The 114747-nt window shown below is 69.5% G+C and carries 102 protein-coding genes and 4 pseudogenes (2 of these 106 running past the window's edge); 36 read left to right on the top strand and 70 right to left on the bottom strand.

Annotation, left to right across the window (positions count from 1 at the left end):
- Both OG226_RS03215 and OG226_RS03220 read right to left on the bottom strand, forming a co-directional pair.
- Window positions 1–40, bottom strand: partial view of an aldo/keto reductase gene (locus tag OG226_RS03215; protein WP_329347788.1) — the 5' end (the start) only. It extends 941 nt beyond the left edge of the window; only the first 40 of its 981 coding nucleotides appear in the window; it begins with the start codon at window positions 38–40; its stop codon lies beyond the left edge, outside the window.
- Window positions 41–220: 180 nt separating this feature from the next.
- Window positions 221–1066 carry an SDR family oxidoreductase gene (locus OG226_RS03220; protein WP_329347789.1) on the bottom strand — a complete coding sequence of 282 codons (846 nt, stop codon included), beginning with the start codon at window positions 1064–1066 and terminating at the stop codon, window positions 221–223.
- A gap of 218 nt (window positions 1067–1284) precedes the next feature.
- Here OG226_RS03220 and OG226_RS03225 point away from each other — a divergent pair, with 218 nt between their 5' ends.
- Entirely contained in the window at window positions 1285–2244 is a 960-nt protein-coding gene (locus OG226_RS03225; protein ID WP_329347790.1) for a helix-turn-helix domain-containing protein, read from the top strand.
- A 458-nt stretch (window positions 2245–2702) separates the two neighbouring features.
- On the opposite strand, the gene OG226_RS03230 is transcribed toward OG226_RS03225, so the two are convergent.
- Together OG226_RS03230 and OG226_RS03235 are read right to left on the bottom strand one after the other, a co-directional pair.
- Entirely contained in the window at window positions 2703–3134 is a 432-nt protein-coding gene (locus OG226_RS03230; RefSeq protein ID WP_329347791.1) for an enoyl-CoA hydratase/isomerase family protein, read from the bottom strand.
- 33 nt (window positions 3135–3167) lie between these two features.
- Window positions 3168–3365 (bottom strand): integrase, encoded by a 198-nt coding sequence (locus tag OG226_RS03235; RefSeq protein WP_329347792.1) that lies wholly within the window; start codon window positions 3363–3365, stop codon window positions 3168–3170.
- Between the two features lie 393 nt (window positions 3366–3758).
- On the opposite strand from OG226_RS03235, the gene OG226_RS03240 reads away from it, so the two are divergent.
- The 3 genes from OG226_RS03240 to OG226_RS03250 all read left to right on the top strand — a co-directional run bounded on the left by OG226_RS03240 (window position 3759) and on the right by OG226_RS03250 (window position 6948).
- Window positions 3759–5051, top strand: coding sequence for a cellulase-like family protein (locus tag OG226_RS03240; RefSeq protein ID WP_329347793.1), 1293 nt, complete (start codon window positions 3759–3761; stop codon window positions 5049–5051).
- A 260-nt stretch (window positions 5052–5311) separates the two neighbouring features.
- A complete protein-coding gene (locus OG226_RS03245; protein WP_329347794.1) occupies window positions 5312–6130 on the top strand; it encodes a pectate lyase in 819 nt (272 codons plus the stop codon).
- Window positions 6131–6141: 11 nt separating this feature from the next.
- Window positions 6142–6948, top strand: a complete 807-nt coding sequence (locus tag OG226_RS03250) for a GH12 family glycosyl hydrolase domain-containing protein (protein ID WP_329347795.1) — start codon at window positions 6142–6144, stop codon at window positions 6946–6948.
- 675 nt (window positions 6949–7623) lie between these two features.
- On the opposite strand, the gene OG226_RS03255 is transcribed toward OG226_RS03250, so the two are convergent.
- From OG226_RS03255 to OG226_RS03280, 6 genes are all read right to left on the bottom strand, one after another.
- Window positions 7624–7779: a hypothetical protein gene (locus OG226_RS03255; RefSeq protein WP_329347796.1), complete on the bottom strand. Its 156-nt coding sequence runs from the start codon at window positions 7777–7779 to the stop codon at window positions 7624–7626.
- Between the two features lie 38 nt (window positions 7780–7817).
- Window positions 7818–8228, bottom strand: coding sequence for a nuclear transport factor 2 family protein (locus tag OG226_RS03260; protein ID WP_329347797.1), 411 nt, complete (start codon window positions 8226–8228; stop codon window positions 7818–7820).
- 2 nt (window positions 8229–8230) lie between these two features.
- Window positions 8231–9040 carry an MBL fold metallo-hydrolase gene (locus OG226_RS03265; RefSeq protein ID WP_329347798.1) on the bottom strand — a complete coding sequence of 270 codons (810 nt, stop codon included), beginning with the start codon at window positions 9038–9040 and terminating at the stop codon, window positions 8231–8233.
- A gap of 45 nt (window positions 9041–9085) precedes the next feature.
- Window positions 9086–9694: a DsbA family protein gene (locus OG226_RS03270; protein ID WP_329347799.1), complete on the bottom strand. Its 609-nt coding sequence runs from the start codon at window positions 9692–9694 to the stop codon at window positions 9086–9088.
- Window positions 9695–9849: 155 nt separating this feature from the next.
- Window positions 9850–10344, bottom strand: a complete 495-nt coding sequence (locus OG226_RS03275) for a MarR family winged helix-turn-helix transcriptional regulator (RefSeq protein WP_329347800.1) — start codon at window positions 10342–10344, stop codon at window positions 9850–9852.
- A gap of 701 nt (window positions 10345–11045) precedes the next feature.
- Complete coding sequence (locus tag OG226_RS03280; protein WP_329347801.1) at window positions 11046–11456, bottom strand: winged helix-turn-helix transcriptional regulator; 411 nt, start codon at window positions 11454–11456, stop codon at window positions 11046–11048.
- A 100-nt stretch (window positions 11457–11556) separates the two neighbouring features.
- Here OG226_RS03280 and OG226_RS03285 point away from each other — a divergent pair, with 100 nt between their 5' ends.
- Together OG226_RS03285 and OG226_RS03290 are read left to right on the top strand one after the other, a co-directional pair.
- Window positions 11557–12414 (top strand): alpha/beta fold hydrolase, encoded by an 858-nt coding sequence (locus OG226_RS03285; protein ID WP_329347802.1) that lies wholly within the window; start codon window positions 11557–11559, stop codon window positions 12412–12414.
- 546 nt (window positions 12415–12960) lie between these two features.
- The gene (locus OG226_RS03290) at window positions 12961–13689 is read left to right on the top strand and encodes a spermidine synthase (protein ID WP_329347803.1); all 729 of its coding nucleotides are present in this window, start codon (window positions 12961–12963) and stop codon (window positions 13687–13689) included.
- A 341-nt stretch (window positions 13690–14030) separates the two neighbouring features.
- Here OG226_RS03290 and OG226_RS03295 read toward each other — a convergent pair whose 3' ends face one another.
- From OG226_RS03295 to OG226_RS03320, 6 genes are all read right to left on the bottom strand, one after another.
- Window positions 14031–19253, bottom strand: a complete 5223-nt coding sequence (locus tag OG226_RS03295) for a family 43 glycosylhydrolase (RefSeq protein ID WP_329347804.1) — start codon at window positions 19251–19253, stop codon at window positions 14031–14033.
- 639 nt (window positions 19254–19892) lie between these two features.
- Window positions 19893–20477: a DUF1097 domain-containing protein gene (locus tag OG226_RS03300; protein WP_329347805.1), complete on the bottom strand. Its 585-nt coding sequence runs from the start codon at window positions 20475–20477 to the stop codon at window positions 19893–19895.
- A gap of 2 nt (window positions 20478–20479) precedes the next feature.
- Complete coding sequence (locus OG226_RS03305) at window positions 20480–21511, bottom strand: alpha/beta fold hydrolase (RefSeq protein WP_329347806.1); 1032 nt, start codon at window positions 21509–21511, stop codon at window positions 20480–20482.
- Window positions 21512–21540: 29 nt separating this feature from the next.
- A complete protein-coding gene (gene fmdA / locus OG226_RS03310) occupies window positions 21541–22788 on the bottom strand; it encodes a formamidase (protein ID WP_329347807.1) in 1248 nt (415 codons plus the stop codon).
- Between the two features lie 46 nt (window positions 22789–22834).
- Window positions 22835–23116: an FmdB family zinc ribbon protein gene (locus OG226_RS03315; RefSeq protein WP_329347808.1), complete on the bottom strand. Its 282-nt coding sequence runs from the start codon at window positions 23114–23116 to the stop codon at window positions 22835–22837.
- Between the two features lie 111 nt (window positions 23117–23227).
- Entirely contained in the window at window positions 23228–24325 is a 1098-nt protein-coding gene (locus OG226_RS03320; RefSeq protein ID WP_329347809.1) for a substrate-binding domain-containing protein, read from the bottom strand.
- A 158-nt stretch (window positions 24326–24483) separates the two neighbouring features.
- On the opposite strand from OG226_RS03320, the gene OG226_RS03325 reads away from it, so the two are divergent.
- Entirely contained in the window at window positions 24484–24921 is a 438-nt protein-coding gene (locus OG226_RS03325) for a MarR family winged helix-turn-helix transcriptional regulator (protein ID WP_329347810.1), read from the top strand.
- Between the two features lie 308 nt (window positions 24922–25229).
- Here OG226_RS03325 and OG226_RS03330 read toward each other — a convergent pair whose 3' ends face one another.
- The gene (locus OG226_RS03330; RefSeq protein WP_329347811.1) at window positions 25230–25907 is read right to left on the bottom strand and encodes a TetR/AcrR family transcriptional regulator; all 678 of its coding nucleotides are present in this window, start codon (window positions 25905–25907) and stop codon (window positions 25230–25232) included.
- A gap of 131 nt (window positions 25908–26038) precedes the next feature.
- Here OG226_RS03330 and OG226_RS03335 point away from each other — a divergent pair, with 131 nt between their 5' ends.
- Entirely contained in the window at window positions 26039–26971 is a 933-nt protein-coding gene (locus OG226_RS03335; protein WP_329347812.1) for an NAD-dependent epimerase/dehydratase family protein, read from the top strand.
- Between the two features lie 184 nt (window positions 26972–27155).
- Here the strand turns inward: OG226_RS03335 and OG226_RS03340 are convergent.
- Window positions 27156–27327, bottom strand: a pseudogene (locus OG226_RS03340) (ATP-binding protein); the annotation flags it as partial.
- A gap of 468 nt (window positions 27328–27795) precedes the next feature.
- On the opposite strand from OG226_RS03340, the gene OG226_RS03345 reads away from it, so the two are divergent.
- On the top strand, window positions 27796–27945 hold the full coding sequence (locus OG226_RS03345) for a hypothetical protein (protein WP_329347813.1): 150 nt from the start codon (window positions 27796–27798) through the stop codon (window positions 27943–27945).
- 79 nt (window positions 27946–28024) lie between these two features.
- On the opposite strand, the gene OG226_RS03350 is transcribed toward OG226_RS03345, so the two are convergent.
- From OG226_RS03350 to OG226_RS03365, 4 genes are all read right to left on the bottom strand, one after another.
- Window positions 28025–29191 carry a trans-sulfuration enzyme family protein gene (locus OG226_RS03350; RefSeq protein ID WP_329347814.1) on the bottom strand — a complete coding sequence of 389 codons (1167 nt, stop codon included), beginning with the start codon at window positions 29189–29191 and terminating at the stop codon, window positions 28025–28027.
- A 151-nt stretch (window positions 29192–29342) separates the two neighbouring features.
- Window positions 29343–29588: a hypothetical protein gene (locus OG226_RS03355; protein WP_329347815.1), complete on the bottom strand. Its 246-nt coding sequence runs from the start codon at window positions 29586–29588 to the stop codon at window positions 29343–29345.
- A 493-nt stretch (window positions 29589–30081) separates the two neighbouring features.
- Window positions 30082–30462, bottom strand: coding sequence for a hypothetical protein (locus OG226_RS03360; protein ID WP_329347816.1), 381 nt, complete (start codon window positions 30460–30462; stop codon window positions 30082–30084).
- 740 nt (window positions 30463–31202) lie between these two features.
- Window positions 31203–31769: a TetR/AcrR family transcriptional regulator gene (locus OG226_RS03365; RefSeq protein ID WP_329347817.1), complete on the bottom strand. Its 567-nt coding sequence runs from the start codon at window positions 31767–31769 to the stop codon at window positions 31203–31205.
- Between the two features lie 391 nt (window positions 31770–32160).
- Between OG226_RS03365 and OG226_RS03370 the strand changes: the two genes are divergently transcribed.
- On the top strand, window positions 32161–33237 hold the full coding sequence (locus tag OG226_RS03370) for an NADH:flavin oxidoreductase (RefSeq protein ID WP_329347818.1): 1077 nt from the start codon (window positions 32161–32163) through the stop codon (window positions 33235–33237).
- Between the two features lie 155 nt (window positions 33238–33392).
- Window positions 33393–34130 carry a DsbA family protein gene (locus OG226_RS03375; protein ID WP_329347819.1) on the top strand — a complete coding sequence of 246 codons (738 nt, stop codon included), beginning with the start codon at window positions 33393–33395 and terminating at the stop codon, window positions 34128–34130.
- A gap of 868 nt (window positions 34131–34998) precedes the next feature.
- Here the strand turns inward: OG226_RS03375 and OG226_RS03380 are convergent.
- Entirely contained in the window at window positions 34999–35913 is a 915-nt protein-coding gene (locus tag OG226_RS03380; protein ID WP_329347820.1) for a serine hydrolase, read from the bottom strand.
- Between the two features lie 290 nt (window positions 35914–36203).
- Window positions 36204–36452, bottom strand: a pseudogene (locus OG226_RS51495) (hypothetical protein); the annotation flags it as partial.
- A gap of 284 nt (window positions 36453–36736) precedes the next feature.
- Here OG226_RS51495 and OG226_RS03390 point away from each other — a divergent pair.
- The 3 genes from OG226_RS03390 (at window position 36737) to OG226_RS03400 (ending at window position 39184) form a co-directional block, all read left to right on the top strand.
- Window positions 36737–37330 carry a hypothetical protein gene (locus OG226_RS03390; RefSeq protein WP_329347821.1) on the top strand — a complete coding sequence of 198 codons (594 nt, stop codon included), beginning with the start codon at window positions 36737–36739 and terminating at the stop codon, window positions 37328–37330.
- Between the two features lie 9 nt (window positions 37331–37339).
- On the top strand, window positions 37340–37507 hold the full coding sequence (locus OG226_RS03395) for a hypothetical protein (protein ID WP_329347822.1): 168 nt from the start codon (window positions 37340–37342) through the stop codon (window positions 37505–37507).
- 1200 nt (window positions 37508–38707) lie between these two features.
- Window positions 38708–39184 carry a hypothetical protein gene (locus OG226_RS03400; RefSeq protein ID WP_329347823.1) on the top strand — a complete coding sequence of 159 codons (477 nt, stop codon included), beginning with the start codon at window positions 38708–38710 and terminating at the stop codon, window positions 39182–39184.
- Between the two features lie 690 nt (window positions 39185–39874).
- Here OG226_RS03400 and OG226_RS03405 read toward each other — a convergent pair.
- From OG226_RS03405 to OG226_RS03415, 3 genes are all read right to left on the bottom strand, one after another.
- Entirely contained in the window at window positions 39875–40288 is a 414-nt protein-coding gene (locus OG226_RS03405) for a hypothetical protein (protein WP_329347824.1), read from the bottom strand.
- 193 nt (window positions 40289–40481) lie between these two features.
- On the bottom strand, window positions 40482–41180 hold the full coding sequence (locus tag OG226_RS03410; RefSeq protein ID WP_329347825.1) for a response regulator transcription factor: 699 nt from the start codon (window positions 41178–41180) through the stop codon (window positions 40482–40484).
- Entirely contained in the window at window positions 41177–42424 is a 1248-nt protein-coding gene (locus OG226_RS03415; protein ID WP_329347826.1) for a sensor histidine kinase, read from the bottom strand. Before OG226_RS03415 ends, OG226_RS03410 begins: the two co-directional genes overlap by 4 nt.
- A 132-nt stretch (window positions 42425–42556) precedes the next feature.
- Between OG226_RS03415 and OG226_RS03420 the strand changes: the two genes are divergently transcribed.
- Window positions 42557–43123: a class I SAM-dependent methyltransferase gene (locus OG226_RS03420; RefSeq protein ID WP_329347827.1), complete on the top strand. Its 567-nt coding sequence runs from the start codon at window positions 42557–42559 to the stop codon at window positions 43121–43123.
- An 886-nt stretch (window positions 43124–44009) separates the two neighbouring features.
- Here OG226_RS03420 and OG226_RS03430 read toward each other — a convergent pair.
- A complete protein-coding gene (locus tag OG226_RS03430; protein ID WP_329347828.1) occupies window positions 44010–44891 on the bottom strand; it encodes an NAD(P)H-binding protein in 882 nt (293 codons plus the stop codon).
- Window positions 44892–46030: 1139 nt separating this feature from the next.
- Here OG226_RS03430 and OG226_RS03435 point away from each other — a divergent pair.
- From OG226_RS03435 to OG226_RS03450, 4 genes are all read left to right on the top strand, one after another.
- Window positions 46031–46723: a ScbR family autoregulator-binding transcription factor gene (locus tag OG226_RS03435; protein ID WP_329347829.1), complete on the top strand. Its 693-nt coding sequence runs from the start codon at window positions 46031–46033 to the stop codon at window positions 46721–46723.
- Window positions 46724–46797: 74 nt separating this feature from the next.
- Window positions 46798–48018 carry a low temperature requirement protein A gene (locus OG226_RS03440; protein ID WP_329347830.1) on the top strand — a complete coding sequence of 407 codons (1221 nt, stop codon included), beginning with the start codon at window positions 46798–46800 and terminating at the stop codon, window positions 48016–48018.
- 92 nt (window positions 48019–48110) lie between these two features.
- Entirely contained in the window at window positions 48111–48536 is a 426-nt protein-coding gene (locus OG226_RS03445) for a hypothetical protein (RefSeq protein WP_329347831.1), read from the top strand.
- A gap of 197 nt (window positions 48537–48733) precedes the next feature.
- On the top strand, window positions 48734–49963 hold the full coding sequence (locus OG226_RS03450; RefSeq protein WP_329347832.1) for a PP2C family protein-serine/threonine phosphatase: 1230 nt from the start codon (window positions 48734–48736) through the stop codon (window positions 49961–49963).
- A 147-nt stretch (window positions 49964–50110) separates the two neighbouring features.
- On the opposite strand, the gene OG226_RS03455 is transcribed toward OG226_RS03450, so the two are convergent.
- The 5 genes from OG226_RS03455 to OG226_RS03475 all read right to left on the bottom strand — a co-directional run bounded on the left by OG226_RS03455 (window position 50111) and on the right by OG226_RS03475 (window position 55578).
- Window positions 50111–50938 (bottom strand): hypothetical protein, encoded by an 828-nt coding sequence (locus tag OG226_RS03455; protein WP_329347833.1) that lies wholly within the window; start codon window positions 50936–50938, stop codon window positions 50111–50113.
- 64 nt (window positions 50939–51002) lie between these two features.
- On the bottom strand, window positions 51003–52193 hold the full coding sequence (locus OG226_RS03460; RefSeq protein WP_329353310.1) for an IS110 family transposase: 1191 nt from the start codon (window positions 52191–52193) through the stop codon (window positions 51003–51005).
- A 551-nt stretch (window positions 52194–52744) separates the two neighbouring features.
- Window positions 52745–53569, bottom strand: coding sequence for a universal stress protein (locus OG226_RS03465; protein WP_329347834.1), 825 nt, complete (start codon window positions 53567–53569; stop codon window positions 52745–52747).
- Between the two features lie 285 nt (window positions 53570–53854).
- Window positions 53855–54619, bottom strand: a complete 765-nt coding sequence (locus OG226_RS03470; protein WP_329347835.1) for a universal stress protein — start codon at window positions 54617–54619, stop codon at window positions 53855–53857.
- A gap of 278 nt (window positions 54620–54897) precedes the next feature.
- On the bottom strand, window positions 54898–55578 hold the full coding sequence (locus tag OG226_RS03475) for a helix-turn-helix domain-containing protein (protein WP_329347836.1): 681 nt from the start codon (window positions 55576–55578) through the stop codon (window positions 54898–54900).
- Between the two features lie 258 nt (window positions 55579–55836).
- On the opposite strand from OG226_RS03475, the gene OG226_RS03480 reads away from it, so the two are divergent.
- Window positions 55837–56265 (top strand): STAS domain-containing protein, encoded by a 429-nt coding sequence (locus OG226_RS03480; protein ID WP_329347837.1) that lies wholly within the window; start codon window positions 55837–55839, stop codon window positions 56263–56265.
- 582 nt (window positions 56266–56847) lie between these two features.
- Here the strand turns inward: OG226_RS03480 and OG226_RS03485 are convergent.
- The 8 genes and pseudogenes from OG226_RS03485 to OG226_RS03515 form a co-directional block, all read right to left on the bottom strand.
- On the bottom strand, window positions 56848–57579 hold the full coding sequence (locus tag OG226_RS03485) for a CBS domain-containing protein (protein ID WP_329347838.1): 732 nt from the start codon (window positions 57577–57579) through the stop codon (window positions 56848–56850).
- A 12-nt stretch (window positions 57580–57591) separates the two neighbouring features.
- Entirely contained in the window at window positions 57592–60321 is a 2730-nt protein-coding gene (locus OG226_RS03490; RefSeq protein WP_329347839.1) for a bifunctional acetate--CoA ligase family protein/GNAT family N-acetyltransferase, read from the bottom strand.
- A gap of 174 nt (window positions 60322–60495) precedes the next feature.
- The gene (gap, locus tag OG226_RS03495; RefSeq protein WP_329347840.1) at window positions 60496–61509 is read right to left on the bottom strand and encodes a type I glyceraldehyde-3-phosphate dehydrogenase; all 1014 of its coding nucleotides are present in this window, start codon (window positions 61507–61509) and stop codon (window positions 60496–60498) included.
- 123 nt (window positions 61510–61632) lie between these two features.
- Window positions 61633–61728: pseudogene (locus OG226_RS51500) on the bottom strand (hypothetical protein); the annotation flags it as partial.
- 18 nt (window positions 61729–61746) lie between these two features.
- Window positions 61747–62619 carry a universal stress protein gene (locus OG226_RS03500; protein ID WP_329347841.1) on the bottom strand — a complete coding sequence of 291 codons (873 nt, stop codon included), beginning with the start codon at window positions 62617–62619 and terminating at the stop codon, window positions 61747–61749.
- Between the two features lie 5 nt (window positions 62620–62624).
- Complete coding sequence (locus OG226_RS03505) at window positions 62625–63647, bottom strand: zinc-dependent alcohol dehydrogenase (protein ID WP_329347842.1); 1023 nt, start codon at window positions 63645–63647, stop codon at window positions 62625–62627.
- Window positions 63648–63670: 23 nt separating this feature from the next.
- Complete coding sequence (locus OG226_RS03510) at window positions 63671–64576, bottom strand: universal stress protein (protein ID WP_329347843.1); 906 nt, start codon at window positions 64574–64576, stop codon at window positions 63671–63673.
- 153 nt (window positions 64577–64729) lie between these two features.
- Window positions 64730–65365 carry a hypothetical protein gene (locus OG226_RS03515; RefSeq protein ID WP_329347844.1) on the bottom strand — a complete coding sequence of 212 codons (636 nt, stop codon included), beginning with the start codon at window positions 65363–65365 and terminating at the stop codon, window positions 64730–64732.
- Window positions 65366–65626: 261 nt separating this feature from the next.
- On the opposite strand from OG226_RS03515, the gene OG226_RS03520 reads away from it, so the two are divergent.
- On the top strand, window positions 65627–65947 hold the full coding sequence (locus tag OG226_RS03520; protein WP_329347845.1) for a hypothetical protein: 321 nt from the start codon (window positions 65627–65629) through the stop codon (window positions 65945–65947).
- On the opposite strand, the gene pflA is transcribed toward OG226_RS03520, so the two are convergent.
- The 3 genes from pflA to OG226_RS03535 form a co-directional block, all read right to left on the bottom strand.
- Window positions 65941–66687 carry a pyruvate formate-lyase-activating protein gene (gene pflA, locus OG226_RS03525; RefSeq protein WP_329347846.1) on the bottom strand — a complete coding sequence of 249 codons (747 nt, stop codon included), beginning with the start codon at window positions 66685–66687 and terminating at the stop codon, window positions 65941–65943. The two genes, OG226_RS03520 and pflA, sit on opposite strands and share 7 nt — an antisense overlap.
- Entirely contained in the window at window positions 66684–68942 is a 2259-nt protein-coding gene (pflB, locus tag OG226_RS03530; RefSeq protein WP_329347847.1) for a formate C-acetyltransferase, read from the bottom strand. Before pflB ends, pflA begins: the two co-directional genes overlap by 4 nt.
- 150 nt (window positions 68943–69092) lie before the next feature.
- The gene (locus OG226_RS03535; protein WP_329347848.1) at window positions 69093–70016 is read right to left on the bottom strand and encodes a carbamate kinase; all 924 of its coding nucleotides are present in this window, start codon (window positions 70014–70016) and stop codon (window positions 69093–69095) included.
- Between the two features lie 446 nt (window positions 70017–70462).
- Here OG226_RS03535 and OG226_RS03540 point away from each other — a divergent pair, with 446 nt between their 5' ends.
- A complete protein-coding gene (locus OG226_RS03540; protein ID WP_329347849.1) occupies window positions 70463–70927 on the top strand; it encodes a Crp/Fnr family transcriptional regulator in 465 nt (154 codons plus the stop codon).
- Between the two features lie 369 nt (window positions 70928–71296).
- On the opposite strand, the gene OG226_RS03545 is transcribed toward OG226_RS03540, so the two are convergent.
- Window positions 71297–71632 (bottom strand): MerR family transcriptional regulator, encoded by a 336-nt coding sequence (locus tag OG226_RS03545; protein WP_329347850.1) that lies wholly within the window; start codon window positions 71630–71632, stop codon window positions 71297–71299.
- A 990-nt stretch (window positions 71633–72622) separates the two neighbouring features.
- Here OG226_RS03545 and OG226_RS03550 point away from each other — a divergent pair.
- Complete coding sequence (locus OG226_RS03550; RefSeq protein WP_329347851.1) at window positions 72623–73324, top strand: response regulator transcription factor; 702 nt, start codon at window positions 72623–72625, stop codon at window positions 73322–73324.
- A gap of 133 nt (window positions 73325–73457) precedes the next feature.
- The gene (locus OG226_RS03555) at window positions 73458–74438 is read left to right on the top strand and encodes an Acg family FMN-binding oxidoreductase (protein ID WP_329347852.1); all 981 of its coding nucleotides are present in this window, start codon (window positions 73458–73460) and stop codon (window positions 74436–74438) included.
- A gap of 405 nt (window positions 74439–74843) precedes the next feature.
- Here the strand turns inward: OG226_RS03555 and OG226_RS03560 are convergent, their stop codons facing one another.
- On the bottom strand, window positions 74844–77666 hold the full coding sequence (locus OG226_RS03560) for a cation-translocating P-type ATPase (RefSeq protein WP_328675098.1): 2823 nt from the start codon (window positions 77664–77666) through the stop codon (window positions 74844–74846).
- Window positions 77667–77786: 120 nt separating this feature from the next.
- Complete coding sequence (locus OG226_RS03565) at window positions 77787–78254, bottom strand: universal stress protein (protein ID WP_329347853.1); 468 nt, start codon at window positions 78252–78254, stop codon at window positions 77787–77789.
- 450 nt (window positions 78255–78704) lie between these two features.
- On the opposite strand from OG226_RS03565, the gene OG226_RS03570 reads away from it, so the two are divergent.
- From OG226_RS03570 to OG226_RS03595, 6 genes are all read left to right on the top strand, one after another.
- Complete coding sequence (locus OG226_RS03570; RefSeq protein ID WP_328675100.1) at window positions 78705–79559, top strand: slipin family protein; 855 nt, start codon at window positions 78705–78707, stop codon at window positions 79557–79559.
- A 404-nt stretch (window positions 79560–79963) separates the two neighbouring features.
- Window positions 79964–80509 carry a hypothetical protein gene (locus OG226_RS03575; RefSeq protein ID WP_329347854.1) on the top strand — a complete coding sequence of 182 codons (546 nt, stop codon included), beginning with the start codon at window positions 79964–79966 and terminating at the stop codon, window positions 80507–80509.
- 86 nt (window positions 80510–80595) lie between these two features.
- The gene (locus tag OG226_RS03580) at window positions 80596–82053 is read left to right on the top strand and encodes an amino acid permease (protein ID WP_329347855.1); all 1458 of its coding nucleotides are present in this window, start codon (window positions 80596–80598) and stop codon (window positions 82051–82053) included.
- A gap of 32 nt (window positions 82054–82085) precedes the next feature.
- On the top strand, window positions 82086–83336 hold the full coding sequence (locus tag OG226_RS03585; protein ID WP_329347856.1) for an arginine deiminase: 1251 nt from the start codon (window positions 82086–82088) through the stop codon (window positions 83334–83336).
- A 58-nt stretch (window positions 83337–83394) separates the two neighbouring features.
- Complete coding sequence (argF, locus tag OG226_RS03590; RefSeq protein WP_329347857.1) at window positions 83395–84411, top strand: ornithine carbamoyltransferase; 1017 nt, start codon at window positions 83395–83397, stop codon at window positions 84409–84411.
- A 10-nt stretch (window positions 84412–84421) separates the two neighbouring features.
- Entirely contained in the window at window positions 84422–85414 is a 993-nt protein-coding gene (locus tag OG226_RS03595; RefSeq protein ID WP_329347858.1) for a carbamate kinase, read from the top strand.
- Between the two features lie 102 nt (window positions 85415–85516).
- Here OG226_RS03595 and OG226_RS03600 read toward each other — a convergent pair whose 3' ends face one another.
- The 6 genes from OG226_RS03600 to OG226_RS03625 form a co-directional block, all read right to left on the bottom strand.
- Entirely contained in the window at window positions 85517–86173 is a 657-nt protein-coding gene (locus OG226_RS03600; RefSeq protein WP_328675106.1) for a hypothetical protein, read from the bottom strand.
- A gap of 17 nt (window positions 86174–86190) precedes the next feature.
- Complete coding sequence (locus OG226_RS03605; protein WP_329347859.1) at window positions 86191–86526, bottom strand: hypothetical protein; 336 nt, start codon at window positions 86524–86526, stop codon at window positions 86191–86193.
- A gap of 110 nt (window positions 86527–86636) precedes the next feature.
- Window positions 86637–86966, bottom strand: a complete 330-nt coding sequence (locus OG226_RS03610) for a hypothetical protein (protein WP_329347860.1) — start codon at window positions 86964–86966, stop codon at window positions 86637–86639.
- Complete coding sequence (locus OG226_RS03615) at window positions 86951–87460, bottom strand: ABC transporter permease (protein ID WP_329347861.1); 510 nt, start codon at window positions 87458–87460, stop codon at window positions 86951–86953. The genes OG226_RS03610 and OG226_RS03615 overlap by 16 nt, the downstream gene beginning before the upstream one ends.
- Window positions 87457–88386: an ABC transporter ATP-binding protein gene (locus OG226_RS03620; protein WP_329347862.1), complete on the bottom strand. Its 930-nt coding sequence runs from the start codon at window positions 88384–88386 to the stop codon at window positions 87457–87459. Before OG226_RS03620 ends, OG226_RS03615 begins: the two co-directional genes overlap by 4 nt.
- A complete protein-coding gene (locus OG226_RS03625; RefSeq protein WP_329347863.1) occupies window positions 88383–88565 on the bottom strand; it encodes a hypothetical protein in 183 nt (60 codons plus the stop codon). The genes OG226_RS03620 and OG226_RS03625 overlap by 4 nt, the downstream gene beginning before the upstream one ends.
- A gap of 338 nt (window positions 88566–88903) precedes the next feature.
- Between OG226_RS03625 and OG226_RS03630 the strand changes: the two genes are divergently transcribed.
- From OG226_RS03630 to OG226_RS03640, 3 genes are all read left to right on the top strand, one after another.
- Window positions 88904–89107 (top strand): hypothetical protein, encoded by a 204-nt coding sequence (locus OG226_RS03630; protein ID WP_329347864.1) that lies wholly within the window; start codon window positions 88904–88906, stop codon window positions 89105–89107.
- Window positions 89108–89876: 769 nt separating this feature from the next.
- The gene (locus OG226_RS03635; RefSeq protein WP_329347865.1) at window positions 89877–90083 is read left to right on the top strand and encodes a DUF2180 family protein; all 207 of its coding nucleotides are present in this window, start codon (window positions 89877–89879) and stop codon (window positions 90081–90083) included.
- A gap of 103 nt (window positions 90084–90186) precedes the next feature.
- Window positions 90187–91878, top strand: a complete 1692-nt coding sequence (locus OG226_RS03640) for a sensor histidine kinase (RefSeq protein ID WP_329353312.1) — start codon at window positions 90187–90189, stop codon at window positions 91876–91878.
- 14 nt (window positions 91879–91892) lie between these two features.
- Here OG226_RS03640 and OG226_RS03645 read toward each other — a convergent pair whose 3' ends face one another.
- From OG226_RS03645 to OG226_RS03675, 7 genes and pseudogenes are all read right to left on the bottom strand, one after another.
- Window positions 91893–92582, bottom strand: a complete 690-nt coding sequence (locus OG226_RS03645) for a response regulator transcription factor (protein ID WP_329347866.1) — start codon at window positions 92580–92582, stop codon at window positions 91893–91895.
- Between the two features lie 237 nt (window positions 92583–92819).
- A complete protein-coding gene (locus tag OG226_RS03650) occupies window positions 92820–93404 on the bottom strand; it encodes an Rv1733c family protein (RefSeq protein ID WP_443066858.1) in 585 nt (194 codons plus the stop codon).
- Complete coding sequence (locus OG226_RS03655) at window positions 93401–93910, bottom strand: flavodoxin domain-containing protein (RefSeq protein WP_329347868.1); 510 nt, start codon at window positions 93908–93910, stop codon at window positions 93401–93403. The genes OG226_RS03650 and OG226_RS03655 overlap by 4 nt, the downstream gene beginning before the upstream one ends.
- Before the next feature lie 15 nt (window positions 93911–93925).
- The gene (locus tag OG226_RS03660; RefSeq protein WP_329347869.1) at window positions 93926–94657 is read right to left on the bottom strand and encodes a CBS domain-containing protein; all 732 of its coding nucleotides are present in this window, start codon (window positions 94655–94657) and stop codon (window positions 93926–93928) included.
- 13 nt (window positions 94658–94670) lie between these two features.
- Window positions 94671–95294 carry a hypothetical protein gene (locus OG226_RS03665; protein ID WP_329347870.1) on the bottom strand — a complete coding sequence of 208 codons (624 nt, stop codon included), beginning with the start codon at window positions 95292–95294 and terminating at the stop codon, window positions 94671–94673.
- A gap of 595 nt (window positions 95295–95889) precedes the next feature.
- Window positions 95890–96365, bottom strand: a pseudogene (locus tag OG226_RS03670) (MFS transporter); the annotation flags it as partial.
- 884 nt (window positions 96366–97249) lie between these two features.
- Window positions 97250–98041 (bottom strand): hypothetical protein, encoded by a 792-nt coding sequence (locus OG226_RS03675; RefSeq protein WP_443066859.1) that lies wholly within the window; start codon window positions 98039–98041, stop codon window positions 97250–97252.
- A gap of 284 nt (window positions 98042–98325) precedes the next feature.
- On the opposite strand from OG226_RS03675, the gene OG226_RS03680 reads away from it, so the two are divergent.
- Window positions 98326–98472: a hypothetical protein gene (locus OG226_RS03680; protein ID WP_329347871.1), complete on the top strand. Its 147-nt coding sequence runs from the start codon at window positions 98326–98328 to the stop codon at window positions 98470–98472.
- 117 nt (window positions 98473–98589) lie between these two features.
- Here OG226_RS03680 and OG226_RS03685 read toward each other — a convergent pair whose 3' ends face one another.
- The 6 genes from OG226_RS03685 to OG226_RS03710 all read right to left on the bottom strand — a co-directional run bounded on the left by OG226_RS03685 (window position 98590) and on the right by OG226_RS03710 (window position 109825).
- A complete protein-coding gene (locus OG226_RS03685; protein ID WP_329347872.1) occupies window positions 98590–102756 on the bottom strand; it encodes a beta-galactosidase in 4167 nt (1388 codons plus the stop codon).
- A gap of 327 nt (window positions 102757–103083) precedes the next feature.
- Window positions 103084–103899 carry a phosphatase PAP2 family protein gene (locus OG226_RS03690; RefSeq protein WP_329347873.1) on the bottom strand — a complete coding sequence of 272 codons (816 nt, stop codon included), beginning with the start codon at window positions 103897–103899 and terminating at the stop codon, window positions 103084–103086.
- On the bottom strand, window positions 103900–104853 hold the full coding sequence (locus OG226_RS03695) for a YihY/virulence factor BrkB family protein (protein WP_329347874.1): 954 nt from the start codon (window positions 104851–104853) through the stop codon (window positions 103900–103902).
- Entirely contained in the window at window positions 104854–106611 is a 1758-nt protein-coding gene (locus OG226_RS03700) for a diacylglycerol kinase family protein (RefSeq protein ID WP_328675120.1), read from the bottom strand.
- A gap of 227 nt (window positions 106612–106838) precedes the next feature.
- Window positions 106839–108884 (bottom strand): family 2A encapsulin nanocompartment cargo protein cysteine desulfurase, encoded by a 2046-nt coding sequence (locus OG226_RS03705; RefSeq protein WP_329347875.1) that lies wholly within the window; start codon window positions 108882–108884, stop codon window positions 106839–106841.
- Window positions 108885–108886: 2 nt separating this feature from the next.
- Window positions 108887–109825 carry a family 2A encapsulin nanocompartment shell protein gene (locus OG226_RS03710; RefSeq protein ID WP_328675122.1) on the bottom strand — a complete coding sequence of 313 codons (939 nt, stop codon included), beginning with the start codon at window positions 109823–109825 and terminating at the stop codon, window positions 108887–108889.
- Between the two features lie 186 nt (window positions 109826–110011).
- On the opposite strand from OG226_RS03710, the gene OG226_RS03715 reads away from it, so the two are divergent.
- Entirely contained in the window at window positions 110012–110914 is a 903-nt protein-coding gene (locus OG226_RS03715) for a LysR family transcriptional regulator (RefSeq protein WP_328675123.1), read from the top strand.
- Window positions 110915–111013: 99 nt separating this feature from the next.
- Here the strand turns inward: OG226_RS03715 and OG226_RS03720 are convergent, their stop codons facing one another.
- The 3 genes from OG226_RS03720 to OG226_RS03730 form a co-directional block, all read right to left on the bottom strand.
- Window positions 111014–111469 (bottom strand): ATP-binding protein, encoded by a 456-nt coding sequence (locus OG226_RS03720; RefSeq protein ID WP_329347876.1) that lies wholly within the window; start codon window positions 111467–111469, stop codon window positions 111014–111016.
- A gap of 74 nt (window positions 111470–111543) precedes the next feature.
- Window positions 111544–111690 (bottom strand): hypothetical protein, encoded by a 147-nt coding sequence (locus OG226_RS03725; protein WP_328675125.1) that lies wholly within the window; start codon window positions 111688–111690, stop codon window positions 111544–111546.
- Between the two features lie 102 nt (window positions 111691–111792).
- Window positions 111793–112629, bottom strand: a complete 837-nt coding sequence (locus OG226_RS03730) for a helix-turn-helix domain-containing protein (protein WP_328675126.1) — start codon at window positions 112627–112629, stop codon at window positions 111793–111795.
- A gap of 111 nt (window positions 112630–112740) precedes the next feature.
- Between OG226_RS03730 and OG226_RS03735 the strand changes: the two genes are divergently transcribed.
- The gene (locus tag OG226_RS03735; protein ID WP_328675127.1) at window positions 112741–113334 is read left to right on the top strand and encodes an NADPH-dependent FMN reductase; all 594 of its coding nucleotides are present in this window, start codon (window positions 112741–112743) and stop codon (window positions 113332–113334) included.
- Here OG226_RS03735 and OG226_RS03740 read toward each other — a convergent pair.
- Window positions 113322–114747, bottom strand: partial view of an FUSC family protein gene (locus tag OG226_RS03740; RefSeq protein WP_329347877.1) — the 3' portion only. 881 nt of this gene lie beyond the right edge of the window; the window shows 1426 of its 2307 coding nt (coding positions 882–2307); the start codon falls outside the window, past its right edge — the gene reads right to left on this strand; its stop codon occupies window positions 113322–113324. The genes OG226_RS03735 and OG226_RS03740 overlap by 13 nt on opposite strands.

The following is a 114747-nucleotide window of genomic DNA, read 5'->3' on the forward strand; positions in this document are numbered from 1 at the left end:
TGCGGGAGACATCGAGCCCGCCCAGTGATACGTGCTGCATCAGGTACTCCTTCGTGACTGCCGTCAGGCAGGTCGGTGGGCATGGTCAGGGGGTACGCCACCAGTTGGTGGGCCGTGCTCGGGTGGTCCGCGCGCCACTGGCGGGCGCGTCGTTGCCCGGGGAGCGCATCAGCGCCGCGGGTGTACCGGGCGGCTTCCGGCCTCGGCCGGGGCATGGTGTTCAGGCGTGGGCGTCGTCGTAGGCCAGGCTGTCGCCCAGTTCGCGGGATGCCTCGGCCTGGGCGAGGAGTTCCGTCGCCTTGGCCTCGGCGGCCTCGATGGCGTCCGCGCCGGCGACGAAACGCGGCAGCGGCTTGTCCTGGCCCGCGATGGTGAGCAGGGCGCGGGCGAGCTTGGCGGGGTCGCCGGGCTGCCGGCCGTTCATGCTCTTCATGCCCTCGACCCTGGGGGCGGTGCGCGGGGCGTAGTCGTCGATGGACAGCTCGGGCCAGTTGGTGGAGCCGTCCACGAGGAATTCGGTGCGGAAGTAGCCGGGCTCCACGATCGTGGTGTGGATGTTGTACGGCTCGACGTCGTGGCGCAGGGACTCCATCCAGCCCTCTTCCGCGAACTTGGAGGCGGCGTAGGCGGAGGTGAACTCCATGCCGACCAGGCCGGCGGTCGAGGTGATGGTGATGACGTGGCCGGCGCGCTGCTTGCGCAGGATCGGCAGGACGGCGCGGGTGACGTTCATCGGGCCGAAGAGGTTGGTCTCGAACTGCCGGCGCATCTGCGCGGGCGAGATCTCCTCGAAGTAGCCGGTGAAGAGGTTTCCGGCGTTGTTGATCAGGACGTCGATGCGGCCGAAGCGGTCGACGGCTGCCCGCGCGGCGGCCTCGGCGTCCTCGATGCTGGTGACATCCAGTTTGGTGACCAGCAGGTTGTCCTGCGGCCCGCCGAGGGTCTTCTCGACCTCTTCGGGGCGGCGGCCGGTGGCAACGACCTGGTTGCCTGCGGCGAGGGCCTCACGGGCGATATCGGTGCCGAGACCGCGCCCGGCACCGGTGACGAGAATGACCTTGCTCATGGGGGGGGTTCCTTTCAGGCGCCGTCATCCGGCACCCGCTGTGTGCGGGGGGCGGGCAGCGCTGACAGCGCTACAGAACCGTCTGTCCGGACGGTTCACACCGCCGTGGGCGGTGCACCACCAACAAAACCGCCTGTCACGCGCGTGTGGGAGTCCCTCTTGAGGGGGTCACTGACAGGGACCCCCAACCCGCCGGAAGCACTCGTAGAGTGAAACGCATGGCAGGCAGAAACGACCCACACGGCAGCAACCGCGACATCCGTGATGATTTCCGTGCGGAGATCCGGGAATTCCTTGGCACACGACGGGCCAGGGTCACCCCCGAACAGGCCGGACTGCCCCTCTACGGCGGAGAGCGCCGACGGGTCACCGGGCTGCGCCGCGAGGAGGTCGCCCTCCTCGCGGGCATCTCCAGCGAGTACTACACCCGGCTGGAGCGCGGCAACGCCACCGGCGTGTCCGAGAGCGTCATCGAAGGCATCGCCCAGGCACTGCAGCTCGACGAGGCCGAACGAATCCACCTGCTCGACCTCCTGCGCGGCGCCGGCACGACCCGCCCGCCACGCCGCCGCCCGGCCCAGCAGCGCGTGCGGCCCTCGGTGCAGCGCGTCCTCGACTCGATGGTCGGCACACCCGCGTTCATCCTCAGCGGACGCGGGGACATCCTGGCCGCCAACCACCTCGGGCGCGCCCTGTTCTCCCCCGTCTACGCCGACCCCGCACGGCCGCCGAACAACGCCCGGTTCGTCTTCCTCAGCCCACAAGCGACCGAGTTCTTCCGTCACTGGGACGAAGTCGCCAACGACACCGTCGCCATGCTGCGCGCCGAAGCCGGCCGCGACCTCTACGACCGACGGCTGACGGACCTGATCGGGGAACTGTCCACCCGCAGCGAGGAATTCCGCCGCCGCTGGGCCGCCCACAACGTCCGGATGCACACCACCGGCGTGAAACTCCTCCACCACCCGGTCGTCGGCGACCTCGACCTGCCCTTCGAAACCTTCCCACTCCCCGACGGCCCCAGCCAGTTCCTCATCACCTACACCCCCGAGCCCACCTCACCCTCTCAGGACGCCCTGAACCTGCTGGCCAGTTGGGCCGCGACCAACCACGACATCGAGCGTTCCGCGCCGGCCAACGACTCCCAGCCCGCCGACTCGGCCGAGACACCCGACTGACCGACGGGCCGCGCGAGACGATCCGCGGCAACTTTTGCGGAGCAGCGACAGCATCCGCTACCGATATCGAGGCCAGCACAGCGCAGCCGGCTACGCGAGACCGCTGGGGTGACGTTGCACTCCAGCTCACGGCACTGTGGACAAACGGGCAACTGCCAACCCCCGCGACAACTTGGGCTCCGCCGCATGACCCAACGGGATCGGCGGGGGGGCGTGGCGAGCATCGGATCCGGCAGGGACCAGGTCGAAGGCACGGTCTACGTCTTTCACCGCGTCCCGTGGGTACCGGGCGGTGTCGCCCGGTCAGCGGATCCGGGGCAGGGCCCTGTCCAGGTGCTCGGCGTGTACGTGCTGCACGGCGATGGTGGTGGCTATGCCCGCTGGTTCGCGATGCCGAGGTAAGCGCCCAGGTTCCGCTCGATCTCCTCGACACCGATCTCGGCGATGAACTTGCCGAGCTACGGCACGCGGGCCTGGAAGCCCTGCCAGGTGACCGAGTCCACGAACTCCGCCCAGGAGGCGCGCAGGTCGGCCACCGGCGGCAGGGTCGACCGGTTGATCTGCGCTCTCGCGCCCAGGACGGATTCCTTGTCGAAGGACGCGATGCGCGCCGCGACACCGTCGACAAAGTCGTCGAGTTCGGCGTCGGGGACGGCCCGGGTCACCCAGCCGTACTGCTCGGCGCGCTCGGCGTCGTAGTCCTGGCTGGTGAGGACCGCTTCGAGCGCGCGGTCCCGCCCCAGCAGCCGGGCCAGACGGTCGCTGCCGCCACCGCCGGGGACGATGCCGATCGCGACCTCGGGCTGGCAGAAGATTCGCTTCCTCGCGGCTGGCGTAGCGCAGGTCGAGGGCCAGGGTGATTTCGTCGCCTCCGCCTCGCGTGCGTCCACGGATGGAGGCGATCCTGATGAACGGGGCGCTGGTCAGGCGGGTGACGAGTCCGCGTCGATGCCCTGAGCAAGCCTGCGCCGGTGCTTCACCGTCGAATGCCGGTAGATCAGCTGGGCCTTCTCCGAGGACTGGCCGGCGCGGACCATGAGGTCCTTCAGCTTGGCGCCGGTGTCGGCGGCGAGGGTGTTGCCGGTGTGCCGGAGGTCGTAGAAGCGGAAGTTGTCCGGCATACCGACCTTGGTGCTTGCCTTACACCCCTTTCGAGCGAAGGTCGAACGGCGGAAGGGGCGCCCTTCTCACCGATGACGAGCAGACCGTTCACCTCCCTCTCCGCGAACCACTGCAAGTCGCGCCGCAACCCCGGGAGCATGAAGTCGCGCAGGTAGACGGTGCGCTTGCCCGCCCGAGTCTTGGGGCGCCGGTAACGCGCCTGCCGTTGGTCAGTTCCAGCGAAGCCTGCGTGACGCGCAAGGAGTATGCGGCGAGATCGACACTTCGACGGCGCAGTTCGGCCAACTTCGCCCGCTCCACAGCCTGGACAAGCTCGCCACCCTCATCAAATATTATTCATAAATAATGAATTGAGCCAGGCGTGATGCCGCACAAGAACGACGGGTGACCTCATGACCACCGCACAGCAGCAAGCGACCACGCGCGAGACCAAGGGTCGACTCGCCATCACCCTGTGGGACTTCAGCTGGTACACACAGGCAGGACCGGGCGAACCCTTCGCCGACCTCGACCGCGCCTTCGCCGAGACGGTCGAGCGGGGCTTCAACACCGTGCGCGTCTGCGCCATGCCCTTCCTGCTGTTCTCCGGACGCGTCCACGAGCCGGAGACGCTCCAAGTCCGCGGACTGGGCGATCAGTTCGGACAGCGCACCCGCTGGTACAACGTGCGCGGCGGCTATCCGCTGGACGGCCGCCGACGGCTCGTCGAGCTGTTCGAGGCCGCCGCCCGGCACGACTGCAAGGTGATCGTGTCCTCGTGGGAGTACCAGCAGTCCCCCAGCTTCGCCGACACCGACGTCTGGCACCGCGCCCTCGCCGAGGTTCCCGGCCCGGACCGCGCCGAAGCGGTGGCCGAAGCCCTCGCCGCGCTGCTCGACTTCCTCACCGAGCGCGGACTGGCCGACCGCATCGCCTACGTCGAGGTGCACAACGAGGTCGACAACTGCTCCCTCGTACCGGCCGACGGCACCGCCGGCCACTACGCCCGGCTGCGCGGCCCCCTCGAACGCGCCGCCAAGCTGCTGCGGGCCCGCCACCCCGACATCCCCGTCAGCTACTCGCTGGGCGAGCCCTGGCCCGACGAACTGGACGACCTGCCCGAGCAGGCGCAGATCGCACACTTCCACTTCTACGTCTACGGCGTGCTCGGCGCGCTGTACGAGGCGGTCGGCCTGGGTCACGGCACCGAAGCGGCGCCCGAGACGGCCACCTGGCCCACCCCCGAACTGGCCGCCATGCTGCGCCCCGACGCGCCCGCCTTCGCCGACTACCAGCCGGACGAACCCTGGCGACTGGCCGCCACTGGCATCCCGCGCGAACTGTTCTACGCGCACGACTGGGTGGACCCCGACCGCTGGGACCTGTGGCTCTACGAGAACTATCCGGCACACCGGCAGGCCATGCGAGAGACGCTGGCCGGGTGGGTCGAATCCGTCGCCGAGTTCGCCCGCCTGCGCGGCATCCCCGCCGTCCTCGGTGAAAGCGTCGTGGGATACACCCCGCTCCTGACCCGCTTCGAGGAGGACGCCGTCGGCAAGGACATCGCCGAGTTCGTCGTCGACCGCTGCCTCGCGGCAGGCTTCCAGGGCGTCGTGCTGACCTCCAACGCGGCCCCGCACCACCCCATGTGGCACACCGACCGGGACTGGATGCGGCGGGTCAACGCCCGTGTCACCGCGAACTGAACACGACCCCGCCGCGCCCCGAGTGCAGACGGCAAGGCAAGGACTGTCGGCCCAGGAGATACATTCCGTAGGACGGACCCGGCTGTCGGGCAGGCGGCCGGAGGGCAACCACCGAACGCCGGGGCCATCGGGTTCCAAGTGTCCGACCAGGTCTCGGTAACCGTCACAGAGCAGGAACGGAACGCCCGTTCGAGGGTTAAGCTCGTACGTTCGGCCGACACCGCGCGCGCCGGGACGGGTTCTCTGCCAACGATCCGACTATGCACAGCCGAAAACCCATCATGCTGCCGCTCGCCGTTCTCGCGGCCGTGGCCCTCGTCCCCTCGCTCCCCAGCACCGTCGCGGCAGCCGACCACCGGGCCCCCGCCACCGACTCCGCGCGGCCCGCCGCCGACTGGCCGGCCGCCAAGCGCGTCCAGCAAGTCCGCGCCACCATCAAGGTCACCGGCAACCGGGACTTCGACTTCACCCGCTTCGTCGGCGCCGGCGCGCTCGGCGGCGGTGACCAGGCCGAGAACCAGCCGCCGGTCCTGGAACTCGCCGACAAGGCCACCGTCTCGAACGTCATCATCGGCTCCCCCGCCGCCGACGGCATCCACTGCCGGGGCACCTGCACGCTGAAGAACGTGTGGTGGGAGGACGTCGGCGAGGACGCGGCCACCTTCAAGGGCACCGCCGCGAACCAGACCATGACGATCGACGGCGGCGGCGCCCGCAAGGCGGCCGACAAGGTGTTCCAGCAGAACGGCCCCGGCACGTTCGTGATCAGGAACTTCAAGGTCGAGAACTTCGGCAAGCTCTACCGCTCCTGCGGCAACTGCAAGACCCAGTACCAGCGGCATGTGGTGCTCGACAACGTCACCGTGAAGTCCCCCGGCCTCGACATCGTCGGCATCAACTCCACGCCGTACGGCGACACCGCCCGCCTGAGCCGCATCACCATCCAGGGCGACCCGGCGCGCAAGATCGTCGTCTGCCAGAAGTTCCGCGGGGTCACCTCGGGCGAACCCGCGAAGGTCGGCGCCGGTCCCGACGGCCGCAACTGCATCTACAAATCCTCCGACATCACCTACAAGTAGGAGCACGGACGATGTTCACGCTCAAAGCCCTCACCGCGTCGGTCGCGGCCGCCGTCGCCGCTCCGCTCCTGCTCGCCCCCTCCGCCGCGCAGGCCGCCGACAACTGCACCGCCTTCAACACCGTCAAGGCGTCCCCGTACTACCTGAACAACAACGTCTGGGGCGCCAGCGGCGCCACCGGCAAGGAGTGCACCTGGCTCAACTCCTACCGGGGCGGCAAGGTGAACTGGGAGACGTCCTTCGACTGGTCCGGCGGCAACCCGAACGGCGTCAAGGCGTACGGCAGCGTCGTGCTCGGCTGGCACTGGGGCTGGAAGGACACGACCACCAAGCTGCCCGTCCAGCTCAACAGCCGCCGCAAGATCACCTCCAACTGGACCTTCGGCATCACCCAGAACACCCCGTCCGTCCTGAACGTCTCCTACGACGTCTGGTTCCACCAGAAGTCCAACCCGGACTGGCAGGACCAGCCGCACGACGAGATGATGATCTGGCTCAACCGCCAAGGCGGAGCGGGCCCGTTGGGCACGAAACGCGAGCGTGCCACCGTCGGCGGTACGGCCTGGGACCTGTACGTCGGGAAGATCGTCAACAAGGACCAGGCGGGCAAGGTAGTCAGCAGCTGGAACGTCTACTCCTACGTCCGCGTCGCCAACACCACCTCAGCGAACACAGACATCACCGCCATGGCCGACGCCCTGGTCCAGCGCAGGCTGCTGGCCAACAACGCGTATCTGACCAGCGTCGAGGCCGGGACCGAGGTCTTCCGCGGGCGGGGCAAGCTGAGCAGCAGCTCGTACTCGGTCAACGTCGGCTGACCCGCCTGCATCCAGGGGTGTCGTGCGGACCGCCTCGGACCCGCAGGCAAACCGCACGACACCCCTGGCCTCAACGAGCCCGTGCTGCTGACGACGAGCCGCGCGGTTCAGGCGTGCGATACGGAGTCACTGTCGAGCTGGACGGCCCGTCGCGTATCAGCGCGAGCATCGCGACCAGTGAGGGAATGGCCTTCTCCTCCGAGACAATTCGCGCGACTTGGCCACTTCGACCCTCGTCCGCCTTGCCGCGTTTTTGGCCGTGCGGGACTTCGGCAAGCACCACCTGCGAGCGCCCCGGCCTGGCAGGCCTCAGGGCCCCGGGTGCAGCCCGAGGGAGCCCGGCGACGGGTCTCCCTTGACCTCCCCGACGTCGGGCACGAGGGTGTCGGTGGCGAACTGGTCAGGTGAGACCGATGCGGTGAGAGGCCGCAGGGTATGCAAGACGGTGCGCAGCCCGAGCTACCCGCGAGGCAAACCGGTCCTGCCCGGATGCAGGCGCTGACCTCAGAACATGGTGTTGTCGTTGGCGCTCATCTCGGGCACCTCCTGGATCACGTCCCAGTACTCAACGATCCTTCCGTCGGTGACGCGTCAGAAGTCGGCGACGGCCATGCCTCGGTCGCCGGGCTTGAGGTGCAGGCGCAGGTCGGGGAACTGACCGCGCAGCCGGTGGACCTAGCCGACGCACGCCTGAGGACTGTCCTGCGCCTCCGGGTTGTGCTGGGCGTGGCTCTCACCGAGATGCGCGGCGACCGCCTGCTCCGGCTGGTAGTCGTTGAACGCCTGCTCGTAAATCGCGATGACGAGCGCCTTGTTGTCGACAGCCGACACGCGCTTCCCCTGCTCTCTCAGTGCGGGGTGTAGTGCGTCTAGCCGGTCATGGCGTCGCGGACGAGAGCCGTGTCGACGAACTGCTCGAAGCGGACGATGTGTCCTGCGCGTACGACGAAGTGGTGGGCGACGCGGACGGCGATCGGTTTCCCGGTCGCCTTGTTGGTCGCGGTGTAGCGGGCGAGGACGACGACGTTCTCACCGTCGACGACGTAGGTGTCGTCGTGGGCGGTCCAGCCGTCCCAGTCCTGGCCGAGCTTCTCCATCACGCCGGCGGTGACGCCGTCGGGGGTGCGGTAGGTGCCGGCGAGCGGGAAGCCGGCCATCTCCGTCCACTCGACGTCGGGGGCGAGGGTGGCCCGAAGGGCCTCCAGGTCACCTGTCGCGGAGGCGAGGTACTGGCGGCGTACGACGTCGGCGGGGGCGGTGGAGGTAGCGAACTCGGCCATGGTCAGCCCCACTTCATTTCGCCCTTGGCGACCTTCGCGCCGATCTGGGCGGCGATCAGCATGCCGTTGTCGGGGTAGCGCTTGACCAGCGCCTCGGTCAGCGCGGCACCGTCGGCCGCCTTGCCGAGCTCCTCCTCGAAGGCGACGAGGTACTCGCGGGTGGCGGTGATGGCGGACGTGTCCGCCGCCGTACCCGGCAGCCGGTGGCCCGGCACGACCAACTCCGGCTGCAGCGCGGCCATTTCGTCGAGCAGGTCGATCCACGCGGCACGGTCGCCGGGGGTGGGGGTGTCGGCGACCCAGACGTGCTCCTGCTGGAAAAGCAGGACACCGCCGAGCAGGGCGCGGTGCTCGGCCTGCCACAGGTAGTGGCGGTCGGGCAGCGCGGCCGGTCCACCCTTGAGCTCGAAGCGGTGGCCCTCCAGGGTCAGGTCGTCGCCGGTCAGCGCGGTCAGGTCGACCAGACGGGTGGGCAGGTTCGGGCCGAGCGCGGCCCACGCCTTGAGCTTGCCCTCGTAGGAGTGCTGGATGTGCTCGATGACGAGCGGGGTGGCGACGAAGGTCGCGTCGGGGAAGGCGTCGGCGATCGCCTCGGCGCCGAAGTAGAAGTCGGGGTCGGCGTGGCTGACGAAGACGGTGGTCAGCTTCTTGCCGGAGTCGAGGATCTCGGCGGCGAGGCGGTGGCCGTCGGCGCGGGTGAAGGCTGCGTCGACCAGCAGGGCTTCGTTCTCGCCGGTGACGAGGGTGGCGGTCTTGTTCCTGCTGCCGGCCGGGAAGTCGAGGTCGAGGACCTTCAAGGAGAGGGTGCTCATGCGGGGGCTCCATTACGCGAGGGACGGGGTGGGGGCAAGGGAAGTTCAGTGGGCGGCGAAGCGTGCGTCGACCTCGTCGGCGGTGGCTTGGCCGTAGGCCAGCGGGGTGACGGAGTCGCCGTCGACGGCCAGCAGAGTGGGGAACCCGGTGACGCCGAGCTGGACCGCGCGGCGGAAGTCGGCGCGGGCCGCGGTCTGCGCTTCGGGCGCTTCGAAGGCGGCGACGACGGCATCCGCGTCGAGCCCGGCCGCCTCCGCGACCTTCCGATAGGTGGCCGCTTCGGACAGGCTGCGTCCGTCGACGTAGAAGGCGGTCTGCAGAGCCGCGGCCAGCTCCGCCGCGCGGTCGGGGGCGACCTGGCGCAGGGCTGCGACACCACGGGCGGCGGCCTCGGAGTCCATCACGAACGAGCCGTCGGCGATCAGCCGCTCGTAGGCCGCGCCGAACTCGGCGCCGGTCAACTCGGCGATCTTGGCGTTCGCGCCCTGGACGTAGCCGAACTGGCGGACGGGTACCTGCCGCGACCCGGTGAACAGCCCGCCGGAGACAACCTCGACCGGCAGTTCGGGGTGACGGGCCGCGACCTCGCTCAGTGTTCCGGAGAACCCGTGCGACCAGCCGCAGTAGGCGTCGAAGACGTAGACGAGCTTCATCGAAGACCTCGGCAGAGATGTGCGCCCGCGGGTTGCGAGCGATTCACCTGACAGAACAGTAACTGACGTGTCAGATATTTCAAGGTTCGTGTGAGGTGAGGCACACAGGTGTGGCCGACCACGTCATTACACCAGCGTGGCGGCTGGTACGCAGGTCAGGGCAGTCGGGGCAGCAGGTCCCGAGCCGTGTGGCTGAGGATGCGAAGATCCTCCGCGAACCGCTTCCAGTCCGCCGTGGGCAGCGGGTCCACTAGGTACTGCTTGATGTTCTCCAGGTGGACCCGGGACGCGCGTACGACCGTCTCCTCCCCCAACGGCGTCAGCCGCACCAGCTTTCCGCGCCGGTCGTCGGGAGAATCCGCGCGCGTCACGAAACCCGCCGCCTGCATGCGATCCACCAGCCGGGTGGCACCACCGGTGGTCAGCACCTGCTCCTGGGCGATGGCGCGCATCGAAAGCCCCGGCTCACCCGCGCGCCCGAGGATCAGCAGCACCTCGAAGACCAGATGACTGATGCCGCACTCCACCTCCAGCGCCCGGCCGAGGATGTACTCCAGCCGGTTCGCCGCCCCCTGCAGACGCCCGAACGCCAAGATGAGCTCGTGGTCGGCGGCCTCCTTCGCCGTCCTGATCTCCGCTTCCTCACCCACGGCAGCGCCGCCCCTCTCGTCGTCCCGGTACCACCGTACCGATCACCCTCAGACGTGCGCGGGCAGGTCGGGACAGCATCAGGGAAGCCGTCAACCCCGATTCGGCCCGAGGCGATGGCAATGCTCGCGCTCGTCGTGATTCGCCCGTCGCCAACCCCAGGGGGTGTGGTGAATGTGATCAGCAAGCTCTCCCGGGCAGGCGCCTACGGACTGCTCGCCGCGCCGGAGAACGAACGCTGACGCCTAGAAGGCGATGGGCCTCAACCAGCAGATCACTGAGGTCAGCAGGCTCATTGCGGCTCGGCTTCGCGAACACGAACCCCCCGCAGCGCTCCCCAGCGTGCCCGGGATCGGCCCTCTGCCGGGTACCGGACTCCTCACCTCCACGGCCGGCGACATGAACCGCTTCGGCACCGCCGACCGCCTGGCCAGACCTGCCGACGTCGCCTCGACTCCCGGGACTCGGGCAACGTCAGCGGCAGCATTCACCGCCCCAGGCGCTACCACCGCGGCCTGGGACGCGTCTTGTACACCTTCGCGCCGATCAGCATCTGCAGCTGCGACGCATCGTGGAACTTCTACGAACGCGAGCGCGCCGACGGCAAGCGGCACACTGAGGCCGTCCTGGCCCTGGCCCGACGCCGGGTGAACATCCTGTGGGCCTTGATCCGTGGCGGACGCCGAACGCGGAGCCGGCCGGCCTATCCCTCATTGGTCTCCTGGTCGGCGGCTGCGTTGGCGCGGTCGATCTCGGCCATGTTCTCCTCCGCCCAGGTCCGCAGCCCCGCAAGCGCGACTTCCAGAGACAGCCCGAGTCGGGTGAGCCGGTAGAAGACCCGCGGCGGCACAGTCGGTTCGACCCGGCGCGACACCAGTCCGTCGCGGGTCAGGTTCCGCAGCGTCACCGACAGCATCTTCTGCGAGACGCCGGGCATCCGGCGTCTCAGCTCCGCGAAGCGCACCTCGTCCGGTGCGGCATCGGCGAGCGTCTTGACGGCCATGGACGTCCACTTCGTGCCGATGCGGTCCAGCAACTGCCGCGTCGGGCACCAGGGATCGAACAGATCGCCGCGCACCCCGCGACCGGCGGTCCGGCCTCCTTGGGTGGTCACCTGTGGCTCACCACCTTCCCTGGAAGTGCCGTCTGGGCAGCGGTCGGACAGTTACCTATCGTTCTGTGGTCACCAATGGTAACCACCCAGAGGAGCCGTCATGGTCGCTACCACCGCACACCAACTCCGCCGCATCGCCACGAACGGCGTCCAGCTCAACGTCGCAATCGCCGGTGACGGACCCGCGGTTCTCCTGCTGCACGGCTTCCCGCACACCTGGCAACTCTGGAGCGGCATCATGGGCCGACTGGCCGGGCAGTACCGGGTCATCGCCCCGGACCTGCGCGGCTTCGGTGCCAGTACACGAGCCGTCGAGGGGTACGACGCAGCCACCCTCGCCGCCGACGCCGAAGGGCTGCTCGACGCACTCGGCGAGCCCTCGGCAACAGTGGTGGGCATCGACGCGGGCACCGCCCCCGCCGTCCTGCTCGCGCTGCGCCGGCCCCACCTCGTCCGGCGCCTGGTCGTGATCGAAGCACTGCTCGGCCGCCTGCCCGGAGCGGAACACGTCACTGCGGGTGGCGCCCCGTGGTGGTTCGGCTTCCACGCCGTCCCCGGCCTGGCCGAGACCGTCCTGGCCGGCAACGAGGCCCCGTACATCGACTTCTTCCTCGACTCGGGGACGCTCGGGCGAGGAGTACCCGACGACATCCGCGCGGCCTTCGTCCACGCGTACACCGGGAGCGAGGCCCTGCGCTGCGCGTTCTCCTATTACCGCGCCCTGCCCACCAGCGCGCGGCAGATACAGGACGGCATCGCGACGGCTCGGCTGACGATGCCCACCATGGCAGTCGGCTCCCACCCCGTCGGCACCGGGCTCGAACGCCAACTCCGTCCCATCACCGATGACTTGGTCGGCCACCACCTCCAGGACTGCGGCCACATCATCCCCCTCGACCGCCCCGACGCGTTGTTCGCGCTCCTTGCTCCCTTCCTCTCCGCCGATGTGCCGAAGTGACCGGAGCGGGGCCGAAGGATCACGGTCGGCGGTTCGGGCGTTCGTCCTGAGACGCGACGATCCGCCGTACGACCACGAACGGCGCACGACATCACCGGCTCACCGTGGAAGAGCCACACCCGCAGGATTCTCGGACCGGCGCCGGTCCGCTCCGGCAGCCAAGAGCGTAACCGCGGACGCGAGCATCCCTGGTCTGCTCTGGAGGCTGGACACTCGGCCATGCCCCCGCTCCCCCGCCGGGCCACCCGCGAACGACGACGCGCGAACGCACCCGCTTCCGCACGGCTGCGGCCGACGTGCGGCCCCGTTCACTCAACCGTGGACCCCGAGAACCCCAGCTCAGAGGCGCGCCTCACCACAGCAAAAAATCCTGAAAAGATCACTCGACCCCCAGGTCGGCGAATCATCCAAACCCCTGATCATCCCCGTCATCATCGACGCCTGACCGTGCCGTCACCTCAGCAGCGCCCGGCTCCCGCGCCGGGACGGAGTATGTTTCGATCCGCAACAGCACCGTGCGTCCACGCACGTCAGAAAGGTGAACGGATGGGCCTGCGCTTCGAGGAGATCGACTGGCAACCGACGCCCATCGGCGAGATCAGTCTGCGTCGGCGCCGCCACCCGGTCTCGGGGGAGGACGTGTACGAGGTGAAGCTCGGCGACGAGTTCCTCATGTCCAGCCTCTTCACCACCGGCGAGATCGCGCTCACGGAACTCGCCCTGGCCGAACTGCCGGACACCGAGTTGGACGTAGCCGTCGGCGGACTCGGACTCGGTTACACCGCCCAGGCCGTCCTGGACGATCCACGGCTGCGGACACTGACGGTGATCGACGCGCTCGCCGAAGTCATCGACTGGCATCAGCGGGGCTTGGTGCCCCTCGGAGCCCGGCTGTCCTCGGACACCCGCTGCCGCCTACTGCACGGAGACTTCTTCGCACTGGCCGCCGATCCGCGCGGTCTCGACCCCAAGGAGCCGGGCCGCCGCTTCCACGCCATCCTGCTGGACGTCGACCACTCGCCGCGCCATGTGCTCCACCCACGGCACGCGGCGCTCTACCAGCCCGCCGGACTCCGCGCGCTCGCCGGTCACCTCCACCCCGGCGGGGTGTTCGCCTTGTGGTCGAACGACCCGCCCGACGCGCAGTTCACCTCCGCGCTCTCCGAGGTCTTCGCACAGACAGCGGCCCATGTCGTCGCCTTCGACAACCCACTGCAGGGCGGTACCTCGACCAACACCGTCTACCTGGCCGGCAAAGCACTGGACACGCCCTGAGTGGCAGTTGTCCGCGCTGCGGGGGCGTCGATCGACACCGAGTGGGGGGGCCAACCTGCGCGAAGCCCACAGCGACGACGGCTCGCCACCCTCGCCGTAGTGGTCCCCAGCTGCGGAGCCTCAGCCTCTCCGGACGCCCTGCACTACGACTAGCGCGTGCGACATCGCCCGATTCGAGATCGCCATCGGCGACACACTCGGACATCCAGCGCAGCACGTCAGGGCCCACGTCTGGCGGACGTCAGCCCCCGACATCACGAGTTCACGTTCAGTGCTTGACAGCGCACGCGCGCCGGACGGCCCTGGACTGCGGGGCCGTCCGGCGGCTGAGGCCGGTGCGGTCAGTGCGCCCCCGGGTGGTGGCCGATGGTGATGCCGCAGGCGAGTGCCGCGGTGGGGCCGGCGTAGACGGTGGTGCCGGTGGACTTCTTCCACACGTTGATCAGGAAGGTGTCCGGGGAGTCGGTGGCGGTGATGCTGACGCCGTAGCCCTTGACGCCGTTGAGGGTGCCTGAGCCCTGGTAGCGGGCGCGGGAGCCGGTGACCACCAGCCAGTCGGACGCCGTGGAGCGGAACTTGAGGCCCGCTGCCTTGAAGTCGAAGGCGATCCTGCCGGTGGGGGTGGTGGCGTTCCTGCCGTAGGAGAGGTCGAAGGAGAAAGCCGCCTTTCCGGTCAGCCGGGGGGAGGCGGGGTAGGCGCCGGCCGGTGAGACGAAGGTGCCGGTACCCGTGGCCGGGCCGGCCGTGCGGTCGTAGACGACCAGGTCGGTGAGGGTCCTGGAGGTGGCGGCGCCGTCGTCGTCGGTGACGGTGACCGTCGGGTGGTAGATGCCGGCCTTGCGGTAGGTGTGGCCCGCGCGGCATGGGGTGGGGGCTGTGCCGTCGGCCCAGTCGACGGAGCAGCTGAGGGTGTCGCTGCGGCCCGGGTCGGTGTAGTGGACGGTGAGGGTGATCTTCGCGCCCACCGACACCGGCTCGGCGGGCCCGGTGGCGTCGCGGATCACCGGGGGCGCGTTGGTGACGGTGACGGAGACGGTGTCGCTGCTCCGGCCGCCGGTGAGGGTGACCTCGTAGGTGCCGTTGTCGGTGCAGGTGATGGCAGGGGTGAGGGTCTTGGCGTGGGCGATGGTGCACGGGGCGCCGGGTTCGGCACGCCACTTCGGGGTGACGTCCGCGCCGGAGAGTGTGCCGGTGAGGGCGATGGCGCTGCCCTCCGGCCCGGAGGCGTCGGGACCGGCGTGCGCGACGGTCACCGGGGCGATGCCGGTGAGGGTGGGGACCACCGGCTTGATCAGGCCGTCGGCGTCGAACTCCAGCTTGTCGACGGTGGTTTCGCGGTGGGTGCCGTCACCGCCCGGGATGGCGAACCGGTGGTAGGCGATGTACCAGTCGTCGGTGCCGGGGACCCGGACCACCGAGTGGTGGCCGGTGCCCTTGATGCCGAGTGCCACGTCCTTCGACAGGATCACGCCACGCTTGGTCCAGGGGCCCAGCGGTGAGCTGCCGGTGGCGTACGCGACCTGGTAGTTCTCGTCGCCGGTGTCGTTCTCCGACCACATGAAGTAGTAGACGCCGTGCCGCTTGATCGTGAACGCGCCCTCCCGGAATCCGTCGGGAGTGATCGTGGTGACCTTGGAGGTGTCCAGGGAGATCATGTCGTCGTTCAGCGGGACGACGTACGCGCCGCCGTTGCCGAAGTAGAGGTACGACTTCCCGTCGTCGTCGGTGAAGACCGCCGGGTCGATCATCTGGCCGCTGAACGTGCCTGCGGCGAGGAGCGGTTTGCCGAGTGCGTCCTTGAACGGGCCGGTCGGCGAGTCCGAGACGGCGACACCGATGTTGGCATCGGCGCAGAAGTAGAAGTAGTACTTACCGTTCTTCTCGGCGATCGTCGGTGCCCAGGCCCGACTGTCGGCCCAGGAGACGTCCGGGCCCAGGTCGAGGATGACGCCGTGGTCCGTCCAGTGCACCAGGTCGGTGGAGGAGTACGCCTTGAACTGGGTGCCGCTCCACCCGGGGAAGCCGTCGGTGGTCGGATAGATGTAGAAGGTGTCGCCGAAGACCACGATGTTCGGGTCGGCGTTCAGGCCGGGCAGTACGGGAGTTCTCATCTGCATCGCCTGTACGGTCCAGACGCGGGTCGCGCCGTCCGAGCCGGTGACGGTGTACTTGACCGGCTTGGTGAGGTTCCGGACCGTGCCGGAGGCGGGGCTGATGGTCGCGCCGTTGGCCAGGGTGAACTGCGGTGCCAGAGCGGTGAGTTCGGTGCCTTCCTTGACCGGCAGCACGATCCGGCTCTGGGTGTCGGTGACGATCGCGTCGGTCTTCAGTTCGGGGAGCGCGGCAGTGGCGATACCGGTGGTGTTGCCGCTCAGCTCCAGCACCTCGGCCGCGGACAGCGCGCGGTTGTAGATCCGGAAGTCGTCCACCTGGCCGGCGAAGTAGGGGTCGGCGGCGTACAGCGACTTGCCGATGTAGCCGCTGTAGCCCTTCGAGGCGTCGTAGAGATCCGACGGCTTGATCGTCACCCCGGTGGTCCGGGCCACCTGCACCCCGTCGAGGTAGAGAACGGCGATGCCGGTGGCGCCGTTGAGTGTGACGGTGATGTGCTTCCACTGGCCGGCGGTGAGCTTCGAGCCGGCCGACAGCTTAGACTCGGCGCCCCAACTCCCGGTGGTGACAGCCGAGTAGAGGCTCCCGCCGCCGTTCGACGGTGTCGCGAAGAGGTACTTGTCGCTGTTCGGGCCGAGGCCGAAGAGCCACTGGTTGACCGCCGTCGACGTCGGATCCCACTTGGCGTAGGTGGAGACGGTGACGCTGTCGGTGTCCTTCAGTACGCCGTTGGGGATCTTGACGTACGGCGAAGTGGTGGAGGAGCTGGATCCGCCGCTCATCACGAACGAACCGCCGTGCACACCCGTCCCGAAGGCCGGGGTGTTGACATAGGTGCCGTGGTTGCCGTGGCCGCTGGAGTCCCGGACGACATTGCCCGACGTCTCGTCGAAGTCGTAGCGCAGGACCAGTCCCGACGGGATGTCGGTGCCGCCGTCCTGGGACACCGTGACATGGGCCTGGACGCGGAGCGTGGCGCCGTCCGGCAGGGTGCCGTTCACGGTGAACGTGCCGACCGAGGCGTATGCCGATGCCGGGACGTCGTCCCAGGTCACGGAGACCGGGCGGGTGATGCCGTCGGCGTACTTGGCGATGACGGTCGCGGGCAGCACCGGCGCGCTGCCGATGGCGGTGGAGACCGTCACGTCCTCGGCGCTCTCCACCAACTGGTCGGGCTGGTAGGCGCGCAGCAGCCGGTTGTACTCGGCCTGGGTGACCGGAAGTACGGTGCCGTGGCGTGGCGTGGATGGCAGCGAGTAGTCGGTGGACGGGGTCCAGACGCCTGAGTCGAGGTCGGTCGTCTCGAACGGTATGTAGCCGCGGCCCCCGAACTCGTCGAGGAAGAGGTACCACTTCTCCTCGGTGTTGGACTTGAAGACCAGTGGTCCCTCGGCGGCGCTCATCGCGCCCTTGCCGATGCCCTCGGCGACGGAGTCGTAGTCGGTGTCGAGGATCGAGCCGGCCTTCTCCTCGAAGATGAACTTGCTGTTCGGGGAGGAGGAGCTGTTGTTCCGCTCGTCCTTGGAGAAACGGTAGTACTGGCCGTCGTGCTCGATCATCGTGGAGTCGATCACCGAGTAGCCGCGGTCGATCCACACCTTGGGCTTGCTGAAGGTGCGGAAGTCACGGGTGGTGGCGTACATCATGCGGTTGTAGGTGTCGCCGGTGTGCGCGTCGTTGTCGTAGATCTTCGACGCCCAGAAGACGACGTACGAGCCGAGGGACTTGTCGTAATACGCCTCCGGGGCCCAGGTGTTGCCGGCCTCCTTCGGCGAGACCGTCACCAGCCGCTGGTCGGTCCAGTGCACCAGGTCGGTCGACTCCCACACCATGATCGCCCGGCTGCCGGTGCGCTGCGCGGCGTCCCAGTCGCCGTTGTCGTAGATCCGCAGGTCGGTGGCGATCTGGTAGAACTTGTCGCCTTCGGGAGAGCGGATGATGAACGGGTCGCGCAGCCCCTTCTCGCCCAGCGTCGAGGTCAGTACCGGGTTGCCGCTGTTGATCTCCCGCCAGTTCAGCGGGTCGTTGCCCTTGCTCAGGCCGAAGCGGACCTGCTCGCCGTCGGCGGTGCCCTCGCCGGTGAAGTAGCTGAAGAGGTAGCCGGACTTGGCTTCCGGCACCGGGAGTTCGGGCACCTTGGCGGTGAACGTGCGGGTCGCGGATGCGTCGTCGCGGGTGACGGTCGCGGTCAGCTCGACGGTGGTCGAACCGTCGCCCGCGGCCGGGCGGTTGACGACCCCGTCGGCGGAGATCACGGACGGGTCGGCGGACGACCAGTCGACCGTGGTGGAGTAGTCGCCGGTGGCGGGCAGCGTCAGGTTGCCGCGTACGTCGTCGATGTTCGGGACGGTCAGCGAGGCTGCGGCCTGGTCCACGGCGTGCTGGTCGTCGAAGTCCGCCGGCACGGTGATGTCGAAGGACTTGGTGTCGGTCACCGCGCCCTTCTTCAGCGTCGCGGTGAGCGTCGCGTGACCGTCGGGCTCACCGCTCGCAGGGCGGGTGACGACACCGGTCGCCGACACCACGGACGGCGCGTCGCTGGACCAGCTGATCGAACTGCCGCCCGCCGTACCGGCGGTGGGCAGCGTCAGGTCCGACACGACGGCGTCGGTGCGGTCGCCGAGGCTCAGCGCGGCCTTGTCCCGCGCGACCCCGTCAGTGGCGATCGGCAGTGCCAACTGCGCGACTTCGGAGGCGTCCAGCGCCCGGTCGTAGACCCGGAAGTCCTTGATCTTCCCCTTGAAGTACTTGTCGCCGGAGTAGAGCGAGCGGCCGATGTAGTTGGCTGTGGTGGTGCCGCCGCCGATCGAACCGGGCGTGATGCTGACGGCGGTGTTGCGGGCGACCTCCACACCATCGTCGTAGAGCACGCCGGTGCCGCTTGCCGTCTGCGTGTAGGAGAGGTGCTTCCACACGGCGCGCGGCAGGTTGTACGAGGTGGCGGGCGCGGTGGTCTGCTCGGTCGACCAGTTGCCGGAGGCGATGGAGGTACGGAAGGTGTTGCCGGTGGTGAAGAGATAGCCGTTGCCGTTGGAGCCGCTGGAGTTGCCGAATCCGTAGATGAAGTACGGACTGGCCTGCGCGGAGTCGATCTGCACGTCCAGCGACACGGTGATCGCGCTCATGCCGCTCAAGATGTTGTCCGGCACCTTGACGTAGGTGTCGGACCCGTTGAGGGTGAGGCCGTCGCCGGCGTTCCAGCCGGCGGTGCCGTTCACGGTGCCGTCGCGGCCGTGACCCGAGGAGTCGGCGGCCAGTTGGCCGGAGGCCGCGTCCAGTTTGTACCAGAGGGCGAGGCCGTCGGTGATCTCCGAGGAGCCCGCGGCGGCTGCCGGGGTCCTGGCGTGTGCGGTGGTCGGCAGCAGCGTCATGCACATCGCGGCGAGGGCGACCGCTGCGAGCCTGCGGCGCCGGGACCGGCTCCGGGGCGCACTCCAACTTGCTCTAGACATGACAAATCGATGCGACATCGGCGGGCTTTCCTCCACGGTTGATCGGGGGCAGAGACAGGCCGACGGTGCGGCATTTCGACGATGTGATGTTGTGTTTCGAGAGTGTCAAACGGTGCGTCGTACAACGTCAAGAGGCGAGAGCACATGTGCGGCCGGTCGGACGATCCAGCGTGACGCGGAAGAGATTTGAGTGAGCGTGCGGAGCCGATTCGGCGGGCGGGATGACCGGACCGGCGGCCGGCGGAACGGGCCCGGATCATCCTGACGTCCGCCGACGGCAGGTCGAACGGGGGGCGCGGGGGAACCCCTCGCTACGGGGCGGACGGCCGGTCTTGGGGCACCGGCCCCATCGGCGGGCCCAAGACCGACCTGGTCCTGAGTGAGGTGAAGCGATATCAACTCACCCGGTGCGCGAGGCGGGCACAGGCGGGACGAGCACCTCCTACACCGCCAGGAACCGCACCCCCAGCGTCTGATCAGACAGCTGTCGGCTCTCGTCCACCCTCTCTTCCGAGGGGCTTGGTCCTCGGCGTGGAGATGCGCGGTAACCGCCGCGAGCGCGTCGGGCTTGCCCGACGCACTCGCAGGGCGGGCCGGTGGTCGGCCCGCCCTGCGAGGCGGTATGAGCGAGCAGTTGTGTCAGGTGGACGCCTCGTTGACCGAGGCTGTCACCGCCTCGGCCCCGAACTGCGCCACGGGCTCGGACGCGGCAGGCGGGGGTGCGAACATCAGCCGTAGGCCGAGGGTGGCGCAGAGGGGGCCCAGGGCGCACATCGCGGCGGCGCTGACGAAGGCGGCGTCCAGGTGGCCCGCGTCGTAGCCGAAGCCGCCGAAGTACGTCGCGAAGAGGGAGGCGAAGCCGAAGAACATGCCCGGGATGAGCGCGAAGGGCTTCAGTCGGCCGGTCGCCAGCAGAGTGCCGTTGACGACGAAGATCACCACGGCCAGGGCGAGGGTCTGGGCGAACGCGCCGGTGCCGAACATGGTGCCCGTCTCACGGTTGAGGAGCACGGCCACCACTCCGAATCCTGCCCCGGTGGTGGTGGCGGTGACCATGGCGATCGCGTTGGAGCGGCTCGGACCTCCCTGGAGGAAGGTTCCCGCCCAGGTGATGAAGATCGCCCAGGTCGGCATCTTGAGCGGGCTCATCAGCAGGAAGACGGTGGCGAAGGCGACGATCGAGGCGCTGACCTCGTGCGGGAGTCTGATGCGTCCGATGTGCATGACTATGCCAATCCACCGGGCTTGGCCAGCAGTTCCTTCAGGCCTGTGTCGATGAACTCGGTGTCCTTGGGGTTGCTGCCGTGGCCGGCGAAGTGGCCCCAGATGCCGGGGATCACGCGGAGTTCGGCGCCGGGTATGTGGCTGACGGCCCAGGCCTCGTCCTCCGGCGGGAAGTAGAGGTCCTTCTCGGCGGGCATGTCGAGCGTGGTCGCCCGGATCGAGCCGAGCGCCGCCTCGGTGTCCCCGTCGAAGCCCGGGGTGAGCCCGACGTCGCCGTTCTGCCAGGTCCAGAGCATGGTGAGGAGGTTGTTCGGGTCGCGGCCGTCGAGGAAGAAGCCCTCCCAGAAGCCGACGAGGAAGTCCTCCAGGGAGGTGTGGCCGAGTTTCTCGTACTCCTTCTCCCAGTAGAACGCCTGCGAGAAGCCCCATCCCGCGTACACCCGGGCGAGCGCCCGCAGTCCGGTGGTCGGCCACTTCTCGTCGTACCAGCCGCCGTTGTAGACCGCGTCGGCTGTCAGTGCGGCCTTGACGCCCTCCAGGAAGACCTTGTTGTGGAGGCTGGTGCGCGGGGAGCCGCAGAAGGGGGCGATCCGCTCGACCATCTCCGGGTGGCTGACCGCCCACTGGTAGGTCTGCCCCGCGCCCATCGACCAGCCGGTCACCAGCGCGATCCGCTCGATGCCGAACTCCTCGGTGACCAGCTTGTGTTGGGCCTCGATCTGGTCGTACACCGTGATGTGCGGGAAGCGGGCGCGGTCGTACGGCGGTGGGGTGTTGCTCGGTGAGGTGGACAGGCCGTTGCCGAGCATGTTCGGGACGATGATGAAGTACTGCTCCGGGTCCAGGGCCATGCCGGAGCCGATGAGCCACTCGTTGTCCCAGTGCCGGCCGGAGTACCAGGTGGGGTAGACGATCACGTTGGACTTGTCGGCGTTCAGCTCGCCGTACGTGGTGTAGGCGAGGGTGGCACCGCGCAGGGTGGCGCCGTGCTGGGTGGTGAAGTCACCCAGCTGGAAGGTGAGATGGTCGCGCATGAGTGGAACTCTCTTTCCTTGAACGGGAGTTACGACGTGACGGCGCACTGGCCGCGGTCGGCCTTCCTCGGGCCCTCGGCCGTCGGCTTGATGTCGAAGTCGAAGATCGCCGTGGGCAGGTAGAGGGTGCTGCACGCGTTCGGGATGTCCACGACTCCGCTGATCCGGCCCTCGATCGGGGCCGAGCCGAGGAGGAGGTAGGCCTGTTCGCCGCTGTAGCCGAAGGTGGTGAGGTAGTCGACGGCGTTGAGACATGCGTTGCGGTACGCCATCGTCGCGTCGAGGTAGTGGTTGGTGTCCGTGTCGTGGTCGACGGAGATGCCGACGAACGAGATGAACTCGGTGTACTGCGGTGCGACGTTGCCGGGCATGAAGATCGGGTTGGTCGTGACCCCGTACTTCTCCATGCCGCCCTTGATCAGGTCGACGTGCAGGTCGATGTAGCCGCCCATCTCGATGGCTCCGCAGAAGGTGATCTCGCCGTCGCCCTGGCTGAAGTGCAGGTCGCCGCCGGAGAGCAGGGCGCCGGGGACGAGGACGGGGTAGAAGACCCGGGAGCCGCGGGTGAAGTTCTTGATGTCGTGGTTGCCGCCGTTCTCGCGGGCCGGGACCGTGCGGGCGCCTTCGGCGGCGATACGGGAAGCGGCCTCGCCGCTCGCCGTTCCGGTCAGGGCACCCGCGGCCAGCGGGGGCAGGGCGAGCGCAGGTACGCGGTGCGGGTCGGTGTCGATGAGAGCCTGCTCGCGGGCGTTCCAGCGGGCCAGCAGTTCGGCGGAGGGCGCGGTGCCGAAGAGGCCCGGGTGGGTGATGCCGGTGTAGCGGACGCCGGGAATGTGGCGGGAGGTGGCCTGCTGACCGTGGAAGTCCCAGACCGCCTTGTACGAGTCGGGGAAACGGTCGGTGAGGAAGCCGCCGCCGTTGTCCTTGGCGAAGACGCCGGTGTAGCCCCAGCCCTGCCCCGAGCCCTCGCCGCTCGACTGCGGTACGGGACCGAGGTCGAGGATGTCGACGACGAGCAGGTCACCGGGTTCGGCGCCCTCCACGGCGATCGGCCCGCTGAGCATGTGGGCGTGGGAGAGGTCGACGTCGCGGACGTCGTTGGCCGAGTCGTTGTTGCCGATCTGGTTGTCCGTCCAGTCCCGGCACTCGATGCGGAAGTCCGAACCCGGCTTCACGGTGACGGCGGGCGGGATGTCGGGGTGCCAGCGGTTGTGGCCGGGAATCTTCTGGTCGCGCATGGACATGGCCTGGTCGACGCTGAAGACGACTTCGGGCATAGGACTGCCTCCAGGAAGAGGTGGGTCGTGTTTCGGGCAACAGGCTTCAGGGCTTGGGCAGTTGGGCTTGTCGGGGATCGGCTGCCGAGGTTGGGTGGCGGCGAGCCGGCGGTACCTCGGTGACGACGCGCGGTTCGTGGGCGCTGGCCTCCTGGGACTGGAGGGCTCGGGCCAGGGGGGCGGAGGTGCGGGGGAGCATCGGGGCGGTGAAGACACGGCGGCCGTGGAGGCCGCACGTTGGGCACTGCTCTTCGGGGAGGGCGCGGCCCATCGGACGGGTCACGTCGAAGGGACCGCAGCCCGGGCAGCGGTACTGGTATGTCGCCATGGACAACTCACTTCCAAAAGCTTCGAGAAAAAAGTATTTCCATCCGAAGCAATTGGGCAAGAGTTCACCGCGTTACGTGCGCGTAAAAGGATGAAGGCGCCGAGGTGTCGCCTACGGCAGCTGCTGGAGCACGTCCCACTGCAGCCCGTCGGCCGCGGCGAGGAACACCCGCTGGTGCAGGTGGCGGTCGCGGATCTGGACGGTGCCGCGCGGAGTCTCGTACTCCAGGCCCTCGGCGGTCTCCTGGATCCTGTCCATGTCCGCGCCGCCCGCCCGGCGCAGCAGCTCGGTGAGCATGCGCACGCCCTCGTAGCAGGACTCGCCGAGGCTGTTGAGCACCGGCGCCGCGGGGCCGAAGCGGCGTCCGTACGCGGCGGCGAAGTCGAGGCCCGACGCGGTGGGCAGGTCCTCGAAGTAGCCGGCCGAGGTCATCAGTCCCCGGGTGTTCTCCGGCCCGGTCGCCAGCAGGACGTTCTCCTCGATCAGCGAACTGAACCGGATGTGGTCGCGGTCGAGTCCGGCGGCGGTGAACGCACGGTTGAAGAGCACCGCGTCGTCGCCGATCAGCAGCATGAGGACGGCCTCGCAGCCGCTGGCCGCGACCCGGGCCAGGACCGGACCGAAGTCCCTGGTGCCCAGCGGCACATACATCTCGTCACACACCTCGCCGCCCAGCTCCCGCAGGTAGCGGTGGGCGGCGCGGGCGGAGGAGCGGGGCCAGACGTAGTCGTCGCCGACGATCGTCCAGCGCCGGATACCGAGTTCACCGGCGAACCACCGCAGCGAGGGCCGGAGTTGACGGCCCGGAGTCTCGCCGGTCAGGAACACTCCGGGCGACCGCTCCCCTCCCTCGTAGAGGGCGGTGTAGACGTACGGCACCCGGCCGTCGATGCGCGGGGCGACCACCTCACGGACGGCGGAGATGTGCCAGCCGGCCACCGCGTCGACGACTCCGCCGGAGACCAGCGCGTCGATCTCGGTCGCCACCTGCTCGGGCGGCGCCCCGCCGTCGACGAGCACCAGCCGCAACTCCCTGCCCAGCACACCCGAGCCGGCGTTGACCTCCTCGACCGCGAGCTGGGCGCAACACTCGCAGGACGGCCCGAAGATCCCGGCGGGCCCCTGGAGCGGTATCACCAGGGCGACGTCCAGCGCGTCCCGGGTCCGGCCTGCCGGAGAGCCGAGCCGGACAGACGCCTTCTCGATCATAGGGCTCACACTAGCGATTGGTTGCTACGAGAATATTTCACGGCGATAGGGAAATGACTGTAGCGTGGAACCACTCCACGCGAACCTTCTCTGCGGCGCGAGCACGATCGCTACCGCCGCAGTCCCACCCCCACACCACGACGACACTGGGCAGGGCGATGACCACGACCCCGGCGGCCGTATCCGAACTCGACTTGGCGCGAGCGCTCACGCTCGTGGAGCGGAGCGTCGTCCAACGCCTCGGTGAGGCGCTGAAAGCGGAGGGCGCGACGCTTGAGGAGTGGCGCGTGCTGTCGTTCCTCGCCGACGACACCGGTCACGCCATGGCCGAAGTCGCCGAGTTCGCCCTGCTGACAGCACCGACCCTGACCAAGGTCGTCGACCGCATGGTGTCCCTCGGCCTCGTCCTGCGCCGGGTGGACGACACCGACCGGCGGCGCGTCCTGGTCTTCGCCTCGGAGCGGGGAAACGAGGCACTCCCCCGCTGGACCGCCGCGGTCGAACGCGAAAAGGAGCACATAGTGACCGCCCTCGGGACCGAGGAGACGGCCCTGCTGCGGACACTGCTCCAGCGCGCATCGAGGCGACTGGGCTGACGTGCCTGCCCCGGGCGCCGAGGCCATCTGCCGCACGTGTCCGGCGAGATGACAACCCGACCCCGCAGGTCGGCTGCCTCGGCGCCCGCTCGGAGGCAGAACCGCCATGGCGTTACCGCGATCATGCGGCCGGAACAGCATGCCCATCACAGCGACGATCGGTAGCGGCACGTACACCGGATGGGGCAGCAAGCGGCGGTCGCCGCCACGCACCGCCACGCTCGGGTGCCCGGTCGGTCAGCAGATCAGTCCGGTGCCATGCTCCACGGCAAGGTGGCGCTCGGCCGGCTGGCTGTCCGGCTGCAGGTTCAGCGCGGGACTCCGGCGAGGTCTGCCATCAGAGCCATGTGGTGGTCGAAGTATTCGGCACGCGCCTCGATCAAGCCGTCCAGGCGACCGAACACCTCGAAGCTGATCAGGCCGAACAGGTGGGTCCAGCCGGCGAACACTTTGGCGAGTCGTTCCTCCGGCAGGTCACCCGGGTACTCATCGATCAGGCGGCGCAGGTCGGCGCGGACAGCATCGGGAACCGGCGCGGACTCCACTTGTTCCGCCGCGTCGCCGGCGATGTCCACGAGTAGCAGGACGACCTTCGCGGCAAGGGGAACCGTCTCCGGCGGCGCGGCGTAACCGGGCACCGGGCTGCCGTAGAGCAAGCCGTACTCCGCTGGATGCGAGAGCGCCCACGTGCGCACCGCGTGGCAGACGGCCAGCCACCGGCGGCGCCGGTCGTCGCTGGGCACTGCTGCGTCGGCTTCCGTCGCCGCCGTGCCCAGCTCCTCGTAGGCGTCGATGATCAACGCGGTGAGCAGGGCGTCACGGCTGGGGAAGTACCGGTACAGGGCCGAAGCGACGATGTCGAGGTCTCGGGCCACGCCGCGCAGGGACAGGTTCGCGCCGTCCGTGGCGAGGTGGCGGCGCGCGACTTGCATGATCTCGTGGCGCATCTCCGAGCGGACCCGGGCACGCAACGACGGTGCGGACATGCGTCCAGTGTCGCATAGATCGAGAACACCAGAACGAGACGAGAACACTGTTCTTGACCTGGCTGCCGCGCTTGAGTACGGTGCACCTATTCGAGAACAGTGTTCTCGCCCGAGTCAAGAGGGTGCCCATCATGTCCCTTCATGTCATCGTCGGAGCCGGCCCGGTCGGCACGGCCACTGCCCGGTTACTCGCCGACAAGGGCGAGCAGGTCCGGCTGCTCACCCGAAGCGGCGGCGGCCCGGAGCACCCGGGGATCGAGCGTCGCGCCACAGACGCGAGTGATGCCGACGCGCTCGCCCGGCACACCGAAGGCGCCCTCGCGCTGTACTGCTGCGCAGGCCCGGCCTACCACCGCTGGCCCACCGACTGGCCACCGCTCGGCGCGGCACTCGTGCGGGCCGCCGAACTCAGCGGCGCCGTGCTCGTCACGACCGGAAACCTCTACGGCTACGGCCAGGTCGACACCCCGATGACCGAACAACTGCCGCAGCGCCCCAACTCGGTGAAGGGCCAAGTACGAGCCACCCTGTGGGCCGACGCGCTGGCCGCGCACCAAGCCGGGCGAATCCGCACGGCCGAGGTCCGCGGATCGGACTACCTCGGCGCGGGCGCGATGAGCCCATTCAGCGCCATGGTTCTACCCAAGGTGCTCGCCGGCAGACGCGCTTCCATGCCTGCCGACCTCGACGCCCCGCACAGCTGGACCTACGTCGGCGACGTAGCTCGCACCCTGACCGCCGTCGCGACCGACAAGAACGCCTGGGGCCGCCCCTGGCACGTACCCACCGCCCCCGCGATGTCCATCCGCGCACTGGCCACCCGCGCCGCCGAACTCGTGGAAGCACCATCTGCCCGGGTGACCAGGATGCCCACCTTCCTGCTCCGCTTTGCCGGGCTCATCAACCCAGCCGCCCGGGAAATGCTTGAAATCCAGTACCAACTCCAACAACCGTTCATCCTCGACTCGACCGCTGCCACCGCCGCCTTCGGAATCGAACCCACTCCGACCGACGACGCACTACGGGACACCATCAACGGCCTGCGCACCCCAGCCGCACGCTGACCCGCCATTGGCAACGCCCTTCCCCGCGCCACGCACCGAACTGCCCGATCTGGTGGCCGTTTCGACGCCGCGACTGCGGAGAATGACTACGGCTTCAGCTCCTGAACTACGAGGCCCTGCGGGCAGTGTTCCGCCGGATCAACGCTGCCCTCGGCACCAACTGAGCGATGCGCGGTCTCCGGCGCGGGTGTGCGGTCAGGTTCAGGGTGCAGGTGCCGACGCCGTGACGCAGGGTGTTGGTGACGAGTTCCGAGACGACCAGGACCACGGCGTCGGCAGCCGCTGCCTTCCTCGCGTGTGCCGGCGACGGAGGTCGAGGAGCGGACGGCCGCGACGTTGACGCTCATGATGTTCATCAGGTCTCCCCGGTCTCCGGACCGTTGCCGGATTCGAACCACTCTGCAAGATGGTCCTGCTACAGCTCCAACAGGCACCCCAAAACGCCACCCAAGATCTGTGCCAGGACCGAGTAGCAGGAACTCTTGCTGCGGCGGGTGTGCGGATCGAGGTTCAGGTAGGTGCCCAGCCGTGGCAGGATCGCCTCATGTTGATCCGAAAGGGCGATGCCGCGTAGGCGTCCCAAGGCCGTCCGCGCAGAGCGGTTTCGGCCACGATGGCAGTGTCCGGTGCTGAAGGTCCATGGTGTCTCCGCGCGGACTCGTGCAGCGATCCGCAGGGTCGAAGACCAAGAGATGTGGCCCAACGCGGTCGCCAACGCGCTCTCTCGTATCGAGTGGGTTTTCGAGCAGGCTGGCCGGTACCTGGATGCCTCCGCATTCTGCTCGCCCGGGATAGCCGATGCCCGTGATGACCTGGAGTGGGCGATGCGGCACCTTCCTTCGGGAGCCAAGCGGGACTTGGGCCGACTGATCACGCGCATCGATGAGGAGTTCGAGCGCCGCACTCTGCCCGAACCCAACTACATCGAGTTGGCGACGTTCGGCTGGTGGTGGACCAGGGTGCGTGAACACTGACATGCCTGGAGCTACCCGCGGCCACTCCCCCAAGATGCGTGCCAGACCCGAGATCTCACCCGCGCAGCCATTCGCCGTATCAAGCGTCGGCGAGGGCTGCTCCCAGTTCGGCGACGAGGTCGACGGGCTCTTCGATCCCGACCGAGAGGCGGACCAGCCCTTCGGTGATCCCGAGGGCGTCCAGGTCGTCCTGGCGCAGGGACCGGTGCGTGGTCGTGGCGGGGTGGACGAGTGTCGTCGCGACGTCGGCCAGGCTGGGAGACAGCGGGATGGCAGGTCCGAGGCGGCGGATGAGCTCGTCGACCGCGGGCCGGCCGCGGGCGAGCTCGAAGGAGAGCATTCCGCCTGTTCCGTCTGGGTAGAGCCGGGCCGCGACGGCGGCGTGCGGGTGGTCGGGACGCGTCGGGTGGTGCACGCGTGTGACCGCCGGCTGCGTGGCAAGGAACCTGGCGACAGCCGTCGCGCCGAGGGTGTGCGCCCGCATCCGGAGCGGGAGGGTCTTCAGCCCGAGCAGGGCCATCCACGCGTCGAACGGGCCCAGTGTCGCGCCGAGATGGACCACCGACTGGCGGATCCGCGCGACGAGGCCGTCGTCGCCGGCGACGATACCGCCCATCGCGGCGGAGTGTCCGCCGAGGTACTTGGGGATGCTGTGCCACACCAGGTCGGCCCCGTGGTCGAGCGGCCGGATCAGAGCGGGTGTGGTGAACGTCGAGTCGACGACGAGCTTGGCACCGGCGGCGGCAGCGAGCGCGGCGAGGGCAGGAAGGTCGGGGACCCGCATCATCGGGTTGGTCAGCGCCTCGACGAGCAGGAGCCCGGTGCGCGGGGTCAGAGCCCGTTCGACGTCATCGAGGTCGGCGGCGTCGACGAAGGTCGTGGTGATACCGAGCCGGGGCAGGTCGACCGCGAGCAGACTGTGGGTGCCGCCGTAGGTGTTGCGATCGGCGACGATGTGGCCGCCCGCCTCGACGAGGGCGAGCACCGTCCCGGTGAGCGCGGCCATGCCGGACGCGGCGCTGACCGCGGCGGCCGCTCCTTCGAGACAGGCCACGGCTTCTTCGAGCACCTGGCCGTTGTAGTGCCCGAAGCGGTAGTAGACCTGCCCGCGCTCCTCGTCGTCGAGGACTCGGTGCAACGAAGCAAGATCCGGGTAGGCATGCACGGTGCTCTGGTGGAGCGCCGGTACCAAGGGCAGGGCCGCGCCGGGCGGGCTGTGGGTGCCCGCCCGTGCGGCGCGGGTCATCGGATGCAAGCCTGGGTTCGTCGTCATTGTCCGCTCCGGATCTCTGTTGCCGGGAGCGGGTCGCCGACCGGGTGCGTGGTCGGCGACCCGTGTTTCAGGTGAGCCATGAATACGCCGGTGCCGAGCAGTCTGCGGGGAACTGCCGGTCGGTTCAGATCGCCTCGGTGATCCGGGAGAACATCTCCTGCCCGTTGGTCGGGCGCGGCGGTGCGACCTGGTGCATTTCCGCAGTGCCGCTCAGTTGCAGGGTCGCTCCCGACTCCCGGTCCGGGAAAGGCAGGCCCGCCAACGGATTCACGCAGGGCTTGCCCGCGGTCATCATCGTGTCGCCCGCCTGGTCGGCGGGAGGGCTTCGGCGAACCGGGGTTGCCGCCTCTCTGCTGGACTTCCACACCACCGGCCACGACCGTCGCGGCGGAGAAGGTGCCGCCGCCCGGCACGAGAGCGGAGTCCCAACGCGCCAAGGGCTCCACCCGTGCCGTGACGGGGTGGAAGTCCCCCGGCATCTCGTCCCCGGAGGACCCGAGTCCGCGTGTACGCGGGCGGTTGCCGAACGTCTGGTGCACGTCCGCCCCGGCGCCCTCGCCGACCGGCTGTCACCGGCCGTTGATTGCGCGCCACCATGTCGACGGCCACGGTGCTGACGTCCGCCTCGTCGCGCAGGACCTCGGCCGGAGCGTCCGTCCGACACCATGTCTACGGCCGTCCGCCGAGTACGGGGTCGACCGCCGCCGGGAGCTCTTCCCGGCCCGCATGGTGGGGCCCGCATGGTGGCGGCCACGAGCAGCCCGTCGTGGTCCTGGGCACCCAGGACCACCAATGCGTCGGCGGGTCAGTAACTCGAACGCCTCACGCGTGACGGCGTCCGAGCGATCGGCCGGGCCGCGGCGTCAGAAGGTCAGGATCTGGTAGCCGGACTGCACCAGTTCGCGGATGCTCGCGATGCCGGGGGTGCCGGGCGCGTGGTTCTGACCGATCTGCTTGATCCCCTCGTCCTCGATGCCCTTGTTCGCCCCGAAGACGGTGGTGCAGCCGGAGGAGGCCACCGTGGCGACCTGCTTCTTCACTGCCGCGTAGAGCTCGTGCGCGGGGTGGTCCGAGTCCGCCAACACGGCGGGCCAGCGGGTGCCCGTTCCCTGGAACAGCACCAGGGCCTCACCCTCCTGCGCGAACTCCCACGCCGTGGCGAGGGCGTCGACCACCCGGCCCAGCGCTTCATCGGTACCGGTCGACGGGTCGGACAGCACCACGACTGCGGTCTTGCTGCTCATGGAAGATGCTCCTCAAGGTCGGATGGAGTGAACGTCTTCATTTTTACCGTACGTTCGGTAATTAGCAAAAGTGACACTCGCCACACTATTCGGCCGCGTTTTTTACCGTACATTCGGTAATGAATCAGCGGTGTGCACGTCGGGAAGGAACCATGACCGAGGGACTGAACGTCACGATCGGCGCGCGCGCGACCGCCCCGGAAGGGCCGGTCACTCCCACCCTCGCGGCCACCGACGAACGTGATCTGCCGGCGGGGCGCCCGCGCGCCCTCATCGACGTCACGCTCTCCAACGGGCTGACGAGTCGGCACTCGCCGTGCGGCAACCCAGCAGATCCGCCGAAGTGGCGCCTCGCGACGCTCCTGGCGCGCACCTCACGAGGCGGCTCCCTGCGGATCCACGAGCACGCCGCGGAGGAATCCTCTCCGACGGTCGGCGAGCACAGGAATGCGGTCGGCCCCGCCACTGCTGACCACGATCATCGACGTCGAGCGCCCAGCTGCCTCCGGGCCCTCGGGTACGGCGGTCGCAGCAGGGTATCCATGGCCTTCGCCGACAAGTTCGTCGGCGAAGGCGACCGCGTCCACATCACCGCACGCGACATCGGCGATCGGATTCCGATCTCCGACACCCCGGGGCGCCCCGGATCACCAGGACGACTTCCCCGGCCCCTCCGCACACCCTGGCGTGATGATGATCCGCGTCTCGCGCTCGCTGTGCCCGCGGCCGGCCCCTCGCCCCTAGTCCTGCTCGGGCATCAGGAGACTCGGCAAGTGCGTCACGGCTTCGGCGAAAGCGTCCGTGTCACCCAGCACCCTGGCCAGCACCAGTGCTCCCTCGATCCGCAGGAACGCCTCTCTGGCTGCGCGCTGGGCGCCTTCGGGGCTCCGTCCCGCGCGCTGCGCGGCCTCGGCCATCGCGTCGATCCACGTCCTGGCGAGCGAGCGCGCGTGGTCGCGAACCTTCGCCGGAGCCCCCGCCAACGACATCGTGTCGAGAACGCACGACAACGCCCCAGCCCCGTAGAAGTCACTGAGGCGGCGAGCGGTCTCGGCCATCCCCCGCGCGACATCGGAGTCCGTCCGCATCGGCTCCAGGATCCACAGGAAGCGCTCGCCGACCTTGGAAAGGACCGCGTCCGCGATCTCTTCCTTACCAGCGGGGTACCGGTGGTAGAGGCTCGCCCGCTGCAGCCCGGAAGCCGCCGTCAGGTCGCCGATCACGGTTCCGTCGAAGCCCTTCTCCCGGAACACGGACAGGAGCAGGTCGAGCAGCTGGGCCTCATCAATGGAGGGGGGACGCGCCATCCCTCAATGTTACCGAACTTTCGGTAACATTGAGGAGCGCCAGCGACGACTACGCCACAGTCCCGGCACGGGGTCCCTCGTTCCGCGGTGCGGCCCTTTCCGCGGTCGGCACCGACAAAGGCAGCGGGCAATTCGGCGGCGCACTCCTCGCCGGCTCCGCATCATCGCAGCCGACGCGCTTCCGATACCGGGCGCACTCGTCGAGGTCCTCGCACGAGGCCACGCTTTCCCCACGCGCTGCACGGCCGCAGCCGGCAATACAACGGCGGCACCCTCCCGGCAGCACGACACCTCGCCCGCGCCATCGCGACGTCCCATGTCGTGCGCGTCGCACCACCAACCCACCTTCCGGCCGGCACTTGTTCGGCATCATCACCATCAGGAGATCTGCATGTCAGTCTCGGATCTGTTCAAGCCGCTCACGCTTTCACATGGCCCGGAAATGCGAAATCGTTTCATGATGGCGCCGCTCACCAATCAGCAGAGTGAGCACGACGGCTCCGCGTCCGTATTCGATCAGGATTGGATCAGACAGCTCGCGCAGAGTGATTACGCCTTGATTCAGACCTCCGCCACCACCGTCGAAGCCGGCGCCAAAGCATTCGAGCGCCAGCTGGGCATCCATAGCGATGCCCATGTGCCTGGACTGATCGAAATGTCCACCTCCATCCGGGAGGGGGGAGGACTGTCCGCGGTGCAGTTGCACCACGCCGGCCACCGCGCCCGTCCCGATTTGGGCGGAATTCCAGCTCCTGCTTCCAGTTCCACGGTGCCAGGAGTGAAAGCGCTGACGACGGAACAGGTGAAACGAATCCGCGACAGCTTCATCGCAGCCGCGAAGAGGGCGGAGCGGGCAGGATTCGATGGCGTTGCACTGCACGGCGCTTTCGGGTGGATTCTGTCGGAGTTCATGTCGCCCTTGCTCAACGATCGCACGGACGAATACGGTGGAAGTATCGAGAATCGGGCCCGCCTCACCATCGAGGTGATCGAAGGAATCCGCAGAGCATGCGGTCCTGATTTCCAGATCGGCTGGCGCTTGTCGGTCGAACGCTACGGGCTGCGCCTGGAAGAACTACGTGAAGTTACCGCCGAGATTCTTGATCAAGAACTGATCGACTATCTCGACCTGGCCCTGTGGGATTCCGCCCAGATCGTCCAGGAGGGAGCGTTCCGGGGAAAGACCATGCTCAGCGTCTTCACAGACCTTCCTCGGAAGGACGTACGCGTGGGGGCGGCAGGCAAGATCATGAGTGCCCGGCGCGCCGGACAACTGCTGGACGAGGGATGCGACTTCGTGGTGATCGGCAGAGCCGGCATCCTTCAGCGGGACTTTCCTCGGCAAGTACGGGCAAACCCGCTGTATGACAGTCCGAAGCTTCCGGTGACGGCGCAGTACCTGCGTACGGGCGGATTGAGCGAGCGTTTCATCAACTACATGCGTGGATGGCACAGCATCGTTTACTGAGCCGCGTGCGATCGAACTCCCCCACCCGCCGCTTCGCGATCCCTGATCAAGGGTTCGTTGCCGTCGGGCTGGCGGCGAGCGGGCCAGGAGACCGGCGAATTCGCACTGCTCCAGCACTCATCGCATCGAAGACCCTTCGACCTAGGATTGTGGATATGAGCATGAATGCGGCAAAGAACGCAGACATCAACTTCTATTTCGACCCCATCTGCCCGTTCGCGTGGATGACGAGCAAGTGGATCCGACTGGTCCAGGCGCAGCGTGACTACACCGTCGACTGGCGGTTCATCTCACTGCGCCTGATCAACTCCCACATCGACTACGACACCCACTTCCCCGAGGAATACCACGCCCAGCACACCGCGGGCCTGCGACTGCTGCGGGTGGCATCAGCGGCCCGGGAGAAGCACGGCCGCGAGGCGATCGGCCCGCTCTACGCGGCCCTCGGCGCGCGCATCCTGGAGTCCGGACCCGATGAGGGCCGGGCCCTCGGCTGGCAAGGCACCCCCGATCTCGCCGCCGACGCCCTCACCGCAGCAGGCCTGCCTGTCTCGCTCGTCGACGCACTCGACGACACGACCCGAGATGTCGAGATCCAGGCCGAGTCCGACGAGGCGCTGTCCCTGACGGGCAGGGACGTCGGCACACCGATCGTGCACTTCGAGCCGCCCGAGGGCGTCGCCTTCTTCGGGCCGGTGATCAGCCGACTGCCCGACGAGGAACAGGCGGGGGCACTGTGGGACCACGTCATCGGCCTCGCCCGGTTCCCCGGCTTCGCCGAACTCAAGCGCAGCCTGCGCGAGCGTCCACAACTACCGTCATTCGGCATCACGGCGCAGGAGACGGGCAAGACCGAGGACTGGCACGCCGGAAGCCGCAGGCTCAAGAAGTAGCTCGGCCAGGGGTGCCCCACCGCTCATGGCGGTCGTGTCCCTCCAACGGGACCTACACAGCGGCCCTTGACTCCCTGCGCACCATCGGCTCGCAAGCCACCATCGCGCGATCGTCAATGGAGAACTGGCAACGAGATATGGTCTTCCAGCTGACAGCAGGCACTTCTGATCGAGAGACAGGGGCAAGCCGGCGGCACTCGCGCCCTCGTCTCCAGCTCGGCGCCATCCTCGGCGACCTGGTGGTTGCTATCGCCAGAATCATCGGCATCGCCAACCCGCGGGCTGGACGCATTGCCACCAGGGTTCGGCCCAGTGGGGTGGGTATCTTCGGACTGCTTTGCCCTGGAGTCCCAGAGGCGACTGACTGCCCATGAATTTCCGCCACCTGACCGCTGGTTCCTATGACGCGATAACCAAGGTGTGGCAGCTTCCCGCTGCTGATGCGATGTGGGGGACCGATCCCTTTGGTGGAGCGTCCGACCGCTGGGGTGCTTGCGGTCCTGTCGGTCCACCAGCGATATCCGAATCACACCCGCTACTTCAAGGGGTGGATCAGGACTGGATCGGATCAATGCCGGAATTCCCGTTCACGGGTGAGCTGATCACCGTCACGGAACAGGAAGAGCGTCGCATCCTCGTGCAGGACATTCGGATGCAGCCCAGTCATGTGGGGGTGTGGTGTGGGACGCCGGCGGGGGCTTCGCCGTGATGCAGGAGCGCTTCGTCTACTCCCCTGCCGCAACAGCCGGCTGGTTCGTGAGGGGCCGGGGCCCGGGGCCGTGCCGGCGGCCGGTTCGGTGGACGCCTGCTGGATGACCTGTCCGACGATCCGCCGGTGCCCTGCCGGACGTGCTGTCGTGTTCCGTCGTCAGCCGGCCGCTCGCGCCGAGGTGACCGCGGTGCGGGCCGCGTGTTCGACCGTCGCGATGCCGCCCGTCATCGACGTGTTGCCGTCGGAGAGCACCGCGACGAGGTAGTGGTGTGTGCCCGAGGTGACCCGTCCGACACTGTTGATGTCCCACAGGCCGGTGGTGCTGCGTTGCAGCCAGCCGTTCTTGAGCGCCCATCCGACGCCGGAGTCGGAGGCCGCCGAGACGCCCCACGACTGTCCGGCGGCGATGCGTGTCATCAGCGTACGGATGTAGTTCTGGGACGTCGCGGTCAGTACGGACCCGCTCGCCGACGAGGTCGTGTCGTCGGTGAACACCGCGCGCAGCAGGCGGATCTGGTCGCTCACCGTGGTACGCGTCAGGCCCCACATACCACCGGCCCCGCCCACGGTCGAGGACAGGCCCAGCCGCTTGTTCACCGCCTCCAGGCCGGGCGCCAGGCCGATCTCCCGCCAGAGGGCGCTCGCCGCGTCGTTGTCGCTGTGCTCGATCATCTCCTCGGCACGGGTGTGCTCCTGTTCGGTGAGGCCGCGGCCTGCGTCCTGCGCCTGAAGGAGCAGCGCGGCGAGGATGTCGACCTTGATGATGCTGGCCGTGTCGTACGGGACGTCCTTCCCGCGCACCTGCGGCTGGCCGGCGGGATGGTCCAGGTCCAGCACGGCGGTCGTCACGCGTGCCTCGCTCTTTCCGGTCGGCTGCGTGGTGCCGGCTCCGGAGCGCATCGGCGTTGCGGTGACGGCTGCCGCGGCCGGACCGGCCATGGCGATCGCGAGGAGGGTGGCCATGGAACCGGTGAGGAGCGCCGCGCACAGGCGGGCACTCCTGCCGCGTCGGCCGGGCGTGCTCACGCTCACGCTCGGGGTGGCCGGTCGGGAATTCGGGCGGTACGGCATGGGGCCTCGACGGTTCGGGGGCAGGGGCGGCACAGACCTGCGAACGTAGACGAAGTGGCGGCTCCGTGACGTGACCGGTGCCACGAAAAAGCCCTGACGGCACGATGTGTGAGGACACCCACAACTCCCGGACCACCCAGGGTCAGCATGATCGTCCACGCCGTCGCCGGGGTACTCGTCGAGACGCCCCAGGCGCCGGCCGCCGCCCTCGCTGTGGACGATGCGCGGGATGACTTGCCGTTCGCGCGGGTGGAGCGCGGAAGGACCGGCGGCCGGAGCGGACGTGCGTTTCACCCTCGCCGCCCGTGCGGCCGCCGCGCTGTCCGTCCACGACGCCCCGGCATCCCTGGCGGCGGTCCCCGTCCGGACTGGGAGCCGTACCGGCTACGAGCGTGCAAGGTTCGAGCACGGGACGGACGAGGCCCCGCCATCATGGTCGTGACGACGGCCATGACCACCATCAGCGAGTACAAGTCCCGTCCCAGGAAGCCCAGTTGCAGGCCCACGTCGAGGACGATGAGTTCGGTCAGGCCGTTTGACTACGCGGCGTCCGCGTGGGTCCTGAGGGAAGCCGGCCTCAACGAACGGCGCATCTCCAGCCTGAAACTGTGGGGCCAGGTACGAGTGCGCGCGACTCAGACGGAGGGGCCTTTGCGTCATTGCGCGGTGTTCGGTGCAGGCGAGGCGGGCACGATTCGGCCAAGCCGTGCCGAGAGTCTCGCGCTTCACAGTGATCGAACTAGTGTTCCCTCGTTGCCGGATCGACCGACCGGCAACGCAACGGGAGGGGACACATATGCGCCTAGCAAGACCCCTGTCCGTAATGACTGTCGGCTTGGCCGTGGTCGCTGTTCTGGGTTCCAGCACATCGGCCTCGGCGGTGACGCCGACCACTGTGGACGACCCGCACCCCTCAGTGGGGCACGTGATGGTGGACGGACACCGTGTGGTGGCGGGGACCACCATCGGGGAGTGGGGCAAGACGACGAAGGGCGAGTTGTACTCCTTCACCTACAAGGCTGGTGACGCCAAGCCCGCCGGGCCCGCCGCTCCGGCGGCGGCGAGCTGCTCGGTGCACATCTCGGACGTCTCGTTCCACGGGGCGGGCGCAGGGGCGTGGTTCCAGTGGGAGACCTCGCAGGCGTGCAGCGGCTCGTTCGGCACACAGAAGCTGCAGACACAGATGTGGCGCAGCTCGTGGAGCGGACCGCGCGGCTACAACAACTGGCACGGCACGGGACTGACCTCGAACAGCTTCATCGACTACGGATGGTCGACGGACTGCAACGACGGGGGCGGCACCTACACCTACTACCTTGTGATGCAGGGCTACGCCAGCGGGATCGGCTGGGGCCCCAAGACCCGCTCCGACAACGATCTGCGCAAGGGATGCGGGACCAGGTCTCCGAATCCGTAGGAGAGACGCATGGGTGAACAACCCCCCACCCGGTACTCGCCTGAAGGTACGCCCCTGGGGCGTACCGCGAACGACATCAGGTTCACCACCAGCTACTCCACCGAGACCCCACGGGCCCGCAAGCTGCGGTGGCTGATCAGGGACATGTTTCGTCGGCCGGTGAAGAACAGCGGGTAAACCACAGTCACGCGAGCGCCGGGCGTGAATGGACCCTTTCGGCGGGAACACCTCACGGGTAGGGCCCACCCGTCGGAAGAGGTTCGCCGGCTCCGGTAGCAGCGGCGAAGGAACCGAGACGCAAGAGGGAGCACAGGCGTCCAGAGCGTCGTCGTACGACTCGATGCGCTCGCCTACGGCCCTCATTCGCCCCCGATGGGATTCCTACCAGTGCTGACGTGGGGCTCAGCGGTTGACTTCGAGGTTCGTCGGGACGAGCAGGAGGGTGGGATCGGGCAGCGGGATGAGGTCGGGGCGTGCTTCGCGGACGAGTTCGGCCTGGCGATGACCGTCGAGGAATGCGGCCGCCTGTTCCTGGGCCTTGTCGCTGACTGGGCGGGGAGTGGTGGCGACGGTGTCGGCCTCGAAGCGTTCCTCGCACTGACGCTTCGCCCTGTCCAGGGCGGTGCGCAGGCGGTCGGCCGCGCGCCGTTCGTGAGGGCTGGCTGCGTCTGCAGGACGGCCAGGCCAAGGTAGGTGCCGTCCTTGGCGTCGAAGAGTTCGACGGTGCGTTCCTCTGCGGCGACCATCGCGGACGCCACCGCCACCGTCACGACGTCAGCAGCCCGGAGAACGCGGACGATGTCGCGGTCCGGGAGAACACTGGGCCCGGCGGAGAGCGGGACGCTGGACAGGCCGCTGCGCCTACGATCCTCCGTTCTGAACCCGGCTCGAACCCGGAAAAGTACGGGCCGGCCCGCTGCGAGCAGGTGTCGTCAGGACTTGAGGCGGTCCGCGTCGCGGGACAGGCCCCGGTACGTGGCGCAGGCCCGCAGCGGCATCACGCGGGCCAGTTGTCGCCGGGCTTCGGCTCGTCGCGCACCGACAACGTCCTGGAACTCCAACTACACTGACAGGACGGCTAGTTCAGTGCGGGAACGCACGATCCCGCCCAAGCCACGCCACCGTCCCGCCATGCACACCAGGCCCGTGGACCTCTGGCGCACCGGACAACCCCCGTCGCCGATCCGAGCTGCTTCCTCGCGTACACAGTCGGCCAGATTTGAGCTATGCCGTTCCGTGTTGCTCGCGTATCAATGGGGATCGCAAGTTCCGACGGACCGTCAGATCCGATCCCCCGCAGTGTGCCCGCACCCACTCGGCCCGGGGTCGCCATCCCACACATGGCACTCCCACCAACGGGAAGGGAACACGACTCCCATGAAGCGATTAACCACAGGTGCGGCACTCACGGCTGGGCTCATTGCCGCCACGACACTGGCCTTCGCGCCCTCCGCGTCCGCCGCCGTCACTCCAGGCTCCGCCACCATCACCGCCTCCTGCGGCATCTTCGGCGGCGGCGCGGCCACACTGACCGCGACCCAGGTCAGCAGTACGTCAGGCACCATCACCCTCAGCTCCACGGCCATCACCACGCCGCTCGCCCTGTCGGCGAACTCCATCAGCTCCACGCTCACCATGACCAACTCCACCGGCGCCAACCGGGTGTTCAGCGGCACCGTGAACCCGGCCATACCCGCCGGCGGCTCGGTCACCGTCGGTCCGCTTCCCGGCACCGTGGCCGTCGGCGACAGCCTGGACTTCTACAAGGGCTCGCTGAAAATGGTCATCTTCGGCATCTCCGTCACCTGTACGGCGAACGCAGCCCAGGCACCTGGGCCCTTCGTCTTCAGCTGAGCCTGCCGTGAGTGAGTGATTCGTTCCCGGTGCCGCAAGGACTGATGGACCTGACGATCCGTCATGTCCTTGCGGCATCTCCACCGACATCCAGGAGCCGCCGCACCCGCGCCTGCGGAGAACCGAACTGTCGCTCCGGGCGGACGACATCCTGGCCGCACCGGGATCACACCCCGGCAGGCTTCCACCCGGAGCGATGCCGTATCAGTCGCGAGATTCCCATGAGCGCCGACCACCACGTGTACACCCCCGAAGACACTTTCGGCGTTCTCGGCACCGGGAAAATCCGTGTTCAGACGATGGACTGGAGCAACGACCTCGCCACCCCACGTCACAGGTGGCTCTCATCCTCGCGGGAACCCACACCGGCGAGATCCGGGCGAGCGCAGCCCTGTCACACCTGTTCGTCCCCGCGCAGCGGCCCGACCAGCACTCCCCTGCACTTGTACCCCGCCGTCCCTGTGGCCCCCGGCCGCCAAGAACACCCCCACCACGAACACCAGGAGAGCGCTTCCCGCCTGGGTGACGGTCGGCTGCTGCGGACCGTGAATCGCCCGCGCGGAGGGCGGCACATCCACGCCGATACAGCTCACCCGCCCCCGCAACGCCTGTGTCCCCTAGCCAAAGCGGTATGCGCGGCCCGGCGTCGATGCTGTCGTCCGACACGTCGCCGAACGCGCCCCCTGCCGCCTATCGGCCCAGGTGAAGCCGAGCGCATCTGCGCGCGTGAGGTACAGCCAACTCGAAGCCGGCGTTCTCCAGCTGATCGTCGGAGCCATCGAGGACAGTGTTCATGCCTTCGGAGCGGAGACGGTAACCCGCCTGGTGCGGCCGGAGCTGCTGCGCGGTGCGGCCGAGGACGAACTCCCCGAAGAGGTGCGGACGGCACTGACTCCCGCCTGCGCGAACGTCCTGCCAATCAGCGCCGCCGACCTGCGCGACGAGCTTGCGACGACCTATGACGGCATCCTGATCGATGACGATCTGGACACCGGAGTCCTCACTCCCATCAGCGCGTCGGCCCACTGCAAGAGCTTCCTGGAGCGGAACCGGCGCGGCGAGCGCTACCAACTCGCCATCCGTTCCATCGAGGACGTCGACCACGAGGTCTCCGCCGCATACAACCGCATCCGCCGGCGGCTGGGCCCCGGCACGAAGCAGGGGCTCCGGACACACTGTGCGCGGTCCCGGAATCCAGCCCGTGATCTTCCCCACCCCCTCTGCACGCAGCGTGCGATACGACCACTCATACGCTCGCCGCGACGATGCGGGCCACCGGCGGGATGCCCGTCACCGCTCAGTCCCCGACCCGTACCAGCCCGCTCTCGTAGGCGAAGATCACCGCCTGGATCCGGTCCCGGAGGCCGAGTTTGGTCAGGATCCGGCCGAGGTGGGTCTTCACGGTCGTCTCCCCGACGAAAAGGTGGCCCGCGATCTCGCCGTTGGCCAGTCCCCGGGCCACCAGGGCAAGGACGTCCCGTTCCCGCTCGGTGAGAGCCGCCAGACGGCCACGCTGGGCCGACACGGACGCGGGGGCATGCAGGACGAAACGTTCGACCAGGCGCCGGGTCAACGACGGCGCCACCATGACCTCGCCCCTCAGCACCGCACGGACGGTCACCAGGATCTCCTCGGCGGGGGCGTCCTTGACGAGGAAGCCGTTCGCGCCGGCACGCAGGGCCGCGTAGGCGTATTCATCGAGATCGAAGGTGGTGACGACGAGTATGCGGGGTCCGTCGGGCTGCGCGCAGAGGTGTTCGGTCGCTGCGAGCCCGTCCAGACCGGGCATGCGTACGTCCATCAGGACGAGGTCCGGGTTCAGGGCGGCCACCCCCGCGATCGCCGCGTCGCCGTCGGCGGCCTCGCCCACCACGGTGAGATCGGGCTGGCTGTCGACGACCATGCGCAGCCCCATCCGGATCAGTTCCTGATCGTCGCAGATCAACACCCGGGACGATGACACGGTGCGCTTCGAGGTCGGGATCGGGTCGGTCATGGGGTCGCCCTGGTGGGCTCGGGCCCGCCAAGGCGCAGGGTTGCGGCGACCCGGTAGCCGCCGTCGGGTGTGGGCCCGGCGTCGACGCGCCCGCCGTACAGGGCGGTGCGCTCGCGCATGCCGGTGAGTCCGCGACCGGACGGGAGCAGCGGGGCGGTATGCCCGGCTGCTCCGGCCGAGTTCTCCACCTTGACGCGGACCAGCCGCCCGGGCCCCTGCCTGCCGGTGTCGACCCGCACATGAACCGTGGCGTCCGGCGGCGCGTGCTTGACGACGTTGGTGAGCGCCTCCTGCACGATGCGGTACGTCTGCGCAGTGAGATCCGCCGGAAGACCGCCGTACTCTCCGCGAAGGTGCAGAAGGGCGCGCCTGCCGCTCGTGTCGAGGCGTTCGACCAGCCGCCGCAGATCGGCCGCGAAGTGTTCGGCAGCCACACCGGCGCCTGAGTCGCCGATCGAGGCGTCCGCGCCGGGGGTACGCAGCACCTCCAGCAGCCGGCGCAGTTCGCCCAGTGCCTCACGGCCGGTCGCGCTGATGACGCCTAGCGTGCGATCGACGACGGCGGGGTCGACCTGCCGCATCAGCCGGCCGCCCTCGGCGTTCAGCACCATCACGCTCACACTGTGCGCGAGGACATCGTGGATCTCCCGGGCAATGCGCGCCCGCTCCTCGGCGACGGCGACCCTGGCCAGGGCGAGGCGCTCCGACTCGGCGAGCAGGGCCCGCCGCTCGAACTCGGCGATATAGGCGCGCCGCGCACGGACGTACTCGCCGAACACCCAGGCCCCCGCCAGCAGGAGCCCCACCGCGAGCGGAGTGAGCCAGGCCCCCCGGGCGCCCGGTGGGCCGTAGTCCCGCTGCCACGCGGGAATCCACAGCAGAACACAGCCGGCGGCACAGACCACTGTCGCCGCGGCAGCCATGCGCAGGCCACGCACCGTGAGGGTGGCCAGGACCGCGGCCAGGGCGACGGCGCCGCGTCCCGGTTCCTGTCCCCAGACCTGTCCGAGGTACTGCGCCCAGAACCCGGCTGTCACCAGGGCCGCGACGAGCACCGGCCGACGGCGGCGCCACAACAGGGGCAGCACCAGGGCGATGTAGACGCCCGTCTGCACCCAGACCGGCCGCCACCCCGGCTGGGGGCGGATCACAGGGGGCACGGCAACCAGCACGACCAGCAGCAGGTCCGACAGCCACGGATATCCGCGCCGCAGACGGGACAAGGTCTCGATCAGCTGTTGCACCGCCTCACGCTACGGCTGGGGCCCGCTCCCCTGCATCGTCCTGGCGGGTGTCACGAAGTCCTCCCGCAGTCGTACGGACACCGGCTGGGGATACGACGTGCGGCCACTCGGGACGTTTCCACCATAGGCGCCATGTCGATCACCACCGAGTTCCTCAGACGCCCCCTCATGACCGGTGCCGTAGCAGCCAGTTCACGACGGCTGGCGCACGCCATGACCGAGGGCATGGGCCTGGAGCAGGCCCGGACCGTTGTCGAACTCGGCCCGGGATCCGGGGTGTTCACCGACGCGATCCTCGCCCGGCTCACGCCCGACGCACGACTCGTCGCGATCGAACTCAACCCGGTGCTCGCGGCACGACTGTCGGCCACCCGGCGCGACACGCGCCTGACCGTTATTCGGGGTTCGGCCGCCGAACTGACCGCGACAGTGGGCGAACCGGCCGACGCGGTGGTCTCCGGACTGCCGTGGACGGTCATGCCGCGGGAACAGCGTGGGCACATCCTGGACGCCGTGACCGAAGTCCTCACGCCCGGCGGCCGGTTCACCACCTTCGCCTATCTGCACGCGGCCTGGACTCCGCCCGCCCGCCACCTCACCGCCGAACTCGCCTGCCGCTTCGACCGGCTGGAGCGCTCGAAGGCGGTGTGGGCGAACCTCCCGCCCGCCTTCGTACACCGAGCCACCAAGGAACATTGAGGAACAGAGCGAGCCAGTCTCACATGACCGAAAAGGCGCCCGTCACACCGCGCTCCCGTCGTCCCGACACCATTGCCCGATGGAGCCTTGCAGACCGTTTCCACCTGCCGGCCCGATACTCCCCGGGAGAACGCCGTCAGCGTCCAGAACCACTCCGCTCCCTGAGCCAGACGTAACCGAAACAGGGGTCAACCCGCCGGGAAAGTGGGGATGCCCGTCTCGACGAAGTCTTCGACCAGCAGGTCCGTCCCAGGGATCAGGGTCTCGGAGAAGCACAGCTCCGCGAACGGGAAACCCGGCCCGGCTCTCCTTGGGCGGCCCAGCAAGAACCGGCCGCCGGGCGGATCCATGGGGGGCCGAATTCACCGAAGGCAAAGATACGGTCCCGGCGCTCGTCAATCACGTACTCGATCCGGTCCAGCCGGACGTCGAGCCCCGGGTCGGACGAGTCGTCACATTCCATCGACGCAGGGCCAGTCCCAGCAACCTGTGATCGTTCCCGGTCACAGTACCGGCGAGGGGCGAACTCCAAGGCAGGCATGGTCACAGGCCGATACGGTGCCGTCGAGAGGAGGTCCAGTTCGACCACAAGCCCCTTCGTGCCCGACTGCCGCCACCCGATACACACACTGCGCGCCCCGGCCCCTCCAGGGACTGCGGGGACATCGCAACGCCCTCCACCATGCCGCACCGCCATCGCCGTGCGGATGCCGCCCCAATGGTCCAACGGCACCCGCGGCACCAACGAAAAGGCCCTACGCCGGTGCGCCTCGCGGGAGAAGGGAGTCGCGGCCCCCAGCTGCGGGTGCCGTACGCCGCCATGGCCTGCCGGGGAGCGGCACGCGGTGAGCCAACAGCAGGCCAACTCCCTGTTCCGGGACGGGTGTTACGCCCTCCCCTGCCACGTCCCGGACTCGTCCGGGATCTCGGTGAACGCCTCGATATGGTCCTGAGCCCACCGCCTGAAGGAACGGGCCGGACACCCCGTCACCCTCTCAACGGTGTCCTCCACCCGGGCCTTGGCGCCGGCCTTCTGCCGCTTCGCGCTCGCCAGAAGGGCCTCCACGACCGGAGGCGGCCAGCGTCCGCTCAGCTCGGCACGGGCCTCGTCCGGGGCCAGTTCCTCGAACCGCAGGGAGATGCCGAGCAGTCGGCCCAGCTCACGCGTCTGATCGACGGCGGTCAGGGCCCGCGGTCCGGTCAACGTGTAGGCGTGTCCGGCGTGGCTCTCCTCGGTCAGGGCCCGTACCGCGACCTCGGCGATGTCGCGGGGGTCGACGCAGGCGTTGGGCGACGTCCCGTACAGCGCGCGGACGGTCCGCTCGCGGCGGACACGGGCGGCCCAGGACAGGGAGTTGGACATGAACGCCCGCGGGCGCAGCAGGGTCCATTGCAGGCCACAGCCGCGCAGCAGGTCCTCGTTGGCGCGCTGCCGGCGGGTGATCAGATCGTCGGCCCCAAGGTCCAGGACAGCCGCCGCGGAGAGTTTCACCACCCGCCGTACCCCGGCGGCGCGGGCGGCCGAGAGGAAGCGGGCATCGTCGTCGCCGTCGACTCGCGTGGTGACGAGAAACGCCGTGCGTACTCCCTGCAGGGCCCGGGCCAGCGACGGCGGGTCCGCGTAGTCCCCGACAACCGCTTCCACCCCCCGAAACAGCCCCACGGCCTTCGCCTGGTCCCTGGTCATGAACCGCACGCGCAGGTCCGCGGGCAGGCCGCGGACCACTTCCCGCCCCACCGTCCCCGTCGCGCCCGTCACCAGAATCACCGGGCCCTCCCCCGCGCCCGGCCCGCCACGGCCCCGCCGTCCATCGTCAACCAACCCTCCACGCCTCCATCTCTCTACACACCCACCACTTTTGCCGCTTTACTGAAGATTCTCACGCTTCTCCCTTTTCCTGCTCGCCAAGCCTGCCGGGACGGGGACGACTCGGACGCGGCAAGAGCGGATACGCGGGTCGCCTTCAAGCCGCCAGGCATCGGGCATCGGGACCGTCACAGCGCCAGCATCTCTCGATAAAACAGCACGGACGGTTTGTCCATGTTCGAAGGGCACTCCGGCACCAGGGAGCACACGGATTCGGCCACCCAAGCCACCCCGGGGACCGTCACCATGCCGGAGTCCCCCGCAGTGGTCGACACGCGCATGCCAGCCCGGGCACTCCCGCGCTTGGGCGGCGCGACCTGAGAGGTGCTCGCCGCTACACCACTCGGCGTGACACCACCCGACCCGGACCGACGACGGCGAGCAACGCCTGGAGGTAGTCCGCCGAGTGGAGCCGCGTCGATCCAAGAGTGGCTCACATCCTGCCCGATTGCCCTTGCCGAACCTCCATCGAACCCGGCGAGACGCAACACACGGCACAGCAACGCGAGTTACATGAGGAGACCGGGCCCACGCTCGGCGGGACGCGGCCTCAGGCGCGGCATCAGAGGGGTGTCGCGCCCGGGTTTGCACGCGGCCATGACGACACGATTGAGGACTCTTTCCTCTTCCTCACCTGTGAGTCCGGTCCGTGATGCCGGGTCCCCCGGACGAGGAATCTGGCGACGCCGAGGTGGCTGCGAGACGCTCGGCGTGGGCAGCGACCGCCTCACGGTCTCCTCCGAGTGGTTCACCTTCACCGTCGGCCGGGCCCGCCGAGCGTCCGACCGGCTGGTCGATGCCACCCTTGACGGCCAGATCTCAGTCTTACGCGGACTGATCGTGAACCGGAGGCCACATCACGCCAACAGGAGGCCACATCACCCCCATCGGCCACGCCTGGTCCACCTGACGAAAGCCCCCGCGGCCCGGCAACCGACACGGCGGAACGGCTCAACGGCGACCGCAGCGCCGTAGACTATACGAACTGGACGGTATTTTTAACGGACGGGTTCCCGACCCGTGACGAAAGGGGCCCGCACATGCCAGAGCCCAAACAGGACCGGGCCATTCGCACCCGCCACACCATCCTCATGGCCGCAGCCGCCGTCTTCGAAGAGCGTGGCTACCAAGCCGCCACCATCAGCGAGATCCTCACCACCGCGAACGTGACCAAAGGCGCCCTCTACTTCCACTTCAGCTCAAAAGAACAACTCGCCCTGGGCGTCCTCGCCGGACAGGACCAGTCACTCGTCGTCCCCGAACGCCCCTGCAAAATCCAGGAACTCATCGACACCACGATGCTCCGCGCCTACCGCCTCCAGACCGACCCCCTCGTCCGTGCCGGCGTCCGTCTCACCCTCGACCAGCGCGCCGACGGCCTCGACCGCACCGGTCCCTTCCAGCACTGGACCGCCGTCACCAACGAGCTTCTCGACAAGGCCCGGAAACAAGGCGAACTCCTCCCCCACGTCGACCCCACCGAGACCGCTCAGGTGCTCGTCGGCGCCCTCACCGGCGTCCAAGCCATGTCGCAGGCAACCTCCAACTACCAAAACCTCTCCACCAGCGTTTCGGCTCTCCTCCGCCACACCCTCCCCTCGATCGTCCACTCCTCGGTCCTCACCTCCCTCGACCTCACCCCCCAACGCGGCCACGCCATTCACACCGAGACCACGGCAGCCGCGGCACCGACCGAGCCGACAACGGTCCTGGTTCCGAACGCAGTTGGGTGACGGCCGCGTCTCGGGCAACCGGTCGCGGACGAATTCCGGTTCGTAAGTCGTCGGCGACAGGGCATGGTGATGCAGTGAGCGACGACAACACGACCGCACCGGCCCCGCAACCGACCTCGGAGGAGAACCGGCACGCCAGTTGGTTGGAACTGTTCTTCGACCTGGTCGCCGTGGCGGGTGTGGCGCAGATCGCGCATCTGCTGCACGGTGTGCCGGACGTGTCCGACCTGGGCCTGTACGCGCTGCTGTTCCTGGCCTTCTGGACGGCTTGGATCTGCTTCACCCTGTACGCGAACGTGGCCTACGAGAACACCCACGTCCGTACGGTGCTGGCCGCGATGTTCGGCATGGCCGTCATGGCCGCGGCGGTGTCGGGGGTGCACGAGGGGGACGACCGGCACGCGCGGGTGTTCGCCCTCGCCTACGTCCTGATCCGGGTCCTGGCGAGCCGGGCCTGGCAGCACCGTCGTGAGGTCCTTGTCGACTGGCCGGCCGCTCAGATGTCGCTCGGCGTGATCCCGTGGATCGTCTCGCTCTGGGCGCACGACCCGATGCGCTACTGGCTCTGGGCCCTGGGAATCGCCCTTGACCTGTACGTCACGTTCGCGGTCTCCGCACGCGACATCGTCGAGCACCAGGAGGCCCGGGAACGTCACGACAGCCGAACCGCCCGGCGCGATTCCGCACGGGGCACGTCGCTCGCGCGGTCGCAGACGGAGCACCTGAGCGAGCGGCTCGGCCTCTTCGTCATCATCGTGCTGGGTGAGGGCGTCGCCCAGGTGGTCGAAGCCACGTCGGACGCGGAGTGGGACAAGAAGCTGTACTCGCTCGCCGTCGCGGCGTTCTTCCTGCTGGCCACGCTGTGGGCGTTGTCCTTCGGGCACGGCTATGCGGGGGTGCCGCACCTGGCGGCAGGGGTGCTGCCCGCCCGTGCGGCGCTGCCCCTGCACTGTTTCGTGTCCGGTTGCCTCGCCGCCCTGGCCGCCGCGCTGGGAGCCGCGGCCGAGCACCTGGAGACGCTGCCGGACGCCACCCGGTGGCTGCTGTGCTCGTCGCTGGCCGGGTACTTCCTGCTCAGCGGGCTTGCCTGGCTCGGCCGAGCCGGGCGGGAGCGGCCGTGGCTGCTGTCCGTGGCCCTCCCTTGCTGCGTCCTGCCCCTGCTGCTGGCGGTGTTCGGCGCGCATCTCGGCACGGTGACCGTGGTCTGGCTGCTCGTCCTGATCACCCTGTGGCCGATCCTCTACGAGCGACGGGCGACGAAGCCGGCCAAGAGGGCGGTGCGGACCGGGACTTGAGCCCTGGGGCGAGGTTGTACCGGTGGCGTGGACTCGGGCAGGCTGGCTTCCCCGTCGCAGGAGGAGCGCGACGACCGGAAGGAGTCACGAGCATGATCGACTGGGTGCCTCTCCGTACCGGAGCACGGCCTGTCCCCTCGCCCTTGGCCACGCCACTGGTCTGGGCCGCGGCGTCCGGCGGCGCGTTGGTGCTGGTGGCACTGCTCAATGCGCTGATAGGTACCGATCGGCCCTCTCCGGCGCTGGCCGCGCTGTCCCTGCTATCGGTGCTGCTCGGCCTGTGTGCCCGCTTCACGGCGGCTCCCGGCACCGCGGTGCTGTGCTGGCTCTTCCTGAACGGCTTCGCCGTCCCGCCCGCCGGCACCCTCACCTGGGCCGGACACCGTGACGCGTTCTGGCTCGCCTGCCTGTTCACCGCGGCCCTGCTGGGCACGGCCCTGGCCCGGCTCCTGCACGCCCGAGCCGCCTACCGACGTCTCAGCACGGACATCGTCGGCCCAACACAGACCGGATCGTGAACGGCGTGGCCGCTCGCCGGGCCATACCATCGCGCGGCTGCCCAGGGCGCCCTCTCCGAGCAGGCCACTCGGTCGGGTGACGGCCGACGCCATCGTCACTGCTCACCGAACCGAAAAGAGCCGTTTCCGGGCTGCCTGGCCAGATCCCTCCTATCGTGGAACGACACAGTGACCCTCGGCGTCGAAACGGGCAGACCATGCAGGATCCGGAGATCGACTATGAGGCGGTCTTCCGCGACCTGCCCGGCATGGTGGCGCTGCTCACCCCCGAGCTGATCTACCTCGATGCCAACGAGGACTTCGAGCGCCTGTCGGGACGCAAACGCGAGGAGCTGATCGGCCGCTACATCTTCGACGTCTTCCCCGAGAACCCCAAGGATCCGGCGGCGGCCGGCATGCGCGAGACCCGGGAGTCGATGCTGCGCGCGGCGACCACCGGCGAGCGCGACACCATGGCCCTGCTCCGCTACGACATCGAGGACCCGCTGCGGCCCGGCCGATGGGTGGAGCACTTCTGGAGCCCCGTCAACGCGCCCGTCCGGGGCAAGGACGGCGAGGTGACGCTGATCGTCCACCGGGTGGAGGAGGTCACCGAGTTCGTCCGGGCCATCGGCGGCCGGGCCGGCGACAGCCGGGCCCGGGTACTGGAAGCCGAGCTGTACACCCGGGCGCGTGAGCTGCAGGAGGTGAACGAGCGGCTGCGCAGGGCACACGCCCATGAGCGCGAGGTGGCCCTGACCCTGCAGGCGGCGATGCTGCCCCCGCCGCGACCGGTCGGCCACCACCGGGCGGCCGTCCGCTACCGGCCCGCCGTGGACGCCCTGAACGTCTGCGGCGACTGGTACGACCTCGTCGACCTGCCCGACGGCGGAATGGCGGTCGCCGTCGGCGACGTCGTCGGGCACGGTCTGGCGGCCGCCTGCGCCATGGGCCAACTGCGCAGCGCCCTGAGCGCGGCCTGCCGGGTCGCCGACGGGCCGGGCTCCGCCCTGGAGGCCCTCGGTCTCTACGCCCGTTTCGTCGAGGGCGCCGAGTCCGCCACGGCGGTGACGACGTTCATCGACTGGGACGACCACACCATCACCTACAGCTGCGCGGGCCATCCTCCCCCGGCCCTGCTCGACCCCGACGGCACGGTGACCTTCCTCGACCAGGCCACGGATCCGCCCCTGGGCGCCAGACCCGAGCATGTCGGCCGGCCGCAGACGAGCCTCCCCTTCGCCGAGGGGGCCACCCTCGTGCTGTACACCGACGGACTGATCGAGCGTCGTACGGAGGACATCGACCACGGTCTGGCCCGCCTCGCCGACTCCCTCGCCCACCACCGACACGCGGAACCCGAGCCCCTCGCCGACGCCCTCCTCACCGACCTGCTCCCGGCCGAGGGCAACACCGACGACACGGCCCTGATCGTCCTGCGTCTGTGACGCCGGTCTCGCCCGACGCCGTACCCGAGGCATGTCGGAATCGAACGCTGTCGATCCGGTCGGCGCCCCGGCCTGACCGGCAGCTCAGGTCCCCGCTCGTTCTGCCTGCCGTGGCGTCCCGTCAGTTTCCCGTTTCCGGTGCCTGAGTCATCCTCGGTTCCCGCTGTTCGGCGGGCAGTTCCTGTTGGACTCCGCGTCGCAGCCGAACAGGGCGACGACGAAGACGATGGCCATGATGACGCTCATGCCGAGCAGCACCGAGCGGGTTGCCTCGGCCACGTCCAGCCGGACGAAGTGCGGATTGGACGCGGTGCCACCACTGCTGCCCTGTCCTGAACTCAGCTGGGAGATCGACTTGGCCTCCCGGCTCGCCGCATCGTGGTCCATTCCCTGCGTGGTCAGGGTCCGGGTGATCCGTGACCGCAGTACGGAGGCGAAGATCTTGCCGAGGACGGCCAGGCCCAGGCTGAAGCGGCAGTTGCGCACGGTCTGCGTGACTCCGGCCGCTTCGCCGTAGGAAAGCTGGGGTACGCGGTTGGCCGCTTCGGTGTTGGCCTGTCCCAGCATCAGTCCCATTCGTGCTTGCGTGAGCACGATGCACCACACGATGTGGCTCTCGCTCAGCGCGATCACCCGGCACGCCCACAGGAAGTAGCCGACGCAGGACAGTGCGCCGCCCAGCACCACGGGCCGCTTGGCGCCGATGCGGCGGAGCATCCGTCCGCCGATCCACGCGGCCACCACGAAGCCGAGGAAGAAGTAGAGCAGGTCGAGGCTGGCCGCGGGGGCCTTCTTCCCGACGGCGACCTCGGCGTACACGCTCGTGAATAAGGACACCGGCACGAAGGCTGCCATGGCCACGCCCAGGACGATGTTCTGCACGGGGAAGGCCCGGTCGCGGAAGGGTTCGACGTCCAGCAGTCGATGGGTCGTTCGCCCTTCGACGGGGCCGAAGACCACCAGCAGCAGGCCCACGACTCTGCAGAATCATGTCGCCGCGGAGTGCCGACCCCACAGGTAGGACTTCCCAATCAGGAAGTCAAGCGGCCATGGTGATTGGTGGTGCCGCCTGATAACACGCTCCGTCGCGGATCCTGGCCCACAGGAGATTGGCTCTGCGGCGGGCGAGCGAGAGCACAGCCTGCTTGTGCCCCTTGCCTTCGACGCGCTTGCGCTCGTAGTACGCCCGCGATGCGGGACACGATCGCAGGCTGGCCATGGAGGAGAGGGAGAAGGCGCGCAGGAGCCCGCGGTGGTAACGGCGTGGTCGGCGCATGTTTCCGCTGACGCGGCCGGAGTCGCGCGGCACGAGGGACAGGCAAGCGAACGCGGCCAGCCGGTCGGCCGTGCAGAAGGCTTCGATATCGCCGCCGGTGGCGGCGATGAACGTGGCCCCGAGCATGGCACCCATGCCGGGCAGGCTGCGGATCACCTCGGCAGACGGGTGCTCGTGAAGCCGGATTTCGATGAGTGTGTCGAGCTCGGCGATCTCCTCTTCGAGAACCAACACCCCCTTCGCGAGACTGGCCGCCATCGAGGCGCCCAGCGTCTCGCCGGGCAGCGCGGTGTGCTGGAACTGGGCCCCCTCGACGACAGCCCGGGCGAGCGAGGCAACGCCGCTGACCTTGTGGTTCTTCAGCCAGGTCTCGATGCGCTTGGCACCGCTACGGCGGATCGCGGCCGGCGTCCGGTAGCCGGTCAGCAGCAGGACCAGGCCCTTGTTCGTCAGGCTCAGCACTCGCTCCAAGGCCGGGCAGATCTCCAGGAGTTGTTCACGGAGCCGGTTGAGCTGACGGGTGCGGTCGTTGACCAGGTCGGTGCGGCGCCTGACCAGAATCTTGAGGTCGACGGCTGTCTCGTCGCCTGGCCGAAGCACGCCAGGGTCCTTGCGCATGCGGGCCTGGGCGGCGATGACGAAGGCGTCTTTGGCATACGTCTTGCCCCGGCCCCGGTAGGCGGCCGACGCCTGGTGAACAGCAAGGCCGGTGAGATGGACCATCGGCTGATCGGGGCTGAGCAACAGACCGATGAGCAGGGCGGCTCCGCCGAGGTTGATGTCCACCGCCCCCAACGCGTCCTCGGAAAAGGCGAGTACGTCGCCTATCAGCTCCAGCAGCGCGGTCTCGTCGTTCAGGACCCGCCGCGACAACAGGCGTTCGCCCTGCGCGTCGATCACCACGCAGTGGTGGTGTTCCTTGCCGATGTCCACTCCGGCCCAGATCTCGGGCACGGTCACCGCCGCCAGCTCGTCGTCCAGATGCGGCCCAGCAGACGACCTCGCCGACGTTGTCCTACACAGCGATCAAGTCGCGTATCCCCATTAGCGGTCGAGTCGTCGCAGGGCTCCGGGCGGCCAAGTCATTTGAGCCATCCAGCGGCGACAAGCTGACAGCCATACCCGGAACCCCTGGGCCCGACGATCCTACGAAGGACCGCCTCAGACCCACGCTTGGAAGGTAGGACAAGCCAATCTCAATATGTCCACGAGCTGGGTCCACAGGGAGGCATAAAACGTGGCTTGACGGGCTACAAGCTCGACCGAGGCAGGAACGCCAAGATCCTCCACAAGCGAGCCGAAGTCCTCAAGTGGCTGGAGCAACAGAAGGTCTGCTAATGGATGTTCCGACTCGCAGATCCTCAACACCGACGCCGACGCTGGTCCGTGTGCGCCTGACCCGGCTACGAGGGCAGCGCGCGGGTGAGGCCGAGTCTCAGATGTGCCCGGCCCGTGCAACCCCCGCCTGCTCATCCAGCGACGCCCCGAGCGACATCGCCGCCCGATCAGCCCTTCTCCGACCGGATCACGGCAACGGGGCAGTCCGCGCGGTGCAGTGCAGCCCAGCTGACCGTGCCCAGCAGCGCACCCGCGAGGCGGTCCCGGTTTCGCGAGCCGACCACGACGAGTTGTGCTCGGCTGCTCGCCTCGACGAGTGCCCGGCAGAGCCCGCCCCGGACGGGGACTCGGGCACGGTGCGTGGTGACGTCCGGGTACTTCTCGCTCAGCACGGACAGAGCGGCGGCGAAGCCGTTGTGCGATCGGCTGTTCCACACGGTCGTCCTGGCCAGCACGACCAGGTCTGCGCCACGGGACGACGCCTCGGCGTAGGCGAACTCCGCCGCAGCCCGGGCCTCCTGTGTGTGGCCGCCGGCCAGCACGACGGCGCCGGACGGGTCCGGCCTGCCTCGCACCACCAGCACCGGTGAACGTCCATGGGCTGCCAACTTCCCGGCCACCGAGCCGGCTCGCAGTGAGCCGGACCTGCCCGGCGGACTGCTGCCCACCACGATAAGAGACGCCTCACGGGATCCGGACTCCAGCACCGTCACGGGGGAACCCATGAGGACTTCGTGCGTCACACGGACATGGGGCGCAGCGCTAAGGGCCCATCGTTCGGCCTCGGTCAACGCGCCCCTCACCACGCGGCACGCCCCGGCCCCACCCTGGTCCCAGGGTGGAACACCGGACGGCACATGAGCCGACGACCACTCGAAGGCGTGCGCCAACCGGAGCTCCACCCCTAACCGCTCGGCCTCGCGCGCCGCGGCCTCCACCGCCGCCATACCCGACTGCGAGCCATCGACTCCTACCACGACCGGGCCGCTCATGACGGTCCTCCCTTCCCCTAGCGCAGTCTCAGAACCTTGGCGCCTCGCTCAGCGGTTCACCGACGGGCGGCCTCGTGCCGCCGAATCCACAACCTTGCGGCGTCGGGCTCGGCGGCCCCGATCCTGCTTCCCAGGTCTCAAGACTCTCCTTGGGCGCGGCACCCCGACAGGGCCGGATGGGTCCCTGACGCACGCCGTCCGGCCCTGTCACCCGATTCCATCCGGTCGCAGCAAGCCCCCGCCGCCGACTTGAACTCGACAGCGCGGCAGCCCTGTTGCCCGTCGTCACCCAGTGGGGACGACGACCACGGGGCAGTGCGCGTGGTGCAGGAGGGTGTGCGCGGCCGACCCCAGGTGACCGCCGTGTCGGCTGCTCGACCGGTGCGATCCGATGACCACGACGACGCCATCCCGGGTGGCCTCCACCAAGGCGTGCGCCGGGGTGGTACGGGACGTCCGGCTCGCCACCGCCACCCTCGGGAGGCCCTCCTGTCCCGGCCTCGTCACCGGTATCAGTGAGGGCAGTTCGGGGGTCGGGTGCCGGTGCGTCCCGGAGCGCAGCACACGAAGGTGTGCACCTCGCCGCTGCGCCTCGTCAACGGCGTAGAGGGCCGCCTCTGTGTCTGTATCGGCCGCTACGCCGAGCAGCACATCGCGGTGGTCGTCGTGTGGGCGTTCCCCGCGTACGACCAGCAGCGGACCGTGCGCCTGCGTGGCGAGCCGGGAGGTCACCGCGCCGCACACGAGACCGGTCAGTCCGCCGAGTCCCCGAGTACCGATGACCGTGAGAACCGCGTCCGCGCTCTCGCGGGCCAACGCCCGCACGACGCCGTCCTCCACCGCTCTGGTCTCCACGGGCACCGCGGGGTGCCGTTCACGCACGCGCGAGGCCGCGGACCCGAAAACCGGACCGGCCTCGTCGCGGTCGGGCACGGCGTACACCACGCGCAGCGCGATGCCGCGTCGTGCCGCTTCCTCCGCGGCCTGGTCCAATGCCCGTACGGAGATCAGTGAGCCGTCCATTCCGACGACCACGTGTGGGTCAGTCATGGGCCTGCTTCCCTTCTGCGTGCTCAGGGTGTGCCCAGGACCTGTGCCTGGTGCAGGAGGCGCCGCAAGGCGGGTCCGCGGTTGACCAGGGGTGCCACCCGGCGATCCGGGCCGGAGTGCCTCCACCGACGATGCTCGTCGTCCGCCGACCCGCGGGGCAGGAGCCATGAGTACCCGTCAGAACGCCGAACGGCCCCTTGGAACAGGGCCGTTCGGCTTGCCATGCAGGGAGGGAGAAAGGTCGTCCGCCCTATGTGGGCCGGACGACGACGGCTCCGTCACACGGTGATCCGACGTCCCGTGACCGCCTGCATGTCGATCCGCACCCATAGTTCGCGCTCGCCTCCCGCCCACGGCCTGCTGTGGGCACCGTCCGCGAGCCGGCGTGCCTCGCCGGAGTCGGCCACCGCCCGCCCATGCCCCCGCACGAGCACGCTCCAGCCCCGGCTGAACGCGTCGTCGATGCGGTCCACCTCGAAGGCCACCCGACGGCCGACGGCCAGTGAAGGCGTCGCACCGGAGGCTGTCCGGAACACGATCGCGTCGTCGACGACGCTGTAGTTGACCGGCACGACGACAGGTCCCGAATCGGTCGATACCGCGATTCTCCCGACCCCGTGCGTGCCGAGCAGGGACCTGCACTCGCCCGCGCCCAGCTCCGTGAACTCGGGGCTGCGAGCGGCCTGTTCGAGCCCTGGCGGCAGATCGACGGCTCCGCCGGCGAGTTCCGACACCGTGGTCTCCAGAACATCGGCCAGGCCGAGGAGCGTGCCCCTGCCCGGTGCGGCACCGGGATGCTCCTCCAGGTACTTCAGATAGCTGGGCGCCATGCCCGCCCGGGTGGCTGCCTCCGGGAGGGTCAGGCCCAGTTGTACGCGCCTGGTGGCGAGGCGGCGACCCAGGTCGCCCAGGGGGCTTTCCGCCGGCGTACCGGTGTCGGTCCGTGTCCGTTCGGGCATGGTCATCACGTCCCTCGACTTGCTGATGGTCAGGGCGGGTTCTCGGCTGCCAGTACGAGTCCGGCGTCCCATCGTGCCGGGTTCGCCCCGCACATCCAGCGTGGCCTGCGTGCGAGGCGGACCGCTTGGGCCGGTCGGGCCATCGTCCCGACCGGACGGACCCTGCCGGGCGCGGCACGTACCGGGACCTGCCTGGCCCCACCTCCAGGGACCGATCGGCCCTTCCGTACGGACTTCCACTGCGGCTTTGATCTCACCATGACCGAAAACCACACGAGGTCCGCACCATCGCGCACCGTACGCAGCATCGACGGGGCGACCGTCGTGACGTGGCACGGCGAGGTCGACCTCGTGACGGCGATCCCGCTGGCGTCCCGCCTCGACGCCCTGACCTCGGGTCCGCACCCCGATCTGGTGCTCGACCTGCGGTCCGTGTCCTTCATCGACTGCTCCGGGCTCGGTGTCCTGTGCCGGGCCCGGACCCGGGTCCTGGCCCGGAACGGCCGGCTGCGGCTGGTCACCGGCAGCGGCGACTTCCTGCGGCTCCTGCGGGTCACCGGCTTGGACGGAGTGTTCGAGGTGCACCCGCACCTGCCGTCTGCTGGCGGCGAACGGCCCCGCCCCCTGCCGGGAACCAGTCCCGAGCGGCCCTCCGGCAACGCTTCGTCGGCCCAAGCGACCGCGTGACCAGGGCTGCCACCTCCACGGCGCGCTGACCACCGCACCTCCGCGTCCCGTAGAGGCAGCCGTCGAGGGCGGCTTGCTGGGCGCCTCTGCCGGGCTCTGTCCGGCCGAGAACCAAGCCCGAACCGAACAGCTCACCACTGGCTGAAGTCAGGTGCTGTCGCCGAGCATCCGTCACACTCCAGATTTTCGAACAGACGACCCGGTTCCGTTACCTGAAACCCGTCGGCCCGCTGACGCGGCCCACCGTCTGCCCCCGTGCCCCCGCGCCCGGAGGACGACCACACAGGCAGGGCACCAGAGCCCGCACCCAGTGAACCATTCCGCGGACCCCGATCCCTCGTCCTCCGGCCCACTCAAGTGGGGCGAACTTCCGCACGCCCCAGGCGCGGTGAGGACGATCCCGCGTGAGGTCTCGTGCCAGCGAAGACACGGGTCCTCGCGACAGGCGGCCGCCGCCATCGCCGACGAAGGGCGGCGGCCGCCACACTCACTGTTCCCAGGCGCTGCTTCAACTGACCGTCCCCGCAAGCGATGCACGGCACCTCCCACTCGGTGCCCCGTCTCATGACGTTCCACCTCCTCTCACAGCCCGCGCAGCCAGTCGTCGCTCACGCCGTGCAGTGCGTGCTCGTCGGCCCGCACCCGTGCGTCGTCCAGCCGGTGGGTGAGTTTGTCGACCACAGCGACCACGCCGTCGATCTGGCGGGTCATCGAGACGGCGATATCCGTCTCACTCCTGCGCTCCAGCTGGCCGGTGAGGGTGACAACCCCTTCCGTCACGGAGACGTCTATGCCGTGGGGCGGCACCCACAGGGTGCGCCCGAGCACGTCCTGGACGACCTCTTCATGGATCTCCGAGTCGGGCCGCAGGAAGACCTGGAGCAGGTCGCGGCGGGTGACGATGCCGACCAGCCGGTCCGCCTCGTCGAGAATCGGCAGCCGCTCGACGCGATGCTGGGCCATGGTCCGGGCGGCCTCGACGATGGTGTCGTCGGCGTGCACGGTGACCGGCGGCTCGGTCATCAGCCGACCTGCCGTACGGGCCTCGGTCTTCGTGGTCTGCTGCCGACCGCCGCGTGTCAGCGCGGCGAACCGCCGACGGCGTGGGGGTTCGTAGGGGTCGGGGGTCGTCGCCTGACGGACCATGAGGTCCGTTTCGGAGATGACCCCGATCACCTTGTCGTCCTCGTCGACGACGGGCAGTCCGCTGATCCGGTGGGCGGCGAGCAGTCTCGCCACCTCCTTGAACGGGGTGCCGTATTCGGCTCGGACGACGTCACTGGTCATCACGGAGCCGACCTTGTTGTGCTTCATGGCTGATTCTCCTCAGCGGAGTCGACGCAGGTAGGGGTCGTGGGGCGGGCGCGGCAGCAGGCGGACGCGTGCGTCGAGCACGGTGACCTGGTCCGGTGCCGCGAGCACCGGGTTGAAGTCGGCCTCGGCGAGCTGCGGCAGGTCGCTCGCCATCCGGGACAGTCGCAGCAGCAGTTGTTCCAGGGCATACAGATCTACGGGGCCGCTGGCGTCCGCGCCGAACAGCAGTGGGGCGCAGCGCGGGGACGTGATCAGGTCGTGCACGTCATGGTCGGTGAGCGGGGCGAGCCGGGCCATGGGGGTCCCCCCGGTCGAGCGAAGCCGAGACTGGGGGAGGTCGGCGAGTACCTCGGTGGCCGTTCCGCCGAGTCCGAACAAGACGAGCGGTCCGAAGACCTCGTCCTGGACGACGCCGGCGAACAGTTCGGTGCCGCGGGCGGCGAGCGGCTGTATGACCACCCCGGTCATCAGGCTCGCGAATCGCGTCTCCAAGTCCCGGAACGCGGCCCGGACTTGGGAGTCGCCCCGCAGGTCGAGGTGGACCGCGTGCTGCTGCGTCTTGTGCACAAGGCCGGGCCAGTGCGCCTTCATGACCACGCGTCCGTCGAAGCCGCGCAGCCGTTCCGCGGCCAGGGCGGCGTCGTCCTCGGTCTCGGCCCAGGCCCACGGGATCTGCGGGATGCCGTAACAGGCCAGTAGGTCGGCGCAGGTGCGCGGGTCGAGCAGGCCGCCGTCCGGATGCGCCCGCAGATGGTCCTCGACGATCGTGTGTGCCCGTTGGGTGTCGACGTCCGAGAGTTCCGGAACGGTGCCCGCGGGACGGGCGAGCCAGGCCGCACGGTGGGCGGCATGGGCGAGTGCGCGGGCCGCCGTGTGCGGTTCGGCGTACGAGGGGATCGTGCCGCCGCCGGCGGGCAACAGCTCGACCGGCAGGGCTTGTTCCAGGCGTACGACGGCGACCGGCCGGGCCCGGCGTGCGGGTGCCCGGGTGAGCGCCCGGACCAGGTCGTCGCCGGTCGCCTCGGCGACCGCGGTGGGGACGAGGGCCACCAGCACCGAGTCGATGCCCGGGCACTTCACGAGCCGGTCCAGGCACGCGCCGAGCTCTTCCTCGCTCACCGCGGCGGTGGCGTCGACCGGGTTTCCGACCGCAGCCCCCTCGGGCAGTACGGCGACCAGGTCGGCGACCGTCTCGGGGCTCAGCGGCGGCAGGGTGAGACCTGCCTCGGCGCAGGCGTCTACGGCCAGGACGCCCACGGCGCCCGCGTTGGTGACGATCGCGACCCGGGAACCCTCGGGCAACGGCTGGGAGTGCAACAGGGCCGCGGTTTCCAGAAGTTCACCGATCGAGCGGGTCGCGGTGATGCCGGCCTGGGTGAACAGGGCCTGGCGGGTCATGGTGCGGGTGGCGGCGGCCGCGGTGCGCGAGGCCGCGGCTCGGCGGCCCGCGTCGGTGCGGCCGGCGTCGACGGTGAGCACCGGCATGCGGCGGGTCACCCGGCGTGCGGTCCGGGAGAAGGCCTGCGGGTTGCCGAAGGACTCCAGGTGCAGCAGAGCGAGGTCGGTGGTGCCGTCGCTCTCCCACCACTGGAGCATGTCGTTGCCGCTGACGTCGTACTTGTCGCCGAGGGCGGCGAACGACGAGACGCCGATGCCCAGTCGGGACAGGCCTTCGAGCAGGGCGATCCCGACGCCGCCAGACTGCACGGCGACGCCCGCCGTGCCGGGGCTCGGGTGGTTGGCGGCGAAGGTGGCGTCGAGCCGCAGTTCCGGATCGGTGTTGGAGATGCCCAGGCAGTTGGGGCCCACCAAGCGCATGCCGTAGGTACGGCATGCGGTCAGCAGCGCCTGCGACTGATGGCTGTCGAGACCGGCGGTCACCACGAGCAGGGCCCGCACACCGGCCTTGCCGCTCTCCTCGGCGGTGGCCGGGACCGCGGCGGCGGGTACGGCGACGACCACCAGGTCCGGCGTCCTGGGCAGGGCGCTGACGGAAGGGTGGGACGGGATGCCCAGGATGGAGGTGGCACTCGGGTTCACCGCGAAGAGGCGCCGGGTGAATCCGCCGGAGTGCAGGTGGTGGAGGATCGCGCGGCCGATCGAGCCGGGCCGGCGTCCGGCACCGACGACCGCTACGACGCCCGGCCGGAACAAGGGCGTAAGGCTGGCCACGTCGGCTGCCCGGCTCCGGGCCTCCACGGCGGAGAGGTAGGTGTCGTCCTCGGTGAGCCGGATGGTGCAGCGCATCTCGGGGCCCTCGAAGCGGCGCTCCGTGCGCAGCCCGAGGTCGGCGAAGAGGCGGAGCACCTCGTGGTTCTCGCTGAGCGCGTCGGCGGTGAAGGTGACGATGCCCTCGGCACGGGCCGCGGAGACCAGGTGCTCGACGAGCAGGGTGCCGACACCACGGTGGTGCAGGCCGTCGGCGACGGCGATGGATATCTCCGCGGAGTCCTTGGCGTCGCCCCCCGTGTCGTACTCGGCAAGGCCGATGATCCGGCCCTGGGTCTCGGCCAGTAGGGCGCGATAGCCCGGGTGGGACTGGGTGCTGGCCCGGTCGGCGGCCAGGGCTCCCGACCGCCGGCTCGCCGCGAAGAACCTGAGCCGCAGGTTCTCCGGAGACAACTCCTCGTAGAACCGGTCCAGTTGATCGTGATCTCCTGGCGCCACGGGGCGGACGCACACAGTGGTGCCGTCCGCGAGCAGCGCGTGGACCGGGGATCGGTTGAGCACGTCGTCCGTCATCAGGGGTCTCCTCCAGGGCTTTGTCCGGCACTTCGAGCATCCAGCGGATCGGCGAGGGGTCCCATGGGCTGTCCGGGGTGTATCGGGGGCCGGTCGGCCCAACCTTTTCCGCCGGTCGTCCGTGACATGCGGAGGGGACCGGCGTCCCACGGCGCCGGTCCCCTCCGGGACGTGTCAGTCGTCGGCGACGAGGGCTGTGAGGTCGAGGAGACGGTTGGTGTAGCCCCACTCGTTGTCGTACCAGCCGAAGACCTTGACGAGCGTGCCGTTGGCCTGGGTGAGGGCCGGGTCGAAGACGCAGGAGGCGGGATCCCCGATGACGTCACGGGACACGATGGGCGCCTTCGACACCCGGAGGATGCCGTTGAGAGGTCCCTCGGCGGCCACGGTGAACGCCTCGTTGACCTCATCCGCGGTGACCTCGCGGTTCAGGACCACGGCGAGGTCGGTGAGCGAGCCGTCCTCGACGGGGACTCTGACGGCGATGCCGTCCAGCGCCCCTGCCAGCTCCGGTATGACGAGGCCGACCGCGCGGGCGGCGCCGGTGCTGGTCGGGATGATGTTCAGTGCGGCCGAGCGGGCGCGGCGCAGGTCCTTGTGCGGGCCGTCGAGGAGGGACTGGTCGTTGGTGTAGGCGTGGATGGTGGTCATCATGCCGCGCTCGACACCGAAGGCGTCGTGGAGCACCTTCATCATCGGTGCGACGCAGTTGGTGGTGCAGGAGGCGGCGGAGACGATCCGGTCGCGATGGCGGTCGTACGTGTCGTCGTTGACGCCCAGGACGATGGTGGCGTCCACATCCTTGCCCGGCGCCGACAACAGCACGGTATGGGCGCCGCTCTTGAGGTGCAGGGCCGCGGAGTCGCGGTCGCGGAAGCGGCCGGTGCACTCGACGACGACGCCGGCGCCGTAGTCGGACCAGTGCAGGGCGGCCGGGTCGCGTTCGGCGGTGACGGCGATGCGTAGCCCGTCGACCGTGATGGAGCTGTCGTCGTGCTGGACGTCGCGGCCGATGCGGCCGAACGTCGAGTCGTACTCCAGCAGGTGGGCCAGGGTGGCGGGTGAGGCGATGTCGTTGATCGCGACCACCTCGACGTCCTGGGTGCCCGCCTCGGCGCGGTCGAGTGCCGCGCGCAGATAGGTGCGGCCTATGCGGCCGAAGCCGTTGATGCCGACGCGTACGGTCATAAGGGTGAACTCCTTTGGGTGAGCGGTCGGTTGAGGCGTTCAAGGGCTGGTCCACGACCTCGGGCAGATCGGTGTCGTGCTCGCGGATCCAGACCAGGTGGCGGGTTCAGACGCCGACTGTCTGCTGGCGTAGGGCGGCGCGTAGTCGCGCACGACCTCAGGGCTCTTGTCGAGAACCTGGTCGACGAAGTCGGCGTCCGGGTGCGAGAAACCGCCGTGCCCCGGACCCTCCGGCGCTCACACCCGCTCGGGCACGATCACGACAGGGCAGGCGGAGTGGTGCAGCACCCCGTGGGCCACCCGGCCCAGTTGGAGCCCGTAGTGCCCAGGGCGACGCTTGGCTCCGATGACCAGAAGGTCCGCGTCCCGCGATGCGTCCACGAGCACGGTCCGGGTGCGGCCCTCGACCACACGGCGGTGTGACACGACATCGGCGGGAGCGTCCTGGAACGCCGCTTCCAGGACTTCCACCGCCTGCTGTTCGTGCAGTCGGGTGAGTTCTCCGGCGAGCAGTGGAAAATCGGTGCTCTCACGCGCGGGCCACCGCCAGGCGCGTACGGCGTCCACCGGCACCCCACGTCGCCTCGCCTCCTCGTAGGCGAAGCGCACCGCCGCCGAGCCCGCCGGCTTCTCTCCGACACCCACGACGACACGGCCGTGCGTGCCGGTCGGGGCCTGGGCGTCGTGGTTGCCGCGTACGACGACCATCGGACACTGCGCGTGCCCGGCCACGATCAGGCTCACCGAGCCCAGCAGTGTCTCGGCGAGCCCGCTGCGGCCACGCGTGCCCGTCACCAGTAGCGAGGCGGTCCGGCTCTCCCGGACCAGCGCGTACTCGGGTTCCTCGGGCAGTACGCCGGTGGAGACCTTCACGTCGGGCTGTCGGTGATGAGCGCGCCGGGCTGCCGTATCGACGATGTCCTCGGCTCGCACCTGCTCGGACGGCTTGTCCAGGTCCGTGGCGAGCAAGGTGCCCTCGTACCGTTCCCACAGAGACGCGTACACCAGCCGTAGCGGCGCCCCGCGCAGTACGGCCTCGTCTGCGGCCCAGTCGACAGCTCGCAGGCTTGGCTCGGAGCCGTCGACTCCGACGACGACCGGGAGGTCCATCGTCCTCACCGTCCCGTGCCGAGGTCGAAGACGATCCGGGCCCTGACGTCGCCGCGCAGCACGTCGCCGATGGACTCGTTGACGGTGTCCAGCGGGCGCGTCTCGCTGATCACCTTGGTCCGGCCGGCCGCGTGCAGCTGGAAGACCTCGGTGAGGTCCTGCCGGGTGCCGACGATCGAGCCGATGACCGAGGTGCCGTTCAGCACGGTGTCGAAGATCGGGACCTGGATGGTGCCGTGCGCGGGCATGGCGACCATGACGAGCTTGCCGCCGCGCCGCAGACCGGAGTTGACGGCGGCGAACGCGGACTCGTTCACGGCAAGGGCGATCGCCGCGTGCGCGCCGCCGTGTTGCTTGAGGACCTCTGCGACGTCGTCCTTGCGGGCGTCGATGACGAGGTCCGCACCGAGTGCGGTGGCGAGTTCGAGTTTCTCGTCGGTGACGTCGATCGCGGCGACGGTGGCCCCGGCGATCTTCGCGTACTGCACCGCCAGGTGACCGAGCCCGCCGATCCCGGAGATCGCGACGAGCTGCGCGGGCCGCACTCCGGCGACCTTGACGGCCTTGTACGTGGTGACGCCGGCGCAGCTCAGCGGGGCGGCGTCCACGGCACTCACGCCGTCGGGCACCGGCTGGGCGAAGTCGGCCCGGGCCAGCATCTTCTCGGCGTACCCGCCGTCACAGCCGTAGCCGGTGTTGATCTGCTGCTCGCACAGCGTCTCCCAGCCGGACAGGCAGTGCTCGCACCGCCGGCAGGCCCAGCCGAGCCACGGCACGGCCACCCGCTGCCCGACGGACAGATGGGTGACGCCGTCGCCGAGCTTCTCGACGAGGCCGACGCCTTCGTGGCCGGGGACGAATGGCGGGTTCGGCTTGACGGGCCAGTCGCCGTGGGCGGCGTGGATGTCGGTGTGGCACAGCCCGGACGCCTCGACGCGCACGCGGACCTGGCCGGGGCCGGGCTCGGGGTCGGGGCGGTCCTCGATGACGAGGGGTTCGCCGAAGGCTCGTACGACCGCTGCCTTCATGATTGCTGCTCCTCAGGTGTGGGTCAGTCGTGCGGGACGACGGCGACGGGGGCGGTGGAGTGGTGCAGGACGGCGTGGGTGACGGAGCCGATGTGGGCGCCGAGCGGGCCGCGGCGGACGCGGCGGCCGACGACGACCAGAGATGCCTCACGGGAGGCGTCGACGAGGTGGCTGCCGGGGGTGCCGTAGGGGCACTCCTCGGTGACCGCGGTCTCCGGGAACTTCTCGGTCCACGGGCGCAGGACCTCGGTGAGGGCGGTGGATTCGCGCAGTGCCAGGGCATCCTGCACTTCGAGGTCCACGGGGAGGCCGTAGGCGTAGTAGGCGGGCGGGTTCCAGCCGTGCACGACGCGCAGGAAGGTGCCACGGCGGGCGGCCGCGGCGAACGCGAACCCGATGAGTTCGTCGTCGGGGCTCTCGATGTCGAGGCCGAGGACGACGGGCCGGAACGGGGTTGCCGCGGACGGGATGCCGGCCGGATCCATCGCGTGTTCGTCGGCGGCCTGTTCCCCGGCGCGGACGAACACCACCGGCCGGTCGGCATGCGCCACGACCGACAGCCCGACCGAGCCGACCATGAACCCGCCGATCCCGCCCAGTCCCCGGGAGCCGAGAACGAGCAGCTCCGCGTCCTTCGCGGTGCGCGCCAATACGTCGGCGGGCGGGCCGGACAGCTGTTCAGTGGTCACGTCGAGGCCGGGGTGGCGCAGCCGAACGCCCTCGCCCGTCTCGCGGGGAATCCTCTCGGTCCAGTACTGCTGCGTCCCGGCTCCGAGTAGCGGTGCCTGCGCCATGGGCGCCGGTACGGGCTCCCAGACCTGGACCAGTTTCAGCGGCAGGCCGAGCAGCCGTGCCTCGCGGGCGGCCCACTCGGCCGCCGCCCGGCTCTCGGCGGAGCCGTCGAGTCCGACGGTGACGGTGCGGGTCATGATGTCCACCTTCTGAATCGGGGGGTCCTGATTCGAGCTTGGTCCTCGGACGAGGCGCCGGGCAGGGGCCACAGGTCCCTGCGAGGGACCGAGCGGCCCTGGCCGGTGTTCGGCACGGCGGGCCCACCGACGAGCCCGCCGCCCCTCCCGCGATCACCGCAGCCAGTGGCTACGACGGACCAGCGGGAGCTTCGCCCAGAGCCTGCCGAGGCCGAGGGTGTCGCCGGCGGCGACAGCGGCCAGGACGATCAGGGCGACGGCGTAGATGAGGTGGTAGTCCACGAACGGGTTCGACGACATGCTCGGCGAGCCGTCCGAGAGGTGCTGGGCGGGCGGCCACTCGGCCAGCCACATGAACGCCATCATCAAGGTGCCCGCGACGGCCGCGAAGCGCAGTGCGACGCCGGCGATGAGCGCGACCCCGATGCCGAGCAGACCTAGCATGAACAGCCAGTCGACCGAGGTGGCCCCGGCCCAGGTGTGGAACGTGGACTCCATCGGCCCCGCGGCGACGGAGCTCAGGAAGCCCTTGGTCGGCGAGCCGCCGTCGATCCAGCCCTTGTCGGAGGGGGTGGCGTAGCCGAGGCCGAAGGTCTTGTCGAGGAAGGCCCACAGGAAGACGAACCCGGTGAGTAGGCGCAGCGACGCGAAGGCGTAGGCCCGTGCGGCGTGGGTGTCACTGTGTGCCGACACGGCGGACTCGGAGACGGAGGCAGGGGCGGTCCCGTTGCTGCGAGAGGACGGCAGGTGGAAGCCCTGGCTGCGGTGAGGGGGCTCGTGAACGGCCATGGTGGTGATCCCTTCGGGGAGAGTGGGACTGTCGTCCGGTCGGTGTCTGACGCTCCTCACTCTTGTCTCGCGGGGCGGCCGGCGCCGGATGCCGAAGGTCCGTGGCTGCGGGGCTGAACGGCCCTGTCTGCAGGGACTGTTGGGGTGCCTGCCCGGCAGCCGGTGCCCCGGACACACCTCGCCTGTCACGGCCGTGCGCTGCCGGTGGATCCTGAGACCGATCCGGGAAATGTGGCTCATGTCCCCGGGGGAGGCTGCCTGGTGCCGCAGCTCACGCCGGTTGCCGGACTGCGGGCGATCCTGCTCGACCTCGCTCTGTACTCGCTGTTCGGGTCTTCACGTCTGCTCTGGATGGGTGCCGAGACCGACGTCGAGGGGGACATCACCGCACTCGACGCGGCCGACGAACTGCGCCACGAACTCACCCACCGCGGCGTCGTGTTCACCCTCGCCCGCGTCAAGCAGGAGGTCATGGCCGATCTCACGTCGTACGGTCTCGCGGACTCCACCGGGGCGGACCTGATCTTCCCGACCTTCCCGGCCGCCGTGGCCGCCTGTCGTGCTCGGTGCCGCGATCAGTAGGCCGACAGAGCGTGCGCCCGGAACTGTCCACGGACACGTTCGACCAGTTCGGGAGTGGGGACGGGGCTGTCGCGCAGCGGGAACGGAACGCCGAGGGCCTCGTACTTCGCGGCGCCCAGTTTGTGGAACGGCAGGATGTCCACGCGGTCGACCGTGCCGAGTCCCGCGACGAAGGCGGCAAGGCCGTCCACGGATTCCGCGTCGTCCGTCCGGCCGGGTACCAGGACGTACCTGATCCACATCGGGACCCCGAGCCGGTCGAGGCGGGTGGCGAAGTTCAGGGTGGGGGCGAGTTCACCGCCCGTCAGGTGGCGGTAGGCCGTGAGGTCGAAGGACTTGATATCGAGGAGCACCAGGTCGGTGTCGGCGAGGAGTTCGTCGGTGGCGCGGGCGCCGAGGAAGCCGGAGGTGTCGAGCGCGGTGTGCAGGCCCGCCGCCTTGCAGCGGCGCAGGATCTCGCCACTGAAGGCGGACTGCAACAGTGGCTCGCCGCCCGTGAGGGTCACCCCGCCGCCGGCGATGGTGATGAAGGCGCGGTACTTCTCGATCTCCGCCATCACCTCGTCGACCGTCGCCTCCCGCCCGTCACGCATGTGCCAGGTGTCGGGGTTGGCGCAGTACAGGCACCGCAGCGGACAGCCGGAGACGAAGAGGACGAACCGGGTCCCGGGGCCGTCCACGCCGGTGGACAGGTCCCATGAGTGGATCCGGCCGGTCGTCAGGGCCCGGACGGTGCTCACAGCGATCCGTGGAAGGTGCGGCTGATCACGTCGAGCTGCTGCTCGCGGGTCAGGCGGACGAAGTTGACGGCGTAACCGGACACCCGGATCGTCAAGTCCGGGTACTTGTCCGGGTGTTCCATGGCGTCTTGCAGCGTGGAGCGGTCAAGTACGTTCACGTTCATGTGGAAGCCGCCCGCCGCCATATAGGCATCGAGGATGCCCACCAGGTGCCCGGCGCGTTCCTCGGGGCGGTGACCGAGCCCCTCCGGGGTGATGTTCGTCGTCAGCGAGATGCCGTCACGGGCCTGTTCGTACGGCAGCTTTGCCACCGAGAGCATGGAGGCGGCGACCCCGTGCCGGTCGCGGCCGTTCATCGGGTTGGCGCCCGGGGCGAAGGGCGCTCCGGTGCGCCGGCCGTCGGGGGTGTTGCCGGTGTGCTTGCCGTAGACGACGTTCGAGGTGATCGTCAGCACCGACTGGGTGTGTTCGGCGCCGCGGTAGGTGGGGTACTGGCGCACCTTCGCCATGAAGGACTCGACGAGTCCTACGGCGATGCTGTCGGCGCGGTCGTCGTTGTTGCCGTACGCCGGGAAGTCGCCCTCGGTGCGGAAGTCGACGGCGAGGCCGGTGGCGTCCCGGAACACCTTCACCCGTGCGTGCTTGACGGCGGACAGGCTGTCCGAGGCGACCGACAGCCCGGCGATGCCGCAGGCCATGAAGCGGTGCACGGGGTAGTCGTGCAGCGCCATCTCGATGCGTTCGTAGGCGTACTTGTCGTGCATGTAGTGGATGACGTTGAGCGCGTTGACGTAGGTCCGGGCCAGCCAGTCCAGGACGCGATCGTAGGCCGCCGACAGCTCCGCGTAGTCCAGGTAATCCCCTGTCAGCCGAGGCGCTTCGGGTGAGATCTGTTCGCCGGTCATCTCGTCCCGGCCGCCGTTGACCGCGTACAGCAGCGCCTTGGCCAGGTTGACCCGCGCTCCGAAGAACTGCATCTGCTTGCCCACCGCCATCGCCGACACACAGCAGGCGATCGCTGTGTCGTCACCAGTCCGAGGCCGCATCAGCTCGTCGGACTCGTACTGCACGGCACTGGTGTCGATCGAGACCTGGACGCAGAACTCCTTGAAGGCGTGGGGCAGTTGGGGCGACCACAGAACCGTCAGGTTGGGTTCGGGGGCGGGGCCGAGGTTGTAGAGGGTCTGCAGGAAGCGGAAGGACGTGCGGGTGACCAGGGTGCGTCCGTCCTCGCCCATACCGCCGATGGCCTCCGTCACCCAGGTCGGGTCGCCGGAGAACAGGGCGTCGTACTCGGGGGTGCGCAGGAACCGTACGATCCGCAGCTTGATCACGAAGTCGTCGATCAGCTCCTGGGCACCGGACTCGTCCAACACACCTTCGTCCAGGTCGCGTTGGAGGTAGACGTCGAGGAAGGTGGAGGTGCGGCCGAGCGACATCGCGGCGCCGTTCTGCTCCTTCACGGCAGCCAGGTAACCGAGGTAGAGCCACTGCACAGCCTCGTGGGCGGTGGCGGCGGGGCGCGAGACGTCGCAGCCGTACGTCGCCGCCATCCGCGTCAGTTCACCCAACGCCCTTGTCTGCTCGGCGAGTTCCTCCCGATCGCGGATGACCTCGACGGAGGAGGCGCAGGCGTCGAGCAGGGCCCGCTCGGCCTTCTTGGCCCCGATCAGCCGCTCCGTGCCGTACAGCGCCACGCGCCGGTAGTCGCCGACGATCCGGCCGCGGCCGTAGGCGTCGGGCAGGCCGGTGATGATCCCGGCCTTGCGGGCGGCCCGCATGTCGGGGGTGTACGCGTCGAAGACACCGTCGTTGTGGGTCTTGCGGTAGGTGCCGAAGACGCGTGTGACGAACGGGTCGGGCTCGTAGCCGTACGCCTTCAGGCTGTTCTCGACCATGCGCAGGCCGCCGTTGGGCATGATCGCGCGCTTCAGCGGGGCGTCGGTCTGCAGGCCGACGATCAACTCCCGTTCCCGGTCGATGTAACCGGGCACGTGCGAGGTGATCGTGGAGGGGGTCGTCGCGTCGACGTCGAGGACTCCCTTGCGCCGCTCCTCCGGGAACAGGGCGCTGACCTTGTCCCAGACGGCGCGCGTGCGATCGGTGGGGCCGGTCAGGAAGGACGCGTCGCCTTCGTACGGCGTGTAGTTGGCCTGGATGAAGTCGCGCACGTCGACACGCTCGCGCCACGACGTGCCGACGAAGCCGTGCCATGCCTCGGTTGCGCGCGTTCCGACTACCGCTGTCGTTGTCATCGCCGATTCTCTCCCTTGCTCCGCACGGGGATGTCTCCCTGACTCCATGCTCGTGCGACGCACTGGTCGTGGGGAGAGCCGGACAGGGACGTGGCCCCGGCCGTCCGGCCCCCTCCTGCCAGGGCCGGACGGCCCTCCGGTCGGCGACCGTCAGCCGGCGGGCAGGTCCGGGCGCACAAGCGTGCCGGACCTGCCGTGGACGATCTCATACGCCGCGTCCAGGGCACCTATCGCGGCCAGTCCCCCGGTGCGTTCGACGAACCGGGCGGCGGCCTCGGCCTTGGGGCCCATCGAGCCCTCGGGGAAGCCGCCCCGGCGCAGATCGGCGGGCGTGGTACCAAGGACGGGCTGCTGGTCGGGGGTGCCATAGCCGGTGTAGACACAGGGCACGTCGGTGAGGATGAGCAGGAAGTCGGCTTTCAGGTGCTCGGCAACCAGGGCTGCCGTGAGGTCCTTGTCGACGACGGCCTCCACCCCGGTGAGCGCGCCGGTGTCGCGGTCAGCGGTGACGGGGACGCCTCCGCCGCCGGCACAGATGACGAGCGTGCCGCTGCCCAGCAGGTCGTGGATGGCGTCGGTCTCCAGGACGCGTACGGGTGCCGGGGAGGGGACCACGCGGCGCCAGCCGGTGGTGTCGGCGCCGATGTGCCAGCCGCGTTCGCGGGCGAGCTCGGACGCGATGTCGTGGGGGTACTCCTGGCCGACGAACTTCGTGGGGTGCTCGAAGGCAGGGTCGTCGGCCCGGACGAGGGTGTGGGTGACCAGCGCGGCGATACGGCGGCCGGGCAGGGCGTCGTACAGGGTGCGGAACAGCAGGGAACCGATCATGCCCTGGGTCTGGGCGCCGAGCAGATCCAGCGGGTAGGGGGCACTCAGGGCCGGGTCGGCGTCACTCTCGACAGCGAGCAGATCGATCTGGGAGCCGTTGCCGTGGGTGATGACGATCTCGTGGTCGTGGGCGAGGGCGGCGATCGCGGTGGTCACCCGGTCGATGTTCGCCTCCTCAACGACCGCGTCGGGGCGATCACCGCGGCGCAGCAGGGCGTTGCCGCCGAGGGCGATGACGATGCGCATGGCTCAGTCCTCCAGAAGGGCGACGCGTACGGCTTCGATGGCATGCGGGCGGTTCTCCGACTGAGCGGGACGATTGGTGCGGGTGAGGAGAACACGCCGTCGACGACTTCCGGTTCGGGCAGGGCCGGCAGACATTGCATGAACTCGACGTCGGAGTTTCCGGTAGCGGCCGGCATCTCCTCACCGACCCGGTACAAGACGAACAGACCGATCCGCCGACACCCTTCAGAGGTCTGGAGGGAATGAGGTACCCCAGCTCGCCCCTCCACCCAGCGGGTCGTCTCACGTACTCATGGAACAACCCAGGCCGTGGCGCCACAGCATGCCGGAAGTCCCCTGCTCAGAGCCGAGTGGCCCGGCCGGTGGACCGGGTGGCCCATGGTCGGCCGCCGGGCGTCGGGCACACGCTGGACATGACAGTTCCCCGTCTCGTCGGGAGGCACGCCATGATCACCACCCCCACGACCAGCATGCCGCGCGCGCTGCCGGTCGAGCACCAGCAGCGGCTCATGGGCTTCGCCCACGAGGTCTCCTTCCCGCAAGGGACGCGCCTGTTCGAGGAAGGGAGCCGGGCCGACCGGTTCTGGATCATCCGCACGGGCACGGTCCAGCTCGACATGCATGTGCCGGGCCGCCGCGCGGCCGTCATCGAGACCCTCCGGCACAACGAACTGGTCGGCTGGTCCTGGCTGTTCACCCCGCACTCCTGGCACCTGGGCGCCGAGGCGACGACCCCGGTGCGGGCGTACGAGTTCGACGCCGCGGCCGTCCGCCTGCTGTGCGAGGAAGACCCGGCCATCGGCAGCACCATCGCCCAATGGGTCGGCGACGTACTCGCCCACCGCCTCCGCTCCGCCCGGACCCGGCTGCTGGACCTGTACGCTCCGTACGGCGCCGGCAGCCGGGGCTGAGCGCGCCCGGACCCAAGCGAGAACAGAAGGTGAGGGCCGTGCCGTCGGCGTCGTATCGGAGGCCGATCCGCCGGCCAAGGAGGAGTTCGGCGACAGTGACCCCGGCCTCCCCACCCTGGCTTCACTCGATCGGGGGGACCTCCGTAACACAGCTACGGCGCCTGTCCTACCTGGCAAAGGCCGGCGCGAGTTCCTCCTTGGGGACCCGCGGCACGGCCGTCGGCAATCGTGAGAGTGGCTCTCCGTGCACGGCGCGCTCTCGGCCCCAGTGCCGTGGAAGACGAAGTTGCCCGGAACGCTGTGCGTTCCGGGCAGCCTGCGTGGGCGGCGGCCCCGAAGCTCAAGGAGGAGTCGCGGGTCTCGGCCGTCTCAGGCCCTGGTCGCCGGGTTCGGCGATTCTGCGGTGCGGCGGTGTTCTTCGTTGATGCGCTGGGCTTCTTCGAGCTGGTCTTCGAGGATGATGATGCGGCAGGCGGCCTCGACGGAGGTGCCGTGGTCGACGAGTTCGCGGGCGCGGGCGGCGATGCGCAACTGGTAGCGGGAGTAGCGGCGGTGGCCGCCCTCGGAGCGGAGCGGCGTGATCAGGCGGGCTTCGCCGAGAGCGCGGAGGAAGCCCTGCGTGGTGCCGAGCAGTTCGGCGGCTCCGCCCATCGTGTAGGCGGGGTAGTCGTCGTCGATACGGCCGAACGAGTCGTCTGCTGTCATCTGCACCTCTCCATGGAACGCGTGGAGGGGCCCTGGTGCTCGTCGCACCAGGGCCCCGAAGGAACTGCTACACCATCTGCCGGCCCTCGTACTGCGCCGGCCCTCTGTTTCCGCAGACCCGACCGGAATGCTGCCGGGGCTGCTGGGATCGCGGTTGCTTGACCGGAGACCACCTCACTATCGATGTCCTGCGGTACCCGGGTTCAAGATGTCGGCCCGGGCGATCCTGATGGCGCTCGGCTCCTCCGTTCTTCCCTCTGGGGTCAACTGCTTACAAGTGGGGTACTGCGTACTGCTGGTGATACGTACCGCTGATGATGCGAACTGCTCAGCAGCCTGTGACGGCGCCGCTCTTCGGCAGCCAGCCCCGTCGCCCGTCCTGCGTCTGCCCTGGCTTGGAACCCCACTGCCGAACCTCCCGGTGCGCGCGTCCGCAGCCGACGCCTTCACCGAGGTACCGCTCAATTACTTCACTGCTGGGTACCGCGAACTGCACTTACAGGTACTGCAACTGCGGTCCTGCTCACGGCGGCCCCTGACCACTGCGGGCCACCCGGTACGGTCGCCAGTCCCGTCGCCGTCCTGCAACCACTCTGGCTTCGCGACTCCACCACCGCACCGTCCTGCGAACTGCACTTGCATGTACTACCGCCCGGCAGTTCGTGTCTGCCAGGCCCTGCTGTCTCTCTGGGCTACGAGAGAACCATAACCACACCCCGAGGCCAATGTCTACTCCGACAAACACAGATTTCCGTGCGCTCGACAGCGAGGCAATCCACCTCGAACAGCGCCGGGGCGGGGGGGCGGTCCGCGGTCCCAACGGCCGATCACTCGCCAGCAGGGCCGCCGGGCCATCACCATCGGGCCGGCACGGGCGCGCCTCGAAGCCGACTGGGGCCGGTCGGCCCTAGTGCATCCGGGCCCGGCAAGCAAGGATCGTCCTCACGGGCAGCTCACAGACCGCCCGCCACTGGGGAACAGGGTGTTGTCATGGCCGAGACAGGTGCCTACACGGAGCAGAACCCGATCCGTGTCTTCCTGCTGGATGACCACGAGGTCGTACGACGCGGCATCACCGACCTCCTGGACTCCGAACCGGACATCTCGGTCGTCGGTGACGCGGACACTGCCGAGCGCGCTCTCGTCCGCTGCACGGCGCTGCGCCCGCACGTCGCCGTGCTCGACATACGTCTCCCGGACGGCGACGGCATCACGGTCTGCCGGGAACTGCGCAGCCAGATGCCGGAGCTGGCCTGTCTGATGCTGACGTCGTTCGACGACGAGGACGCCCTGCTCGACGCCATCATGGCCGGGGCCTCGGGCTACGTCCTCAAGCAGATCAAGGGCTCCGACCTGGTCTCGGCCGTGCGGACGGTCGCTTCGGGCCAGTCGATGCTGGACCCCGCGACCACGGCCCGCCTGATGCGCTCGCTGCGTGCCGAACCCGCCGAAACCCCTGCCCTCGCCCCCGAGTTGGCGAGCCTCTCCCCCCGCGAGCGGGACATCCTCGCCCTGATCGGGGACGGGCTGACCAACCGCGAGATCGGCAAGAAGCTCTACCTGTCGGAGAAAACGGTCAAGAACCACATCTCCCGGCTGCTGGCCAAACTCGGTGTCCATCGCCGGGTCCAGGCCGCGGTTCTGGCTTCCCAGTTGGAGCAGCCGCAGACCGGCGACCGCCCCACGAGGTGAACTCCGACTGGGCCGACCAGGACCCATCGAGGCCGGTCGGCCCCTGCCCCTCCCCCGGTGCCCGGCGCCACGCTGATCCGGTCACCGAAAAGCCCGACTGCCTCCCTTGGCACAGGGCGGGCAGGAGAGCCCGATGCGTATCGCAGCCCTCGACGGGACGACGCTGGCGAGGCTGCTCTCCGCGGCCGTAGCCGCCCCGTCGATCCACAACACCCAGCCCTGGCGCTTCCGCCTGGACCCGGAGACCCTCACCGTCGAGATCCGCGCGGCCACCCACCGCGGACTGCGCCACATCGACCCGACCGGCCGCGCCCTGCACCTGTCCGTCGGCTGCGCCGTACTCAACCTCCGAGTCGCGGTCGGGCACTTCGGCTGGGAACCGGTGCCCCGGCTGCTCCCACGCCCCGACGAGCCGGACCTGCTCGCCACCGTACGTCTGGGCGGCACCGCCAGGACGTCCTCCCGCACTTCCTTGTACGACGCCGTGTGGCGCCGGCACAGCAGCCGCTTCCCCTTCTCGGAACGGCCGTTGCCCGCCGCCCTGCTCACCGAACTGGCCGAAGCGGCACACGAGGAAGGGGCCCGACTGCTCCATCTCTCACCAGGACAGGCCGACCGTGTGCTGCGGCTCACCGGGGAGGCGGAGCACCGCAACGTCGACGATCCGGACCGAGCTGCGGAGAGCCGCCACTGGGTGGTCAAGACAGACGACTCCGGCCTGGGCATCCCACCCGAGGTACTCGGCCCCCAGGACTTCCGGGACCGTATTCCGATGCGGGACTTCGGCGCCCACCGCCACCAGAACGGGCTCACCGCGCGCCCCTTCGAGAGGCGGCCCTCCCTCGCGGTGCTGTCCACATCGCACGATCGCCGGGCCGACTGGCTCCGCGCGGGCCAAGCCCTCGAACGAGTCCTGCTGATCGCGACCACCCACGGCGTCCAGGCATCACTCCTGCACCAGGCGCTGGAATGGCCCGACCTGCGCGAAGAAATCATGGCGCCGGCGGACGCCCGCCCCTCACACGCGCAGATGGTGATCCGCCTCGGGTACGGTCCTGAGGGGTCGGCCTCGCCGCGCAGTACCAAGGCCCTGTTGTCGCCGGGAAACTCTTGACGAGCCTTCGGTTGTCTTCGGCTGCGGGATCTCGTCGGTCGCTGTGCGACGGACAGTCAGCAGGCTCAGCTCCGATCGCCTGCCCCTGGTCCTGCGCGAGGACCGCCAGGACGCGGCCGGGCATGGTCACCGGATCACTGCGGCCATCGCCTGCCACGTCGCCCGCACCGACGGATGCGTCGACGCGGTGACGCAGTTGCGCTACACCCCGAGCACGAGGGTGGTCGGCACATCGCGCTGCGCTCCGGTTAGCACCGTGCCCTGGACTGCATCCGCCGAGTATCGGCCCGCACAACGGCCGCCGTCAGCGGCGCACGGGGGCTGAAGTCCCGCCACCACGCCCAAGTCCTTCTTGAGCACTCCAGGGATGGCGGGTGGGATCACCGGATGCGGTACTGATGCTGCTCACCCTGCCTGGCCCGCCGCACGCCCCTCTGCATCGCGTGAGGCCACGGGCGTTGTGAGCGATGCGGACCTGGTTGCGTCATGGTGGCGCCGGACCCAGCGGAGGGCTTCGTCGGCTCCCCAGACGATGAGCGGGAACGGTGCGATGACCGCGAGCTGCGCCGGGCTGAGGGCCGCCGTGCCGAAGATGTGCTGGAGGGGCGGTGCGTAGACGACCGCCGCGGTGAAGGCCAGTTCGAAGGCGATGCCCCACAGGAGCAGGCGGTTGGTCCAGATGCCGACGGTGAACAGGGAGGCGCGGTCGGTGCGGGCGGCGAAGGCTGTGCCGATCTGGCAGGCGACGATGCCGACGAACGTGATGGTCGTAGCTTCCAGATACGCCTGGTGCAACGGGGTGCCGCCGCCCGTGGGGTCCCCTGGGTGCCAGCCCGCGTGCCACAAGGTGAAGAGGAAGCCGCCCATGACCAGGACCGCGGAGATGGTCCCCAGGAACGCCCATGCGCGGAAGAGCAGGGCCCGGTCGATGACTCCCGTCGTACGGGGTCGGGGCGGGCGGGACATGAGTCCGGGCTCGGCGGGCTCGCGTCCGAGCGCGAGCGCGGGGAGTGTTTCGGTGCCTAGGTCGATCGCCAGGATCTGCAAGACCGTCAGCGGTAGTGGGATGTGACCGCCGGAGAGTGCGAAGACGAGGAAGGGGACGACCTCGGGTACCGCGTGGGCGAAGATGTAGAGCACGAACTTGCGGACGTTGTCGAAGACGCGTCGTCCCGCGTCGACCGCGGAGACGATGGTGGCGAAGTTGTCGTCGGTGAGCACCATCGTGGCTGCCTCGCGGGCCACGTCCGTTCCTGACTTGCCCATGGCGACACCGATGTCGGCGTGGCGCAGTGCGGGGGCGTCGTTGACGCCGTCTCCGGTCATCGCCACCACTTCGCCCTGCGCGCGCAGAGCCTCGCAGATACGCAGTTTGGCTTCCGGTGAGGTGCGGGCGAAGACGATCTCCTGTCGTTTGGCGAGGAGTTCGTCGAGGTCCTTGTCGCTCATCCGGTCCAGTACGTCACCGGCGAGGACCGGGCTGCCGACGTGTCCGATGCCGACCTGACGGGCTATTTCCGCGGCGGTGAGTCCGTAGTCGCCGGTGATGACGTGGACACGGATTCCGGCCTGGTGCGCGTCCTTGACGGCGTCGGCGACGCCGGCACGTGCGGGGTCCGCCATGGCGACCAGGCCGATCAGGGTCAGTCCGGATTCCGCTGCCGACCGGTCCACCGGCACCGTCTCCCCGTGGCCCAGGAGGTGATGGGCGATGGCGAGCACCCGCAGTCCGGAAGCCGCGTAGCCATCGATGGTGGTGTTCAGTTCTGCGCGCACGGTGGCGTCCAGTTCGACGTTCTTTCCCTGCGGGTCGAGGAGGTGGGTGCAGCAGGGCAGGACGGCTTCGGGGGCGCCGTTGGTGTGCACCGTGGCGGCGCCTGCCTCGTCGTTCACGGTGGACATGCGCTTCAGGTGGGCGTCGAAGGGAAAGATCGTGCGGCGGTCGGACTTGCGCTGTGCGGGCTCGACGGCGACGCCGAGGTCCTCGGCCAGGCGGAGGATCGCGAGTTCGGTGGGATCGCCGCTGCCCTGAGGCTGTGCGGGTGTGGGTGCCTCGGCCGTGGTGCAGGCGGCGCCGCTCCCTGCGAGGACTGCCGCCTGCGGCTCGTGAGCGGCCCGGTCCGCGTCCATCTCGCTGCCCGCCAGCCACAGCCGGGTGACCCGCATCCTGTTCTCGGTGAGGGTGCCGGTCTTGTCGGTGCAGATCACGGTCGTCGATCCCAGGGTCTCGACTCCTGAGAGGCGTTTGACGACGGCTCCTCCACGGGCGAGTTCCCGTACTCCCGCGGCGAGGGCCAGGGTGATGGTGGGCAGCAGCCCTTCGGGGACGTTGGCGACGATCAGTCCGATGGAGAAGCTGATGGCCGCGCTCCAGCCCAGCCCGGCGGCGACGCCGATGGGCAGGAAGGCCGCGCCGATCGCGACCGCGACGACGGCGATGATCCAGGTGGCCCGCCGCACCTGCTTCTCCAGGGGGCTGCGTTCCGTATGCACGCGCTGCGACAACGCGGCGATGCGGCCCAGCTCGGTGTACATGCCCGTCCGGGTCACGACCGCTTCCGCCTCGCCGCCGCTGCACGTGGTGCCGCTGAAGACGAGCTCGTGTGCCTCCAGCAGGGAGCCGGTCTCGTCGGACGGCTCGGGCGAGCGGGTCACCGGAAGGGATTCGCCGGTCAGTGAGGACAGGTCGAGCGTGAGGGTGCCCTCGATGATCCGGGCGTCGGCGCAGACCCGGTCGCCCTCGGAGACGATGAGGATGTCGCCGGGCACGAGGTCCTTGGCCGCGATCTCGCACCGCACCTTGTCGCGTACGACCCGGGCGGTGGGCGGCAGGAACGCGGCCAGTGCCTCCACGGCTCGCTCGGCCTGCATCTCCTGGACGAAGGCGAACCCGGCGTTGAGAAGGATGACGGCCACAACAGCGATGGAGAGTGCCGGTGTTCCACCGGCCCAGGCCAGGACTGCTGCGAGGGCGAGCAGGATCGCCAGGGGCTGGGTGAACTGCGAGAGCAGTTCGCCCGGCCAGCGCCTGCCGCCGGACCGGGTCAGCACGTTCGGGCCGTAGACCAGTTGTCTGCGGGTCGCCTCCCGGCTGGTGAGGCCCGAGGGGGAGGTGCGCAGGTCGCGGAAGAGTTCCGCCGGCTGCCGCCGCTCGTCGGCCTGCTCGGCGTTGTCGGGTTCACCGGGCGGCTGGGATTCTCGCTCGTCGGTGTGTGATGACCGGGTCATGAGGGGCTCTCCCGGGAAGGAACGTGCCTGAGATGGTGCGGATGTGCCTCGAAGTCGTTGTCTGTCAGGGCCAACACGCCACGAGCGAGAGGTAGTTGACCTCGGCGGCCCGGTTTCCCGTCACGCGGGTCGTGGTTGGGGGATGACGACGACCGGGCAGGGCGCGTGCTGCACGCAGTGCTGGCTGACCGAGCCGAGCAGGATGCCGGTGAAGGTGCCGTGGCCACGGCTGCCCAGGACCAGGAGTTGTGCGGTGCGGGCCGCGTCCATCAGTACCTGTACGGGATGCCCCTCGTCCACGCGGATCGTCACCTCGGCCGGGTGGTCCAGCTGGTCGCGTACCGCGGCCACGGTTTCCTGCAGGGCTCGTTCGGCGATCTTGGCGAACTCGGTTCCTTCCGGCACCAACGGGCTCCAGCCAAGGGTGTACGCGTACACCTCGGGGGACTGCCATGCGGCGACCGCTTCGACGGTGCTGCCGGTCAACTCGGCCTGCGCCAGGCCCCACCGCGGTGCCGCCTGCGAGCAGGCCGAACCGTCGACACCCACGACGACGGGCGAGGGCCTCTCGTCAGCGCGCTGAGCCATGCCGTTCTCCTGCCGGTCGGTTGCCAACAGAGCCGGCGCGCCCCAGGGCAGCGCGGGCTCGCGCCGCCGGGACTTCGACGGAGGCGCCTCGGCAGATGTGCCGGCCACTACGGGGAGAGCCGGACAGACACCTTGACGCTACGCACCCTCGCCGAACGCATGGGCGGGCCAACCGGCCCTACCTCCAGGGCCGCATGGCCCTCTCTGTATGGCCCACCTGTATCCGGGCCGAGACGAACGCAATGGGGGACCGGTTGGCCCCTGCCTGCGCTGGAGGCGGCGAGCCATGCTGGGAACACGGTACGAACTGCGGAGCCCGGCCTGGGCCGCCACCAAGGGGCGTTCCCTCTTCCTGGCGCATGAGCCCGGTCCAGCTTCTGGTCTTCCTTCGGGCTCCGGCTGGAGCACGAAGAAGCCAGAGGTCTCGTGCCCTATCTGAGGAGCAGCACCATGGAAGTACTCATTTTCCTGATCATCGTGGTGGCCGTGCTGGTCGTCGTGGCGCTCGCCATGGCCGTCAAGGTCGTCAAGCAGTTCGAGAAGGGGGTGCTGTTCCGGTTCGGCCGACTGGTCGGGCCTCGCTCTCCCGGTCTGCGGTTCATCGTTCCATTCGTCGACGTGCTGCACCGGGTCTCGCTGCGGATCGTCACGATGCCCATTCAGTCGCAGGGGATCATCACGCGCGACAACGTCAGCGTCGACGTGTCGGCGGTGGCGTACTTCCGTGTCGTGGACGCCGTGAAGTCGGTCATCGCGATCGAGAACGTGCACGACGCGATCAACCAGATCGCCCAGACCACCCTGCGCAAGGTCGTCGGACAGCACACGCTGGACGAGACGCTGTCGGAGACCGACCGCATCAACCTGGACATCCGCGAGATCCTCGACGTCGCCACCGTCGAGTGGGGCGTGGAGGTCACTCTGGTCGAACTCAAGGACATCCAGCTGCCCGAGAGCATGAAGCGCGCGATGGCCCGCCAGGCCGAGGCCGAGCGGGAGAAGAGGGCGAAGATCATCAACGCCCAGGGCGAGTCCCTGGCCGCAGCGGCCCTCGGTGAAGCGTCGGACATCATGATGGACCACCCCCTGGCCCTCCAACTGCGCAATCTGCAGAGCCTGGTGGAGATCGGGGTCGACAAGAACACCACCGTCGTCTTCCCCGCCCCGCTGATGAGCACCATCGGCGAGCTCGGCTCCTTCCTCGCCCGTGAGACCGCGGCCGCAGGCTCCGCGACACCACAGCCCGCCAAGCGCGTCACGACCAGCCCGGATCCCGTACTCAACGGGGCACCCATAACCGTCTGATCACCCGCGTCACTGTGCCGGTGGCCTGCCAGGAGAAGCGTTCGGGCGGGCCACCGCCCCAGTGACGCGGGTGGTCCACCTATGTCTGACCCGGCGACTTACCGCCAGTTGACACGGATGTACCGGGGCGGCCCTGCAAACGGCCGCCGGTGCTTCCCCCTGCGGCCACCGGCTCGGTCCCGACTCCCTTGCCCATAGGCCGCGTTCACGGACGCACGGCGCTGGACCCGGAGCTCGTGACCGTGTCCTGGGGCATCGGCGAGGACCGTTGCTCCGGTTTCCCCTCCCAAAGACACACGTCCTGTCCCGCACCAGGCGCCGTGCCGACCGCTTCCGGATAGAGGCACCATGCCCACCCCTCAGGTATGCACCAGAACAGGCGAACCCGGAACCCGGAGCCGGTCGTGGTGACCACACCGGACAGGACCAAAGCCGCCCACACGTCACCCCATGAGCTCCGGACCGACCACCTCCTCGCCCGCCGGCGCACGGTCGTCGCCTGGTGCGACCGTCAACTGATGGCCATCCACGCCCTGTCGACCCTCATGACGGACGACCCGGGCGTAGTCGACGCGGCCCTGTCCGAAGTGCTCTGCGACCCCGTGGAACCTGCCGCCGCCCAGGACCGAGGAGAGGAACCCGCCACTGCTGCGCCCGCTCCTCACCAAGCACTCGCGCACCCCGCTCCCGCGCATCTGCCCGCTACGAGGGACCGCTGTCCCGACGTAGCCGCCTCCCTGTTCGACCGCGTCGAACTCGCTCTCCATCTCATCGGAGACCGTTCCTGCGCCGTCGTCTCCCATCTGCTCGGTCTCCCCGAGCGTTCCGTCGTCGCCTCCTTGCGCTCGGGACTGTGGGTGCTGTTCACCCCCTGCGACGGCGATTCCGGCCACTCGCCGCGGGAGCTCCGCTCCGCCACCGCAGCGGACCACCGCCACGGCCCGGGCTGAACCGCGGCGGACCCGGACCACAGCCTGCGGTGCCCGTCGTGGTGCCGCCGGCCCTGCACGTGAACAGACAGCGAGGAAGACCCCCTATGAGCACTCGCATGAACAACGAGGCGCCCGACGCCGCCCAACCGGCTCCGCAGGCCCCGCCCCCGGACAAGGCGGCGCCGACGGGGCGGTTCGGCCTGCCCACCGCCACCGCGCTGGTCATCGGATCGGTGATCGGTACCGGGGTGTTCGCGCTGCCGTCCGCACTGGCACCGTACGGCCCGATCAGCCTGGTCGCGTTCGTGCTGGTCACCATCGGCGCGCTGGCTCTGGCGTTCACGTTCGGCGCGCTGTCCAAGCGGGTGCCGGGCTCGGGCGGCCCCTACGTGTACGCCAGGGACGCCTTCGGTGACTTCGGCGGGTTCCTCAACGCGTGGTCGTACTGGATCACGGCCTGGGCGGGCAACGCCGCCATCGTCGTGGCGTGGGTCGGGTACGTGGAGGTGTTCTGGAACTCCGGACACGCCAAGACGTGGTCCATCGTGATCGCGATGGTCGGCCTGTGGATCCCGGCGGCCATCAACCTGTCCGGCGTACGCAGCATGGCGGTCACCCAGATCGTGACGAGCGTGCTGAAGTTCGTGCCCCTGCTGTTCATGGCCACCATCGGCCTGCTCTTCATCAGGGTGCACAACTTCGGCCCCTTCAACGCCGGTGGCACGTCGGCCGGTTCGGCGATCTCCGCCGCCGCCGCGATCGCGCTCTTCAGTTACATCGGCATCGAGACGGCGTCGGTCGCCGCAGGCCGGGTCCGCAATCCGCGACGCAACGTCGGCCGCGCCACCGTGCTGGGCACCATCGGCTGCGCGGTGGTCTACATCCTGGGCACGCTCACCGTCTTCGGCACCGTCTCCAACGCCGCCCTGCGCAAGTCGTCCGCACCGTTCACCGACTCGGCCGACGCCATCTTCGGCGGCCGGTGGGCCGGCCAGACCGTGGCGGTCGCCGCGATCGTCTCCGGCCTCGGCGCCCTGATCGGCTGGACCCTGGTCGTCGGCGAGATGCCGATGGCCGCGGCCAAAGACCGGCTCTTCCCCGCCGTGTTCGCCCGCACCCGGCGCGGAGTGCCCGTGTTCGGGATCGTCAGCTCGACCCTGCTCGCCTCCGTGCTGACCGCCGTCAGTTACACCCGCTTCGAGAAGGTCTTCACCACGCTGGTCCTTCTGTCCGTGGTCACTGCGGTCATCCCCTACCTGTTCAGCGCCGGGGCCCAGCTGTACTGGCTGCTCACCCGCGGACGGCAGACCCAGTGGCAGCACCTGGTCCGCGACTGCGGTGTGTCCGGCGTGGCGCTGGTCTTCTCGTTCTGGTCACTGGCCGGCAGCGGCTACCAGGCCGTCTACTACGGAACGTTCTGCCTGCTCATGGGCCTGCCCGTCTACATCTGGCTGAAGGTGGGGCGCGGCGAGTACGGCGAGAGCCTGGTCGTGCCCTTCGACAGCACGGCCGCCCTCACGTCCCCTGCATGCCCGCCCGACACCGGACAACTCCCCCAATGAGCCACCCCCACCACTTTGCCGAGGAGACCACTGTGACCCGCACGCTCGGAGTGCATTCCGAAGTCGGCCGACTACGCGAAGCCGTCGTCCACCGCCCCGGCCTGGAACTCAGCCGCCTGACCCCCGCCAACTGCCACGAACTGCTCTTCGACGACGTGATGTGGGCCGCGAAGGCCCGTGAGGAGCACGACGCCTTCACCCAGGTCCTCCGCGAACGCGGCGCCACCGTCCACCACTTCGACACCCTGCTCGCCGAAACACTGACCCTCCCCGAGGCGCGGGCCTTCGTACTGGACCGCGTCTGCACCCCGGAACAGGTCGGCCCCACCCTGGCCGGACCACTGCGCGCGCTCGCCGACGAGGCCGACCCGGCGACCCTGGCGGAACTCCTCATCGGCGGAGTGACCCGCATGGACCTCTCACCGCTGCGGGTGCGCAGCCTGCGCTGGCAGACCCTGGGCCCGGACGACTTCGTCCTGACACCACTGCCCAACACCCTTTTCCAGCGCGACAATTCGGCCTGGATCTACGGCGGGCTCACGATCAACCCGATGGCCAAGGCCGCCCGGCAGCGCGAATCCCTGCACAGCAGGGCCGTGTACGGGTTCCACCCGCTGTTCGCCGACACCTCGTTTCCCGTCTACTACGGCGGCGACGACACGGGCCACCAGCCCGCCACCCTGGAGGGCGGGGACATCCACGTCCTGGGCCGGGGCGTCGTACTGATCGGGATGGGCGAGCGGACCACCCCGATGGGCGTGGAGATCCTGGCCCGTGAGCTGTTCCGCAGCCGCCAGGCCACCACCGTGATCGCCGTGCAACTGCCGAAGTCACACGCGTTCATGCACCTGGACACCGTCCTGACCATGATCGACACCGACACCTTCGTCCGATACCCCTACCTCGACCCGAAGGCCATGCGCACCTGGGTGATCGTCCCCGCCGACCCGGAGGAGGTCGTCGAACACGACATGGCGGACCTGCACGTCGAGCACCGCGACGACCTGTTCGCCACCATCGCGGACGCCCTGGGCGTCGACAAACTCCGCGTCCTGTCCGCCGACGAGGACACCAGGGCGGCCGAGCGCGAGCAGTGGGACGACGCCAACAACTTCCTCACCCTCGCCCCCGGTGTCGTGGTCGGCTACGAGCGCAACACCGTCACCAACAGCATGCTGCGGGAGAACGGCATCGAGGTTCTCAGCATCCCCGGCAACGAGCTGGGCCGCGGCCGGGGCGGCGCGCGCTGCATGACCTGCCCCACCCGACGCGACGGCATCTGACCCGCCGCCACTCCGTCCACGCCACCCCGCCGCGAGGTACGACCCGAGGACGCTCCCCATGACTGCTCCACTGACCGCCACCGCCCGCCACCCGGGCTCGCTGCTCAAGGAACTCGACCTGGACAAGGCCCAGTTCCTCGCACTCATCACCCGGGCCGCACAACTCAAGCGGGACAAGGCCGACGGCACCGAAAGCCCCCGGCTGACGGGCCGGAACATCGCGCTGGTCTTCGAGAAGAGCTCCACCCGCACCCGCTGCGCGTTCGAGGTCGCCGCCCACGACCAGGGCGCCCACGTCACCTACCTCGGACCGGACGGCTCCCACATCGGTCACGAGGAGTCGATCCGGGACACCGCCCGCGTACTGGGCCGGATGTTCGACGGCATCGAGTTCCGCGGCTTCGCCCAGGACACCGTGGAACAACTCGCCGACCACGCCGGGGTTCCGGTGTGGAACGGCCTCACCGACTCCTGGCACCCCACCCAGATGCTCGCCGACATCCTCACCATGACCGAACACCACCCCGGCCCGCTGGAGCGGACGGCCTACTGCTTCCTGGGCGACGGCCACAACAACGTCGCCCGCTCCCTGCTGGTCACCGGCGCGCTCCTCGGCATGGACGTCCGTATCGCCGCACCCCGTGAACTGTGGCCCCCCGACGACGTCATAGCCGCCGCCCACCGCCTCGCCACCACCAGCGGCGCCCGCGTGCTGGTGACCGACGACGTCGAACAGGGCGTGGCCGGCGCCGACTTCGTCTACACCGACGTATGGGTCAGCATGGGCGAGTCCGACGAGCGATGGAGCGCCCGCATCGATCTGCTCCTGCCCTACCGCGTCACCGAGAAGATCCTGCACGCCTCGGGAAAGCCCGACACGAAGTTCCTGCACTGCCTGCCCGCCGTCCACGACCGCAGCACCCAACTCGGCGAGCGCCTCCACGAGTTGTACGGCCTCAGCGGCGCCGAGGTCACCGACGACGTCTTCGAATCGCACCGCTCGATCGTCTTCGACCAGGCCGAGAACCGGCTGCACACCATCAAAGCGGTCCTCGTCGCCGCCCTCGGCGACTGAGGCGGCCGGCATGCGCATCGTGGCCGCGCTCGGCGGCAACGCACTCCTGCGACGCGGCGAGAAGCCCGACGCCGTCATCCAGATCGAGCACGTCCGGGCCGCGGCCCGGGCCCTCGCCCCGCTCGCCGTACACCACGAGCTGCTCATCTGCCACGGCAACGGCCCACAGGTCGGCATGCTCTCCCTGGAGAGCGAGAACGACCTGTCCCTGACCCGCCCCTACCCACTGGACGCGCTCGTCGCCCAGACACAGGGCATGATCGGCTACTGGCTGACCCAGTGCCTGCACAACGCCGGAGTGACGAAGCCGGTCCTGAGCATCGTCACCCAGACACTGGTCGACGCCCACGACCCGGCCTTCGCCGCACCCACGAAGTTCGTCGGACCCGTCTACGACCACCAACACGCTCTGGAACTCGCCGAGTTGCACGGCTGGCAGGTCGCCGCCGACGGCGACCAGTGGCGACGCGTCGTCCCCTCCCCCGAGCCCCGGCGGATCGTCGAGCAGGACTCGATCACCCACCTGCTGGAGAACCAGACGGTGGTCATCTGCGGAGGCGGAGGCGGAGCCCCCGTCACCGACGACGGCACCGGCCAACTCCAGGGCGTCGAGGCCGTCGTCGACAAGGACTTCACCGCGGCCCTGCTCGCCGTAGCCGTGCACGCCGACCGGCTGCTGGTACTCACCGACGTGCCCGCCGTGATGGCCCATTTCGGCACGCCCCAGGCCGCTCCGCTGAGCCGCCTCGACCTGGACGACCTGGCCCGTATGCGGTTCCCGGCCGGCTCCATGGGCCCCAAGATCGCCGCCTGCCAACGCTTCGTCGCCACCACCGGCCATCGAGCCGCCATCGGTTCGCTGTCCGATGCCACGGCTGTCCTCGACGGCAGCGCCGGAACCACCATCACCGCGGGCCCTACCCGCCCTACGGATACCCGGTCCGGCGCCGGACCGGTGAGCGAGCCCGTGCCCACCACCGTGACGGGACAGGAACGCCGTTGACCCGGCAGACAGCCTCCGCCCCCGGCCGACGATCCTCCCGGCACCGATCCGTAGGAACCGCCAGCCGATCCGTTCGCGGACCCGAGGAGTCCCCGGACGGGTTCACGCCGTGGATTCGGCGCGCTCCTTGAGGGTGAGGAGCATCTTGCGCTCCATGACGAGGCTTCCGGGTTCCATGATGTAGCAGGAGAAAGCCCTGGACGCGAGGGAGGGATCGGGGGCGGCGATGCGGTTACGGCTCACGAGCCTGGTCGCGCCGCCCTGCGGGTAGAGGCCGAACGCCCAGACCCAGAAGCCGTCTTCGGAGCGCAGCACCAGCGTGTGGTCGGACTCCAGGACTTCGATCCGCATACGCGGACCGCGGGCGCCCAGGGGGATGACGTCGCCGGCCTTCAGGTCCTGGAACTCGGGCAGGATTTCGTTCGCGCTGTGCATGTCCAGGCCGAGGAGGTTCTCGATCCAGTCGTAGGTGTATGCGCCGCCCCGGCCGGGGCCCATCTGCACCAGCCAGGGCCAGATCGCCGAGGGTGGCGCATCCACAGTGATCGTCCGTGTCGAAACCAGCGGCGCCTCAGGCAGGAGTTCATCGCCGGGCATCGCGCGACCTGCTTCCGCGTGGCTCGCGCCCCACGTCAGGCACCGTCTGCTCCAGAGCAGCGGGTAGCCAGCACCGGCGAACACGGCGACGGCGGCAATGGCTCTCACGGCAACAGACCTGCTGTTCATCGCGGCCTCCTCGAAGGCTGTGATCGATGGCACGAGTCGTGCGTACAGGGTCAGGAGGCTTTCCTGCGGCGGTTCCTGGCGTGGAGCAGAGCTGCCACGACGATCAGCGGAACATGGATGGCGGGCAGGTTGTGGGCGAGCCGTTTCGGCAGGTAGATGTCGGTGACCGGGGCCCTGCTGCCGCCGAGCGGGACGGCCAGCTCGGTGAGGGGGCAACTGGCCCCGTTCGCCAGGAAGATCAGGCTCTCCCCGGCCACGACCGCGGCGGCGACCGCCGCCCGCCGATCGGATCGTCCGGCGACGCCGGAGTAGAGCAGATAGACCATGCACGATTCCACCGAGAACCAGATGAGCGTGTGAACGGCCTTGAGTGTCCGCAGCGCCACCGGGTGCGCCGGCCGCGGCGCGGGCCACGATGTCCCGGCGCCAGTGGGCGACCGAAGTACCGTCCCCGGAGAGACCGGCAAGCCGCCTGGACTGGCCGGGCGTGGGCCGCTCATGCGTCACGCCGTACGAGAAGGACCGCCGCGAGGGCGAGCGTCGCTGCGGCGTAGCCGGACAGGACGAGGAGCCCTCCCGCCGGGCTCAGCAGGTTGGGGAAATGAACCACGGCCGACATCGCGATCCCGGCCGAACTCGGCAGGTACCGGGTGACGTTGTCGTTCCACGGGGAGGGCAGCAGGGCCACCAGGCCGGGCACGACGAGGAGGACCGCGAACAGCACCGCGACCGCTCCCGCGGTCCGGCGCACGACGGCCCCCACGCCGACGGCGATGACTGCGATCAGGACGAGATGCGCCACTCCGCCGATCACGGCGCGCCGCACGCCCGGGTCGGAGATCGAGACGCCGCGTGCTGGGGAGCGAGGAGGGCCTGGCAGACGAAGAACGCCGCGACGCAGGAGACGAGGCCGATCGCGGCGACCACCGAACTGAACGTCGTGACCTTCGCGGCGAGCAGCAGACGCCGCTGCGGGGTGGTGCCGAAGGTGAGCTTGATGGTGCCGGTGACGTATTCGGAGGTCATGACGAGCACGGCGAGAACGCCGATGGACAGTTGGGCGAGGTTGATCCCCGCGAAGCTGTAGAGCAGCGGGGCGAAGCCGGTGGCCTCCGCGCCTGTCCGGCGGTCCCACCGGCTGACTTCGAGTCCCGTGAGAAGGGCTCCGAGGCCGACCGTGCTCACCAAGGTGAAGATCAGCGCCCACAGGGTGGAGCGGACCGTGCGCAGCTTTGTCCACTCCGCGCGCACGGCTGCCATGAACACCCGGGGCAGCGTCGGAGGGACCGGAACGTGGCGGGGGGCGAGAGTCTGGCTCATCGGGTGCTCCGCAGAGGGCTGTCGGCCAGGGCTCGGAAGTCGGCGTGCTCGTGGGTGAGTTCCATATAGGCGTCCTCCAACGAGGCGCGTTGGGCCGACAGTTCGTAGAGCGTCAGTCCGGCTCCGGCCGCGAGAATCCCCACGTCGCGGCACTCCATTCCCTTGACCGAGAGTTCTTCCGCGCCGTTCGCGGTGACCGTCGCCCCCTTCTCGCGCAGCAGTGCGGCGAGGCTGGGGGCTTGGGGTGTCGCCCCGCGTACGTGGTGGCCCGAGGTGCGTTCGATGAACTCGGCCACGCTCCCCGACGCCAGGAGGCGGCCTCGTCCGATGACGATGAGGTGGTCGGCGGTCAGAGCCATCTCCGACATCAGGTGGCTGGATACCAGCACGGTGCGCCCTTCGCCGGCGAGGGAGCGCAGCAGTCGGCGTACCCACAGGATGCCTTCGGGATCCAGGCCGTTGATCGGCTCGTCGAAGATCAGCACCTGCGGGTCACCGAGCAGCGCGGCGGCGAAACCGATCCGCTGTCCCATGCCGAGGGAGAAGGTGCCCGCCCGGCGATGCGCCACCTCGGTCAAACCGACCATCGCGAGGACCACATCCACACGCTGGCGAGGGATGGCGTTGGTGTCGGCGAGCCAGACCAGGTGGTTTCGGGCGCTGCGGCCGGGATGGACCGCGTGGGCGTCCAGGAGCACGCCGACCTCGTGCAGGGGAAACCGCAGCTTGCCGTAGCCGCGTCCCGCGACAGTGATCCGACCGGCGGTGGGAGCGTCCAGTCCGACGATCATCCGCATCGTCGTCGACTTCCCGCTGCCGTTGGGCCCGAGGAACCCGGTGACCTGTCCGGCGGCGACGGTGAAGGTCAGGTCGTCCACGGCCAGCGTCGTGCCGTAACGCTTGGTCACCTGTTGTGCCTCGATCATGACCGCGGCTCCAAGGCGGTGACGGATACCGTGTCGCGCTGCGGTCGGCCGAGGTTACGGATGGCGAACCAGCCCAGCAGCAGGACCAGTACGGCCAGGACCGGTGTGGCGATGCTCCACCAGGTGATGACGGCAAGGGGTAGCGCGCCGGCGGCCAGCACCACCATCGCGCCCGGCACGGAGCGGTGGGCCGCGACGAGGGCGGCGAGTAGGACCGGGCCACCGGCGAGTCCCAGGATCCGGTCCCGGTCGAGAACACCCCGCCGTCAACGGCCCGCCAGGTCAGGCCGGTTGCCCCGGCGACCGCTACGACACCGGACCCCAGCCCGAGGATCTGCAGGGCCTTACGACGGCTCACCGACCGCGTGACAACAGGTTGGCCAGGGGCGGGCGGCTGTTCCAGATCGGTTCGCACGGGAGCGGCGCCCTTCTCAACGCCGCGCACCCAGCGGGCACGTCGACGACGGTGGATGAAACAACCACCAGGGACCGGGGCGACGCCTTGACCCTACGCTCCATGGCCCCGATGAGAGGCGGACGGTGCGCGCGGGCACCGCTGGTCACGAGGCCCAGTGTCGGGTCAGCCCAGATCGTGGCCGTAACCCTGTTCACGGGCACCGGTGTTGGGATGTCGGTCACGGGCAACGCCTACCGGGTCGACCTGGGGCGGGTCAGCCGTCCGATGGGCCACGCGAAGAACCCGAGGGGCTTCGGGTCGTGACCTGCCACGACGTTCTCGCCTTCCTGGCGTGGTCCGGCCGTCGGGGACCAGAGCGTCGTAGCCCGGTCCGGGATCACGCCTGATTGAGCACAGGTGTCGATGGGCCCTGTCCCCCGGTCTGATCCCGGCGTCCCCGGGCGGCTGTCGCTGTCCAGGACCGAATCCGGGGACTAGTCTTGGTGGTGCCGCCCTGGTCCCCGGCCGCGCCGCTCCCACCGCGATGTCGCACCGAAGCACTCCGCCCACCCGTCGCAGGGCCTGTGTCCCGTTCCCTGCACACGGTGCTCCTGGGCAACCCGATGCGTCCAGCGAGGCATCTCCCGCTGCCCCGCCCTTCTCGACAGGCCATCGAAGCCCTGGCGGTGCTCATGTACGGACTGCTCCTCCCGGCGGTGCTCCCGCTCACCCTGCTCGGCACGATGATCGCGCTGTCCTGGTGGGAAGACTGCCTCCCGCCGCGGCAGACCGAAGGGCTCCCTGCGGCGTCGGTGGTCGTGTCCCTTCGCCCCTCTGCGCCTGCCGAGATGTCGGCCGTTGACCATCGCCCGCTCATCGGGGGCGTAGAAGCGCACTGGACGGTAAGACGCTCCACTGCGAGGTCCACGTGCCGACGTGCGCTCTTCCTGCCTGCGGACGACGGTCAAGGCGCGGAACGGGACCACACAGCTCTTACGCCGCTGAAGCGTGCGCCTGTTTCAGGTCTCGGCTCAAACGGGCGTGCTCGCGCACCCCGTCGCACCTGTCGACCTCTCAGAGAGGAGAACAAAGCATGAACTGCTACGAGTGTCACCAGTCCGGGACGACCACCGCCGCAGTCGCCGTCTGCCGGAACTGCGGCGCTGCTCTCTGCCCCGATCACGTCAACGTCGACCCGCAGCATCTGGAGCGGCCGGAGGGCATGGGTGTGACCACCCTCAAGGAACCTGCTCGCCGCATCACGTGCCTCACCTGTCATGACGCGGAGCACCAGTTCTGACCTGGCCGCGCCACCCACCGGGCACCAGCAACATCAGGGTCACCCGGGACGACCGAACGACCGGAGGCAGCAAGTGGACGTCGGGGAACACGCGCGGTCCGAGATGGTGCCGCAACTACGTCTGGACGAGCTGCTCGACGAACTCCAGGCCCAGATCCGCGTGGTCCGCGGCACCCGAGGACGCCTCCACGGACTGCTGCAGGCGATCCTGTCGGTGGGCCGCGAGCTCGATCTCTCCCAGGTGCTGCGCCACATCACCGAGGCCGCGGTGGTTCTGGTCGACGCCGAATACGGCGCACTTGGTGTCATAGGTCCCGATCAGCGCCTCACCCAGTTCGTCACGGTCGGGGTCAGCGAGGCCGAGCAGGCACGGATCGGGGCTCTGCCCGCCGGGCACGGGGTACTCGGCGAGCTGATCAGGCATCCGGAACCGCTGCGGCTGACAGAGCTGTCGCAGCACCCGGCCTCACACGGCTTCCCCCCGCACCACCCGCCGATGCACTCCTTCCTGGGTGTGCCCGTCAGTGTCCGGGGAGAAGTGTTCGGCAACCTCTATCTCACCGAGAAGCGCGGCGGTGCCCAGTTCGACAGCGAGGACGAAGCCGTCCTGTCGACCCTGGCCGTGGCCGCAGGGGTGGCGATCGACAACGCCCGCCTGTACGCGGAGGCGCAGGTCAGAGAACGCTGGATGGCGGCCGGCGCCGAGCTCACCCGCGGCCTGCTCTCCGGAACCCCGGAGACGAAGGTGCTGGAGCTGATGCTGAACCGGGCGCAGGACATCACCTCGGCCGATCTCGGCGTGGTCGACCTGGTCACCGTCGGAACGCGGGAACTGCGCGGCGTACTCGCGCTCGGGGAAGGCGCCGAGCTCCATCGTGGTGTGAGACTGCCGCGCGAGGGGACTCTGAGCGGGGCGGCCCTGGCCGCAGAGCAGTTGATCGTCACCTCGGACGTGGGAAGCGACTCTCGGATCACCTACTGCCCCGAACGTTGGACAGGGCTGGGGCCCGCGGTCGCCGTTCCCATGAGTACCAGTGACGGAGATCGCGGGGTACTCGTCCTCGCGCGCACCGCCGGGTGCCCGCCCTTCACCCAGGCGGAGATCGAGCCGCTGCCCGGCTTCGCCGGCCAGGCCGCCCTCGCCCTGGAACTCGCCGACCGACGCAAGGCGGCCGAGCAGGTGAGCCTGCTGGAGGACCGCGACCGCATCGCGCGCGACCTTCACGACCTGGCCATCCAAAGGCTGTTCGCCACGGGAATGACACTGCAGAGCGCGAACCGCTTCGTCGAGCACCCGGAGGCGACCGAGCGGATCGGCCGGGCGGTCGACGACCTCGACACCACCATCAAAATCATCCGGTCCACGATCTTCGGTCTGCGGGCCCACGACAGCACCGCGACCGGCCACGGCCTGCGCGCCCGTGCTTCCAAGACCGCCGAGGAAGCCGTTCCCACGCTGGGGTTCACTCCCTCCCTGCTCATGGAGGGCCTGCTCGACACCGATGTCCCGCACACCATGGCGGACGAAGTCGTTGCGGTACTGGGTGAAGCACTGTCGAACATCGCCCGGCACGCACACGCCTCGTCCGCTGAGATCGCACTCGTCGTCCGCAAGGAGCGGCTCACCCTGACCGTCACCGACAACGGCGTCGGGATCGGCGAAGGCGGACACCGCAGCGGGCTGCGCAATCTCAGCGAGCGAGCGCGGAACCTGGGCGGTGAACTCACCCTGGCCGCACCGCCCGAGAGCGGCACCCTTCTGCGCTGGGGCGTACCACTACCCGATCGGCGCTAGCGCGGCCCTGTAGATCACGTTTTGTGGCACAGCGGTGCGAGCCGGACCGCCTGGACCGCCGCCCGGACGCGGCGCTCGACCCCGAGTTTCACCAGAAGCCGCGAGATGTGGTTCTTCACGGTCTTCTCCGACAGATGGATACGTTTGCCGATCTGCCGATGGGTGAGGCCCTCACCGATGAGATCCAGGATCTCGCGTTCGCGCACGGTCAGAGCGTCCAACTGTCCCGCCCCTGACGCAGGTTGCCCGGAGGGCGCGCGCAGACTGCTCATCAGCCGTCCGGTGGTCGCCGGGTCCAGCATCGACTGCCCCGACGCCACCGTCCGCACCGCCGTGACCAGATCGGAGCCCTTGATCTGTCTCAGGACGTAGCCGGCCGCCCCGGCCATGATCGCGTCCAGCAGGGCGTCGTCATCGTCGAACGACGTCAGCAGCAGACAGGCCAACTCCGCTATCCGGTCCCGCAGTTCACGGCAGACGGTGATGCCGTCACCGTCCGGGAGGCGAATGTCCAGGAGCACGACATTCGGACGCAGCGCCGGGCCGCGGAGCAGCGCCTGGGCGCTGGTACCCGCCTCGCCGACCACGGTGATGTCCGGTTCCAGATCGAGCAGGTCGTGCACCCCACGTCGTACGACCTCTTGATCGTCGAGGAGGAAGACCCGGACCGGTGACTCCGGTGTGAAAACACGTCCCTGGCTCACATCACCCTCCGGGCTTCGGTTGTCCCCGTCCATCGGGCCGGGCCCCTTCGGCGCCCGCCGCTCCCAGCTCCGGGGCGTCGCAGCGCCATTGCCTCGGACCGCCACGCGCAGGGAGGGAACAGCTATCGCCACCCCACGAGCTGCCCCGGCCCCCGTGCCAAGGTGCTCTGCGGGAAGCCCCCTGAGGATGCCGGTCGTGCCAGACATGGACCGTTCCCCTCCTCACGTACAGGCGTCTCAGGCCCGATGAGCCCATTGAGGCTCGACATCGGCCCAGGCCCGATCCCACTCGATCAACCGCCGGCGAAAGCCGATACGTCCGACAACCAGCCGGACACCAAGCACCGCGACGATGACGCCCGTGAACGCGGCGACACCCGCACCCGCGGACCGCGCCACGACGGCACCGTGATCAAGCGGTGCCGCTGTGACTCGATTGCGCCGATCGACCCAGATCGTGGTTACCGTCCCGCTGAGGCTGTCGACCGTCACGGCGGCGATCCCGGTCGTCTCGTGGCCTCGGACGCCCCAGCGGACAACGGCCTTGCCTTTCGCACCGACCACTCCGCGCACTGTGTACAAGTCCTCCGCGGGAGCACTCCCGATCAGCGTCGCCTGCACCGGGTTCCGGGAACTTCGTTGCTGTTCCGCCCTGTCCTGCTCATGGCGGTAAGTGGCCTGGACCGCCACCGCGCAGGCGCTGGGCGCGGCGAGCAGGAGAAGCACTCCCATCAGGAGCCGGGTCCACGCCTCGACCGTGTCCGAGGTCCGGCGCAGCGGATTGCTCCGCCACCGCCACATGACGGCTCCGGCGCCTGTCATCGCACCTGTGCCTCTGCGGCGCTCGCCTGCGCGATACCGGTGGCCCACGAGGAGATCCGGTCGAAGTCCCTGAAGTCCCCGCCGCGTCCGGACTCGACGATCATCCGTGCCATACGGCCGCGCGCCCCGGCTTCGAGCCGGCCGCCGAAGGTCACGTGCTGCCGGGCGTCGAGGCGCATCGCCGCGCGCCGGGCGCCCCGTACCGGCGGGATGTCCCGCTCGTCGGCCGACGCGTCGAGCGGACCGCTGCTGAACAGCCATACCGCCCGATCCAGCAGCGCGGCACGGTGTCGGCGCGCGAAACGCACCGCGTCCCCGTGCCAACGGCCCGCGTACAGCGCGCCGCCGAGAACCACCACGTCGTACGGGGTCACGTCACTGACCTCGGAGGCGGGATACACCTCGGCCTCGATGCCGTGGGTGCGCAAGGCGTCTGCGACGGCCTCGGCTATCCCCTGAGTCGAACCGTTCTTCGTCCCGTACGCGACGAGTGCTCGCCGTGCCATGGCCGATCCTCCCTCTCAGAGTTTGTGGATCCAGGCGTCCGCGACGTCGTTCAGGTCCTCCTCCACCGCCTCGCCCACGCTGTCGTCGATACGCCAGGTCAGCTCGGAGACGACATCGATCACACCGTCGACCTGCTGGATCATCCGCTGCGCGACCGTGGCCTCGATGCGCCGCTCCACCTCGCCCGTGAGAGTGACCACCCCGTCGCGGACGTCCAGAGCAACCGCTGTGGGCGGCAGACGCAAGGCCCCGCCCAGGACCTCTTCCACGACCTCGCGGTGCAGGTGCGCGTCCGGCCGCAGGAAGAGCTGCAGCAGGTCCCGCCGGGTCACGATGCCGACCAGGCGGTCCTCCTCGTCGACCACCGGCAGCCGTTCGACGCCGTGCTGCGCCATCATCCGCGCGCCGACGGCGACGGTGTCCTCGGCGTGCACCGTGACGGCCGGCTTCGACATCAGCTGGCCGGCCGAATGGGCCCGGACCCTGACGTCGTCGTCCCCGGCGCCTCGCCCCTTGGGCAGGAAGCGCAGGCGCGGCCGTGGCTGCGGCGAGGCCGCTGTGCGTGCCCGGTCGAGCATGAGGTCGGTGCCGGAGACGACCCCGATCACCCGCTCGTCGCCGTCCACGACGGGCAGGCCACTGATCCTGTGGTGAGCAAGGAGACGGGCCACCTCCTTGAACGGAGTGCCGAACTCGACGCACACGACACCGCCCGTCATCACGGAGCCGATCTTGCTGTGTCGCATGACCGCCGTCCTCTCAGCTCAGCCAGCGGTTGTCGCGCACGATCGCCATGTGTTCCCAGCCACGGCCCAGACCCCACACCCGACCGGCATGACCGACAGCAAGCGCGATGAGGATCACGGCGTACAGGACGTGATAGTCGACCAGGGGGTTCGACGACATACTCGGCGCACCGGTCGAGAGGTGCCGGGCCGGCGGCCACTCGGCCGCCCACATCATCGCCATCATCACGGTGCCCGCGATCGCGGCGAACCGCAGCGCCACGCCCGACATCACGGCGACGCCGATGGCCAACAGCCCCAGCATGAACAGCCAGTTCACCCAGGCGTCGCCCGCCATGCTGTGGAACGTCGACTGCAACGGTCCCGCGGCGACCCCGCTCAGGAATCCCTTGGTCGGCGACCCTCCATCAACCCAGCCCTTGCCCGAAGCGGTCGCGTAGCCCCACCCGAACGTCTTGTCGAGGAAAGCCCACAGGAAGACGAACCCGGTCAGGATCCGCACGCCCGCGAAGACCATGGCGAACGCGGTCGACCGGGTGGTGTCACGCGCCGCGACCGATGTCGCCGAGGTCGCTGCCCTGCTGCGCGAGGGAAACCGTACTCCCGCTCGCCCGCTCGAATGATCGTGAACTGCCATAGCGATCCCGTCCTCCTGGCACTGCCACCGCAAGTGCGGTGACCTCTTCAATGTCCCGCCCCGGCCGTCATCGCGCTGTGGGCCGAAGGACCGTGCGGGGGGCCAACCGGCCCTAAAATGAAGGGCGATCAGGTTCTCGGCAGAAGCAGCCACGAGTCGCGGAGAGCACACGCCGGAGCTGTCCCGCGCTGGGTGAGGTCGAGTTGCTTGGTTTCAGACGACTGATGGAGTGGGCGTCAAGTCACACACCATCGGACACCTTGTGGGCGACCCTCGGCAAAAGATCCCTGCACAGTCCCCGGCCTGGCGCAGATCGCATCCACCCGCCCAGTCCGTTGCGAAAGCGGATCGTGTACGGGTGGGAGCATCGGGTCGGCTCGGTCCAGTCGCAGTCCTTGAAGAACGACCCCGTACCGCGGGCGAGCTGTCGAGCTGTCGAGCTGTCGAGCTGTCGAGCCACGTATCGAACCTTCCGGGGCGCAGGCGGACTTCTGCCCAGATCCGGCCGTGGCGGCCCCCGGTCAGCGAGCCGAGACTACGGGACTCCATGGTGACCTTTTGTTGACCTGCACGCACCCATGATGCCTCTGAGCTGCACAGATACCCAAGTGTTAGATCTTGACCGGAAGATGGCACGCCAGGTCCATTGCGTGAGCCAGCCGCCGAGGATCGGTCCGCCCGCGGTGAGACCGCCCGCGATCCCCAGGAAGAGGGCGAGGGCCCTGCCGCGTTCCTGCAGCGTGTAGGAGTTGACCACGATGGCCAGGTCGGCCGGGTACATGAGCGCCCCGTCGGCCCCCTGGAGCGCCCGGAACGCGATCAGCCAGCCCTCGGCGGCACCGCCCTTGGGCGTCAGTCCGCACAGGGCGGGAAGGCGAACAGGCCGGCCATCGCCAGCAGGTAGGAGTTGATGGCCCACTGCCCGCCGGTATTGGTCAGCCCCGGTTCCGCCTGGATGTTCGGTGCGCCGGCGAACACGATCGTCTGGTCGATGAACGTCATCGCCAACGCGAAGATCATCGCGGCCAGGCTCAGCCGGCTGGGCGAGGAAGAGGTTCCGGTGCCGGACATCGGTGTCCTTTCCAAGCCGTGTGCGCTTACGGGTGAACAGTCCCCTGCTCCGAACACGTCGGCGGGTCCGACCGCGGAAGGCTTGTGTCGCGGGCGAGCCCGACCAGGAGCCGCCGTGGCTGCGTCGAAGACGGGCCGACGGATCGACTCTGATTCAGGACATGATCCGGCCGGCCTCGGCGCCCGCGAAGGCCATCAGACCGCCCGCAGCGCCCGGAAGGGATGAACTGGGGCGTAAACCTTGCCCAGAACCTCGGCGGCCGTGTCCGCTCGGACTGTCGGCACCTGTCGGACAGAGGCGTCCCGGCGATGCCGGCGAGCAGGGCCGACGGTCCCTTCTGCGACGACGGGCAGGTTCGCGCGCACGGTGATCGGCGCGAGGCGGCACAGGGCAGACCGAAGAGGTTCGGCGGAACACGTCATACGAACATCTCCACTCGCCTCGATGAGGCTCATGATCGCCTCCGTCTGCGGCTTCGGCATCCGTCGGCCGGACAGGGGGCGCCGGGAGATGTCGGCATCCGCCGCTCCTCGGCACGATGACGAGGGGAGATGCCGCCTCTTCGGCACGCTTGGACCCGTCCGGTCCATGCGTGCCGGAAACGGCCGCCGCCACGTCACACGCAGGTTGCCGGGCGAAGTCCCGCGACGGAACTCGGCACAGAGGTCGACCGCGACGCGGCTGCCGGGCAGCGACCGGACCGCCTCAGGAAGCCTGCTCGTGCACCGGTCTGCGGGCTCCGCGGGCAACCGGATCGAGGCACTCGATCGACCACGCCACGGTCACCGGCCGTTCGGACGGGCCGGCGTCCACCCCGGATGGACGCCGGACTTTCCCGAGCGACCGCGACACCGCGCCGACCGGCGGGAATCGGCGCGGTGCGTCACCTGACGTCGACGAAATCGCCTGTCGCCGTGGAGGGTCCGGTGGTGGAGGTACCGGTGAAGACGAAGCGGTAGTAGCCGTCGGTCCTGGCCTTGGTGGTGGTTCTCAGCGTGCCGCCGACGCCTGTGGTGACGGTTTTCAGCGCGGTGTAGACGGAGCTGCCCTTCTTACGGAACTGCAGTTGGACCGGTCGCCCCTGGTAGCCGGTGTAGGTGCCGCTCTCCCAGTTCGCTCGGGTCAGCTTCCCGGTGACCGTGATCGTCCTGCCCTTCTTCACCGGCTCGGGCGAGGCGTTGACCGTCACCCTGGCGTACCGCTTGAAGTTCGCCGTACCGGCAGCGTCGATCTCCGTCCAGTTGTCGTGGGTGTCCTGCGCCCCGGCAAGCACCTTCCAGGCGCCGGCGAGGCCGTTGTGGTCGAAGTCCCGCGCGGCGCTCACAGCGATGCTCACCTCGCAGGTGGAGGTCGTCGGGTCGGCCCGCGACACCACGCACGTTCCCACCGGGGGGTACAGCGGCAGGCGGCCGTCGGCGTCGTCGGTGTTGGGGCCGTGCCACAGATAGGCCCAGGACGCGGCGACGCCCTCCGGGTCATGTGCCGTCCACGTGATCGTCACGGTCTTTCCGGTGGTCGGGCCGAGCACGATGTCCTTGCCTCCGTTGACCACGACGTTCGAGAACGTGGTGTCGTCGGAAGCGGCCGTGTCCGCCGCTCGGGCGGTCGCCGGAAGCATCGATGCCGAAAGGGCGGCCGTAAGGAAAGTGACGGCCACAGCCGGGCGCATACGCATGAAGTTCCCCTCGGGACACTGGGTTCGCCGCCACCCCGCACGACGAGATCTGATGATGTGTCATCGGTGGCTAGACCCGTGAGGGACGGTCCCGGTTGCCCTGTTCTTCCAACCAATGCCCGCATCCGCCGCGCAGGGAGACGAGCAGGGCAACCACGTCCCCGGTGCAGGCCGTCGCTGCGTCTCCACGCCTCCGCACGCGCCGAGCGCTCCCAGAAGCGACGCGCGCAGGTGACAAGGCTGCCGCCACGGAGACGGCTCGGCGTGAGCTGAGCCAGCGCCGTGTGGTCGAGATCGTGAAAGCCGAAGCCGCCGAACGTCTGGAGGCGGCCGCACAGTTGGCCACGCCCGCGCACGCGCACGGCATCGCACGGCTCCGAGCCGAGGCTGCCGTGTTGCTTCGCTACTTCGACGATGCGAACCCCGCGTAGGAACCGGCTTCGCTCACCCGCCTGGCAGCCGACGGCGACTCCTCCGGCGTCGGAGGAGTCCCCCGAGCCCCAGGTCCTCAGTCGTCGACCGCACCCCGCCAGCGAAGCCTCGCTCGGTCACTCGCACGTCAGCGTCGGCACCCCCCAGTCCGCGTGGTCGTTGCCGTTGCCGTCGCCCGCGTCGCCTGCCTTGAGGTCGATCACCTGGGCGCCGGTGACGTCGACGTCGATCGGTACCGCGGCCTGCCCGCCGCGGATCGTCGGCGTGGTGACGAGGGTCTTGCCGTCGGCGATCACGGAGAACGTCACCGTGCCCGCGCCGCCCGTCTCGTCGTCGACGCCGACGGACGCCGTCAGCCGCGAGCAGTGTCCGGCGAGGTAGAGCTGGACGTCGCTGACGGAGTTGGTGCCCAGGCCCTTGGCGTAGCCGACGCCCGCGATGGTGATCGGGCGGCCGTCACCGGCGGCCTGTTCGCCGACGCTGGTGTCCCGTTCCACCGGGCCCCATCCGTTCGTGGAGGACAGGAACGGCAGGGCGCTCACGTCGCTCTTCCCGGCGGGCGGAGCGGGCGGTATTCCGCCGACGACGCGCTCGTCGGCGCTGACGGCCTGCCGTCCGTTCTGCCGGTAGTGCACCGTGGCGGTGAGTGCCGAGGCGGACGGCAGCGTTCCGGTCGGGGGCACGACCTGCCAGGTGAAGGTGGCCGACGCACCGGGCCGCAGGCGGGTGACCGACGTGGGGGTCGGGGCGCTCACGCTCCAGCCGTCGGGGGCGGAGAGCGACGCCGTCAGTCCGGAAGCGGGCTGTCGGTCCTTCGGTACCCGCACCGTCGCCCGGGCGGTGAAGGCCTGTCCCGGCTGAGCGGTGTCCGGCACGTCCAGGGTGACGTCCGCTCCCGGGCGCCTCGGCATCGCGTAGGTCCGGGCGTCGTAGCGCGGGCTGTCGTTCTGCGCGACGCGCAGGGACGAGGCGTAGCTGCCGTAATTGGTCAGGGCGACCTTGCCGAGGCCGCCTGTGCTGCCGTCGAGGTTCCACACGGCGATGGCGATGCTGTTGTGGCCGTTCGGGTTCAGGATGCCGTTGGGGACCGGGAATGTGTGCTGCGGGCCGAGGTAGTTGACGTAGTTGCCGACCTGCCAGCCGTTCACGAAGATCGTGGCGCGGTACTTGCGTGCCGGGTCGTCGGTGAACGTCAGCCCGAGCGAGGTGTCCTGGCCGTGCGGCAGGTCCAGCTTGGCATCGGTGCGGTACCAGGAGACTCCGGGTGTCGTGTCGGTTGCCGGGAGGGACACGCGGTTCCACTTGGCGTCCGGGTAGCCCGGCAGGGACCAGCCGGCCCGTTCGCCGTAGAGGCCGCCCGTCGAGAGCGGGCCGCGGACCGTGTCCTGGAGGTCCTCGCCGCCCCGTACGCCCTGGAGGCGCCAGGTGACGGACGTCAGCGGCGCGCCGACGAGGGAGGCGCTGGTCAGGCCGCGCGCGGTCTTGTTGCCGTTGGAGGAGTTGTAGTCCTCCTCGTGCCCCATGTTGACGGTGAGCACGGACAGGACGTTGTCGCCGGTGGACTTCACGGAGCCGGCCGGGAAGGTGAAGTCGCCGCTGCCTGTGGTGGAGCTGCCCAGGAAGGTGCCGTTCAGCCAGGCGGAGAACGCCTGCGCTCCTCCCCCGGAGTCCGACACCAGGTGGATGCCGGTCTCCTTGCCGGTGGCGCGGAAGCGTCCGCGGTACCAGGTGTTGCCGGTGTGGAAGCCGTAGTCGTCCGCGTAGAGCACCGGCAGTGAGTTGGCGCCGGAGACGCTGTTGGTGGTCGCCTTGTCCGCCACCTGCCAGCTGGTGTCGTCGAAACCGGGGGCGGCTTCGGGGGATTCCTCGGCGTGCTTCCAGTCGGTGAGCGTCGGCAGGTGGATCGGGGCGGCCACCGGGATCCTCCCGGTGCGACTGCCCGTGTCGGTGACCGGGGTGCTCAATGTCCTGCCGTTCCAGGTGACTTGGGCGGCGGAGGTGAACACCTCGATGTTCTTGTCGTCGGCGTTGTCGCCGGTGAGTGCCACGGTGTGGCCGCCGTGCAGGCTGGTCGCGGTCCGCAGCAGGTGGGTGCCGCGCACGAGCACCGGGCCGCTCGCCGTGTCCTGCCGCCAGAAGGTCTTCGCCGTGGCCTTGTCGCCGAGGAGCAGGAGCAGCGGGCGCTGTCCGTCGCCGGTGATGCTGACGCGGATCAGGCCCTTGTGCGTGTAGTTGAGCCGCAGGTCTCCGGTGGCCGGGTCCCAACTGGTCGTGACGGTACCGCCGTTGGTGGTCACGGTGGGCTTGGCGCCGTAGCGCAGGACGGTCTCGCCGTCGCTGCCCTGGTCGCCGTAGAGGACGGCGATGTCCCGGTCCCCGATGGTCGCGTTGGTCATGATCTCGGAGGTCGAGTACTGCAACTGCGCTTGGCCGAGGCGGTAGTTGGCCACGATCACGTGGGAGTCGCGGCCGTCGAGGGTGATCGCGGTGCCGGGCTGCTGCGGCACGACCGGGTAGGTCGGCTCGGCGGTGGCCGCGGTCGGTACGTCGATGGCGTCGACGGCCACGTAGTTGTCCGTGGATCCCGAGCCGTGGTTCCCGGCAACGACGATCTTCAGCGTGTGCGCGCCCGGTGTCAGGCCGGTCTTCTGGAAGAGCACGGCCTGGCTCTCGCTGCCGGAGTCGTCGACCGTCGCCACCTTGGTGCCGTCGAGGTAGACGTCGGCGTTGCCGTGGTTGTCGGTCTTCGAACCGATCCAGCGGATCGCGGTGCCGTCGAAGGGGACGGTGAGCGAGTCGCCGGCCTTGTTCGAGAACGACTCTGTGTGTTTGTAGTCGCCGCCGGTGTAGCTCGTGTTGGCCACGTGCGACCACGAACCGGCGTACTGGAGCGCGGAGTCGGGGTCGTCCCAGGTGTAGGTGGTGTCATTGGTCGGCTGGGCGTTGAGGTCGAGGGAGATGTGGGTCTTGTCCACGGCGGTGGAGGTGGAGTTGCCGTGCCGCAGGACGTGGAACTGTGTCTTGGTGTCGGGGTTCATCCGGGCGGTGTCGACGACCGCGGAGTCGTCCGGCGGTGTGGCCCTGATCGCCTCGGTCTTGGTCAGCGGGGCGACCGACTGGGTGAAGTAGCCGATGAGTTTGTCCTCGTCGTACTTCGGATCGAGCTGGCGGGTCTCCCGGATCGCGGCCCCGTAGTCGTACGACGTGTAGTTCTCGGGCATGCCGAGCCAGCCCCAGTTGGTGCCGCCGTAGGTCATGTAGAAGCTCTGCGCGGTCGCGCCGACGGCGATGTTCTGTTTGTAGAAGACGTTGGCGAACTGGTCGTTGATGAGCTGGGCGCACTTGTCGTAGCCCGGTCCGCCCCAGGGGTCGAAGGCGCCGCCCTGGAACTCCGGTGAGTACAGCGGTTTTCCGGCCGGGTGGTCGTAGCTGATGTCGGGAACGCCGTTCCACTTCGCGGGGTTGGAGCAGTCGAAGCCCTGCGGGTAGGAGTCGGGGCCGTCGACATCGAGGGCGCCGGTACCGGAGTTGAAGGTGCCGTTGTTGTTGCCGGTGAGCGGGACCGTGATGCCGTCGGCGCGGGCCTTGTCCTCCAGGTGCTGCATGTAGGAACGGCCTGCTGCCGAGCCGTCGTAGTACTCGTTCTCGACCTGGTAGGCGATGACCGACCCGGTGCCGTTGGTGAGTTGGTGGCGGGCGATGATCCGGTCGATCCGGGTCAGCCACTCGTCCGCGTACTTCAGGAATCGCGGGTCGTCGCTGCGGTTGTTGCCTGCCTTGGTGGTCAGCCAGCCGGGCAGGCCGCCGCTGTCGACCTCCGCGTTGATGTACGGCGCCGGGCGGGCGATGACGTAGAGGCCGGCCTCCTGCGCCATGTCGAGGAGCTTGTCGACGTCCCGCACCCCGGTGAAGTCGTACACGCCCGGCTTCGGCGAGTGGTAGCCCCAATCGAAGTACAGGGAGGTCGAGTTGAAGCCGGCGGCCTTCATCTTCTGGAAGATGTCGCGCCACAGGTCCTGGCTCGGGAGCCGGAAGTAGTGGAACTCGCCGGACCACAGATAGGTGCGTTTGCCGTCCACGAGGAAGGAGTAGCCGTCGAGCGTCACGGTGTGCGCCTGCGGGCTGACCGCGGAAGGCCGCTCTCCGACGTCCCGCGCCGCCGCCGTGGCGGGCGCGGTCAGGCCGGCCGCCAGGGCGATGGTCGCGGCTGTCGCGAGGATCGCCCTCCACCAGCGACGGCGACCGGGTCTCGCACCCTCTGAACCGCTCCGACCATCCCGCACGGCGGCCTCCAGACCGACTGGGCGAACAGCATCAAACAGACTCAGGCAAAGCCGAACATTAGAGGGGCGCAGGCCCGACCACAATGGGTCGGAAGAACACAGCCGAGAGATCGGGTCCCCGGCTCACGTCCGGGACCCGCCCCGGCCTCCGACACACCTGGCCGGTGCCGCCGACGTCAAAGCTGGTGCGCGGAACTCGCCCACCCTCCAAGGGTGTTGCGCACGGCGCTACGTCCGGAGCCGGCTCTCCCACGGACGAGGTGCCCCGACGGCCCGCCCGACGCTCCTGCGGAACAACCCGGTCCGGGGATCCGACGCACTCGGTCGTCAGTCCTGTACGGATCCGTCGTGATGGTTCCGGACGGAGGAGCCGGGTTCGGGGTGGGCGCCGGTGAGTTCGGGCTCCAGGCCCTCGCTCAGGCCGGTGGGTCGACGGCCCGCGTCGGTGCGCCAGGCCTCGAAGGCCCAGGTGGTGAGGGCCACCACGGCGAGGCCCAGGAGCCAGCCGCCCACGACGTCGCTGAACCAGTGGACGCCGAGGGCGATCCGGGTGAAGCCGACACCGAGCACGGACACCACCGCGGCGGTCCAGCACAGCGCCCGCAGAGCGCGCGGCACCATGGGCAGCAGCACCAATAGCAGGATGGCGAACGAGGTGGTCGCGGTCATCGCGTGTCCCGAGGGGAAGGAGAATCCCGGCGCGTGCGCGACCGGGGCCTCCAGGGACGGTCGAGCCCGCTCGACCACCGTTTTGACCAGCAGCCCGATCAGTCCGCCGGCGGTGGCCGTCACGGCGGACCAGGCGGCGAGTCGCCAGGCCCGGCGGTACAGCAGCCACCCGGTCAGCAGCGCGACGATCGTCCGCAGGGTGACCGGGTCCCATACCCAGTCGGACAGGAAGCGCAGGACGTCCGTCCAGGCCGGGTGATCGAGCGCGGTCTCGTTCAACCGCCGTGCCGTGTCCGCGTCGAGACTCCGCAGGGGCTGCCACCGCCCCTCGACCAGCACGAGCAGCAGACCGAACGGAACAGCGGCTACGGCGGCGACGGCGACCGAACCGAGGAGATGGAGGCCGAATCTCCGGTCGGCCGCCCGACGGCGGCGGAGGTCGCTCAGTCGCTGGGCCGTGGCACGGACCACCATTCAGACTCCCGGGTCGGCTGTGATCGGGCCGGCCCTGAGCGCCCGCGCGGCCTCCAGCTGCGCGGCGAAGGACAGGCCCAGGAAGAGGGCGATGGACGTCAGGTAGGCCCAGAGCAGCAGGGACATGAAGGCACTGAGCGGGCCGTAGACCGTGTCGAAGGACCCGCTGATGTCCAGGTACAGGCTCAGCACCCAGGTCAGGGCCGTCCAAAGGACGAGGTAGACGGCGGCGCCGAAGGCCAGCCAGGTGTAGCCGGGCTGGCGGCGGCGGGGGGAACGGCGGAAGATCGCGCTGGCCGAGAGGAGGGCGAGCAGGAGGCCGAAGGGCCAGCGCAGGATCTCGCAGGCGGTCCTGGCGTCGCCGTCGAGGTGGTACACCGTCGCCGCCGCGGCGGCCAGGTCGCCGCCGGCCACCATCATGACGAACCCGAGTCCGAGCGGGATCCCTGCACTGAGGGACATCACGAGTCCGCGCAGGTACTTCTGGTGGAAGGGGCGGTCGCGTTCGTTGCCGTAGATCCGGTTGGCACCGCGTTCGATCTGGCACATCGCGGTGGTGACGTTGACCAGGGAGAACAGCAGGCCGAACCAGAGGGCGATCTCGTCGCCGTCGCCCGCGCTGTGGCGGCTGCGGTCCAGTGCGTCGTCGACGACGTCGGCGCTGGGGCCCTGCGCGATCCGGTGGATGGTCAGTTCGGCGAGTCTCCCGATGTTCTCCGTGTGCAGCGCGGTGGAGAGTCCGACGAAGGCGATGACCAGCGGGATCACCGCCAGCACCGTCTGCAGCGCGAGCGCGCGGGAGTGGCTGAAGCCGTCGGCGTAGCGGAACCGGACGAAGGAGTCGCGCAGCAGCGGCCAGCGGCCGTAGCGGCGGAGCGAGGCCAGGGCCTCGTCGGCCGAGAGGTCGTCGCCGGTCATGTCGCGGGTCTCGGGGACCTTGGTGGCGGTGCCCATTCACTTCTCCCGGGTGGGCAGCAGCACGGTCAGCGCGCCGGGGCTGACCTCGGCGGTGAGACGCCGGCCGTGGGACACCGGGTCGCCGTCGATTTCACGCGACTGCGGTACGGCGAAGGTGAGTTCGGCCCGCCGGAAGGTGCGGAACTCCACCGGTACTCCCTTCGTCCCGGTGCCTTCGGTGCCTTCGGGGACGAGCGTTTTCACGGTCGTGGGCCGCGTGTTCCGCCCGCGACCGCGTATCAGGATGCCCAGGGCGCGCATCCAGCCGCCGGGGCCGCGCGGGTCCAGGATCAGCAGGTCGAGCAGCCCGTCGTCGGGCCGGGCGGCCGGGAGGAGCGTCAGACCGCCTTGTACGGTGCCGACGTTGGCGAGGAGCACCATGCGGGCCGTGCGGTGCAGGACGGGCGCGTCGTCGAGCCGGACCGTGAGCCGCATCCGGGGTGTGCGCAGGGTGCCGACGGTGGCGAGTACGTAGGCGAGCCAGCCGACGGCGGACTTGGCGCGGTCGTCGGTGTGTTCCAGCATCGCGGCGTCGAGCCCGGCCCCGGACATCGCGGCGAAGTGGGTGGGGGCGAGGCCGTCGCCCTCGATGCGGCCGAGGTCGATGCGGTGCGGGGTGCCGGACAGGGCGGCGTCGAGCGCGGTGGCGGGGGTGAGCGGCAGGCCGAGGTTGCGGGCCAGCAGGTTGCCGGTGCCGCAGGGCACCACGACGAGGGGTACGCCGGTGCCGGCCAGGGCGTCGGCGGCTGCGCGGACGGTTCCGTCGCCGCCGCAGACCACGACCAGTTCCGCTCCGTCGCGGACCGCGCCGGCCGCCTGGCCGGTCCCGGGGTCGTCGGCGGTGGTCTCGATGAACTCCGGTGCGCGGTGGCCGTGTTGTTCCAGGATGCGCCGCAGTTTCTGGCGGGCCGCCGCGTCGGTCACCGTGGGGTTGAAGATCACGGCGGTGCTGCCGGGCTGGCGTTCCTGGGCCTGCGCGGTCGTGTCGGCGTGCCCGGTCCGCTGCGCGGGAACGGCGACCACGGAGCCGTCGGTGAACAGGGCGCGGCCGACGATCAGCAGGGACAGGGTGCCGTTGGCCAGTCCGCCGATCACGTCCGTGGGGTGGTGCATGCCCCGGTAGAGGCGGGAGACGCCGACGACCAGCGGTACGAGGAACAGCAGCCCGGCCAGCGGCCACCGCCACGGCCTGCGCACCCGGGACAGCACGAGCACCGCGAGTCCGGCGTAGAGCGCGGTGGCCGCGCCGGTGTGGCCGGAGGTGTAACTGGACGTGGGCGGGGAGGCGTCGAGGCGGTGCACGTGCGGGCGGGTCCGGTCCACCGACTCGGTGACGGCCAGGAACACCAGTGCCTGGAGCGAGACGGCGACGGCGAGGAAGACCGCCTGACGCCACATCGGCAGCCGGGGTACGAGCACCAGCGCCACGCAGCTCAGCAGGGTGACGGCGATCACCGTGAGGGTGTTGCCCGCCTCGGAGCCGAGGTACGAAAGGGTGGTGAGCGGGCCCGTACGGATCCGCTCGAACCCCTCGTCGACATGGTCCTCGACCGTCAGCGGCCACAGGTGCCGGGCCGGGCCCGTGATCAGGAGCCCGAAGCCCACGATCAGGGCGGCCTGACAGACGGTCAGTACGCCGATACGCGCCGCGGTACCGCCGGTACCGCGGGGCAGCACAGGCGACCGGCCCCGCCGGACCGCCTCGGATTCCTCCCCGGTCGCTCCTGCTGCTCTTCTCGGCACGGCGGTCGACATCGGGGCTCCCACGGGTCGGCGCCTCGCGGCGGTCCACGGTCGGGTGCCGTTCGCACCCGATCCATCGCCGTCTGCCCCCGAAGCCGGGGCGCAGACACCCGTTCACGTGGGAATCCACGAGCGCCTGCCTGGGGCACGCTGGGAAGGCGATCCTCCGGGACTTCACGCCGGTACGGCGGAGACCTCGGACAGGTCTCCGCCGTACCGGTTCAGGAGGTGCGTGCGGACTAGCGGCGCCCGCCTCGGCGGTCCGCGAGCCGGTGGACCGCCGCGATCAGCGTGTCCACCTCCCCGTGCGTGTTGTAGAAGGCGAACGACGGCCGGACGGTGGCCTCCAGCCCGTACCGGCGCAGGATCGGCTGGGCGCAGTGGTGGCCCGAACGGACCGCGATGCCCTCCTCGTTGAGCGCGGTGCCGACCTCGGCCGGCTCGTAGCCGTCGAGGACGAACGACACGATGCTCGCCTTGTTCGGGGCCGTGCCGACCAACCGGAGTCCGGGCACGCCGCGCAGGCCTTCGGTGGCGTGCTCGACCAGGGTGTGCTCGTAGGCGGCGATGTTCGGCAGGCCGATGCGCTCGACGTAGTCGATGGCCGCGGCCAGGCCCACCGCGTCGGCGATGTTGCCGGTGCCGGCCTCGAAGCGACCCGGCGGCGGCTGGTAGCTGGACTTCTCGAAGGTCACGTCGGTGATCATGTTGCCGCCGCCCTCCCACGGAGGCATGTCCTCAAGGACCTCCCGTTTGGCGTAGAGCACCCCGATCCCGGTCGGCCCGAACAGCTTGTGCCCGGAGAAGACCAGGAAGTCCGCGTCCAGCGCCCTGACGTCGATCGGCAGGTGCGGGACCGACTGCGCGGCATCGACCAGGACGCGTGCCCCGGCGCGGTGTCCGAGCTCGATGATCTGCTCGACCGGTACGACGGTGCCGAGCGCGTTGGACATCTGGGTGACCGCGACCAGCTTGGTCCGCTCCGACAGGAGCGCGGTGTACCGGTCGAGCAGCAACTGGCCCCTGTCGTCGACCGGGATCACCTTGATCACCGCACCGGTCTGTTCCGCCAGCATCTGCCAGGGCACGATGTTGGCGTGGTGCTCCAGATGGGAGAGCACGATCTCGTCGCCCGCGCGGATGTGCGCGGGACCCCATGCCTTGGCGACCAGGTTGATCGCCTCGGTGGTGCCACGGACGAACACGATCTCCTCGGCGGAACCCGCCCCGACGAACCGGGCGACGGTCTTCCTGGCACCCTCGTAGGCGTCCGTCGCCCGGGCGGCCAGTTCGTGCGCCGCCCGGTGGATGTTGGAGTTCTCCCGCGAGTAGAACTCGACCAGCCGGTCGATCACCGCCTGCGGTTTCTGCGTGGTCGCGGCGTTGTCCAACCAGATCAGCGGACGGCCGTTGACCAGCTCGGACAGGATCGGGAAGTCCCGACGGACCGCCTGCACGTCGAAGGCCGGGTGCTGGTCGAGCCGCGGTCCCGACGGCGCGCCGGGCACGTCGGGTTCCTCGACGAAGTAGTACGGCGCGGTCGTCACCGTCGGCGACATCAGCCCGGGAAGCGGCGGCAGCCCGAGGTGCCCGAAGCCGGGAAGCTCCGGCGCCCGGGCGGGGTACCCGGGTGCCTCGGTGAGGAAGTAGTACGGCCCGGGGTCCGGGAGTCGGGCCGGTGCGGACGGCGAGGGCGCGGACGGCGGTCCCGGTGGCACGGTCGGGACCGGTGACTCCGGAGTGGATCCGGCGCCGCCGGGCGCGCCCACGGCATAGGGGCTGGTCATGAACGTGGCCGGGGCGCTGGTCGGTGGCGGCCCGGACGGCGGGCTCATTCCGGCGGTCGGCGCCGGAGGCGGCGGGTCCATGGACGGCAGGCCGGTCGGCACCGGAGGAAGCGGTTCCGCGGTCGGCACGCCGGTGGACACCGCGAGAGCGGATTCGGCAGCGGGCGGGCCGGTTGGCACCGCGGGCGCGAAATCCGCCGTCGGCGCTCCGGCCGGGTGGGCAGGGAACGGGCCGGGGGCCGGCGGACCGGCGGGCACCGAGGGAGCGGACTGTGCGGCCGACGGCCCCGCAGAAGCTGTAGGAGAAGAGTCCGCGAGCGGCAGGCCGGTGGGCGTCGGCCATTCCGGCCGGCCGTCGAAGGCCGGATCCGGTGCCTCCGTGTCCGCCGGTTGCCCGGGGAGTGCTCGGAAGAACTCCCCGGCCATCCGGCTCAGCGTCTCCTCGTCCGGCAGCCACGCGGGGGCGGCTTCGTTACCGGTGGTCGGGGGCGTTGTCATGGTTACCGGTAACTCGGCGCGTAGTCATGGAACTTGTCCACCTCGACGTCGTCCAGCACGGCGAGGGCGTCCTCGGTGAGTACCGCGAGCGAGCAGTACAGGGAGATCAGGTAGGAGGCGATGGCGCTGCGGTCGATCTGCATGAAGCGCACCGACAGGCCCATCCCCTGTTCGCCCGAGAGCCCGGGCTGGAACAGTCCGACCACGCCCTGGCGCGACTCGCCGGTGCGCAGCAGGATGAACTTCGTCCTCCCGTTCTCCAGCGGGACCTTGTCCGACGGGATGATCGGCAGACCGCGCCAGGTCAGGAACTGGGAGCCGAACATGCTCACCGTGGCCGGCGGTACACCGCGCCGGGTGCACTCCCTGCCGAACGCGGCGATCCCCTCGGGGTGGGTGAGGAAGAAGGCCGGCTGCTTCCACACCTTCGTGATGAGGGCGTCCAGGTCGTCCGGCGTCGGCGGCCCGGTCATCGTGGAGATCCGCTGCGTCTCCGCCGCGCTGGCCAGCATCCCGTACTCCGGGCTGTTGATCAGCTCGCCCTCCTGATGCTCCTTCACCGCCTCGATGGTCAGCCGCAGTTGCTGTGCCGTCTGGTTGTGCGGGCTGGAGTACAGGTCGGAGATCCGGGTGTGGAGGTCAAGGACCGTCTGGACGGCCTTGAGCCGGTACTCCCGGGGTTCCCGTGCGTAGTCGACGAAGGTGTCCGGCAGCGGCGCCTCGTCGTAGTTGTCGCACTCGATGCGCACCGACTCGGGATGAACGACCTTGTTCACCCGGTAGATGCCGGCTTCGACCGGGACCCAGGACATCAGATGCACCAGCCAGCGAGGCGTGATGGAACTCATCTGGGGAACGGTCTTGGTGGCGTTCGCGAGGGTTCGCGCCGCGCTGTCGCTCACCGACATCGATCGCGACGGCGGGTTCACAGCCGTGGTCATGCGGCATCTCCTTTCCGCGCCCGGAGACCGGGCACGCGTGACGGGGTGAGATCACCGGCGGTCACCGACGGGAAGGTGTGCGGCCGCGATCTCTCGCACCCACTATCGATTCACCGTCGCAGTAGGTCCGGTAATGGTCCAATGCGTGTTTTCGAGGCCGTCATCGACGCGGTCTATGATTCGCGAATGATCGACTTGAGTCGGTTGCGTGTATTGGTCGCCGTCGCCCGCGAGGGTTCGATCACGGCCGCCGCCGAGGCACTGCACTACGCGCAGCCGTCGGTGAGCCACCAACTCGCCAAGCTCGAAGCCGAGGTCGGGATGCCGCTGTTGCAGCGGATGGGGCGCGGTATCCGGCTCACCGAGGCCGGCCGGCTGCTGGTGGACCGCGCCGAGTCGATCCTCGCGCAGGTCGAGTCGGTGCACGCCGAACTGGACGAGCTGGCCGGGCTGCGGACCGGCCGGGTCCGACTGGCGGCTTTTCCCTCGGCGTTGGCCACCCTGGTGCCGCTCGCCGCCGCCCACGTCTCCGACCGGTATCCCGGCATCGAGCTGACCTTGCGGGAGGCCGAACCACCGGACGCGCTCAACGCCCTGCGCAACAACGACGTCGACGTGGCGCTGATCTTCGAGCACGGCGACCCGCCGCAGCGCGATCGCCGCGACACCACGATGACACCGCTCCTCGACGAACCGCTGTACGTGGTCACACCGGCCGACCGCTCCTGGGACGGCTCCGGGACCGACCTGGCCACCTATGCCGACACCCGCTGGATCGCCGGGTGCGAACGCTGCCGCGAGCATCTCGTCGCGGCCTGCGGGCGGGCCGGGTTCTCGCCGATCGTCGAGTTCGAGACCGACGACTACGTCGCCGTACAGGCACTCGTCGCGGCCGGACTCGGCGTGAGCCTGCTGCCCGGACTCACCCTCCTCGCCAACCGGCACCCGGGTGTCCGACTGCACCGCATCGACGGCATGCGCAGACAGGTCGCTGCCGCCGTCTACGGCAAGCCGCCCGCGTCCCAGCCCGCCCAAGTGCTCCTGGACGCCCTTGCCGCGACCCTCACCGAACCGGAATGGCCGTCCTGACGACACGCGCGAGTGCGGAGCGCGCTTCAGCGGCGATCGTCCCTGAAGCCGTCGCGTGCTCAACTGCCCTGTCCGGCAGGGCTGTTGGGCGAAGGCGAGTCAGTCCCGCGGCGGCACCGACGGTTCAGCCGCCCGCGGCCCCGCGTCGGGTACGTGGAAACAGGCACTGACCGACTTGCCGTGGCGACAGAGATGCGACTCCCAGGTGTCGGCCACCGCGTCCACGAGGAACATGCCGCGTCCGCCGAGCCGATCCGTGCTGGCCTCGCGGGGAGTGGGCAGGACGGCGGACTTGTCGTGCACGGAGACGTGCAGGCAGTGGTCGTCGCACGTCATCACCAACTGGGCGCTGCTGTGGGCGTGCCGGTGCGCGTTGGTCACCAGCTCGGAGACGGTGAGCAGTACGGCGTCCACCGTTTCCGGAGCGGTGGTGGTCCAGTCCAGCCCCTCAAGATGTCCGCGCGCCCAGTCCCGGGCCGATTTCACTTCACTGTCCAACGGAAGTGTGCGGGCCCAGCCCACCGCCCGGAGTGACGAACCTTCCACAGCGATCATTCCTCCTTCGGTCGCGTGTTCCGCTCAGCGGACAGCGGGCCTCCCCCGGCCGCACGAGCGCGAAGCCGACGTGCTCAACGGCGGCCACGAAGTCTGCCCAACAACCGCCGGGCCTGGGCCTGGCGGCGCGGGTCGGCGGCGGCTCGCCGTACCTGTTCCACGGTGCGTCGCCCCTGGGGACTCCTGGCGAACCGCTTGATGCGTTCAACTACGCCCGACATGACGCTCCTTCTCCTCAAAGCACCGTGCTCGTCGCTGTCTCGACTACCCCCGCCCCGTCGACTCAGCCCTGCTACCTGGTACTTCCGAAGTGCCGAGGTGTGTCAGGAGATGACCCGAAGCCGCCCGTGGGACCCGCGGCGGAGGTGGTCGAGGGCCTGCGCAGTGCTGTCGTCCGCAGGCAGGAGGACGATCAACTGCTGGGCGTCCGAGGGGAGTTCGAGCGTCTCGCGGAGCAGTCGGAGGTCGCACCCGGACGGGTGGCCGAGGCGGAGCGCCCCGCGTCGGGGAACCACGTGCCGGTTCAGGCGGCGGGTGAAGTCGGGGCCGGCGACGCGGGCGAGTTCCGTGGTGAACCACTCGGAGTTCTCCACGGACGGCCCGAGCCACAGGTCGAAGGCATGTTCGTCCGCGATGTCGTCCCAGTCGGTGAAGAACGTCCGCGCGCGGGGGTCGGTGAAGACGTAGCGCGTGAGGTTCGGTGCATCGGCGTCGAGCAGTCCGGTTCCGCGTGTCACCGTCTCGTAGCCGCTGGTGTGGGCGAGGACGTCGCCCAGCCGGTTGGTGACCATGGCGATGCCCGGTTCCAGCAGGCGGAGCGTCTCCAGGACCGACGGGCGGACCTCGCGGCGCGGCGGCGCGGGTCGCGTGTGGGCGGAGCATTCGCCGCCGGTGATCTTCGTGAGGTAGCGCAGGTGGTCGCGCTCCGACGGGTTGAGGCTGAGCGCGTCGGCGAGCGCGTTGACCACCGCCACCGAGGGATTGCGGTCGCGGCCCTGTTCGATGCGGGTCAGGTACTCGACGCTGATGCCGGCCCGCGCGGCGAGATCCGATCGCCGCAGCCCCGGTGACCGGCGGCGGCCGTGATCGGGCAGGCCCAGCGACTGCGGCTGGACGCTGTCTCGCGTGGTCCGGATGAAATCCCCCAACGGCGAACCCATAGCGTGAGTTTACGGCGCCCCCGGCACCCGTGGAGTGCTCAGCGTGGCCCTGCGGGGGCCAGCCTGAGCACGGTCTGGCTGGGATTCCGGTGCGGTCCGATCGTGGTGGGCATGGAGAACAGACCCCAGTTGGTGATCATCGTCGGAAGCACGCGCGAAGGACGGTTCGGCCCAAAGGTGGCCTCGTGGGTCGAGGAACAGGTCGGCCCACACGACGTCTTCGAAGCGGAGGTAGTCGATCTGGCCGCCGTCGACATCCCGTTGGCGCTGCCCGCGGCCTCGCCGAAGTACGCCGGCGACGACTACCCCCGCCCGGCCGGGATGACCGCACTGACGTCGGCCCTGACGCGGGCCGACGCCTTCATCGTGGTCACGCCGGAGTACAACCACAGCTACCCCGCGTCATTGAAGGCGGCCGTCGACTGGCACTTCACCCAGTGGGCGGCCAAGCCCGTCGCCTTCGTCAGCTACGGCGGTGCCGCGGGCGGCCGGCACGCGGTGCTGCACCTGGAGAACGTACTGACCGAACTCCACGCGGTGACGATCCGCGACGGCCTCTCCTTCCCGAACTGCTTCACGGCGTGGGAGGACGGTCGTCCGCTCGATCCCCAGGCCCCTGTGTACGCCAAGACCGTGCTCGACCAGCTGGCCTGGTGGGCGGTGGCACTTCGGTCGGCGCGGGCGGCCGTTCCCTACCCGGGGTGAGCGGCCGGTTCGCTCGGCTTCGCCGCGGCTGCCAGGCCGGGCTGCAGGCGGCGGGCCGCGTTGAGGTGGTCGGCGGTCCAGATGATACGGACGGCTGTCGCCGTGGCGTGTCCGTCGTCGCCGCGCAGGTCACGGCGGAGGGAGTGGACCAGCCGTGCCTCCTCGTCGGGGTCGCGTGCGAGCGGCGCGGGCACGGCGGTGTGCCGGCCGAGGCCGACGGCCAGGTCGCGGTACCAGTCGGCCAGCCGGCCGACGGTGTCGAGCAGGGTGAGCCGGGCCTCGGAGCGGTCGGGTTCCATCGGTTCCTCACCGCCGTTGCGCTGCCACAGTTCCAGTACCGCGTCCGAGGCGAGACGCAGTCCTACGATCCCGGTGACCAGGGTGGTCATGTCGGACAGCCGCACCGGCTTGGCGCCGCGTTCGGCGAGGTAGCTGCGGAAGGCGTCGTCGAGCCGGCGGGCCGCGGCTGCCGCCTGACGGCCCGCCTCCACCGGGGCATCGGTCGGAATGCAGCCGATGCTGCAACGGCTCGCCGCGTACTCCACGGCGTCGGCCAGGTAGCGGGCACTCTCGGTGTACGCCGCCGACAGCGCCTGCTCCACGGCGGCTGCCGCGCCGCGCGGCCAGAAGAACAGGCCCACCAGGACGCTCACCCCGCAGCCGAGGGCGATGTCCTCGATCCGCAGCAGCACGATGTGCCAGTCGGGGTTCTGGCCGATGTTGAACAGGATGACCAGGGTGACGGTGAAGGCCGCCTGGCCGGCCGCGAACGAGATGGCGGCGGGCGCGATGCCGGCGACCAGCACGGCGACGGGGAGCAGGAACCAGAGCACGGTGCTGTGGTGCCCGATGAGCTGGAGCAACCCGGTCCCGATCAGCGAACCGACGAGCGTGCCGCCCAGGGCCCGGAGCGCGTTCTGCCCGGTGTTGAGCGCGTTGGAACGCAGCACCGACAGGGTTCCCAGCAGGATCCAGAACGAGTGCTGGACACTGGTCACGTTCGCCAGGGCCACCGCGATACCGAGGCCGAGCGCCCCCCGGAGACTGTTGTGCAGCCACACCGAGCGCGGCTCCAGGTGTGCGGCGGCGCGCTCTACGGCGGAGGCCAGCGGCTGGGTCAGTGCGCCGGGTTCCGTGCCCAGCAGGCGCTCGGGCCAGCTGCGGCGCTCGGCGGCCGCGGCCAGGTCCACGTTGCCGGCGATCTGGAGGGTGGCGTACCCCAACTCCTGTGCGCGGAACGACAGGTCGAGGGTTTCGATGAAGGCGCGGACCTCCGCCTCCGTGCCGGGCTTCGGCCGGTGCACGGGGAGTCGGTGGGTGGCGCGGAGTTCCATGCCGTCCATGGCCGTACGCAGGTTCACGAGGGCTGCGCGGAGGGCGTCGGGCGCGCTGCGCGGGGCGTCGAGGATGTCG

The sequence above is a fragment of the Streptomyces sp. NBC_01261 genome, from assembly GCF_036226385.1.
Lineage (GTDB): Bacteria > Actinomycetota > Actinomycetes > Streptomycetales > Streptomycetaceae > Streptomyces.

Excerpts from the sequence above, each read along its gene's own strand:
- OG226_RS03220 (WP_329347789.1), bottom strand. The coding sequence starts at position 1,066 with ATGAGCAAGGTCATTCTCGTCACCGGTGCCGGGCGCGGTCTCGGCACC.
- OG226_RS03225 (WP_329347790.1), top strand. The coding sequence starts at position 1,285 with ATGGCAGGCAGAAACGACCCACACGGCAGCAACCGCGACATCCGTGAT.
- OG226_RS03235 (WP_329347792.1), bottom strand. The coding sequence starts at position 3,365 with ATGCCGGACAACTTCCGCTTCTACGACCTCCGGCACACCGGCAACACC.
- OG226_RS03240 (WP_329347793.1), top strand. The coding sequence starts at position 3,759 with ATGACCACCGCACAGCAGCAAGCGACCACGCGCGAGACCAAGGGTCGA.
- OG226_RS03245 (WP_329347794.1), top strand. The coding sequence starts at position 5,312 with ATGCACAGCCGAAAACCCATCATGCTGCCGCTCGCCGTTCTCGCGGCC.
- OG226_RS03250 (WP_329347795.1), top strand. The coding sequence starts at position 6,142 with ATGTTCACGCTCAAAGCCCTCACCGCGTCGGTCGCGGCCGCCGTCGCC.
- OG226_RS03260 (WP_329347797.1), bottom strand. The coding sequence starts at position 8,228 with ATGGCCGAGTTCGCTACCTCCACCGCCCCCGCCGACGTCGTACGCCGC.
- OG226_RS03265 (WP_329347798.1), bottom strand. The coding sequence starts at position 9,040 with ATGAGCACCCTCTCCTTGAAGGTCCTCGACCTCGACTTCCCGGCCGGC.
- OG226_RS03270 (WP_329347799.1), bottom strand. The coding sequence starts at position 9,694 with ATGAAGCTCGTCTACGTCTTCGACGCCTACTGCGGCTGGTCGCACGGG.
- OG226_RS03285 (WP_329347802.1), top strand. The coding sequence starts at position 11,557 with ATGGTCGCTACCACCGCACACCAACTCCGCCGCATCGCCACGAACGGC.
- OG226_RS03290 (WP_329347803.1), top strand. The coding sequence starts at position 12,961 with ATGGGCCTGCGCTTCGAGGAGATCGACTGGCAACCGACGCCCATCGGC.
- OG226_RS03295 (WP_329347804.1), bottom strand. The coding sequence starts at position 19,253 with ATGTCTAGAGCAAGTTGGAGTGCGCCCCGGAGCCGGTCCCGGCGCCGC.
- OG226_RS03300 (WP_329347805.1), bottom strand. The coding sequence starts at position 20,477 with ATGCACATCGGACGCATCAGACTCCCGCACGAGGTCAGCGCCTCGATC.
- OG226_RS03305 (WP_329347806.1), bottom strand. The coding sequence starts at position 21,511 with ATGCGCGACCATCTCACCTTCCAGCTGGGTGACTTCACCACCCAGCAC.
- fmdA (WP_329347807.1), bottom strand. The coding sequence starts at position 22,788 with ATGCCCGAAGTCGTCTTCAGCGTCGACCAGGCCATGTCCATGCGCGAC.
- OG226_RS03315 (WP_329347808.1), bottom strand. The coding sequence starts at position 23,116 with ATGGCGACATACCAGTACCGCTGCCCGGGCTGCGGTCCCTTCGACGTG.
- OG226_RS03320 (WP_329347809.1), bottom strand. The coding sequence starts at position 24,325 with ATGATCGAGAAGGCGTCTGTCCGGCTCGGCTCTCCGGCAGGCCGGACC.
- OG226_RS03325 (WP_329347810.1), top strand. The coding sequence starts at position 24,484 with ATGACCACGACCCCGGCGGCCGTATCCGAACTCGACTTGGCGCGAGCG.
- OG226_RS03330 (WP_329347811.1), bottom strand. The coding sequence starts at position 25,907 with ATGTCCGCACCGTCGTTGCGTGCCCGGGTCCGCTCGGAGATGCGCCAC.
- OG226_RS03335 (WP_329347812.1), top strand. The coding sequence starts at position 26,039 with ATGTCCCTTCATGTCATCGTCGGAGCCGGCCCGGTCGGCACGGCCACT.
- OG226_RS03345 (WP_329347813.1), top strand. The coding sequence starts at position 27,796 with ATGCGGCACCTTCCTTCGGGAGCCAAGCGGGACTTGGGCCGACTGATC.
- OG226_RS03350 (WP_329347814.1), bottom strand. The coding sequence starts at position 29,191 with ATGACCCGCGCCGCACGGGCGGGCACCCACAGCCCGCCCGGCGCGGCC.
- OG226_RS03360 (WP_329347816.1), bottom strand. The coding sequence starts at position 30,462 with ATGAGCAGCAAGACCGCAGTCGTGGTGCTGTCCGACCCGTCGACCGGT.
- OG226_RS03365 (WP_329347817.1), bottom strand. The coding sequence starts at position 31,769 with ATGGCGCGTCCCCCCTCCATTGATGAGGCCCAGCTGCTCGACCTGCTC.
- OG226_RS03370 (WP_329347818.1), top strand. The coding sequence starts at position 32,161 with ATGTCAGTCTCGGATCTGTTCAAGCCGCTCACGCTTTCACATGGCCCG.
- OG226_RS03375 (WP_329347819.1), top strand. The coding sequence starts at position 33,393 with ATGAGCATGAATGCGGCAAAGAACGCAGACATCAACTTCTATTTCGAC.
- OG226_RS03380 (WP_329347820.1), bottom strand. The coding sequence starts at position 35,913 with ATGCCGTACCGCCCGAATTCCCGACCGGCCACCCCGAGCGTGAGCGTG.
- OG226_RS03390 (WP_329347821.1), top strand. The coding sequence starts at position 36,737 with ATGACTGTCGGCTTGGCCGTGGTCGCTGTTCTGGGTTCCAGCACATCG.
- OG226_RS03395 (WP_329347822.1), top strand. The coding sequence starts at position 37,340 with ATGGGTGAACAACCCCCCACCCGGTACTCGCCTGAAGGTACGCCCCTG.
- OG226_RS03400 (WP_329347823.1), top strand. The coding sequence starts at position 38,708 with ATGAAGCGATTAACCACAGGTGCGGCACTCACGGCTGGGCTCATTGCC.
- OG226_RS03410 (WP_329347825.1), bottom strand. The coding sequence starts at position 41,180 with ATGACCGACCCGATCCCGACCTCGAAGCGCACCGTGTCATCGTCCCGG.
- OG226_RS03420 (WP_329347827.1), top strand. The coding sequence starts at position 42,557 with ATGTCGATCACCACCGAGTTCCTCAGACGCCCCCTCATGACCGGTGCC.
- OG226_RS03435 (WP_329347829.1), top strand. The coding sequence starts at position 46,031 with ATGCCAGAGCCCAAACAGGACCGGGCCATTCGCACCCGCCACACCATC.
- OG226_RS03445 (WP_329347831.1), top strand. The coding sequence starts at position 48,111 with ATGATCGACTGGGTGCCTCTCCGTACCGGAGCACGGCCTGTCCCCTCG.
- OG226_RS03450 (WP_329347832.1), top strand. The coding sequence starts at position 48,734 with ATGCAGGATCCGGAGATCGACTATGAGGCGGTCTTCCGCGACCTGCCC.
- OG226_RS03465 (WP_329347834.1), bottom strand. The coding sequence starts at position 53,569 with ATGAGCGGCCCGGTCGTGGTAGGAGTCGATGGCTCGCAGTCGGGTATG.
- OG226_RS03470 (WP_329347835.1), bottom strand. The coding sequence starts at position 54,619 with ATGACTGACCCACACGTGGTCGTCGGAATGGACGGCTCACTGATCTCC.
- OG226_RS03475 (WP_329347836.1), bottom strand. The coding sequence starts at position 55,578 with ATGCCCGAACGGACACGGACCGACACCGGTACGCCGGCGGAAAGCCCC.
- OG226_RS03480 (WP_329347837.1), top strand. The coding sequence starts at position 55,837 with ATGACCGAAAACCACACGAGGTCCGCACCATCGCGCACCGTACGCAGC.
- OG226_RS03485 (WP_329347838.1), bottom strand. The coding sequence starts at position 57,579 with ATGAAGCACAACAAGGTCGGCTCCGTGATGACCAGTGACGTCGTCCGA.
- OG226_RS03490 (WP_329347839.1), bottom strand. The coding sequence starts at position 60,321 with ATGACGGACGACGTGCTCAACCGATCCCCGGTCCACGCGCTGCTCGCG.
- gap (WP_329347840.1), bottom strand. The coding sequence starts at position 61,509 with ATGACCGTACGCGTCGGCATCAACGGCTTCGGCCGCATAGGCCGCACC.
- OG226_RS03500 (WP_329347841.1), bottom strand. The coding sequence starts at position 62,619 with ATGGACCTCCCGGTCGTCGTCGGAGTCGACGGCTCCGAGCCAAGCCTG.
- OG226_RS03505 (WP_329347842.1), bottom strand. The coding sequence starts at position 63,647 with ATGAAGGCAGCGGTCGTACGAGCCTTCGGCGAACCCCTCGTCATCGAG.
- OG226_RS03510 (WP_329347843.1), bottom strand. The coding sequence starts at position 64,576 with ATGACCCGCACCGTCACCGTCGGACTCGACGGCTCCGCCGAGAGCCGG.
- OG226_RS03515 (WP_329347844.1), bottom strand. The coding sequence starts at position 65,365 with ATGGCCGTTCACGAGCCCCCTCACCGCAGCCAGGGCTTCCACCTGCCG.
- pflB (WP_329347847.1), bottom strand. The coding sequence starts at position 68,942 with ATGACAACGACAGCGGTAGTCGGAACGCGCGCAACCGAGGCATGGCAC.
- OG226_RS03535 (WP_329347848.1), bottom strand. The coding sequence starts at position 70,016 with ATGCGCATCGTCATCGCCCTCGGCGGCAACGCCCTGCTGCGCCGCGGT.
- OG226_RS03540 (WP_329347849.1), top strand. The coding sequence starts at position 70,463 with ATGATCACCACCCCCACGACCAGCATGCCGCGCGCGCTGCCGGTCGAG.
- OG226_RS03545 (WP_329347850.1), bottom strand. The coding sequence starts at position 71,632 with ATGACAGCAGACGACTCGTTCGGCCGTATCGACGACGACTACCCCGCC.
- OG226_RS03550 (WP_329347851.1), top strand. The coding sequence starts at position 72,623 with ATGGCCGAGACAGGTGCCTACACGGAGCAGAACCCGATCCGTGTCTTC.
- OG226_RS03555 (WP_329347852.1), top strand. The coding sequence starts at position 73,458 with ATGCGTATCGCAGCCCTCGACGGGACGACGCTGGCGAGGCTGCTCTCC.
- OG226_RS03560 (WP_328675098.1), bottom strand. The coding sequence starts at position 77,666 with ATGACCCGGTCATCACACACCGACGAGCGAGAATCCCAGCCGCCCGGT.
- OG226_RS03565 (WP_329347853.1), bottom strand. The coding sequence starts at position 78,254 with ATGGCTCAGCGCGCTGACGAGAGGCCCTCGCCCGTCGTCGTGGGTGTC.
- OG226_RS03570 (WP_328675100.1), top strand. The coding sequence starts at position 78,705 with ATGGAAGTACTCATTTTCCTGATCATCGTGGTGGCCGTGCTGGTCGTC.
- OG226_RS03580 (WP_329347855.1), top strand. The coding sequence starts at position 80,596 with ATGAGCACTCGCATGAACAACGAGGCGCCCGACGCCGCCCAACCGGCT.
- argF (WP_329347857.1), top strand. The coding sequence starts at position 83,395 with ATGACTGCTCCACTGACCGCCACCGCCCGCCACCCGGGCTCGCTGCTC.
- OG226_RS03595 (WP_329347858.1), top strand. The coding sequence starts at position 84,422 with ATGCGCATCGTGGCCGCGCTCGGCGGCAACGCACTCCTGCGACGCGGC.
- OG226_RS03615 (WP_329347861.1), bottom strand. The coding sequence starts at position 87,460 with ATGAGCCAGACTCTCGCCCCCCGCCACGTTCCGGTCCCTCCGACGCTG.
- OG226_RS03620 (WP_329347862.1), bottom strand. The coding sequence starts at position 88,386 with ATGATCGAGGCACAACAGGTGACCAAGCGTTACGGCACGACGCTGGCC.
- OG226_RS03630 (WP_329347864.1), top strand. The coding sequence starts at position 88,904 with ATGGCCCCGATGAGAGGCGGACGGTGCGCGCGGGCACCGCTGGTCACG.
- OG226_RS03635 (WP_329347865.1), top strand. The coding sequence starts at position 89,877 with ATGAACTGCTACGAGTGTCACCAGTCCGGGACGACCACCGCCGCAGTC.
- OG226_RS03640 (WP_329353312.1), top strand. The coding sequence starts at position 90,187 with ATGGTGCCGCAACTACGTCTGGACGAGCTGCTCGACGAACTCCAGGCC.
- OG226_RS03650 (WP_443066858.1), bottom strand. The coding sequence starts at position 93,404 with ATGACAGGCGCCGGAGCCGTCATGTGGCGGTGGCGGAGCAATCCGCTG.
- OG226_RS03655 (WP_329347868.1), bottom strand. The coding sequence starts at position 93,910 with ATGGCACGGCGAGCACTCGTCGCGTACGGGACGAAGAACGGTTCGACT.
- OG226_RS03660 (WP_329347869.1), bottom strand. The coding sequence starts at position 94,657 with ATGCGACACAGCAAGATCGGCTCCGTGATGACGGGCGGTGTCGTGTGC.
- OG226_RS03665 (WP_329347870.1), bottom strand. The coding sequence starts at position 95,294 with ATGGCAGTTCACGATCATTCGAGCGGGCGAGCGGGAGTACGGTTTCCC.
- OG226_RS03675 (WP_443066859.1), bottom strand. The coding sequence starts at position 98,041 with ATGCGTATGCGCCCGGCTGTGGCCGTCACTTTCCTTACGGCCGCCCTT.
- OG226_RS03690 (WP_329347873.1), bottom strand. The coding sequence starts at position 103,899 with ATGGTGGTCCGTGCCACGGCCCAGCGACTGAGCGACCTCCGCCGCCGT.
- OG226_RS03695 (WP_329347874.1), bottom strand. The coding sequence starts at position 104,853 with ATGGGCACCGCCACCAAGGTCCCCGAGACCCGCGACATGACCGGCGAC.
- OG226_RS03700 (WP_328675120.1), bottom strand. The coding sequence starts at position 106,611 with ATGTCGACCGCCGTGCCGAGAAGAGCAGCAGGAGCGACCGGGGAGGAA.
- OG226_RS03705 (WP_329347875.1), bottom strand. The coding sequence starts at position 108,884 with ATGACAACGCCCCCGACCACCGGTAACGAAGCCGCCCCCGCGTGGCTG.
- OG226_RS03710 (WP_328675122.1), bottom strand. The coding sequence starts at position 109,825 with ATGACCACGGCTGTGAACCCGCCGTCGCGATCGATGTCGGTGAGCGAC.
- OG226_RS03715 (WP_328675123.1), top strand. The coding sequence starts at position 110,012 with ATGATCGACTTGAGTCGGTTGCGTGTATTGGTCGCCGTCGCCCGCGAG.
- OG226_RS03720 (WP_329347876.1), bottom strand. The coding sequence starts at position 111,469 with ATGATCGCTGTGGAAGGTTCGTCACTCCGGGCGGTGGGCTGGGCCCGC.
- OG226_RS03725 (WP_328675125.1), bottom strand. The coding sequence starts at position 111,690 with ATGTCGGGCGTAGTTGAACGCATCAAGCGGTTCGCCAGGAGTCCCCAG.
- OG226_RS03730 (WP_328675126.1), bottom strand. The coding sequence starts at position 112,629 with ATGGGTTCGCCGTTGGGGGATTTCATCCGGACCACGCGAGACAGCGTC.
- OG226_RS03735 (WP_328675127.1), top strand. The coding sequence starts at position 112,741 with ATGGAGAACAGACCCCAGTTGGTGATCATCGTCGGAAGCACGCGCGAA.